The organism is Streptomyces sp. NPDC052682 (assembly GCF_040678435.1).
GTDB lineage: Bacteria > Actinomycetota > Actinomycetes > Streptomycetales > Streptomycetaceae > Streptomyces.
The window spans coordinates 227,887-328,369 of the sequence record NZ_JBFATS010000009.1; the positions used below are offsets into that span (position 1 = coordinate 227,887).

A 100,483-nucleotide genomic window follows, 5' to 3' on the forward strand; every position below is an offset into this window, starting at 1 on the left:
CGGCCGGCTGCTGGAGGCGAACGGGAACGACTTCGTGATGCGCGGCGTCAACCACGCCCACACCTGGTATCCGGGCGAGACGCAGTCGCTGGCCGACGTGAAGAAGCTGGGCGCCAACACCGTCCGGGTCGTGCTGTCCGACGGCCACCGCTGGACCAGGAACAGCGCCGAGGACGTGGCCGCAGTCATCGCGCAGTGCAAGGCCAACCGGCTCATCTGTGTGCTGGAGGTGCACGACACCACCGGCTACGGCGAGGAGGCCGCGGCCGGGACCCTCGACCACGCGGCCGACTACTGGATCAGCCTGAAGGAGGTGCTCACCGGCCAGGAGAACTACGTGATCATCAACCTTGGCAACGAGCCCTGGGGCAACACCGACCCCGCCGGCTGGACCGAGCCCACCATCGCCGCCGTCAAGAAGCTGCGGGCCGCGGGGTTCGCGCACACCCTCATGGTGGACGCGCCCAACTGGGGCCAGGACTGGCAGGGCGTGATGCGCGCCAACGCCCGGTCCGTCTACAGCGCCGACACCACCGGCAACCTGCTCTTCTCGATCCACATGTACAGCGTGTACGACACCGCCGAGGAGATCACCGACTACCTGAACGCCTTCGTGACCGCCAAGCTGCCCCTGGTCATCGGTGAGTTCGGCGGCCCGCCCGACCAGTGGGGCGACCCGGACGAGGACACCATGATGGCCGCTGCCGAGCAGCTGAAGCTCGGCTGGCTGGCCTGGTCGTGGAGCGGCAACACCGACCCGGTCCTCGACCTGGCGACCGACTTCGACCCCGCGCGGCTCAGCTCCTGGGGCCGACGCGTCTTCCACGGCGTCAACGGCATCGGCGCCACCGCGAAGGAAGCCACCGTCTACTCCTCCGGCGGCGGGGACACCACGCCGCCGACCGCGCCCGGGACCCCGGCCGCCTCGGAGGTGACCTCCTCCTCGGTCACGCTGTCCTGGTCCGCCGCCACCGACGCGAGCGGTGTGACCGGGTACGACGTGGTGCGGGTCAGCGGCAGCACCGAGACCCCCGTCACCTCGACGACGGGCACCTCCGCCACGGTCACCGGCCTCGCGCCGGCGACGTCGTACACCTTCGCCGTCTACGCCCGTGACGCCGCCGGGAACCGCTCGCAGCGCTCCGGCACGGTCACGGTCAGGACGTCTCCCGGTGGCCCGGCGGCGTCCTGCGGCGTCGCCTACAAGGTGACGAACCAGTGGCCCGGCGGCTTCCAGGGCGAGATCGTGCTGCGCAACACCGGCAGCTCGGCGATCAACGGCTGGACGCTGCGCTGGACGTTCCCCGACAGCCAGCGGATCAGCAACCTGTGGGGTGGTACGGCCACGCAGAGCGGGGCCGACGTCACCGTGACGTCGCTGCCGTACACGGCGTCGATCCCCGCCTCCGGGTCCGTCACCCTGGGGTTCACGGCCTCCAAGGGGAGCGCGAATCCCGCTCCTAGCGCCTTCACGCTGAACGGCTCCGCCTGCACGGTGGGCTGAGCGCGCTCACATCGGCCCCGGCGCCCCTCCACCCTGGAGACGTTCCAGGTCGGAGGGGCGCACCTGGATGGCGAGGAAGGCGATCAGTGCCGCGAGGACGGTGAAGACCGCCGCCATGACGAAGGCGGCCGAGACCCCGGCGGTGAGCACCTCGTCGGCCCAGCGTCCCGGGAGCTCACCGCTGCGCTGGAAGCGCAGCCGTTCGGCCGGGGTGGCCTGCTGCAGGAAGCGCGGGACCTGTGTCTCGGCCTCGTTCCTGCTCGCGGTGCCGTACATGGTGACCAGGATGGACAGTCCCAGGGAGCCGCCGACCTGCTGGGTGGCGTTGAGGAGCCCGGAGGCCGCGCCGGTCTCCCGCGGGGAGACGTTGGACAGCGCCATCAGGGTCAGCGAGACGAACTCCATGCCCATGCCCAGGCTGAACACCAGCATCGGGCCGAGGACGCTGCCCGCGTAGGTGGAGTGCACGTCGGTCAGCGTCAGCCAGGCCAGGCCCGCAGCCGCCAGGATCGCGCCCACCACCATGAAGGGCTTGGGCCCGTACACGGGCAGGAACCGGGAGGCCAGCCCGGCGCCGATGGCGATGACCGCGCTGACCGGCAGGAAGGCGAGCCCGGCCTGGAGCGGACTGAAGTCGAGCACGTTCTGCACGAAGAGCGTCAGGAAGAAGAACATGCCGAAGATCGCGGCGGCCAGGCACAGCATGATGCCGTACGTGCCCGCGCGGTTGCGGTCGGCGAACATGTGCAGCGGCGTGATCGGCTGCCGGGAGCGCCGCTCGACGAGGATGAACCCCGCGAGGACGACGACCGCTGCGGCGAACGAGGCCAGGGTGAGTGCGTCCCGCCAGCCGTCCTGGGCGGCCCGGATGAACCCGTACACCAGCAGGACCATGCCGATGGTGGAGGTCAGCGCGCCGGTGATGTCGAAGTGGCCCGGGTGACGCTCGGACTCGGGGATGACGCGGGGCGTGGCCAGAGCGATGAGCAGCCCGATCGGGACGTTGACGAAGAGCACCCAGCGCCAGTTGAGCCACTCCACGAGCACCCCGCCCGCGAGCAGCCCGATCGCGCCGCCGCCGGCCGAGACCGCGGCGAACACGCCGAACGCCCGGTTGCGCTCGGGACCTTCCCGGAAGGTCGTGCTGACCAGGGAGAGCGCGGTCGGGGAGGCGATGGCGCCGCCGACGCCCTGCAGGGCCCGGGCGGCGAGGAGTTGGCCGGAGTTCTGGGCGAACCCGCCGAGCAGGGAGGCCAGCGCGAAGAGCAGCACGCCGAAGATGAACACGCGCCGTCTGCCGAGGATGTCGCCGGCCCGGCCGCCGAGCAGCAGCAGGCCGCCGAAGGTGAGCGTGTAGGCGTTGACCACCCACGACAGGCTGGTGGTGGAGAAGCCCAGCGAACTCTGGATGTGCGGCAGCGCGATGTTCACGATGGTGATGTCCAGCACCACCATCAGCTGGCACGAGGCGATGACCAGCAGCGCCATCGCGTGCCCGCCACCGCCGGTGTCGGGGGCGGTGGCCTGAGGTACGGAGGTCGGCTGCGGTCGGTGGCTCATGACATCTCGCCCTCCCGTGAGACCACCGTTCGACCGTACGCCCGTGCCCAGGGTGCGACCACTCGATCAACCGGTGCCCGGAGCGTGGCCCTCTCGTGGCGCCGGCGGAGAGACCGTGTGCCTTTTCGGCCATCGTTCTGACGTGCACCTGTCCAACTCGCGCGGCTGGTGACACGCTGCCTTCCGCACTGCGCGCAGTACCACCCCTGTCTGCCCCGGACGGTCCCCGCCGCCCGGGCCCCACCCGCAGAAGGAGACCGCGTGATAGGCAGCCTCCGCAGGCTTCGTTCGTCCGGTGATGCGGCCGGTGGTTCGTCCGGTGGCTCGTCCGGTGGCTCGTCCGGTGGTGTCTCCGGCCGCCCCGGCGCGCGCCGTACCGTGGCCGGGGCGCTGGCCGGCCTCGCCGCCCTGCTGGCCACCGGTGTCACCGCCGCGCCGGCGAGCGCCGCCGGCCCCGAGCCGGGAGCGGTGCCGCTCTCGGCGCAGCAACGCGCCCTCGGCTTCTGGACACCGGAGCGGATGCGTCAGGCCACCGCGCTCGACGTGCTGTCCGTCGGCCGTTCCGAGGTGACGGCGCCGGCCCCGCGCAAGGGCGAGAAGACCGTCGTCGCGCCCACTGCCCCGGCCTCCGGCGCCGGGGCGCCGGCCTTGCCGAACGGCGGCGGCCCGTGGACCGGGGGCGGAGCCGTGGTGCGGACCGCCGGGCGGGTGTTCTTCACCTACCAGGGCCGCACCGCCTCCTGCTCCGGCAACGCCGTCACCAGCGCCAACAAGAGCACGGTGCTCACCGCGGGCCACTGCGTGAAGCTGGAGGGCTCCTGGCACACCAACTGGGTGTTCGTGCCCGGCTACCACGACGGGCAGACCCCGTACGGCACCTGGGCGGCGTCGAAGACCCTGTCCACGCCGCAGTGGACGGCCAGTGAGGACATCAACTACGACATCGGCGCGGCCGTCGTCGCCCCGCTGGACGGCAGGCGGCTGACCGACGTGGTCGGCGGCCAGGGCGTGGCCTTCAACACCGGCTACGGCAAGGCCATGTACGCCTTCGGGTTCCCCGCGGCCGCTCCGTACGACGGCCAGAAGTTCATCTACTGCAGCGGTACGGCCTACCGGGACTTCCTGCTCTCCGGTGACCACGGGCTGACCTGCGACATGACCGGCGGGTCCAGCGGCGGCCCGTGGTTCACGCACTTCGACGAGGCCACCGGCACAGGGCTGCAGTCCTCGGTGAACAGCTTCAAGTACAACTTCCTGCCGACCGCGATGTACGGGCCGTACTTCGGCGCGGACGCGCAGAACCTGTACCGGACGGCCCAGTCCTCCTGAGCCGGCGGCGCGCCCCGCACGGGTTCGGGTGCGGGGCGCGCCCTGGTCAACGGCCGGTACGGATCAGGCCCGTCAGATACCGCCACAGCGACGACCGCTGCCGGGCGGACCGGTCCGGCACCACCGCGGCGGCCTCCGGCGCCGGCTCCTCCGCCGGCGGCTGCGCGCTCGGCGCGGCAAGCTCGTACCGTACGGGCAGCGAGCGCAGGCCGCGCATGAACGGCGAGGAGCGCCACGGAAGCTGGTCGGCCGGCAGGGCGAGGTCCAGGTGGGCGAACCGCTCGAAGACGCGGCCCACACCGACCGCCGCGACCGTCGAGGCCAGCTCGCGCGCCGGGCACTGGCGGCTGCCCGCCCCCCAGGACAGGTGCGCCCGGGTGCTGATGGTGCTGCCCGCCGCCACATGGTCGGCGAAGAGCGGGTCGGCGTGCGCGGCGGCGGAGGAGACCCACACCGGGTCGCCCTGCCGGATCGTGTAGGCGCCGAGCGGGGTGTCCCGGGCCGCGAAGCGCGGCACGAAGTTCACCAGCGGCGGCTTGCGCATGACCACCCGGTTCATGGTCTCCCGGACCATCCCGGCGGACAGGGTGGCGCGCACCCCGGCCTCGCCGGAGATCACCTCCACGACCGTGTTGGAGATGAGGATGCCGACGTGGTCGGAGGTCATGCCCAGCAGCATGAACAGCTCGCGGGCCAGTTCGTCGAGGCTGAGGCCGGGGTGCGCGGCCAGCAGGTAGGAGGGGAAGTCCTCCCCCGGTTCCTTCAGTTTCACCTCCGCCAGTTCCGCCAGGGTGGCCAGCAGCCGTGCCAGGGCGGGCTCGGCGTCGGGGCCCGCGTCCAGGACCCGCCACATGTCCATCAGCGCGTCGTCGCCCTGGGAGCCGGGGAAGCCGAGCAGGTGGCTGGCCACCATCAGCGGCAGCGGCCGGGAGAACTGGGCGGACAGGTCGGCCACGCCCGTGGTGCCGCCCTGCCCGATGAGCGTGATCAGCTCGTCGGCGTAGGCGGTGACGGCGGCCCGCAGCCGCTTGGCCTGGGGGTGGCCGGGGTCCTGGAACGGCTTGAGGGCGGCGTCCCAGGCCGTGCGCAGCTGCCGGTATCCGGAACCGCCCTGGATGAGCACGTGGTTGACCTCCAGGGAGGGGCCGAGCGGCCAGTCGGCCGGCACCCTTCCCTCGGAGCGGGCCCGCCAGTTCTCCAGGCCCTTCGGCCATCCCTCGTCGTCCTGGAGCACCTGGAGCGCCTCGCGGTAGCCGAGCACCAGCCAGGCGGGCACGCCCAGCAGATCCACGGGGGCGACCGGGCCGTGCCGGTGCCGCAGCCGCTCGTAGACCAGTGAGGGGCGCGTCTCGTAGTCCCGGGTCAGCAGCGGTTCCGGCGTCATGTCCTCCAGCCGGGTGTCGTCCACGTCCACGGATCCGCCCTCGCCCACCTGGGATTCCATCCTTTCGCCGCCCTTCGACACTCCCTGTACCTGCGCACTACCAGCCGGTAGCGGAACGGAGGGACCCTACCCCAGAGCGTTCCGGGGGCGAACCAGGGGGGCCGGGACTTACCGCCGCCTTTACCGGGCCGCCCCGGCGGGGTGGAGAAATGCACACGGAACGACCATGCGTTGCGCACATACGGTGCGGAGCGGCCTCAGGTCCGTCCGCGCCGGGGCCTGCGGCCGGTGGGTGTCCGGCGGGCGCCCGCGCCGCGTCGTGGGGTGCGTCCCCCGGCCGAACGGCTCGCGCCCCCGGCCGCAGCCTCTCGGCTCCCGCCGGTCCGGTCGTCCCCCTGCCCGGTCCGGCCGGTGTGCCAGTGGGCGGGGCGGTCCAGCCCGCCGGGCAGCCGGGTGGCGGCGTCCCCCCGGGCCGCGTTCACCTGCGGCTGGGTGAGGAAGACGCTTCCGGTGAGGTCGGCGCCGCTCAGGTCGGCGTCCCTGAGGTCCGCCCCGATCAGGTCGGCCCACCGCAGGTCCGCCCGGGTGAGGTCGGCCGCGATGAGGTAGGCCCCGCGCAGGTCCGCGCCGCGCAGGTCGGCACCGCGCAGCCGGGCGCCCATGAGGTCGGCTCCCCGGTGGCCGGGCCGGCGCCCGGGCGCCTGGGCGCGCACCAGCTCACCGGTCCGCAGCAGCAGGTCGTTGATCTCGGCCCGCAGCGCCGGTACGTCCACGTCCGCCAGTTGCTCGGGGCTGCCCTGGGTGAGGCGCTCGACCATGTCCCGGGCGCTGCCCAGCTCGCCGAACAGGGGGCGCGCCGGGCGCTGGGTGAGGGCTTCGGTGAGGTACCAGAGCAGTTCGTGGAGCCGGCGCATGACGCCGAACACGTCGAACATCTGCCGGGCGGTGCCGGGAGCGCCACGCCAGTCGCGCCCCGCGTAGGTGAGCTGGGAGACCTTCTGCCCGGCGCCGAAGCAGTCGAAGACCGTGCAGCCGGTGAAGCCCGTCTCCCGCAGCGTGGCGTGGATGCCGCAGCGGAAGTCCTCCTGGAGGTTGCCGCACGGCGTGCCCGCGCCCTTGTCGACGGGGAAATCCGCCGACCGGGCGAAGGGCAGCGCCACGCAGCACAGTCCGAAACAGGCGGCGCAGTCGGCGCGCAGGCCGGCGCGGACGTCCTCGGTGGGGGCGGGCTGAGGCTGGTGGGGCACCGTGCGTGATCTCCTGTCGCAAAGACGGATCAGTGTATCCGGCGACCGGTCACCATCCCGGGTTCCCGGGGGGAGCACACGTCGCCCGCGAAGCCACGTCGTCCGAGGAAGCTCGCGTCACCCGAGGAAGCTCAGGCGCACCTTGCGCTGCGCGTTGTCCCGGTTGGTGTCCACCAGGCACACCGACTGCCAGGTCCCCAGTTCCAGCCGTCCGCCGATCACCGGGAGCGTCGCGTGCGGCGGGACGAAGGCGGGCAGGACGTGGTCGCGGCCGTGGCCGGGACTGCCGTGCCGGTGCTGCCACCGGTCGTCGGCGGGCAGCAGGGTGTGCAGGGCGGCCAGCAGGTCGTCGTCACTGCCCGCGCCCGTCTCGATGACGGCGACACCGGCGGTGGCGTGCGGGACGAAGACGTTGAGCAGGCCGTCCCGGCCGGCCGCCACCTCCTCCAGGAAGGACTCGCAGTCGCGCGTGAGGTCGACGACCCGCTCTGCGGAACCGGTGGTGACATTGAGGACTCGGGTGGTGAAGGCGTCTGACATGCCTCCCATCCTGACGCACACGCCACACCGGAGGGGGAAGCGCACTCGCGCAGTGATACGGCCGTCCACGTGGCGAGACACCCGTTGACCGCCACCGGGCCACCTGGCTACGTTCAGCCGCATGTTGCGTACAGCCCTGCTCACCACGCGCGGTCACATCGACCTGCTGCGGGTGGCCTCCGCCGCGTGTCGCCGCGGCCGCTGACGCCCTTTCTCCTCTCTGTTTCCCTCCTGCGCGCCCGTACGGCGCCGTTCCCGCACGTCTCCTCCTCGCTGAGGTGACGCGGCGCCGCCCCGGCGTGTCCCCGTTCACCGGCCGCTCTCCCCCTCCTGTGGAGCACTCATGAGCATCAGCCATGCCCCGCCCAGCTCTCCCGGGCCGGATATTTCCCCTATAGGCGTATACGGCGCCCAACGCGCCGACGCCTCAGCCGCTCCCGGCTCCCTCGACCTGCAACGCCTCGCCGCCGCCTCCGCCCGCCGCACCCGCGTGCCCCGCTGGCTGCGCCGCACCACCGGCCCGGTCCTGCTGCTGGCGCTGTGGCAACTCCTCAGCGCCACCGGCGTGCTGACCGCCGACGTCCTCGCCTCGCCGGGGCGGATCGCGCAGGTCGGCTGGGATCTGCTCGCCGACGGCTCGCTGCCCTCCGCCATGGCCACCTCGCTGCAGCGGGTGGCGGCCGGGCTGCTGCTGGGCCTGGTCGTCGGCACCGGACTCGCCCTGCTGTCCGGGCTGTTCAGGATCGGCGAGGACCTGGTGGACGCGCCCCTGCAGATGCTGCGGACCGTGCCGTTCGTGGGTCTCATCCCGCTGTTCATCATCTGGTTCGGCATCGGTGAGGCCCCGAAGGTCGCCATCATCACGCTCGGCGTCACCTTCCCGCTCTACCTCAACGTCTACGCCGGAATCCGCGGCGTGGACGCCCAGTTGATCGAGGCCGGGGAGTCGCTGGGACTGTCGCGCTGGGGGCTGGTACGGCATGTCGTCCTGCCGGGCGCGCTGCCCGGGGCGATGACGGGGCTGCGCTACTCCCTCGGCATCGCCTGGCTCGCCCTCGTCTTCGCCGAGCAGGTCAACGCCGACGCCGGCATCGGGTTCCTCATGGTCCAGGCCCGGGACTTCCTGCGGACCGACGTGATCGTGGTCTGCCTGATCGTCTACGCCTTCCTCGGTCTGCTCGCCGACTTCATCGTCCGCTCCCTCGAAAGGCTGCTGCTGCAATGGCGACCGACGTTCACCGGCCGGTGACCACCACCCCCGCGGTCCGCGTCGAGGGGCTGACCCGCTCCTTCGACGGCCGCGCGGTCATCGACCGTCTCCGACTGGACATCCGGCCGGGCGAGTTCGTGGCCCTGCTCGGTCGCAGCGGCTGCGGCAAGTCCACGCTGCTGCGTGTCCTCGCCGGCCTCGACCGCGACATCGAGGGCACGGTGCTGGTGCCGCGCCGCAGGGCCGTCGCCTTCCAGGCGCCGCGGCTGATGCCGTGGAAGAGGGTGTGGCGCAACGTGCTGCTCGGGCTGCCCGGCCGGCCCGAACGCGCCGTCGCCGACCGGGCACTGGAGGAGGTCGGGCTCGCTCACCGCTGCGACGCCTGGCCCAAGACCCTCTCCGGCGGCGAGGCCCAGCGCGCCTCCCTGGCCCGGGCGCTGGTGCGCGAGCCCGATCTGCTGCTGCTCGACGAGCCGTTCGGCGCGCTCGACGCCCTCACCCGCATCAAGGCCCAGCGGCTGGTGGGCGAGTTGTGGCAGCGGCGCGGCTGCGCGGTGCTGCTCGTCACCCACGACGTCGAGGAGGCCGTGCTGCTCGCCGACCGCGTCCTGGTCATGGACGGCGGGGTCATCGCCCACGAGCAGCGCGTCGACCTCGACCGGCCCCGCGACATCACCGACCCGCGCTTCGCCGAACTGCGCGCCGGGCTGCTCGAACGCCTCGGCGTCGAGCCGGCCGCCGAAGCGGCCTGAACGGCGCCTCCTCAACCTGCCCGACCGGCCCATCGGCCCCTGAAGTCTCCGCACTCCCCGCACTCCCCGAGCACCACCCACCGAAGAACGGATCCGCCATGCGACGACGTCTCGCACCCGCCGCCCTGCTCCTCCCCCTCGCCCTCCTGCTCACCGCCTGCGGCGGGAACTCGGCGGCCAGCACCTCCGCCGGCAGCGGCACCGACGGCCAGGGGTCCGTCACGCTCGACGTGGGCGACCAGAAGGGCGGTTCCGAGGCCATCCTGCGGGCCGCCGGAGAACTGAAGAACCTCGACTACAAGATCAAGTGGTCGACGTTCACCTCCGGCCCCCCGCTGCTGGAGGCCGTCAACGCCGGAGCCGTCGACATCGGCGGTGTCGGCAACACCCCGCCGGTGTTCGCGGCCGGCGCCAACTCGAAGATCACGGTCGTGGCCGCCTGGCACGGCACGTCCAAGGGCGACACCATCCTCGTACCGAACGACTCGCCCCTGAAGAACCCCGCCGGGCTCAAGGGCCGCTCCATCGCCGTGGCGCAGGGCTCCTCCGCGCACTACCAGCTGGTCGCCTCCCTGAAGAAGGCCGGGCTGACCCTGGGCGACGTCAAGGTCAAGTACCTCCAGCCGGCCGACGCGCTCGCCGCGTTCACCTCCGGCAAGGTCGACGCGTGGGCGGTGTGGGACCCCTACACCTCACAGGTGCTCAAGGCCGGGCAGGGCCGCGTCCTGACCACCGGCGACGGCGTCACCAACGGGCTCACCTTCCAGGTCGCGGCGCCCGCCGCGCTGAAGGACAAGAAGAAGGCCGCCGCCGTCAAGGACTACCTGGAGCGGCTGCGGCGCGCCCAGAAGTGGGTGTACGACCACGAGGAGCAGTGGGCCAAGGTGTGGGCGAAGGACACCGGGCTGCCCTACGACGTCGCCCTGGCGGCGGTGAAGCGCACGTACGCCACGCGCATCGCGGTCGCCGTCGACAAGCCGCTCGTCGCCTCCGAGCAGGAGATCGCCGACACCTTCGCCGGCCTGAAGCTGATCCCGCGCAAGGTCGACTTCGGCCGGTTCGTCGACACGCGGTTCAACGGGGACCTCCCCCCGTCCACCACCGCGGCCCGTCCCTCGGAAGGCTCCTGACATGACCGTACGTCTCCACTGGTTCCTGCCGACGGGCGGCGACGGCCGCACCCTCGTCGACCGGCACGCGTACGCCTCCGGCCCGGCCGGCGGGCCGAGCGGGGTGCGTGCCCCGGACATCGACTACCTCGTGCAGATCGCCAAGGCGGCCGAGCGGCTGGGCTTCGAGGCGGTGCTGACGCCCACCGGCACCTGGTGCGAGGACGCCTGGCTGACGACCGTGGCGCTCGCCCAGCACACCGAGCGGCTGAAGTTCCTGGTGGCCTTCCGGCCGGGGCTGCTCTCGCCGACGCTGGCGGCGCAGATGGCGGCCACCTACCAGCGCATCACGCGCGGCAGGCTGCTGCTGAACGTCGTCACCGGCGGCGACTCCGCCGAGCAGCGCCGGTTCGGCGACCACCTGGACCACGACCGGCGCTACGCCCGCACGGACGAGTTCCTGTCGGTGGTACGCGGGGTGTGGCGCGGGCAGCCGTACGACTTCCACGGCGCCCACTACCAGGTCGAGGGCGGGCTGACCGCGCTGCCGCCGGACCCGGTGCCGCAGCTGTTCTTCGGCGGGTCGTCGGCGGCGGCCGGGCCCGTGGCCGCCCGGCACGCCGATGTGTATCTGACCTGGGGCGAGCCGCCGGCGCAGGTGAAGGAGAAGATCGACTGGATCCGGTCGCTGGCCGAGCGGGAGGGCCGCGAGGTCCGTTTCGGCGTGCGGCTGCACACCCTCTCCCGGGACTCCTCCGCCGAGGCGTGGGCGACCGCGCACCGGCTGCTCGACGACCTGGACGCGGAGACGGTCGCGGCGGCGCAGGCGGCGCTCGGGCGCAGCGAGTCGGTGGGCCAGCGCCGGATGCTGGACCTGCACGGCGGCTCACGCGACGCGCTGGAGATCTACCCGAACCTGTGGGCGGGCGTGGGCCTGGTGCGCGGCGGCGCGGGCACCGCCCTCGTCGGCAGCCACGCCGAGGTCGCCGACCGCATCGAGGAGTACCACGCGCTGGGTGTCGAGCACTTCGTGCTCTCCGGCTATCCGCATCTGGAGGAGGCCTACTGGTTCGGGGAGGGGGTGATCCCCGAGCTGGCCTCGCGTGGGCTGCTGGCTGGTCCTGCGGCGCCCGCGAACGTCCCGCTCCTGGTCGCGAGCGGCCGCTGACAGCGGCCGCAGGTGACCGGATGCGACCGGCCGTGCGGGAAGATCCCCGCGTCCCGCACGGTTGGTAGAAATGTGAACTACACCGAGGTCGTCGTCATAGGCGCCGGTCAGGCCGGGCTGTCCAGCGCGTATCACCTGCGCCGCACCGGGTTCGAGCCCGGCCCGGGGTTCGTCGTGCTGGACCACTCCCCCGGGCCGGGCGGGGCCTGGCAGTTCCGCTGGGCGTCGCTGACGTACGGCAAGGTGCACGGGATGCACTCCCTGCCCGGCATGGAGCTGACGGACGCCGACCCGGGGCGGCCGTCGGCCGAGGTGATCACCGAGTACTTCGACACCTACGAGCGCACCTTCGACCTGCGGGTGCGGCGGCCGGTGGACGTACGGGCCGTGCGCGAGGGCGGGGACGGCCGGCTGCTGGTGGAGACCTCCGCCGGTGTGTGGTCCGCCCGGGCGCTGATCAACGCCACCGGCACCTGGGACCGGCCGTTCTGGCCGCGTTACCCCGGTCAGGAGACCTTCCGGGGGCGGCAGCTGCACACCGCGCAGTACGCCGGACCCGAGGAGTTCGCCGGGCAGCGGGTCGTGGTGGTGGGCGGCGGGGCGTCCGGTACGCAGCATCTGCTGGAGATCGCCCCGTACGCGGCCGCCACCACGTGGGTGACCCGGCGGCCGCCGGTCTTCCGTGAGGGCCCGTTCGACGAGGACGCGGGGCGGGCGGCCGTCGCGCTCGTGGCGGAACGGGTGCGGCAGGGCCTGCCGCCGAAGAGCGTCGTGTCGGTCACGGGTCTGCCGCTCACCGACGCCGTCCGGCAGGGCCTCGCGGACGGTGTCCTGGACCGGCAGCCGATGTTCGACCGGATCACGCCGACCGGTGTGGCGTGGCAGGACGGCCGGCACGTCGAGGCGGACGTCATCCTGTGGGCCACCGGGTTCCGGGCCGCCATCGACCACCTCGCGCCGCTGCGGCTGCGCGAGCCCGGCGGCGGCATCCGGCTGGAGGGCACGCGCGCGGTGGCCGACCCGCGCGTCCACCTCGTCGGTTACGGTCCGTCCGCCAGCACCATCGGCGCCAACCGGGCCGGCCGCGCGGCCGTACGGGACATCAGGCGTCTGCTGGCCGAGGGGCCGCAGCGCCGGCCCCCGAGCCGGCCGCAGCGTGACGTCCCGGCCGGTCAGGAGGCCGGCTGCGGGGTCCTCGCCTCCGGGGTCTTCTTCTCCCGGGCCTTGTGCTGGGCGTTGAACTCGGCGACGTTGCGCTGGTGTTCAGCGTAGTCGGCGGTGAAGCGGGTGTCGCCCGGCTTGACCGTGACGAAGTAGAGCCAGTTGCCCGGCGTCGGGTTGGTCGCGGCCCGCAGGGCCTCCTCGCCCGGGTTGGCGATGGGCGTGGGCGGCAGTCCCATGCGCAGGTAGGAGTTGTAAGGGCTGTTGATCCGGGTGTCGCTGTCGGTGGTGCGCAGGGTGAAGCGGTTCAGGGCGTAGTTGATCGTCGAGTCCATCTGGAGCGGCATCCCGCGCTCCAGCCGGTTGAAGATCACCCGGGCCACCTTGCCCATGTCGGCCTTGGTCGCGGCCTCCGCCTGGACGATGCTCGCGATGGTGACCGCCTGGTAGACGTTCATCGCGTTGCGCTGGGCGCCGGCGGCGATCGGCGCGCGGTTGAACTTCTTGTCGGCCGTGTCGACCATGAGCGCCAGCAGCTTCTCCGGGGTCGCGTTCTCGCTCAGCGGATACGTCGCCGGGAAGAGGTAGCCCTCGGGGTTCCCCTCGGCGTCGTTCGGCAGCTTCAGGTCGGCCTTGCCGAGGGACTTCCTGGTGGTGCCCGCGGGCAGGGCGAGGGCCTTGTCGACGGCGGCGTACACCTGGCTCGCACGCCAGCCCTCCGGAATGACCAGCGTGGCCGGCCTGGTCTGCTCGGCGCCGCGCAGCATCAGCAGCGGCACCGCCACGACGGTGCCCGCCACGACGGCCCCGGTCGCGATGAGGACGACACGGCCCCGGCGCGTCAGCCGGATCGTGCCCCGTGAGCCCTTCGTGCTCCGTGGTGGAGTGTTGGTCTGCATGCGGGCACGGTAACCCGCATACCGGCACAAACCCGGCATATCTTCACTTTGTCGGCTCGAGTTGGGCATCCCGGCGTACAAGCGCCGCGTACCGCCCGTCCCGCTCCAACAGCTCCTCGTGCGTGCCCCGTTCGACGGCCCGGCCGCAGTCCAGGACCACGATCTGGTCGGCACCGCGCACGGTGGACAGCCGGTGGGCGATGGTGAGGGTGGTCCGGTTGGCGGACAGCGCGTCGATGGCCTCCTGGACGGCGGCCTCGGTGCGGATGTCCAGGGCGCTGGTGGCCTCGTCGAGGATGAGGACCGGCGGATCGCGCAGGATGGTGCGGGCGAGGGCCAGCCGCTGTTTCTCGCCGCCGGAGAAACGGTGGCCGCGCTCGCCCACGACCGTGTCGTACCCGTCGGGCAGGGACACGATGTGGTCGTGGATCTGCGCCGCCCTGGCCGCCGCGTACAGCTCCTCGTCCGTGGCGTCGGGCTTGGCGAAGCGCAGGTTGTCGGCGACGGAGGCGTGGAAGAGGTACGTCTCCTGCGACACGACGCCGACCGCCCGGGCCAGGGTGTCGAAGTCGAGGTCGCGGACGTCGACCCCGTCCAGGGTGACGCGCCCGCCCGTCACGTCGTACAGCCGCGGCACCAGGTAACCGAGCGTGGACTTGCCGGCGCCGGTGGGGCCGACGACCGCGAGGCTGCCGCCGGCGGGGATCGTGAGGTCGACGCCGTCGAGGATCGGGCGGGCGCCGTCCTGCTGGGCGCCGTAGTGGAAGGTGACGTTCTCGAAGCGGACCTCGCCCTTGATCCGGTCGAGGCGCACCGGGTTCTCGCGCTCGGTGATGTCGATCGGCAGGTCCAGGTACTCGAAGATGCGCTGGAACAGCGCGAGCGAGGTCTGGATCTGGACACCGGTGGACAGCAGGCTCACGGCCGGGCGGAACAGGCCCTGCTGGAGCGAGACGAAGGCGACGATCGTGCCGATCGAGACCTGCGGGCCGCCCAGCTGGAGGGCCAGGCCGGCGGTCCAGTAGATGACGGCGGGCAGGGCGGCCATGACGATGGTGATGACGGCCATGCGCCACCGCCCGGCCATGTTGGAGCGCACCTCCAGGTCGACCAGCCGCTCCGACTCCTCGGCGAAGGAACGCGTCAGCGAGTCGGACCGCCCCATCGTGCGGCCCAGCAGGATGCCGCTGACGGACAGCGACTCGGTGACCGTGGCGGCCATCGCGGCCATCTGCTTCTGGCGCTGGGTGGTGATCTTCCTGCGCTCGTCGCCGACGCGTCGGCTGATCCACACGAACACCGGCAGCAGGAGCAGCGAGACCACCGTCAGCCGCCAGTCCAGGGCGATCATCGCGACGATCGTGGCGATCACGCTGGTGGCGTTGGAGACGAGCGAGGTGGCGGTGGAGGTGACGGTGGCCTGCATGCCGCCGATGTCGTTGGCGATGCGGGACTGCACCTCGCCCGTGCGGGTTCTGGTGAAGAACGCGAGCGACATGCGCTGGAGGCGGCCGTAGACGGCGGTACGCAGATCGTGCATGACGCGCTGGCCGACCGTCGTGGAGATCAGGGTCTGCAGCACGCCGAAGACGCTGTTGAGGACAGCGCTGAGGATCATGCCGAGGGCGAGCAGGGTGAGCAGGCCCGTGCGGCCCTCGGGGATCGCGACGTCCAGGATCTCCTTCAGCAGGAACGGCGTGGCGACGGAGACCAGCGACGCGGCGCCGACGAGCAGTCCGACGATCGCGAGCCGGCCCCGGTAGGGCCGGAAGAGACGCAGGATACGGCGCACCTGCCGGGGTTGCTGCTCGGCTCCGGCGGGCGGGGTCCAGGTGGGGTGGTGGTCGGGGTGCATGGGCTCCTTCGGGGCGGGTCGGCCGGGCAGGATGGCTCCGCGGGCTGCCGGAGCCTAGCTCATTGTTACCTGCACTCACAATGAACGGCGTCCTGATATTGTTCCCGCATGACCACCCCCGACCCCGACGGCCTGCTCGCCGAGCAGTTGCTGCGGCTGACCCGCCGGGTGCACCGCATCCAGAAACGCCACCTGGAGGGGCGCGAGCTCGGCATCACCCCGGCGCAGTCCCGGCTGCTGCGCACCCTCGCGCACTACGGCTCGCCGCCCCGCATGGCCGACCTGGCCGAGCGGCTGGAGGTGGTGCCGCGGGCCGTGACGACACTGGTCGACGCGCTGGAGGCGAGCGGCAAGGTACGCCGGGTCCCGGACCCGGCCAACCGCCGGGTGATCCGCATCGAGCTCACGGACGACGGCCGCGGTGCTCTGCGCACACTCCGGGCCGTCCGCCGGTCCGCCGCGGAGGAGATCCTGGCACCGCTGACGCCGGAGCAGCGGCAGGTGCTCGGGGGGCTGCTGGACACCCTGATCGACGGGGAGCCGGTGCGGTCCTGCTGAGGCGGGCCGTAGCCGTCCCGCCCTAGGCTCTGCGCATGATCGCCGCTCTGCAGTGCGTCGTACTCGACTGCCCCGACCCGCTGGAACTCGCCGGCTTCTACCAGTCGCTTCTCGGCGGCGCCGTCAACCAGCCGGACCGGCGCTGGTCGGTGGGCGAGGACTGGGCGACGCTGCACACGCCGTCCGGTCTGGTCCTGGCGTTCCAGCGCGTGGCGGAGCACCGGCCGCCGCGGTGGCCGGACCCGGCCCGTCCGCAGCAGTTCCACCTGGACTTCGGCGTCCCGGACCTGGACCGCACGCAGGAGCGGGTCCTGGCCGCCGGAGCCCGCGTGCTGGACGCCGGCGCACCGGACCGGAGCTGGCGTGTCTACGCCGATCCCGCGGGCCACCCGTTCTGCCTCGTGCGTCACTGAACACGCCAGGGGACGCCTTCTCGCGGCCGGGACGGCCAGGGTCTGTCGACGCCGGAATGATCCGGACGACAGCCCCTAGGCCTTCAGATCCGCCCTGTCCCCCATCACCACCACCGGATGCCGCGCGGGGTCCAGCGTGCGCAGCAGGTACTCCATCGCCGGCTCGGGCAGGCTGACGCAGGCCGAGGTGCCGCTGCCGTGGTCCAGGTGCAGCCAGATGCCGCCGCCCTTGCGCCGGCCCAGGGGGCGGGTCGGGTCGTTGGGTGGGGTGCCCTTGACGCGGTTGTAGTCGATGGCGATGGCGTAGTCGAAGTCGTGCCAGTAGGACTTCGCCCACCACCGCGGCGCGGCGAACGCGGCGGAGCGCGTGTACGGCAGCTTCGCGCCCGGGTCCGGCAGCACACCGCCCGCGTCGCTGAGGGTGAACACGCCCACGGGGCTGCGGTGGTCGCCCTCGTGGTGGTCGGTGGTCCAGCCCTTCCTGCCGTTGTGCGCGGCCCAGCCGCGGACCCGGTGCCAGGTGGCGCCGTGCCGGGCGTACAGCACGACCGTCGAGGTGGCGGAGTTCCTGCCGTCACCGTAGACCGCGACGACCTGGCGGGTGCCGGACGGGATCCGCCGCTGCAACCGGTCGCCCACGCCGGGGATGCGGGTCGCGCCGGACGCGGCCGGGCGGGTGGGGGCGGCGCCGGCACCGGATCCGGGGCCGCCGTGTCCGGCACCGCCGCAGGCCGTCAGGGCCACCGGAAGGGACGCGAGGACCGCCAGCGCGGCCCTCGCCCGTCGTGCAGCACCACTTCGCATCGCCCCATCGTCGCATCAGGTCCGGGCCGGATCGGCACGCGGCGTGCGCCGGCGCGAGGCCAGCCGGTTCTGTGCGGTGGCGTGGAAAACCGTTTGCGTCCCACCGCTCGGCGACGCCAACCTGACACGGTTCGCAGGGCCGTTCGCGGTCGTCACCGCGCTGTCCGCCCCCGCCTTCTCCTCTCCCCGTTCGACCCCTGACACGAGCCAACGAGCCACTGGGACGTCATGCAGATCCAGGACCTTCCCTTTTCCGACCCCGGAGTGCCGGACGCGCGCTCGGGCCCCCGATTCCTGTGGTGGCTCTTCCGGAACCAGCTGGGCGGACAGCTCACGTCGCTGGCCTGGGGGCTGCTGCACTTCGTCTCCGTCGCCGCCCTGCCGTTCTGTGTCGGTCTCGCCGTCCAGGCGGTCGTCGACCGCTCCGGCACCCGGCTTGCCCTGGTGGGCGGGCTGCTGGTGCTGTGCGGTGCCGCCATCGCGCTCGGCGACACCTTCCTGCACCGCGCCGCCGTCACCAACTGGATCACCGCCGCGGCCCGCGTGCAGCAGCTGCTGGCCCGCAAGGCCGCCCTGCTCGGCTCGGCGCTGACCCGGCGCGTGGCAGCCGGTGAGGTGGTGGCCGTCTCCACCGGCGACGTCGAGAAGATCGGCTGGTTCGTCGAGGCCCTGTCCCGGTTCACCGCGGCGGCGCTCACCGTGGTGGTGGCCTGCGTGGGACTGGTCGTCTACCAGCCCGCGCTCGGCGTGGTCGTCGCCCTGGGCCTGCCCGTGCTGGCGCTCGCCGTGCTGCCGCTGCTGCCGCGTGCGACCCGGCGCGCCGACATCCAGCGCGAGAAGGCCGGACGCGCCACCGAACTCGCCTCCGACACCGTCGCCGGTCTGCGCGTGCTGCGCGGCATCGGCGGGGAGGACCTGTTCCTCGACCGCTACCGCCGCGCCTCGCAGGAGGTCCGCCACGCAGCCGTCCGCAGCGCCCGGATGTGGTCCCTGATCTCCGCCATCCAGGTGCTGCTGCCCGGGCTGCTGCTCATCGCGGTCGTCTGGCACGGCGTCCACCTGGCCCGCCAGGGCCGGGTCGCCGTCGGCGAACTGGTCACCGTCTACAGCTCGGTGATGATCCTGACCTATCCACTGCGGCACTTCGAAGAGATCGCCATGGCCTACTCCTTCTCCAAGCCCTCGGCCCGGCGGGCCGCGGGCGTGCTGGCGCTGGAGCGGGCGACCGACGCCGGGGGCTCGCGCACGGCCGGCCTTCCCGCAGGCGACCTGTACGACCCGGCCACCGGGTTGCTGGCGCCCGCCGGCCGGTTCACCGCCGTGGTCTGCGGCGACCCCGACCTGGGCGGACGGCTCGCGGAACGGCTCGGCGGCCACCCCGCCGAGGAGGGGCCGTCGGTGCTGCTGGGCGGCGTACCGCTCGACGAGCTGCCGCTGGAGTCCGCCCGTACGGCCGTCCTCGTGCAGGACAAGGACCCGGTGCTGCTGTCGGGCACCCTGCGCGACCTGCTCGACGTCCCCGCCTCGGGCGATGTCGAGGCGCGCGAGGCCCTGGCGGCCGCCCAGTGCGACGACGTGCTGGCCGCGCTGGCGCAGGGCTCGCTCGACGCGCAGGACCCGCTGGACGCGCGGATCACCGAGCGCGGCCGGTCCCTGTCCGGCGGCCAGCGCCAGCGGCTCGCCCTGGCCCGGTCGCTGATCACGGACCCGGAGGTACTGGTCCTGGACGAGCCGACCTCGGCCGTCGACTCGCACACCGAGGCACGCATCGCCCAGGGCGTACGGGACCTACGCGCCGGGCGCACGACCGTGGTGTTCACCTCCTCCCCGCTGCTGCTCGACCGCGCGGACCGGGTGGTGTTCCTGCACGACGGCGAGGCCGTGGCGGTCGGCACACACCGCGAACTGCTGCGCACCGAACCCCGGTACCGGGCGGTGGTGACGCGCGAGACCGACGACGAGGCCCCGTCCGGCGGGCGCGCCGCGCGCGGCGACGTACTGGAGCTGGACGAGACCGTCCTGGACCTGGAAGAGATCGAGGAGACAGCATGATCGGCGTGGCGCCCCCGGCGTACGACCCGGCGGCCCCGACGACGGCCGGCACCCTGCCGGTCGGCGCGCCCGCGACCGTACGCGCCTACGTGGCCGAACTGCTGCGCCGGCACCGCCGGGCCTTCGTGCTGCTGGTCACCGTGAACACGCTGGCCGTCATCGCCTCGATGGCGGGCCCGTACCTGCTGGGCGGGCTGGTGGAGCGGGTGTCCGACGGCGCGCGGGAGCTGCACCTGGAGCTGACCGCGGGGCTGTTCCTCGCCGCTCTGGCCGTCCAGGCCGTGTTCGTGCGGCAGGTACGGCTGCGCGGCGCGATGCTCGGCGAGCAGATGCTGGCCGACCTGCGCGAGGACTTCCTCGTACGGTCGGTCGGGCTGCCGCCGGGCGTGCTGGAGCGGGCCGGGACCGGCGATCTGCTGTCGCGGATCACCACGGACATCGACCGTCTGGCCAACGCGATGCGCGAGGCCGTGCCCCAGCTGGCGATCGGCGTGGTGTGGGCCGGGCTGCTGCTGGGCGGCCTGGTGGTGACGGCGCCGCCGCTCGCGCCCGCGGTGCTGCTCGCCGTGCCGCTGCTGGTGATCGGCTGCCGCTGGTACTTCCGGCGGGCGCCCGCCGCGTACCGCTCGGAGGCCGCCGGATACGCCTCCGTGGCCGCGGCGCTCGCCGAGACCGTGGACGCCGGCCGCACCGTCGAGGCCCACCGTCTCGGCGAGCGCCGCGTCGCCCTGTCCGAGCAGCGGATCCGGGAGTGGACGGCCTGGGAGCGCTACACGCTCTGGCTGCGGTCGGTGCTCTTCCCCGTCATCACCGCCACCCATGTGACGGTGCTCGGCTCGGTGCTGATGATCGGCGGCGCGTTCGTCCTGCACGGCTGGATCGGCGTCGGCCAGCTGACGACGGCCGCGCTCATCGCCCAGATGCTGGTCGACCCGGTGGGTCTGATCCTGCGGTGGTACGACGAGCTCCAGGTGGCGCAGGTGTCCCTGGCCCGGCTGGTCGGCGTCCGCGACATCGAACCGGACGCCGGTGATCCGCAGCTGGCACCCGACGGGCGCCAGGTGCACGCCGACCGGGTGCGGTTCGGCTACCGGGAGGGCGTGGACGTCCTGCGCGAGGTGACCCTGGAGGTGGCGCCGGGCACCCGGCTGGCGCTGGTCGGGCCGTCCGGCGCGGGCAAGTCCACCCTGGGCCGGCTGCTCGCCGGCATCTACGCGCCCCGGGAGGGCCGGGTCACCCTTGGCAGCGCCGAGCTGTCCCGGATGACCGCGGAACGGGTCCGCTCCCATGTGGCCCTCGTCAACCAGGAGCACCACGTCTTCGTGGGCTCCCTGCGCGACAACCTGCTGCTGGCCCGCACCGGCGCCACCGACGCCGAGCTGTGGGCGGCGCTGGGCGCGGTCGACGCGGACGGCTGGGCCCGGGCCCTCGACGACGGCCTGGACACCGAGGTCGGCTCGGGCGCGGTGGCCCTCACCCCGGCGCAGGCCCAGCAGATCGCGCTGGCCCGCCTGGTACTGGCCGACCCGCACACCCTGGTCCTGGATGAAGCCACCTCCCTGCTCGACCCGCGGGCCGCCCGCCACCTGGAACGGTCCCTGGCCCGGGTCCTGGACGGCCGCACCGTCGTCGCCATCGCCCACCGCCTCCACACCGCCCACGACGCGGACGTCATCGCGGTCGTCGACAACGGCCGCATCAGTGAGCTGGGCAGCCACGACGAACTGGTCGCGGCGGACGGCGCGTACGCGGCCCTGTGGCGGTCGTGGCACGGCTGACCCGGGCGTCCGCTGCGGGCGGGGGGACTCCCCCTGGCCGGGGCAGGCCCGCACGGCCGTGGCCGGCCAGGCCGGCGCCTGGCGCCGGCCGGTGTCCGGCCCCGCCCGGACGGCGAACTGAGCGGGCACCCCGGAGAGCTGCGTGCCGTTGCGCGGTCCCGAAGCGGGGTGGAAGTCTGGAGTCAGGCACCGGCTCGGGGAACGCCCGGTGACCGCGCGGTTCAGCGACGGGTGGCGCCGGTGCCCCGTGCAGCGGCGGCCCGCTCGGCCGCCATGGCCGGGGGCCCGTCCCCACCCCCAGGAGGTATCCGTGAACAACGCCGGCGGATGGGGAGACGACGTCTACCAGCCCGATGCGTCCGACCAGCGGGAGGACACGGGCCTGCTCGACGCCGAGGACACCCTGGACTACGACGGTGTCGACGATCCGCTCGACCGGGGCTGGTCTCCTCCCGAGCGGCCCTGGGCCGTGGACCACGTCGGCGTGACAGCGGCGGAGCGCCGGCTGGGCGAGACGCTGGACCAGCGGCTCGCCGAGGAGCTGCCGGAACCGGGCGTTCCGGACGGTGACGGTCTCGGCGACTGCGCGAGCACGGACGGCGAACTCCTGGACAACGAGGTCGGCGCGGTTCGCTCCGGCCGTCTGGTGGCACCCGACGAGGGGGCGCATGAGGACGAGGAGCCCGCGCTCGTCGCCCGGGACGTCGGCATCGACGGTGCGGCGGCCTCGGCCGAGGAGGCCGCGGTGCACATCGTCGACGAGGAGTCCCTGCCCGGCTGACGCCCACCCGCGCCCGACGCCGCCGAGCGAAGCCGGTCCACAGCCGGCCGAAGCCGTCCGAGGAGCATCCATGCAGCAGGAGAAGCACCCCGACTACCACCCCGTCGTCTTCCGTGACCGCGCCGCCGGATACGCCTTCCTGACCCGGTCCACCGCGACCAGCGACCAGACCATCGAGTGGGACGACGGCGAGACCTACCCGGTGGTGGACGTGGAGATCTCCTCGGAGAGCCACCCCTTCTACACGGGCAAGGCCCGGACGGTGGACTCGGAGGGCCGCGTCGCCCGATTCGAGCGCCGGTACGGCGGCGGGTCGCAGTAGGACGCCGGGAGCGAGGGCGCGGCCCGGCTCGCTCAGATCACGTTGAGCGCCGCCGCGCAGCCCACGCCGCCCAGCACCATGAACGCCGGCATCAGCACCCTCAGCTCGACCCAGCTGCCCGCCCGGAACCGCATGGCCTTCGGCGGCCCGACCGGATACCAGCGCTTGCGGCCCACGGGGATGGGCCACAGGATCGGGCAGCCCGAGACGGTCAGCGCGTCCCCGATGTCATGCACCAGCGCGCCCAGCACCACCGGCAGCCCCAGCCACAGGTACTCCTGCCCCGGCGCGGTGAACAGCCAGTGGGAGCCGTTGCCCGGCTTGTCCAGGATGCCGGCGAGGATCCACGCGGTGGCCGCGGCGAGCAGCCAGACCAGTACGTCGCTGCTGGAGCCGCGGGCAGCCCGCCACAGCAGACCCTCGATCGCCAGCACCATGTGCACGAACAGGACAGCCAGCACGCCCCAGCGGTCGCCGGTGATCGCCACGACCGAACTGCCCACGCCGATCAGGACGGCCCACAGCCAGGTGTGCGTGAGGGTGCGGTGCCCGCCGGAGCGACGCGGGTCGCCCTGCTTCTTCGTCGCTTTGTAGACGGCGTACGACAGCTTGTCGACTATCTCGCACAGCCAGCGCGACAGCGGTCCGAAGGCCCGCGAGATGGTCGCCGCCTTGTGGTCCAGGTCGGGGGCGAGGGCGGCGCCGGCACAGATCAGGGCACCGGCGACCAGGACCGGCCAGGGCATCTGATGCCCGGCCGCGGCTGCGGCCGCACCGACGCCGAGCCAGGCCGCGGCGCCCGAGAGTGAGTGTGCTGGTCCCATCATCGCCGTCGCCTGTTCCATTCCTCGTGTGCCGCTGTCCAGTTGACCGGGTGCGTTGACGCGCCGTCGGCGACACAGCGTAGCGTTCGCGATCTTCGTACCCGCATCCGATTCCCGGATCGGCCAGGAGGCCAGGCAAGATGGGTCCGTGACCCTCATCGATCAGCTGCCGCCGACCGCCGACCCCGACGACCTGTACGAGGCCTTCGAGTCGTGGGCCCAGGAGCGTGGTCTCACGCTCTACCCCCACCAGGAGGAGGCGCTGATCGAGGCGGTCTCGGGGGCGAACGTGATCGTGTCGACGCCCACCGGCTCCGGCAAGAGCATGATCGCGGCGGGCGCGCACTTCGCCGCGCTGGCCCGGGACGAGGTCACCTTCTACACCGCCCCGATCAAGGCGCTGGTGTCGGAGAAGTTCTTCGAGCTGTGCAAGCTGTTCGGCACGGAGAACGTCGGCATGCTCACCGGCGACGCCTCCGTCAACGCCGACGCCCCCGTCATCTGCTGCACCGCCGAGGTGCTGGCGTCGATCGCGCTGCGGGACGGCAAGCAGGCGGACGTCGGCCAGGTCGTCATGGACGAGTTCCACTTCTACGCGGAGCCGGACCGCGGCTGGGCGTGGCAGATCCCGCTGCTGGAGCTGCCGCAGGCGCAGTTCATCCTGATGTCGGCGACCCTCGGTGACGTGTCCTTCTTCGAGAAGGACCTCACGCGGCGCACCGGCCGCCCCACGGCGGTGGTCCGCTCGGCGACCCGCCCCGTGCCGCTCTCCTACGAGTACCGGTACACCCCGCTCACCGAGACGCTCACCGACCTCCTGGAGACCCGCCAGGCGCCGGTGTACATCGTGCACTTCACGCAGGCGCAGGCCGTGGAGCGAGCGCAGGCGCTGATGAGCATCAACATGTGCACGCGTGAGGAGAAGGACCGGATCGCCGAGCTGATCGGCAACTTCCGCTTCACCACGAAGTTCGGCCGCAACCTCTCCCGCTACGTCCGGCACGGCATCGGCGTCCACCACGCCGGCATGCTGCCCAAGTACCGGCGGCTGGTGGAGAAGCTAGCGCAGGCCGGTCTGCTGAAGGTGATCTGCGGCACGGACACGCTCGGCGTGGGCGTCAACGTCCCCATCCGCACGGTGCTGTTCACGGCCCTGACCAAGTACGACGGCAACCGCGTGCGCACGCTGCGGGCCCGGGAGTTCCACCAGATCGCGGGCCGGGCCGGCCGGGCGGGCTTCGACACGGCGGGGCTCGTCGTCGCCCAGGCGCCCGAGCACGTCATCGAGAACGAGAAGGCGCTGGCCAAGGCCGGTGACGACCCGAAGAAGCGGCGGAAGGTCGTCCGCAAAAAGGCGCCCGAGGGCTTCGTCGGGTGGACGGAGAAGACCTTCGAGAAGCTCATCGAGTCGGAGCCGGAGCCGCTGACGTCCCGCTTCCGCGTGACGCACACCATGCTGCTGTCGGTGATCGCCCGGCCCGGCAACGCCTTCGAGGCGATGCGCCGCCTGCTGGAGGACAACCACGAGCCGCGCAAGCAGCAGCTGCGGCACATCCGCCGGGCGATCGCGATCTACCGTTCCCTGCTGGACGGCGGGATCGTCGAGAAGCTGGACCAGCCGGACGCCGAAGGCCGCATCGTCCGCCTGACCGTCGACCTCCAGCAGGACTTCGCGCTCAACCAGCCGCTGTCCACCTTCGCGCTCGCCGCGTTCGAGCTGCTCGACCCGGAGTCGCCGTCGTACGCGCTGGACATGGTGTCCGTCGTGGAGTCGACGCTGGACGACCCGCGGCAGATCCTCGCCGCCCAGCAGAACAAGGCGCGCGGTGAGGCCGTGGCCGCGATGAAGGCGGACGGCGTCGAGTACGAGGAGCGCATGGAGCGCCTCCAGGACATCAGCTACCCCAAGCCCCTGGAGGAGCTGCTCTTCCACGCGTACAACACGTACCGCAAGAGCCATCCCTGGGTCGGCGACCATCCGCTGTCGCCGAAGTCGGTCGTGCGGGACATGTACGAGCGGGCACTGTCCTTCACGGAGTTGGTGTCCTTCTACGAGCTGGCCCGCACCGAGGGCATCGTGCTGCGCTACCTCGCCAGCGCCTACAAGGCCCTCGACCACACCGTCCCCGACGACCTCAAGTCGGAGGACCTGCAGGACCTGATCGAGTGGCTGGGCGAGATGGTGCGCCAGGTCGACTCCAGCCTGCTGGACGAGTGGGAGCAGCTCGCCAACCCGGAGGAGATGACCGCCGAGGAGGCCCAGGAGAAGGCCGACGAGGTCAAGCCGGTCACCACCAACGCGCGTGCCTTCCGTGTGCTGGTCCGCAACGCCCTGTTCCGCCGCGTCGAACTCGCCGCCCTCGACCAGGTCGAGGAGCTCGGCGAGATGGACGCCGAGTCCGGCTGGGACGCCGAGGCGTGGGGCGAGGCGATGGACAAGTACTGGGAGGAGTACGACGACCTCGGCACCGGCCCCGACGCCCGCGGCCCGAAGCTGCTCGTCATCACGGAGGAGCCGGAGAACGGGCTGTGGCGGGTCCGCCAGATCTTCGACGACCCGAACGGCGATCACGACTGGGGCATCAGCGCGGAGGTGGATCTCGCGGCCTCCGACGCGGAGGGCCGCGCGGTCGTCCGCGTCACCGACGTCGGCCAGCTGTGAGCAGCCGCCCCAGCCGCCCCACCGTGAGCACAGGAGCATCCCCGTCATGACGAACCCGGCCGAGAGGCTTGTCGATCTGCTCGACCTGGAGCAGATCGAGGTCAACATCTTCCGTGGCCGCAGCCCGCAGGAGTCCCTCCAGCGGGTCTTCGGCGGCCAGGTGGCGGGCCAGGCGCTGGTCGCCGCCGGGCGCACCACGGAGGGCGACCGCCCGGTGCACTCGCTGCACGCGTACTTCCTGCGCCCGGGCCGGCCGGGCGTGCCGATCGTGTACCAGGTCGAGCGGGTGCGGGACGGCCGGTCGTTCACGACCCGCCGGGTCACCGCCGTGCAGCAGGGCCGCAGGATCTTCAATCTCACCGCCTCCTTCCACAAGCCGGAACAGGGCAGCTTCGAGCACCAGCTGCCGCCCGCCCGCGAGGTCCCGGACCCCGAGTCCCTGCCGACCGTCACGGACGAGATCCGGGCGCACCTGGGCACGCTGCCCGAGCAGCTGGAGCGGATGGCCCGCCGCCAGCCCTTCGACATCCGCTACGTGGACCGGCTGCGCTGGAGCGCCGAGGAGGTCAAGGACGCCGAGCCCCGCAGCGCGGTGTGGATGCGCGCGGTCGGGCCGCTCGGCGACGATCCCCTCGTGCACACCTGCGCCCTGACCTACGCCAGCGACATGACCCTGCTGGACGCCGTGCGCATCCCGGTCGAGCCGCTGTGGGGGCCGCGGGGCTTCGACATGGCGTCGCTGGACCACGCCATGTGGTTCCACCGGCCGTTCCGGGCCGACGAGTGGCTGCTGTACGACCAGGAGTCGCCGATCGCGGTGGGCGGCAGGGGCCTGGCGCGCGGGCGGATCTACGACCGCGAGGGCCGGCTGGTCGTGTCGGTGGTGCAGGAGGGACTCTTCCGCCGGCTGGACTGACCGGCCACCGGCGCCCCTGCCGGCCCGGCGGGGCGGTTCACCCGCCTGGTGCGCGCTGTGGTCGCCGGGTCCGGCGGCCACAGCGACGGGACCGCGCCCCCGAGCCCGGTCCCCGGGGAGCGCGACGTGGCACCGGGGCTCTACCTGGTGTTGACGGTGGCCGTCTCGCCCGGCATGCGCGGTGCCTGAACGCCCGGCCCACGACCGGCGAAGCGCATGACGGCGAACGCGCCCAGGTACAGCGCGGCGACCACCAGCAGCAGAGCCTGGTAGCCCGTCACCAGTGCCAGGTACTCGAGCGCGCCCCCGGTCATGGCGCCCAGCAGGTTCGCTCCGAACGCGGATGTCGGGTCGGAGGCGGATGCGAGGCGGTCGGAGAAGATGAGGTTGGCGCAGAAGATGGGTGTGAAGGCCAGGGCGATCGCCGCGGCCAGCCGCCCGGCGAAGGGCAGCGAGAGCACGGCGTCCGCGGGGACGAGCCAGGCTACGGCGAGGGAGGCGAAGAGCAGCAGTTGCAGGAGCGTCTGGTTGACCCGCCGCAGCCTGCGCCGGACCTCGAGCGCCGCGAGGACAGCGAGCAGCACGCCGAAGAAGACCAGGGCGTTGACCAGCCAGGTCGTGCCGAAGTAGAGCGCGAAGCCGATCACGTTCTTCGTCTCGAGCAGCATGAAGGCCGCACCGAGCAGGAACATGTCGGCGTAGCGGAGCGTCCTGCGGATGCGCACCCCGGCCAGGCGCACGGACAACAGTGCCACCAGCAGGATCGCGCCCAGCGCGCCCAGGTACAGCGTGGGGATGTTCCGGTGGAGCAGATACGGGAAGGGGTGGTCGTCGGTCGCGGCCGCCGGGACGGCGCCGCTCGCCTGCCAGGTCTTCTCGCAGCTCTGGTCGGCGGTCGTCATCCCCGACACCAGCACGGCCGCGTTCTTCTTGAACGTCGTCATGCAGGGCGCGTGACCGTAGACGTCTTCGAGTGACCCGGCGAAACGGTCGACCAGCCAGTCCTTGCGGTAGTAGTTGTACATGGCGAACGCGCCGTGCGGGGCAAGGTGGTCGCGCGCGGCCTCGAACGCCTGCCGGGTGAACAGATAGCTCTCCAGGCGCAGGTTGCTCGCGCCGGACACCAGCGTCAGCGAGTCCGGCAGCGCGAGAACGACCAGGTCGTACTTGGCGTCGGTGCGCTCCAGGAAGGCCCGCCCGTCGTCGATGTGCACGTGCACGCGGGGGTCGTCGTACGGTCTGGCGGGATGCCGCTGGGCGCCGATCTCCTGCAGCCGGGGGTCGATCTCGACGGCGTCCACGCGCTCCGCTCCGTGCGCCAGCGCCACCGCGACGTCGTTGCCGTTGCCGGCCCCGATGACCAGCACCCGCTTGTGCGGATTGCCGGGGGTCTGGTCGTACGCCTTGCGGTAGGGCGAGTTCTCCCGCATCAGCACCGCCAGCGGAGCGGTGCTCTGGTGCGGGACGCCGTTGGCCGAGATGTACCAGGTCCGGGTCGCGGACGGCGCGGCCTTGACCTCGATCTTGTAGTAGGGCGACCAGGAGATGCCGGCCGTCGCCGTCTCCAGGAAGAGCGCGGCGACCATGGCCACCAGGGGGATGCCGTACCAGAGGGTGTTGCGCCGTCCCCCGAGGATCAGCAGGGCCACCGCGGCGAGCACACCCCAGACGACCGACGGGGCCCGCAGCCAGGACAGCACCGCGAAGGACACCGAACCCGTGATGCTGCCGAGCAGGTCGTAGCGGTAGGCATCGAGCGAGGGAAGCTGACGGAAGAGATCGGCTGTGATCTTTCCGATGCCCGCCATGATCAGCGCGGTCAGCAGGAAGATGGCCGGCAGTGTCACCCACTCGGGCAGTCCGGTCGTCTTCACGGCCGTGAAGTAGATGACCTCCGCGCTGCTCTGACGCACCTGCACCGGGTACTCCCGCACCAGGACGACGAGGAGCGCGAGAGGGACCGGTGTCCAGCGTTTGAGCCACTGTCCGCGCGCGGCGGGGATCAGGAACCCGATGCCGATGCCGAGGAACGATCCCAGCAGGATGAAGTTCGAGAAGTAACTGAGGTGGACGACGTTGGCGCCCGCCCACCTGATCAGCGCCAGCTCGACGAAGAGCATGGTCGTGCTGGCCAGCACCAGCTTCCAGCGCACTTGCACCATTTTTTCGGTTTGCCCGGTTTCGGACGTCTTCATGCGGATGTACGGTGCCAGGTGCGGCGCGGGGAATCGAGGTGCCGTGCCGGTGCGACCCGCGGTCCGATCGGCTGGTCGTGCCGACGGAGCACGGGAACGCTGCGGCGAGCCGCGCCGGGCTGATCTTCTGACCGCTTCGGTGCGCAAGACGGCGCCCGGCCCGGCGGCCACCCCGGGTGGTTCGATCTCGCGGCGCGGACACCCGGCGACGTGCCGCCGATGGCGGGCGGATTGCGCGCTGCGTACGGAGCACGCCGCGCGGGGGCCGAACCTGACGGGGCCGGAGCCGGCTGGTCACGAGGCACCGCGCCGAAGCCGGCCCAGCAGGCCGCGCGGACGCGGAGTCTCCCGCCGTGCGGGCCGCTCGCCTTCGGGACGCGGTGGTGGCACGGTCCGCTCCGGTCCCGGCCGCAGGGCCCGGGCCTCCTCGACCGTCCGGGCCAGGTCGGCGCGGAGCCAGGCGATCTCGTCCGGCTCGTCGGCCGTCATGAGCGTCTCGCCGAGCTCCGCGGCCGGCGAGCCGGGCGCGCCGTGCACCGGAAGCGGGGGCCGGAGCCGGTCCAGCCGGGCGCGTTCCTCCCTGTCTCGTACGACGTCCGTCACGTCGGCGGGGTCGAGCAGACAGGCCACCGCCGCCGCCCGTGCCCAGGGATCGTCCCCGGCCTGCCGCAGCAGGAAGCCGAGGTGACGCACTCGCCAGTTGCGGGGCCTGCGGTCCTGCCCGGCTTCCTCCTGCCTGCGCAGTTCCGCGGGCATGCGGCCGTTCAGCAGGGGCGCGTTGCCCGGGTCGGACGCGAACTGCCGTAGTTCCTCGGCCAGATACAGCCAGATGATCGTCCGGTAGCGGTTCAGGTAGAAGCGCACGGGGACGATCCGGCCAAGGCGGGCCAGGCGCGTGAACCTGGTGGGCGTCACGCCGACGAGCTCGGCGCCTTCCTTGCTGCCCATGGTCCTCACGCGCTCGCGCAGCTCCTCCGCCAGGCCCTCCGTGGCCCGCAGACGGTCGAGCTCGGCGCGGGCGACGCGTCCGCTCCCGCCTCCCTCGTCGGGGACGGTGCGGATGAGTCCGAGGTTCACGGCGAGATCGAACTCGCCGCGCTTGAGGCCCAGTTCCCGCGCGGCCCGGCTCGGTGCGCAGGGACGGTGGCCGGGTGGCGTGGTGACGGTGCCGGTCATGGTCGGTCTCCCCCGTGGAGTCGGCGGCTGACGCCCGGTGCGTTCGCCGTGGAAAGACCGTAGCCGGTTCGGCGGATCTCGTGGCGAGCCTGTGGATAACTCCACGGGAGAAGGAGAAAGCGCAGGTCACAGGCCTGGGTCGGGTGTCCGTCCGGGGCGGCGGGCCTCCACGTCGAGATGCTCGCCGACCCGGTTGACCAGCAGTGTCATCTCGTACGCGATCTGCCCGATGTCGGCCTCGGCTCCGCTCAGGACGCACAGACAGCTGCTGGTGCCGGCCGCGGTGACGAAGAGCACCGCGTCGTCGAACTCGATCATCGTCTGACGCACCCCGCCCGCGCCGAAGTGGCGTCCCGAGCCCTTGGCCAGGCTGTGCAGTCCGGACGACACGGCGGCCAGGTGCTCGGCGTCCTCGCGTCGCAGTCCCGTGCTCGCCCCCGTCACCAGACCGTCGTTGGACAGGATCAGCGCGTGCCGCACGTGTTCCACGCGCTGGGTCAGATCGTCCAGCAGCCAGTCGAGTCCCTGGTTCTGCGCCATGTCGCGGTCTCCCCGTGTTCTCCCCGTATGTGTCACCTCACGGCCGCGGACGGCCGGAGGATCTCCACGCCAGCCTTCCCCACGACCGCACCGCGGGCAAGGAGGATGGAGGCATGGCACAGAAGATGACCGAAGCGCAGTGGCGGGAGTTCGTCTCGTACGGGACCCGCACCGGAAAACTCGCCACCGTCCGCGCCGACGGCAGTCCGCACGTGACCCCGGTCTGGTTCCTGCTCGACGGGGACGAGGTGGTGTTCAACACCGGTGAGCGAAGCGTGAAGGGGCGCAATCTGGCCAGGGACGGCCGGGTCGCCCTGTGCGTGGACGACGACCGGCCACCGTTCGACTTCGTGATACTGCGGGGCCGCGCCCGTATCTCGCAGGACCTCGACGAGGTGCGGCACTGGGCCACCCGGATCGCGGCCCGGTACATGGGCGAGGACCGCGCCGAGGAGTTCGGCGCCCGCAACGGGGTGCCGGGCGAAGTCCTCGTCCGCGTCACCATCGACAAGGTCCTCGCGGAGAAGGGCGTTTCCGACTGAGGCCGAGGGCCGTGCTCATCCCACCGAGTCGAGCAGCCGGGCGGTGTGCATCCGCCCGGCGTACTCGACGAGCCGGATGAGGACCTCCTTCCCGGAGTCGCGGTCGCGCGCGTCGCACAGCACCACGGGCGTGCCCTCGTCGAGGTCGAGGGCCCGGGAGACGTCCTGCGCTGCGAAGCGCCGGGCGCCGGGGAAGCAGTTGACGGCCACCACGAACGGGATGCGCCGGTGCTCGAAGTAGTCGACCGCCGGGAAGCAGTCCTCCATCCGCCGGGTGTCCGCCAGGACCACCGCGCCGAGGGCTCCTTGCGCCAACTCGTCCCACAGGAACCAGAAGCGGTCCTGGCCGGGCGTGCCGAACAGGTACAGGGACAGGCCGGAGCGGATCGTGATGCGGCCGAAGTCCATGGCGACGGTGGTCGTCACCTTGTGGTCCACTCCGTCGGTGTCGTCCACGGACTGGCCCGCTTCGCTGAGCAGTTCCTCGGTGCGCAGCGGCCGGATCTCGCTGACCGCGCCGACCAGGGTGGTCTTGCCCACGCCGAACCCGCCGGCGACCAGAATCTTCAACGCCAGGGCGGTGCTCTCGCCGTCCTGGGCGTCGGGGTGCTCGCAGACCATGGATCACTTCTCTCGGGAGTGGCGGTACGTTCTGTTACGGCCCTCTACAGCGCCCGCAGTCCCGCGATGACCTCGCGCAGGATCCGTTCGTCGGGCAGGTGGGCGGGCGGTACAGGGCGGCTGACGGTGACGCGGCCGAGTTGGAGGAGGTCGCCGAGCAGCACCCGGACGACGCCGACGGGCAGGTCCGCGCCCGCGGCGAGTTCGGCGACCGACTGGGTCTCCGCGCGGCACAGCTTCAGCAGGGCCAGGTGCTCGGGCCCGAGCGCGCTGTCGTCGGCTCCGGCAGCGGCCTGGTTCAGGGTGACGAGCGCGATCAGGTCGAAGCGGACCCCGGTGGGGCCCGGCCGGGTGCGGCCGCCCGTCATGGCGTACGGGCGGACGAGGGGCCCGGCCTCGTGGTCGTACCACTGGCTGCCCTGCTCGCGCGGAACAGCGGTCGTCGCCCCGCTCCTGTGCTCCTCGGTCATGTCCGCGGCCCGTCTTCGTGTCTCATCCGGCGGTGGGCGGCCGCGTGCCGAGGCGCGGCGGCGCGTCGAGGTGCTCGCCGACACGTTTGACCAGCCGCGCCATCTCGTAGGCCACCAGGCCGATGTCGGCGGTGACGGCGGTGAGCAGGGCGAGGCAGGATCCGTCACCGGCGGCGGCCACGAACAGGAAACCGTCGTCCATCTCGACCATGGTCTGGCGTACGCCGCCGGCTCCGAAGTGCCGGCCCGCCCCCTTGGCGAGGCTGTTGAAGCCGGAGGCGACGGCGGCGAGGTGTTCGGCGTCCTCACGCCCGAGGTCGCTGGAGGCCCCCGTGGCGAGTCCGTCGTTGGACAGCACCACGGCATGCCGTACGTCGTGGACGCGCAGGACCAGGTCGTCCAGCAGCCAGTCGAGCTCACCCGACCTGCCCCGCTCTCGGCTTCGCTCGCGCGGGGGCACCTCCGTGGCGCTCCTCATGCTCGGGTCCTGGATCATGCGGGCTCTCCTTCGCTGCCGTCGCTGCCCGCCGCCGGGCCGGGCGTGGCCCCGCGGCCGGGTTGTCTGCCGCCGCCGCGCGCCCAGCCGTCGCGGTAGGCCGCCATGCGGTCCCGTACGAGTTCGGGGGTGCGTTCCTCGTCGCGGTGGGGCGCGGACGCGGGCGGAGGGTCCTCGGGCCGGCCGTCGCGCAGTTGGGGCGCGAGGCTGGCCTGGCGTACGCGGCGCGGGAGGTCGTCGGAGCCCTGGGGTTCGTCCTGAAGGCGGTGCAGGCGCAAGGTGGCGACTCCTGGGGGTGGGCTCTGGGGGGCGGTGTGCGCCGCGGCCGGTACCGGGGCCGCCGGCGCGCGCCGGTCGGCCTGCGCCGGGACGGCCTCCTGGTACGGCTCGTCGCCGGGCACGCGCGCGTACGCGCGTTCCCCGGGCTGCGGTGCCTGGGCCGCGTGTCCGGGTGGGCGTGCGGCCGCGCCGCTGTGCAGCAGGGCGGTGGGCAGCAGGACGACCGCGGTGGTGCCGCCGTACGGCGAGGTCTTCAGATGCACCCTGATGGCGTGCCGGGCGGCGAGCCGGCTGACGACGAACAGGCCGAGCCGGTCGCTGTCGAACAGGTCGAGCGCCTCGGACTCGGCGATGCGGCGGTTGGCCTCGGCCAGGGTCTCCTTGCCCATGCCCAGTCCGCGGTCCTCGACCTCCAGGGCGTAGCCGTTGCCGACGGGTTCGCCGGTGACGCGCACGCGCGTGTGCGGGGGCGAGAACTGGGCGGCGTTCTCGATCAGTTCGGCCAGCAGATGGGTGAGGTCGGCGACGGCGGCGCCGAGCACGGAGGCCTCGGGCAGCTGCCGTACCTCCACGCGCGCGTAGTCCTCGACCTCGGAGACGGCCGCGCGGACCACGTCGGTCAGCGAGACGGGTGTGCGCCAGGCCCGGCCGGGGGCCGCGCCGGAGAGGATGATCAGGCTCTCGGCGTGGCGCCGCATCCGGGTGGTGAGGTGGTCGAGCCGGAACAGGTCGCTGAGTTCGCCGGGGTCCTCGGAGCGGCGTTCCATGCTGTCCAGGAGGCTCAGCTGGCGGTGGACGAGGATCTGGCTGCGCCGGGCCAGGTTGACGAACACCCCGGAGATGCCGCTCGCCAGCTCGGCGCGCTCCGCAGCGGCCCGCAGCGCGGCGCGGTGGACGGTGCCCAGGGCCTCGGCGACCTGCCCGGTCTCGTCCTCGGCGGGCGGTCCGGGCGGGGCCTCGGCGCGGACGTCGATCTCCTCCCCGGCACGCAGCTTCCGCATGGCTTCGGGGAGTTTGCGCCGGGCGATCTCCAGGGCGCTGTTGCGCAGGCTCACCAGCTCGATCACCAGGCCGCGGCCGATGCGTACGGAGATGACCAGCGAGGCGGCGACGGCGGCGAGTCCGAGCAGCACGGCGGCGCCGGCCGGGGTGAGCAGACCCCGGGAGAACGGGTCGGCCCGGTCGGCGACCCCGCGTCCCGTGTCGTCCTCGATGGCGCGCATGCCGTCCTGGACGCGCGTGTGCGCGGTCGTCCAGGTGTCCTCGGGGACGGCGTCGACGGCGCGGGCGCCCGGGGCGGCCGCGAGGACCTTGTCCTCGACGGCGCCGAGGCTGTCGTGAGCGCCGCTGTCCACGAGGCTGTTCCAGGCGGCACGTTCGGTGCCGCGCAGGTCGGCGACGGCGGACTCGGTGAGGGTGCGGCGCAGCTCGACGGCGCCGGTGAACAGCCGCAGCCGCTCGCCGCTCAGGTTCCCCGCATGACGGGCACTGGCCAGCACCGCGTCCTCCCGGGCCAGCGCCTCGCCCGCGCGGGAGAACTCCACCAGCACGCGCGCGTCGGAGCCGAGATCGGCGTCCTGGACACCGGCGAGGGCGCCGCCCACCCCGAACGCCGTCGCGATGACCCGCGTGTACCGGTCGTACGTCTCCTCCCAGCCGACCCGGCGGTCCAGCACGGCGGTCCGCAGCGGGCGCAGCCGCTCCGCGCCGGTGACGAACGCCTCGAGCCGTGCGGCCACCGCGGCGGGCAGTTCCTCGCCGTCGGCGACGGTGTGATGGTCGCCGAGGCGGAGTCCGGCGACGGCCCGGTCCGTGCGCCGGGCGAGACTGCTCAGCTCGTCCGGCCGGGCGGCGGACGGGGCGGTCGCCCGGCGGACCGCGGCGGCGCGTTCGGCCTGAAGGGCGGTGACGGCGGCGCTGACGGGAGCGCGGACCAGGGCGTCCAGACGTTGCACCTGCCGCAGCCGGGAGACGTCCTGGGCGGTGGTGACGGTGGCGTACGCCCACAGGGCCAGCAGGGAGACGACCGGCACCATCAGCAGGCAGACGATCTTGGCGCGCACGGTGCGGGGGCGGATCCGCCGGCGCCACGCGCGCGTGGGAACCTCGCTCGGCGCGGTGTCGGGGCGGTCTTCGTCGGCCGGTGGTCCGGCGTGGGCCCGCCGGCCTCGCACGGCGGGCCGGGGCGGCGCCTCGCCGCCGGGGGTGCGGTTCCTACGGGGTGTGGGCATGGACTCCTCGCTCCGGAGTGGTTCGGGCCTGCCGACCGCAACTCGGGGCCGGGCCTAGGGGACGGCGGTCCCGGCCGTCCGCTGGGCCGAGGCGGACGCCGCGCGCTCCCCCGCCGTCGGCGACAGCGCGACGAAGGCGGAGGTCAGGAAGAGGTAGGACCCGAGACCCACGGCGAGGGGGAAGATGAACTGCATCGCCGTGGCCCCGGGCAGGGCCTGCCCGGAGGGTGTGACGCGCACGCTCACCGCGAACATCCCGGTGTAGTGCATGCTGCTGACGGCGGCGCCCATGATCAGGGAGGCGACGGTGACCGCGACGGGCGACTTGATGTGGAGCGCCGCCCACAGGGCCGCCGTCGCCGCGACGACGGCGATCAGCACGGACAACGCGACGAGGACCGGGTCGTAGCGCACGTCGCCGTGCAGGCGCACCGCCGCCATGCCGAGGTAGTGCATGCTGGCGACGCCGAGACCGGTGGTCAGGCCGCCCAGCAGCAGCGCCCGCCCGCGGTCGCGGCCGTAGCCGACGGCGAAGACGCCGGCGCAGACCACGAGCATGGCCACCAGCAGGCTGGCGAGGGTGAGCGGCACGTCGTAGCGGATGCCGGTGCCGCTGACGCTGAAGCCGAGCATGGCCACGAAGTGCATGGTCCAGATGCCGGTGCCGAGCGCGGAGGCGGCGGTGACGAGCCAGTTGCGACGCGCCCGCCCGGTGGCCGCGAGCGCCCGCACGGTGCAGCGCAGCCCGAGGGCGGCGCCGGTACAGGCCATCACGTACGACAGCACGGGGGTCAGCCACCCCAGGGCGGCGTGGTCCAGGTGTCCCATGGGCCCGGGACGCTAGCCCCGCCCCGGGCGCACAACGGGGGCGCGTTCGAAAGGTGTCGGAATATGACGCGGCGATGCACCGGAACGACCGCGTCAGGCTCGAACATGCGCGCAGAAGTGTCCATCGAACGGGTGCACCGCGTCGCCGGTATGTGTGCGGGATCATGCGGGCATGAGCGACGACCACACACGTGTGCAGGAGTTCTTCACCGCCCGCGCGGCCGACTGGGACAGCAGGTTCCCCGACGACGGTCCGGCCTACGCGGCGGCGGTCGCCGAGCTGGGGCTGCGCGCGGGGGACCGGGTGCTCGACGCGGGGTGCGGCACCGGACGTGCCCTGCCGCCGCTGCGGGCGGCCGTGGGGCCGTCAGGAGTGGTCGTGGGGGTGGATCTCACCCCGGCCATGCTGGAGCAGGCCGTGCGGGCCGGACGCGACCGCGCCGGGCGGCTGCTGCTCGCCGACGTGACGGCGCTGCCGCTGCGCAGCGAGTCGCTGGACGCGGTGTTCGGTGCGGGCCTCGTCTCCCACCTGCCGGACCCGGCCGAGAACCTGCGCGAGCTGGCACGTGTGGTGCGTCCCGGCGGCGTGCTGGCGCTGTTCCATCCCCTCGGCAGGGCGGCCCTGGCCGCACGGCAGGGCCGGCAGATCACCCCGGACGACCTGCGGGCCGAACCCCACCTCCGGCCACTGCTCGGGAGGTCGGGGTGGCACATGACGTCGTACGTCGACGAGGACACCCGCTTCCTGGCGCTGGCGGTACGCGAGGGCTGAGCACAGGCCGGGCGAACACCGCCGCCGGCCGTGGTGCGGACGCTGCTGGGCCCGCACCACGGCCCCCGGCGGCCTGACGTACCGGTTGAGGGCGGCCGATTCGCCCCGCCGAGTCCGGAAAACTGCAGCTCGGGTGCGCTGGTGAGGTCGTGACAAGCGGCTTCCGGGCGCACTAGGGTGCGCGCCGTTGGACGAACCATGGGGAGGCTGGGATGGCCGGGACCGACGAGGTCGCCGTCGCCGCCGAGGACGACGCGCTCTACGTGCTCACGGCGGTGCTGCTGACGCCGGCGAAGTTCCCGAGCGTGCTGGGCGACGACTATCCGGAGGCGTGCGCAGCGCTCGGCCTCCCGCCGCTCGCCGACGGGTACGGGCTGGTGCTCGGCCAGGACGGCGCCGGCGCGCGCTGGACCGTCGTCGTCGACGACGTCTCCCTGGTCGCCGTCGCGATCGCGTCGTGGGACTGCGGCATGGAGTACGACCTGTCGCCCGACGAGCGTACGGTCGTGGCCGCGCTGCCCGGCTGGCCCCTCGCCCTCGCCGTCGCCGCCCCGGGCGTGCCCGCGCCGCACGACCCGGACCCCCGGGAAGCCGGCCGGCCGCCCCTGACGCCGCCGGACACCACCACCTGGGGCCCCGCTCAGCGGCGTCTGGGAGCGGACGAGATCGCGCTGCAGTGGGCGATGTGGCGGGAACAGGTGGACGACACGGACTTCGTGCGGCCGGGTCCGCAGGCCGGGCCCTCGGACGGCCCTGGCGGCACGGACGGCGCGGACGGCGCGGACGGCGCCGCGCGGGAGGCGCCGACGGGCCACAGCGGGATTCGGCGCGTGCTCGCGGAGGCCCGCGCCTACCTCGACATCCCGCCGCCGCTGGGCAGGGTCCGGTCGTCCTTCGCGACGGGCGACGCCCGGACCCTGCGCGCCGACGGCCCGGGCTGGTCGCTGGTGGCCCGGACCGACGACATCGCGTTCGTGCTGCTCGACGAGGAACCGGGCGAGGTCCTGCCGGTGGGCCGGGGACCGGAACTGCCGGCTCTCCTGGAGGCCCTCGACAAGATGGCCGTGCGCCCCAGCTGACGCCGCCCGGCGGGTCACGTCCCGGGCGGCCCCGGGGCGACCAGCAGCGCGCCCATCGCGGTGTCCGGGTCGGCGTGGGCGCGCAGTTCCTCCAGTTCCGCGCGCCACTCCGCGGCCCACTCGGTGGCGCTGCCTCCCGCGTGCACCAGGCACAGTGCGTACAGGCCGCACACCGCTGTTCCGCGAGCGCGCAGGGTGCGTGCCGCGGCCAGGGCGGCCGTACGCACGCGTGGCCGCCGGAAGTCGGCCGGGGTATCCAAGAGGGACTCCGGCCGGCGTTGCGGCGCCGCTTCGCAGAGCCGCAACAGCCGGTCCCACCGGTGTTCCTCGTGCCGCCCCTGGCACACGGACTCCACAGCTGCCTGGACGCGTACCGGGACCGCGCGAGCAGTGAGGCGCGCGAATTGGGGCGTGGGATCTTGGGGCATAGGTTGACGGCATGGTGGAGGGGGCGAACTCCGCGGCGCAGACCATGCCGCAGGAGCAACAGAAAAGAGGGCGGCATGCCGCCCGGCGGAAGAGGAACAAAAGCGGGCTGGCTCGTTCGTCTTTGTTGATGGCTGTTGGCACGGTGGTGTCGCGGGCGACGGGGCTGATCCGTCAGGTGCTGCAGGCCGCGGCGCTGGGGACGGGGCTGCTGGCCAGTACGTACAACACGGCGAACACCGTGCCGACGAGCCTGTACACGCTACTGATCGGCGGCGCGCTCAATGCTGTGTTGGTGCCGCAGTTGGTGCGGGCCCGGGCCACAGAGCCCGACGGCGGGCAGGCCTACGAGCAGCGGCTGGTCACGCTCGTGGTGTGCGTGTTGGGCGTCGGGACGGCGCTGGCGGTAGGGGCAGCGCCGCAGATCGTGGGCCTGTATATGCGGGACACCCCGGACAGCCACGAGGCGTTCGAGCTGACGGTGACGTTCGCGCAGTTCCTACTGCCGCAGATCTTCTTCTATGGCCTGTTCAGCATCTACGGGCAGGTGCTGAACGCGCGTGAGGTTCGGCGCGATGATGTGGACCCCGGTGCTGAACAACATCGTGCTGGTCGGCATGTTCGCCGCCTATCTGGGGCTGATGACGGTGCCCGACCGGGTGGAGGACATCACCACTGCCCAGGTGCGCCTGTTGGCGATCGGGACGACCGCGGGCATCGCCGTCCAGGCACTGGCTCTGATCCCGTTCGCCCGGGCGGCCGGTTTCCGGTTCAGGCCGCGGTTTGACTGGCGGGGCACCGGCCTGGGCAAGAGCGTGCACGCAGCGAAGTGGACGCTGCTGTTCGTCCTGGCCAACCAGGTCTCCCTGACGGTGGTCACGAACTACGCCAACGCCGCCGACCAGGAGCTGCCGCAGGCCGGCGCGGGCTACTCCGCCTACACCTATGCGCAGACGATCTGGATGTTGCCGCAGTCGATCGTGACCGTGTCCCTGGTGACGGCGCTGCTGCCGCGCATGAGCCGGGCAGTCGCCGAGGGCCGCATTCCGGATCTGCGCGCGGACCTGTCCCGGGCGCTGCGGATCAGCGGCGTGGTCATCGTGCCCGCCGCCTTCCTCTTCCTCGCCCTGGGGCCCCAGATATCTTCGCTGCTCTTCGCCCACGGAGCAGCCGATGCCGCCTCGGCCCGCCCACTGGGCTACATGCTGCAGGCGTTCGGGCTCGGGCTCATCCCGTTCTCCGCCCAGTACCTGCTGCTGCGCGGCTTCTACGCCTTCGAGGACACCCGCACCCCGTTCTTCATGGCGTCCTGGATCGCAGGCGTGAACATCGCCCTGGCCACGGTCTGTCATGTGGCCCTGCCCGCCCGCTGGTCGGTGGTCGGCATGGCCGGGGCCTACAGCCTCTCCTATGTGGCCGGTCTCGCGCTCACCGCCTACCTGCTACGCAGAAAGATGGGGGGCCGGATCGACGACGGAGGTCTGCGCCGCACCTACGTGAAGCTGCTGTACGCCGCGTGCCCGGCTGCTGGGCTGGGCTGGGCCGCAGCGCGTGGGTGCGCTGGCCTGGGAGAGGGGACGTGGCCGACTGCTGTCGCCTTGACTGCCGGGGCGCTCGCGACAGCACTGGCGTATCTCCTTCTTGCCCGGTCGCTGAAAGTCACCGAGCTCCGTCGCCGGCCTGGGATGCGTTGAGTCCAGGCAAGCGATGGAAAGGGCGGATAAGAGCGCCGGCACCAGGCCGTGTTCTAGAAGGTGCTGGTTCGCTGGGTTGGCCGTCCGGGGAAGTGGCGGGCGGCCAGCCAGATGATGAGCTCGTTGGCGATCCGGTTGACGCTGCTATCCGTGTCGACCTTGTGTTCGCGTCGTGTGGTGTCGCGGCGGACGATCTCGTAGCCGCCTTCGTCGAGTACGGCCACGGAGGCGAACCAAGCGGGGTCGTCTTCGTCGGGCTGGATGACGATGAACGTGTTGTCCGTGTCGTTTAGTTCGCTGATGAGGTCGAACAGGGCGTCCTCGGACGGGTCGTCGATGTGGTGTCCGTTCTCGCTGTCGGCGCAGTAGTAGGTTGCCGCCACGATCCGTTCTCCCCTGTGCCGACGTGCTGCCGGGTTGCCGCCGCCAGCATGGCATGTGGCGCGGACAGCCTCCTGTGGTCACAGCCATTCATTGATCGCGGTGATGTGGACAGTGGCCTCGAAGCGGACGGCGAGTTTGTCGAATCGTGTGACCACCGCCCGGTTGCATTGGAGGCGGTTGATGCCGCACTCGACAGCGTGCCGGGCCTTGTAGTCCTCGCGGCCGAAGACCGGAGGGCGACCGCCGCAGTTTGCCACGGCCCGTACTCCGTCGGCAGATCCCGCCACGGGGCACCGGTTAACACCCGCCAGCGGATCCCGTCGATCAGTCTCCGCCGACACGGTGATGGCCTGCCGACCTGTGCAACAGGCAACAGCGTTTCCAGCACTGCAGCTGTATTGATCACAAGCGTTGTTGCTTGCGCCGGCCCGCTGGTCACGCTGCTGTTCGGCGCCGGGAGCCTCCGTCGAGACCGCTCAGTGACCTGGTGGCTGCCGTGGTGGTGGCCTGTGGGTGATCAGCCTGGCGACATTCCGCGCTCGACGTCGACGGCTGCGACCCGGCGGAACTCAGTCTTGTGCACGATCATGTTGGGGCAGGCCCGGCGCAGCGCTGTGATCACTGGTTGCATGTCGGCTGTGCTGTAGGGGGTGTTGTAGGTGGTGAACTGCGAACCGTCCACTCCGAGCCGCAGCACCAGCTCGTCCTCCTCCTTGTACCCGTCGTCCCAATCAGGCGGCACGTGGGAAAAGGAGATGCCGCCGACCTGTAGCGGACGAAGAGCGGTGACGGCGCTCAACGGGTAGGAACGGGTGCGCCCGTAACGCTGCCGCAGCAGCAGCCGCCCCTGCTCTCCCTGCCCCACTCGTATCTCAATGACCGAACGCCACAAGGAAATCCAGTCCCGAGCGGAATGGGCAATCCACACGAGGCTCACCATGCCGACCCCAAACGCCCAGTCCAGCGAGAAGAAGGCGAGCACGATGGCCAGCGGCCCGAGAACCAGTACGGGGATCCCTCCGCATTCGAAGAACCAGGGCTTCGGCCAGGCCCGCCAGCGGTACGCCCAGGCACTCTTCGTCGTCCTGCTCTCAGCACCTTCAGCCATGACCCCATCATGGGCATGCGGGACATGACCGACCAGCCCTCAACGGCCCGAGGTCGTAGCGCATCCCCATCTCCACTCGACCAGGGATCTCAACACTCAGCACTCCGCCGTCGCTGCCCTCGCCTCCAAGGACCTGCGCGTATCCCCAATCGGCGCGCTCGGCACCGTCAAGTTGCCTGGCGACCTCACCTGCCGCAGTGGTTTGAACAGCTCGGCTCCGGGCCGCTCCGGTTCGCCCTTGCGGGTTGGCCGCAGCAGCCGGATGCCGTGCCCGGCCAGCTGGTGCTCGACGTCGCGGCCGGAGTAGTCCCTGTCGCCGATCAAGGTCTGTCCGGGTTGGGTGACGAGGAGTTCCGGTTCGGCGTCGAGCAGTCCAGCAGCGTCTCGCGCTCCTCGGCTTTCGCTCCGGTCAGGGCGAAGGCGACGGGCAGCCTCTGGAGCGTGCACACCAGGTGCAGGCGCAGGCCCCGAAAGAAGCGGCTCTGGCTGGCGCACCTCAGTCAGGCGGGCAGCCCCCTCTGCCGTCCGCGGACCGGGCCGGGGCAGGCCCGGTCCGCGGACGGCAACAGCCCGGCTCCGGCGTACGGAACGGCCGGGCCGCTTCGGGGCGTCAGCGCCTCAGCGGCCGAGCTCCCTGCGGCGGACGCGGCGCAGCCTGCGCCGCTGGGACGGGTCGAGCGCGAGGTACGCGGCTGCCGGGACTCCGAGGACGATCAGGAGCGCGGCCCACCAGGGCAGCCAGATCAACAGGATGAGTCCGACCGCCACACCCCCCGCGGCGATCTTGGCATTGTTCGACATGAGTGTCGCCTCCTTCGCGGCCAGTGCCGCTGTCTGTCCTGAGAACGGGCCCGCGCCTGCGGCTGTTCCGGACGGCGACCCTGAGACGTCCCTGAGGTTCACCCCCGAGAGACCCCTGAGGCCTGCTTCTGCACAGTGACAGGCATCACAGCCTTCCGGCACCCGGCAAACCCTCTCGGTGCTGTACCCTCGGCGGCTCCGACTTACTAGTCAAATTTGAGGAATACACCATTCCCGTGCAGACCTCTTCCCCGCCCATCCTCTCCGAGATCTCCGAACTCGCCCACCACTGCGCCGTGTTCGTGCCCGGCGACCCCGCCCGTACGGGCAGCGTGGCCTTCTGGCAGCCGGACGGTGCGGCGCTGCCCACCGTGGCGTCGGCGTCCGTCGCGGACCTGACGGTCGTCGTGCCCGGCGGCGACGGCGTCGAGGCGGTGCGCGTGCCGGCCCTCCTGCTCCCGGTGGGCGCGGCCCTGCCGGTGCTCACGCGCACGCGTGCCCGGCCGGACGCCCACCGGGCCACCGCGTTCTGGGGCGCCGCTGCCCTGCACGCCCTGCATCTCGTGGCACGCGGCCTGCTGCTGCCCGGGCTGTCCCCGGCCGACCACGACACCTGGCGGGCGGGCCCGCTGGGCGCGGCGGACGTCGAGGCCGTCCGTCGCCTCGCCGCCGCGATGCCGCCCGAGGCGCACGCGGTGCCGGTGGACGCCGCCGCACCCCTGCGGCTGCCCGACCCGGAGCAGCTGCTGCGGGCCTTCCTGGACGCGGTCGCCGACACCCTGCCCCGCTCCCCCGCCGCCCCGCTGGTGACCGGCGGCCCGGCCTACGCGGCGCCGGAACCGTCACACCTGCCGCACCTGCGCGCCTGGGCGGCCGATGTCGCCGCGGGGCACGACGCGGGCGTGCGGCTGTCGCTGCGGGTCGAGGTGCACGGTCTGACGGACACCGCGCCCGAGGCGGCTGAGGTGACCTTCCGGGCGGTGCTCCAGGTGCACAGCGTGAGCGATCCGGCGCTCGTCGCCGACGCCGCCGAGGTCTGGGCCGGTGACTCCGGCGCGGTCTTCGGCCCCCGTGCGCGCATGGACGTCCTGCTCGCCCTGCGCCGGGCGGCCCGGGCGTGGACCCCGCTCGCCCCCCTGCTGTCGGCGGCCGTGCCGGACGCGGTGGAACTCGCCCCCGAGGAGGTCACCGACCTCCTCGGCGAGGGTGCCCGGGCGCTGGCCGGCGCCGGGGTCGACGTGCACTGGCCGAGGGGGCTGACCCGCGAGCTGACCACCCGCGCGGAGATCGGGCCGCCCGACGACGAGCCGGGGCCCGGCACCGCAGGAGCAGGCACCCTGCCGTCGTTCCTGTCGGCCGACGCGCTGCTCGCCTTCGACTGGTGGTTCGCGCTGGGCGACGAGCGGCTCACCCGGGAGGAGCTGGACCGGCTCGCCGAGGCCGACCGTCCCGTCGTACGGCTGCGCGACCAGTGGGTCCTGGTCGACCCCCAGGAGGTGAGGCAGGCCCGGGACCGGCAGGACCACAAGGTGACGCCCGTCGAGGCGCTCGGCGCGGCCCTGACCGGCTCGGTGGAGGCCGACGGCCGCCGGGTGGAGGTACGGCCCACCGGGTGGCTGGCGGCGCTGCGCGAGCGCCTGACGCACCCCGAGGCGCACGAACCGGTGGAGCAGCCGGCCGCCCTGGCGGCGACGCTGCGGGACTACCAGCGGCGCGGCCTGAACTGGCTGGCCACCATGACCTCCCTCGGCCTCGGCTGCTGTCTCGCCGACGACATGGGGCTGGGCAAGACCATCACCCTGATCGCCCTGCACCTGCACCGGCAGAGCGACCCGTCGTCCGCCGGACCCACCCTCGTGGTGTGCCCGACGTCCCTGATGGGGAACTGGCAGCGGGAGATCGAGCGGTTCGCGCCGGGCACGCGCGTGCGCCGCTTCCACGGCACGCGGCGGAGCCTGGACGACCTCGCCGACGGGGAGTTCGTGCTCACCACGTACGGCACGATGCGCCTGGACGCGGCGCGGCTGGCCGGCGTGCCCTGGGGCCTGGTCGTGGCGGACGAGGCCCAGCACGTGAAGAACCCGTACTCCTCGACGGCACGGCAGCTGCGCACCCTCGGGGCACGCGCACGCGTGGCGCTCACCGGAACCCCGGTGGAGAACAACCTGTCGGAGCTGTGGGCCATCCTCGACTGGACCACCCCCGGGCTGCTGGGCCGGCTCGGCACCTTCCGCAGGCGGTACGCGGAGGCGGTCGAGGGCGGGCAGGACCCGGCCGCCGCGGAGCGCCTGGCCCGGCTGGTCCGGCCCTTCCTGCTGCGCCGCCGCAAGTCGGACCCGGGGATCGCACCCGAGTTGCCGCCCAAGACGGAGACGGACCACGCCGTGTCGCTCACGGTGGAGCAGACGGCCCTGTACGAGGCCGTGGTGCGCGAGGCGCTCACCGCGATCTCCGGCGCCGACGACATGGCCCGGCGGGGCATGATCGTGAAGCTGCTGACCGGGCTGAAGCAGATCTGCAACCACCCGGCGCAGTTCCTCAAGGAGGAGCGGCCGGTGATCGCCGGGCGGTCCGGGAAGCTGGAGCTGCTGGACGAGTTGCTCGACACGATCCTCGCCGAGGAGGCGGGGGTGCTGGTGTTCACGCAGTACGTGCGGATGGCCCGGCTCCTGGAACGGCACCTGGCCGACCGCGGCGTGCCCTCGCTGTTCCTGCACGGCGGCACGCCGGTCGCCGCACGGGAGGCGATGGTGCGGCGGTTCCAGAACGGTGAGGTCCCGGTGTTCCTGCTGTCGCTGAAGGCGGCGGGCACCGGGCTGAACCTCACCCGGGCCGAGCACGTCGTGCACTACGACCGCTGGTGGAACCCGGCCGTCGAGGCGCAGGCCACCGACCGCGCGTACCGCATCGGGCAGACCCGGCCCGTCCAGGTGCACCGGATCATCGCCGAGGGAACGATCGAGGACCGTATCGCCGCGCTGCTGCACCGCAAGCGCGAGCTGGCCGACGCGGTGCTGGGCTCCGGCGAGGCGGCGCTGACGGAGCTCACGGACGCGGAGCTGGCGGACCTGGTCGAACTGCGAGGGGGCACCCGATGAGCACGCACACCCCGGACCACGACGAGGACACCGAGCGCACGTTCGCGGCGCTGCCTCCCGCGCGGGGGCGGGGCTTCGCCCAGAGCTGGTGGGGCCAGGCCTGGCTGAAGTCCCTGGAGGACACGGCGCTGGACTCCGCGCAGCTGAAGGCCGGGCGCCGGCTGGCCCGTGCCGGGGCGGTCGGCGCGGTCAGCATCCGCCCGGGCCGCATCACGGCGGTCGTGCAGGACCACGACCGTACGACGCACCGGGCCGACGTGCTGCTGGAGGAGCTGTCCGCCGCGCAGTGGGACCGGTTCGTGGACATGGCCGTCGAACGGGCCGGGCACGTGGCGGCGCTGCTGGACCGGGAGATGCCGCCGCACCTGGTCGAGGACGCACAGAGCGCCGGCATCGACCTGTTGCCGGGCCTGGGCGATCTGGAGCCGGAGTGCGACTGCGGTGCCTGGGACCACTGCGGTCACACGGCGGCGCTGTGCTACCAGATGGCCCGCCTGCTGGACCAGGACCCGTTCGTGCTGCTGCTGATGCGGGGCCGCGGGAAACGCGCTGTCCTGGACGCCCTGCAGACGCGCACGAGTGCCGGCGGCGAGGAGTCGTCCCGGCCGGAGGGCGTGGACGCGGCCGAGGCGTACGCGGCCGGCTGGATGCTGCCTGAGCTGCCCGCCCCTCCCGTCCTGCCCGCGCAGCCCGGTGTCCCGCCGTCCCTGGACACCGAGGCGGCGCCCGCCGGCGGGATCGATCCGGCCGCCCTGGAGTTCCTGGCCGCCCGGACCGCCGCACAGGCTCACCGCCTGCTCGCGGAGGCCCTCCGGGACGGTCATGACCATCACGCGCCGGAGGCGGCGCTGACGCAGTCGCAGGACGCGGTGCGGCTGGCGGCCGGCGAGCCGGAACGCGCTGTGGCGGACCGGCTGGCCGAGGGGTCGGGGCGGGACCGGGAGGACCTGGCCCTGGCCGTACGCGCCTGGCGGCACGGCGGCACGGCCGCGCTGTCGGTGCTCGAGGAGGAGTGGCCGGTGGAGGGCGAGGCACTCGCCCGCGCGCGTGCCGCTCTCGACGCGGCCTGGGACGAGGACGAACGGCCCGGGTTGCGGGCCCGGGCCAACCGGTGGACCGTCGTGGGCGGTACCGCCCAGCTGCGGCTGGGCCGCGACGGCCGTTGGTGGCCCTACCGCAGGGAGCGCGGCCGCTGGGTGCCCGCGGGGGCCGCGGCCCAGGACCCGGCGACGGCACTGGCGTCGGCGGGGCGCACGCCGGACGACGCGTTCTCTTCCCCGGCGTCGCCCCAGGGATAGGGCATCGCGGCGTCCGGGAGCAGCCGACATGTACCGGCCGGCTCCCGGGCGGGCGCGCGCTGCCGGACAGCGGCGGGGTGGACGGCTTCGTCACGGGCCGGACCACCCCGCCCCGCCCCGTCCCCGCTCTCCGCACCGACCGCTCCCGCGCCGAGTCCCCCCAACGGCTCGGCGCGGGCCAGCCGGCCGCCCACGCACACGGCGGCGGATCGGGCTGCACGCCGCCCCCGGTCAGACGCCGGGCACGCGCGCGTGGCCGGGGGACGCCGGCCACGGCACGCTCGCTACGCGGCCAGCACCCCCCGCTCCCTCAGCAGCGGCAGCAGATGGCGGGTAAGGGCCGGCGAGAGCCGGATGTCCCGCTCCTTCCCCGTGATCCAGCGCAGGGCCGCCAGTTCCGCGGCGGGCCTGGGGTCCTGGTCGAGGTGTGCCTCGAACACCGTCAGCCGCATGGGGACGCCCTCCAGGGCGGCGACCTCCTCCACCTCGGCCAGCAGCCGCGGCGCCACCGGCCGTACGCCCAGCTCCTCGTCGAGCTCGCGGTACAGCGCCGCCAGGGGCTTCTCACCCGGGTCGGGCTTGCCGCCCGGCAGATAGAAGACCCCGGGAGCGGCCTTCTTGCTCACGACCAGCAGGCGTTCGTCCCGCACGACCGCAGCCGCCACGACGACCAGCGCTTGCGTGGGTTCTCGGTCATGCGCGCCATTGTCGTCGCGGCCGAGGCCGCCGGCCGGACCCGGTCAGGGCAGCAGCTCGCCGGGCAGGGACGGGACGAGCGATTCCAGACCGCTCGGGAGGTGACTCGGCAACCCGGTCGGCAACCGGCTCGGCCATGCGCTGGGCAGCTCGACCGGGAGGCTCAGGGAGGGCCGCGGCGAGCGGCTCGTGGCACTCCCGGTGGGCGCACCCTCCCCCGGATCGTCGTCGCCGCCGGAGGAGGCCATCCACACCAGGGCGGAGACGGCCACGGCCGCCACCAGGACGGCGAGGAGCAGGAACAGCGGATTCCGCCGCCGGGCAGGAAGCCGCGCACCGGGCGGCTGGTAGGACGGCGGCGGACCGGGCGGCTGGGAGGGCGGAGGCGGTAGGGCCATACCCCTCAGCGTCGGCCCGGCCCGCCCCTCGCGGGAGCGCCCGCACGAAGGCTGAGACGGACTCATGGCATGGATCGCATGATTCCGCCGCATTCCGCGCGGAGCTCACGCACGGCACGCCGGCGCGACAGCACGTACGCGCACGCGTACGCGTACGGCTCAGCCCCGCGCCCCCAGCAGGTGATCCATGGCGAGCTGGTCGAGGCGCTCGAAGGCCATGCCGCGTGCGGCGGCGGCCTCGACGTCGAACTCCTCGAACGCCGACCGGTCGGCCAGCAGCCCCTGGAGCCCGTCCGCGGCGGTGGGCTGGGCCAGCTGGTCCAGCCGCGCCGCGCGCAGCGCCTCCTGCACCTCCGGGTCGGCGCGGAAGGCCGCCGCCCGCTCCTTGAGGATCAGGTAGTTGCGCATGCAGCCGGCCGCCGAGGCCCACACCCCGTCCAGGTCCTCGGTCCGCGGCGGCTTGAAGTCGAAGTGCCGCGGCCCCTCGTACCCGGCGCTCTCCAGCAGGTCGACCAGCCAGAACGCGGAGCGCAGGTCGCCGGCGCCGAAGCGCAGGTCCTGGTCGTACTTGATACCGGACTGGCCGTTGAGGTCGATGTGGAACAGCTTGCCCGCCCACAGGGCCTGCGCGATGCCGTGCGGAAAGTTCAGGCCCGCCATCTGCTCGTGCCCGACCTCCGGGTTGACGCCGTACAGCTCCGGGCGCTCCAGGCGGTCGATGAAGGCCAGGGCGTGGCCGACGGTCGGCAGCAGGATGTCGCCGCGCGGCTCGTTCGGCTTGGGCTCGATGGCGAACCGCAGGTCGTAGCCCTGGGAGGTGACGTACTCGCCGAGCAGGTCGAAGGCCTCCTTCATGCGGTCCAGGGCGGCGCGGACGTCCTTGGCGGCGCCGGACTCGGCGCCCTCCCGGCCGCCCCAGGCGACGTACACCTGGGCGCCCAGCTCGACGGCGAGGTCGATGTTGCGGATGGTCTTGCGGATCGCGTAGCGGCGCACGTCCCGGTCGTTGGCGGTGAAGGCGCCGTCCTTGAAGACCGGGTGGGTGAAGAGGTTGGTGGTGGCCATCGGCACCTTCATGCCGGTGGCGTCCAGCGCCTGCCGGAACCGCTTGATGTGCGCCTCGCGCTCACTGTCGGTGGAGCCGAAGGGGATCAGGTCGTCGTCGTGGAAGGTCACGCCGTGGGCGCCCAGCTCGGACAGGCGCTGCACCGTCTCCACCGGGTCCAGGGCGCGCCGGGTGGCGTCGCCGAAGGGATCCCGGCCCTGCCAGCCGACGGTCCACAGGCCGAAGGTGAACTTGTCCTCGGGGGTGGGCTGGTAGCTCATGCCGCGGCTCCTTGCTCGCTCAGCTCGCTGACGACTATTTCGTCATGGCGATTTACAAATTAGTATGCGAGCGCATCCCTGGGAAGGGACCAGATGCATCCCGCTGAGCCGCGCAAGAGGGAGAAGCCCGATGTCAGCAGCCGAGGGTCCGCTCGTCGTCGGCGTGGACTCGTCCACCCAGTCCACCAAGGCGCTGGTCGTCGACGCGGCCACCGGCCGGGTCGTGGCGAGCGGCCAGGCACCCCACACCGTGTCCTCGGGGGCGGGCCGCGAGAGTGATCCGCGCCAGTGGTGGGACGCCCTGTGCGAGGCGCTGCGCCAGTGCGGCGAGCCGGCGCACGAGGCCGCCGCAATCGCGGTCGGCGGACAGCAGCACGGCCTGGTCACCCTGGACGAGCGCGGCGAGCCCGTCCGCCCCGCCCTGCTGTGGAACGACGTACGGTCGGCTCCGCAGGCCCGCCGCCTGACCGAGGAGCTGGGCGGCGCGAAGTTCTGGGCGGAGCGCACCGGCAGCGTCCCGGCCGCGTCCTTCACGGTCACCAAGTGGGCCTGGCTGGCGGAGCACGAGCCGGAGGCGGTCCGCGCGACCAGGGCCGTACGCCTCCCCCACGACTACCTCACGGAACGGCTCACCGGGCAGGGCACCACCGACCGCGGCGACGCCTCCGGCACGGGCTGGTGGGCGTCGGCGACCGAGTCGTACGACGAGGAGATCCTGGCGCACGTCGGGCTCGACCCCGCCCTGCTGCCCCGGGTGGTCCGGCCCGGCGAGGTGGCGGGCACCGTGCGCGACAGCCACGACCTGCCGTTCTCCAAGGGCACCCTGGTCGCGCCCGGCACCGGCGACAACGCTGCCGCCGCGCTCGGTCTGGGGGTACGCCCGGGCACGCCGGTGATGAGCCTCGGCACGTCGGGCACGGTGTACGCGGTGTCGCGGCGGCGGCCCGCAGACCCGAGCGGCACGGTGGCGGGTTTCGCCGACGCCCGCGGCGACTGGCTGCCGCTGGCCTGCACCCTGAACTGCACCCTCGCCGTGGACCGCGTGGCGGCCCTGCTGGGCCTGGACCGGGAGGCCGTCGAACCCGGCGGCACCGCCACCCTGCTGCCCTATCTGGACGGCGAACGCACCCCGAACCTGCCGCACGCCTCCGGTCTGCTGCACGGCCTGCGCCACGACACCACCCCCGGCCAGCTGCTCCAGGCCGCCTACGACGGGGCCGTCCACTCGCTGCTCGGCGCGCTCGACCTGGTGCTCGACGCGGACGCGGACCCCTCGGCGCCCCTGCTGCTGATCGGCGGCGGCGCCCGCGGCACGGCCTGGCAGCAGACCGTACGGCGGCTGTCGGGGCGGCCCGTCCAGGTGCCCGAGGCGAAGGAGCTGGTGGCGCTCGGCGCCGCGGCACAGGCGGCCGGGCTGCTGACCGGGGAGGACCCGGCGGCGGTCGCACGGCGCTGGAACACGGCCGCCGGTCCGGTGCTGGAGGCGGTGGAACGGGACGAGGAGACGCTGGCGAGGATCGCCGGGGTACTCTCCGACGCGGCTTCGCTGCTGGAGCGGGGCACGGACACGCCCTGAGGCCGCCCGCCGGGGACACCGGGCCCGGGCCGGGGCCGCCGACACCGAACCGAGGACTGACGGAGGCATGACCACACCGCTGCACGACGCCCACCCCGCCGGTCCCGGACGCGTCACCCCGGACACCCAGCAGGGCATGCGCCGCCGGAACCTGGCCCGGGTGATGCACGCCGTCAGCGCCGAGGGGCCGCTGTCCCGGGCCGCCGTCGCCTCACGCATCGGGCTGACCCGGGCAGCGGTGTCGAGCCTCGTCGACGAGCTGATCCGCTCCGGGCTGCTGGAGGAGCTCGGCCCGGAGCGGCCGGGCCGGGTGGGCCGCCCCGGCTCCGCGCTCGCCGTCAGCGGCAGCGGCCCGGCCGGGATCGGCGCGGAGATCGGCGTCGACCACCTCGCGGTCTGCGCCGTCGATCTGCGCGGACAGGTGCGGTCGCGGACCGTGCGGCACGGCGCCAACCGGGGCCGCTCCCCCGCGCCGGTGCTGGAGGAGCTCACCGGGCTCATACGCGGGGTCGTCGCCGAGGCGGAGCGCGAGGGCCTGTGGCCCGCGGGGCTGGCCGTGGCCGTGCCCGGGCTGGTGGCGCGCGACGCGCGGACCGTCGTACGCGCCCCGAACCTCGACTGGCACGACACCGACGTCGGCGCCCTGCTCGCGGTGGACCTGCCGCTGACCGTGGACAACGAGGCCAACTTCGGCGCGCTCGCCGAACTCTGGCTGCAACAGGGCACCCCGCGCGACTTCCTGCACGTGTCGGCGGAGATCGGCATCGGCGCCGCGGTGGTGGTGGACGGGGGGCTGCTGCGCGGCACCCGGGGGTTCGCGGGCGAGCTCGGGCATGTGCCGGTCCGGCCGGACGGGCCGCGGTGCGTGTGCGGCGGGCGCGGCTGTCTGGAGCAGTACGCCGGTGAGGAGGCGGTGCTGCGCGTGGCCGGGCTGGAGCCGGGCGAGGACCGGGTGGGACTGCTCGCCGGCCGCGCCGAAACGGGCGACGAGGCCGTACGGCGTGCCCTGCGCGAGGCGGGCGAGGCCCTCGGCATCGCCCTGACCGGCGCGGTCAACCTGCTGGACCCCGAAGGGGTCGTCCTGGGCGGCGAGTTGTCCGCCCTGGCCCCCTGGCTGCTGCCGTCCCTGCGCGAGGAACTGGCCCGCCGCACGGCCGGGCCGGTCTGCCCGGTGACGGTGTCGCGGCTGGGGCCCGAGGGGCCGCTGCTGGGCGCGGCCCACGCGGTGGTACGGGCGGTGCTGGACGACCCGGCGGCGGTCGCCGGACGCGGCTGAGCCCGGGCCCGGCACGGGCAAGACCACCCACGTCGTCCGTCCGACCGGTCGTGACGCCTCACATCCCGGTTACGAATCGCTCAACTTCCGGTGGCGGCGCGGTGATCGGGCGACGATGGGGCCATGACTCCGGCCCCGCGCGCATGCGACCGACTGGCGCATCGGCCGGACCTCTCGGCGGGTCCGGCCACTCGGAGCCGGTGCACCTTCCACCGGGTGACGGTGCTGCCGCGCAACGCGGCGGCGGAGGGGTAGCGCCGCGATGTCGAACATCCCACCGCTCGGACGTCATACGCCGGAGTCCGCCAATGCCGATGCCTGGCAGGCGTACGGCACGCACCACCTGCGGCGCGGTACGGTCCTGCCCGACGCAGAGCGGATCGAGTGGGGCCCGGGCGGCACCGGGCCGGGTGCGGACGTTCTCGGGGAGCTGCCGGGCCGGCGCGTGCTGGACCTCGGGTGCGGTACGGCACGGCATGCGGCCCACCTGGTCCGTGCCCACGGCGCCTTGGTGGACGCGGTCGACGCCTCACCCGCCCAGTACGAACGGGCCCGGGCCCACTGTGGTGGGCTGCCCGGGCTGCGACTGGTCCTGGCTGACGCGGTCGACTACCTGCGGACGGCGGATCAGCCGTACGACGTCGTCTACTCGGTCAACGCCGTCCCGTATCTCGACCCGCACCGGCTGCTGCCCGCCCTCGCCGACGCACTGAAGCCGGGCGGAAGGCTCTGCTTCACCGTGCTGCACACCAACTCCCACGGTGACGGCCCCTCCGCGAGCCTCACCGCCCGGCCCGAGATCCTGCGGCTCGCAGGCGGCGGTGACCTCACCGTCCAGATGTGGGTGCTCACCGAAGAGCTGTGGACCGACCTGCTCACCGAACACGGCCTGCGTGTCGAGCGTATCGACGTCCTCGACGCGCCCGGGGCGGACAACCACGCCTCCTACCGGCTCTTCCGGGCGATCCGGCCGGTCCGGCTCGCCTCGCGGTCCCGCACGTCCCGGCCGCCCGCCGCCCACGCCGCGCTCGGTGTCGGCGCCATCCTGTTCGGGGCCCGGGGGCTGCTGCTGGGCCGTCACCGGCACGGAACGTGGGAGCTGCCCGGCGGGACGGTAGAGCCCGGTGAGGCCCTGCCGGAGGCGGTGGTGCGGGAACTCGCCGAGGAGACCGGGCTCCGGGCGCACCCCGACGACGTCCGTCTGCTGGGCACGCTGCTCGACGACGCCGGAGGTGTCGTACGCGTGACCGTGGCCGCCCAGGTCACCTCCTGGCGCGGGGACCCGGCGGACCAGCCCGGTGAGCGGGTCGGACGCTGGCGGTGGTTCCCGCTGGACCGGCTGCCCGACCAGCTGTTCGTGTGCAGCGCCCAGGCCCTCACCGCGTGGCGGCCCGGCCTCCCGGTCGACCACGCCCCGGCCCACTTCACGCCCTACGCCACCGGAACGCCCGCGCACTGACCACCCGAAGGGGTGCGTTTTCTCACCCGTTCCCCGTCAAGCCGGCGCCCGGCCGCCCCCTCGGCGCCCGCGATCTGGTGCACTGCCCGTCGTCCTGGGACAGTTGACAAGACTTCAGGGGGAATCTGTGACACGTCGTCATGGACGGGCCGCGGGAGCGGGCAGAGCGGTACTGGCAGTCGTTGTGGCGTTCGGGACGCTGGCCGGTGCGGCCCTGGTGGGGGCGGCGCCGGCCGGTGCCGGGCCACGGGCCGTCCCCCTCGCGCCCGGCGTCACGTACGAGGAGTTCGACATCGAGGCGGCGCACGGGGTGGCGCACGCGCACGTGCTGCGTGTCGACCTGCGCGACCCGCACGTCCGGGTCGAGCTGCTGCATCCGGGGGCGGTGGCCGCGCGGGCGCCCGTCTCACGGATGGCCGACGCCGAGGGGGCCGTCGCCGGCGTCAACGGCGACTTCTTCAACATCAGTGAGGCCCAGCACCCGGGCGTCGAGGCCACCGGCGCGAGCGTGGGCCCGGCGATCGCGCGCGGCCGGGTGCTGAAGGCGGCCGTGCCGCAGGGCCAGCGGTTCGGCCCCGCCCTGCCGCCGGGCACGAGCACCGAGGACGTCCTCGCAGTGGGCACCGACCGGCGGGCGCGGCTGGACCGCCTCGCCCTGGCCGGCTCGGTGCGCACGCCGCAGGGCCGGCTGCCGCTGGGCGGGCTCAACCAGTACGCGCTGCCGGTGGGTTCGGTCGGGGCGTTCACCGCGGCCTGGGGCAGCGCCTCCCGGGTGCGCGCCACCTGCGGCACGGACACCGACCGGGCCGCGCCGTGCAGCACGGACACCTACGAGGTGACCGTCCGGCGCGGCCGGGTCGTCTCGGCGGCCGAGGCCCCGGGCAGCGGGCCCATCGCCCCGGGGACCACCGTGCTGGTCGGCCGGGAGGCGGGCGCGCGGCGGCTGCGCTCGCTGCACACCGGCGAGCGGGTGCGGGTACGGCACCGGCTGGTGGCCGCCGCGTCCCGGACCCCGTACCGCTTCGCCCTGGGCGGCTACCCGGTGCTCACCGGCGGGCGGCCGCTGCCCGGCCTCGACGACCCGGCCTCGGCCGTGCGTACCTGCGCGGGTGTCGCGGACGGCGGGCGGCGCCTGCTGCTGCTCGCGCTGGACGGCGCGCCCGAGCACCGCCGCGGCCTGACGATCGCCGAAGTCGCCGACGCGATGCGGCGGTTGGGGGCCACCGACGCGTTCAGTCTGGACGGGGGCGGCTCGTCGACGCTGGTCGCCCGGGACCCGGGAGCCGCCGCGGTCACCGTGCGCAACCACCCCAGTGGCGGTGCGGAACGCGCCGTCCCGAACGGCATCGGGGTCTTCTCCGGCCCGTGACCCTCACGGCCTGAGGCCGGCGACGATGTCCGCCGTGGCCGTCAGCCCGCTGTGGATGGTCGGGGCGATGCTCGTGCTGGCCAGGTAGAAGCCGAGCAGCAGACAGACCAGCGCGTGGGAAACCTTCAGTCCCCCGTTCCGTACGAAGATCACCGCGAGGACCGCCAGCAGCAGCACCACAGAGATGGAAATGGCCATCGTGAACCTCCTCCGCCACGCCGCCACGTCCGTTTCGCGGCGTTCGGCCGTCAGTGTGGCGTAGCGGAGGGTTCGTCCGGGCGGCTGAGCTGTGCTCCGAACGTGTGGTGTCCCGGTGCGGGACGGGCTCTCCCCGGGCTTCCCAGGGCTCCTGTGCGTCAGGGGGCCTGGAGGTCGACCAGTCCGGCCAGTGCCGTACGGTGCGCGCCCGCCGTGCCGTACGCGATCGAGTCGGCCTTGGCGCGCTTGAGGTACAGATGGACCGGATGCTCCCAGGTCATGCCGAGGCCGCCGTGCAGCTGCAGCGCCTCCTCGGCGGCGTGGACGGCGACCGGCGCCGCGTAGGCCTGGGCGACGGTGACCGCCACGTCCACGTCCTGCCCGGTCGCCAGGGCGTCCGCCGCGTGCCGGGCGGCGGCGCGGAGGTTGACGACCTCCAGCCACAGCTGGGCGAGCCGGTGCTTGAGCGCCTGGAACCCGCCGACCGGCCGGTTGAACTGCTTGCGTTCCTTCAGGTAGCGGACCGTTTCGGTCAGCGCCCAGTCCGCGAGCCCGAGTTGCTCGGAGGCCAGCAGTCCGGCACCGGCGCGCAGGGCCCGTCGTACGGCGGGGTCGGCATCGCCCAGCAGGCGCCCGGCCGCTGCGTCGAGGGCGATCCTCGCGACCGGCCGGGTCAGGTCCAGCGAGGTCTGCGGCGTGACGGTCACGGCGTCGGACTCCACCGCGTACAGCCCGCCGTCGTCGGCCGGGACGAGCAGGACGTCGGCGACGGCCGCGTCGGCGACACCGGTCAGCTCCCCGTGCAGCGCGCCGCCCTCGTGCCGGACGACCGGGTAGGCGGCGCCCGGAGCCACGTGCAGCCCGACGGCGAGGGCACCGATCCTGCGGCCGGAGGCGAGCTCGGCCAGCAGGTCGTCGGCACCGCAGGCCAGCAGGGCCTCGGTCGCGACGACGGCACTGGTCAGGTACGGCACGGGGGCGACGAACCGGCCCAGCTCCTCCAGAACGACGGCGGCTTCCCGGTGGCCGGCGCCCTGCCCGCCCTTGTCCTCGGGCACCAGCAGGCCGGCCAGGCCCATGCCGTCGGCGAGCGCCTTCCACGCCGCCAGGTCGTGCGGCGCGTCCGACTCGGCCCGGGCGATGACGCCGGGGGCGTCGCAGTGGTCGCCGAGCAGGTCCCGGACGGCGGCGCGCAGCGCCTCTTCCTCCTCGGAGTAGAGAAGATCGGTCATCGGGCCAGGTCCTTCCAGGCGACGTCCTTGTCGGTGCGCGGTTCGGCGGGCAGGCCGAGGACGCGCTCGGCGACGATGTTCAGCAGGATCTCGCTGGTCCCGCCCTCGATGCTGTTGCCCTTGGAGCGCAGGTAGCGGTAGCCGGCCTCGCGCCCGGTGAAGTCGACCAGCTCCGGGCGGCGCATGGTCCAGTCGTCGTACAGCAGGCCCTGCTCGCCGAGGAGTTCCACCTCCAGGCCGCTGATCTGCTGATTGAGGCGGGCGAATCCGAGCTTCATGCCGGCGCCCTCGGGGCCGGGCTGGCCGGCGACGAGCTGCTGGCGGAGCCGTTCGCCGGTGAGGCGGGCGACCTCGGCCTCGACCCACAGCGTGAGCAGGCGCTGGTGCAGGTCGTGGGTGCGCAGCTCGGGGCGTTCGCGCCAGGTCCTCGCGACCGGGCCGATCATGCCGCCTTCCCGGGGCAGCCGCATGCCGCCGATGGCGACGCGCTCGTTGTTGAGCGTGGTCTGCGCGACCCGCCAGCCGTCGCCGACCTCGCCGAGGCGGCGGGAGTCGGGGATGCGGACGCCGGTGAGGAAGACCTCGTTGAACTCGGCCTCACCGGTGATCTGCCGCAGCGGCCGCACCTCGACGCCCGGGTCGGTCATGTCGCAGATGAAGTAGGTGATGCCCTGGTGCTTGGGCACGTCCGGGTCGGTGCGGGCGATGAGGATCGCCCAGCGGGCCACATGGGCGCTGGAGGTCCACACCTTCTGCCCGTCGACCACCCAGGAGTCGCCGTCCCGCACGGCCCGGGTGCCCAGTGCCGCGAGGTCGGACCCGGCGCCCGGCTCGCTGAACAGCTGGCACCAGACCTCCTCGCCCGTCCACAGCGGCCTGAGGTAGCGCCGCTTCTGCTCCGACGTGCCGAACTGGAGGATCGTCGGCGCGGCCATGCCCAGGCCGATGCCGATGCGGCGCGGGTCGTTGTCGGGGGCTCCGGCGGCCTCCAACTCGGCGTCCACGACGGCCTGGAGGGAGCGCGGGGCTCCGAGACCGCCGAGCCCCTCGGGGTAGTGCACCCAGGCCAGCCCGGCGTCGAAGCGGGCCCGCAGGAAGTCGAGGCGGCCGGTCCGCGCGGGCGGATGCGCGGCCAGCAACTCCCGCGTACGGCGGCGCAGTTCCTCGGCGTCGGTCATGCTGCCTCCTCCAGGACGACGGCGATCCGGCCGGTGGACAGGCCGTCCGCCACCTTCTGCACGGCGCCCGCGGCCCCGCCCAGCGGTACCCGCTCGCTCACCAGCGGCTTGATCGCGCCCCGGGCGGCCAGCTCGGTGAGCTGCTCGTGGCAGTGCTGGACCAGCTTGGGGTTCTTGGTGTTGTACAGGCCCCAGTGCAGGCCGAGGATCGAGTAGTTCTTCACCAGGGCGTGGTTGAGCGCCGGGCTCGGGATGGTGCCGCCGGCGAAGCCGACGACCACGATCCGGCCCTCGAAGGCGACGACCTTGGCGGACTGGGCGTAGGCCTCGCCGCCCACCGGGTCGTAGATCACGTCGGCGCCCCGGCCGCCGGTGGCCTCCTTCACGGCGGCGACGACGTCCTCGCAGCGCCGGTCGATCACCACGTCGCAGCCCAGGTTCCGGGCCACGGCCGCCTTCTCGGCGCCGCCGACGACACCGATGACGGTCGCGCCCGCCGCTTTGCCCAGCTGCACGGCCGCGCTGCCGACCCCTCCAGCGGCAGCGTGGACGAGCAGCGTCTCGCCGGCCTCCAGACCGGCCCGGCGGTGCAGGCCGAACCAGCCGGTCTGGTAGCCGATGTGCAGGGCGGCGGCCTCGGCGTCGTCCAGCGACTCGGGCGCGGGCAGCAGGGCGGCCGCGTCCACGACGGCGTACTCGGCGAAGCCGCCGTACGGCAGCGCGGGGTTGGCGATGACCCGGCGGCCGTCCTCGGTCTCGCCGCAGATCTCCACCCCCGGCGTGAACGGCAGCGGCGGCCTGACCTGGTACTGGCCCCGGCACAGCAGGGCGTCCGGGAAGTTGACGTTCGCCGCGCGCACCCGGAGCAGGACCTGACCCTCGCCGGGCGTGGGCGGTTCGGCCTCCTCCAGGCGCATCACCTCACTCGGCTCGCCGTTCTCGTGCACGTGCCATGCCTGCATGCGGGGCCTCCACGGGGCTGCCTCGTCGGACCGGGGTCCCCCGCATACTAAGCGGTCGCTTGCTGTCAGGGAACAGCTCTGGAGGAACAGTCCTGAAGGGCGTGTCACTTCCGCGCGGGCTTGGCGCGGACGTGCATCCGCTCGCCCTGCGGACCGAACAGGCTCAGGAACTCCACCGGCCCCTCCCCCGTCGACCCGAACCAGTGCGGCACGCGCGTGTCGAACTCGGCGGCCTCCCCGGCGGTGAGCACCACGTCGTGCTCGCCGAGCACCAGCCGCAGCTTGCCGGACAGCACGTACAGCCACTCGTAGCCCTCGTGGGTGCGGGGGTCCGGCTCGACGGCCCGCTGCGGCTCGACCACCTTGTACGCCTGTAGCCCGCCGGGCTGCCGGGTCAGCGGATACAGCGTCCGCCCGTCGCGCACCACCGGCTTGGCCCGCACCCGCGGATCACCGACCGGTGGCGCGCCAACGAGTTCGTCCAGGGGCACCTGGTGGGCCCGCGCGATCGGCAGCAGCAGCTCCAGGCTGGGCTTGCGCAGCCCGGACTCCAGCCGCGACAGGGTGCTGACGGAGATGCCGGTCGTCTCGGACAGCGCCGCCAGGGTCACGTCCCGGTCCTTGCGGATCCTGCGCAACCGCGGGCCGACGCCCGCGAGAACTTCGTCCGTGGTCATGGGCGTATTGCAGTTTCGGCAAAGATGTTTGTCAATCCCGCAGTGGCGGGGCGATGGTCTCGGTGGAGGTGGTCACCGTGACCGAGAGCACCGAGAACCACGAGGCGTACGAGGTGGTCGTCGTCGGAGGCGGGGCAGCCGGGCTGTCCGCCGCCCTGGTCCTGGGCCGGGCACGCCGGCGTACGCTGGTCGTCGACGCCGGGGAGCCGCGCAACGCGCCCTCGTCCCATATGCAGGGGTACCTGTCGCGCGACGGCATGCCGCCCGCCGAGTTCCTGGCCGCCGGCCGCGAGGAGGTCGCCCGGTACGGGGTGGAGCTCGTGCGGGGGCGGGTGGTGGACGTCCGGCCGGGTTTCGCCGTGGGGGACGGCCCGGGCTTCGGGGTGGCCGTCGAAGCGGGTCTCGGCACGGACGCCGGCCCGAATCCCGCCGCGGACGCCGGCCCGGATATCGCCGCGGACACCGGCCCGAATCCCGCCGCGAACGCCGACCCGAATCCCGCCGCGGACATCGCCCCGAATCCCGCCGCGAACGCCGACCCGAATCCCGCCACGGGCGTTGACTCGAATCTCGCCGCAGACGTAGGCCCGGGATTCGTCGTGACGCTGGCCGGTGGGCGGACCGTGCGCGCCCGGCGGCTGGTGGTCGCCACCGGTCTGAAGGACGAGCTCCCGGCGGTCCCCGGGGTCGCCGAGCGGTTCGGCCGGGACGTGCTGCACTGCCCGTTCTGCCACGGCTGGGAGGTGCGCGACCAGCCCTTCGGCGTGCTCGCCACCGGCCCGGCGAGCGTGCACCAGGCCCTGATGGTGTCGCAGTGGTCGAAGGACGTACGGCTGTTCCTGCACACGCTCGCCGAGGAGGACCTGCCGGGCCAGGACCTGCGCCGGCTCGCCGCGGCCGGGGTGCAGGTGGTGCCCGGGGAGGTCGCCGCGCTGGTGGTCGAGGACGACCGGCTCACCGGGGTCCGGCTCGCGGACGGCACCACGCACGCCCGCTCGGCGCTGTTCACCGCCCCGCGGCCCGTCCCGCAGACCGGTCTGCTGGAGCGGCTGGGCGCCGAGCTGAACCAGACGCCGTTCGGCGCCTACCCGGTGGTCGACCAGACCGGCCGGACGACGGTGCCCAGGGTGTGGGCGGCCGGCAACGCGGTCGGCTTCGCCGAGCAGGTGGTGCACGCGGCGAGCGGCGGCTACCGCGCGGCGGCCGCAATCGTCGGGGACCTGCTCATGGCCGACCTCGACGCGGCCGTGCAGGCGGAGGTCCAGGAGACGTAGCGGAAGGTCAGGAGGTGTAGAGACGCCCCCTGCGGTGCACCATGGCTGCATGCTGCTGCACCGGCTGGCCCGTGTGTCCCGGGAAGTCGCCGCCACCTCGGCGCGGTCCCGGAAGATCGCCCTGCTCGCCGAGCTGTTCCGGGACGCGGAGGCGGACGACGTGCCGATCGTCATCCCGTACCTGGCGGGCCGGCTGCCGCAGGGGCGGCTCGGGATCGGCTGGAAGGTGCTCGGCCGCCCGGTCGCCCCGGCCGCCGGGCCGTCCCTGACGGTGCGGGAGGTCGACGCCCGGCTGACCGAGCTCGGCAAGGTGTCCGGCCCCGGCTCCCAGGCCGAACGGACCCGCCTGGTGGGCGAGTTGATGGGCGCGGCCACCGAGGAGGAACAGCGCTTCCTGCACGGCCTGCTCACCGGCGAGGTCCGGCAGGGCGCCCTCGACGCCGTCGCCGTCGAGGGCCTGGCCGAGGCGACGGGAGCGCCGTCGGCGGACGTACGGCGGGCCGTGATGCTCGCCGGCTCCCTCCAGACGGTGGCGCGGGCCCTGCTCGCCGACGGTCCCGCCGCCCTGGAGCGTTTCCGGCTCACGGTAGGCCGCCCGGTGCTGCCGATGCTGGCGCACAGCGCCTCCTCGGTGGCCGAGGCGGTGGACAAGCTCGGCGCCTGCGCGGTCGAGGAGAAACTGGACGGCATCCGCGTCCAGGTGCACCGCGACGGCGACACCGTCCGCGTCTTCACCCGCACCCTCGACGACATCACCGGACGGCTGCCCGAAGTCACCTCGGCGGCACGTCGGTTGCGGGGCGAGCGGTTCATCCTGGACGGCGAGGTGATCTCCTTCGACGACGACGGCCGGCCCCGCTCCTTCCAGGAGACGGCCGGGCGGGTCGGCTCCCGTGTCGACGTGGCCACGGCCGCCCGGACGGTCCCGGTCTCCCCCGTCTTCTTCGACGCGCTGTCCGTCGACGGCCGCGACCTCCTCGACCTGCCGTTCGACGAACGGCACGCCGCGCTCGCCCGGCTGGTCCCCGAGCCGATGCGGGTGCGCCGCACGGTCGTGCCCGGCCCGGACGGCACCGGGGCGGCGGAGGAGTTCCTCGCCGAGACCCTCCGGCGCGGCCACGAGGGCGTCGTCGTCAAGGCGCTGGACGCCCCCTACAGCGCGGGCCGGCGCGGCGCGTCCTGGCTGAAGGTCAAACCCGTCCACACCCTCGACCTGGTCGTCCTGGCCGCCGAGTGGGGCCACGGCCGCCGCACCGGCAAGCTCTCCAACCTCCACCTCGGCGCCCGCACCGCCGACGGCGGCTTCGCCATGCTCGGCAAGACCTTCAAGGGCATGACCGACGCGATGCTCACCTGGCAGACCGGGCGCCTGCGGGAGCTGGCCGTCGAGGACCACGGCTGGGGGGTGACCGTACGGCCCGAACTCGTCGTCGAGATCGCCTACGACGGTCTGCAGCGCTCGACGCGCTACCCGGCCGGGGTCACCCTGCGCTTCGCCCGGGTCGTGCGCTACCGCGAGGACAAGCGCCCGGAGGAGGCGGACACGGTGGAGACGCTGCTGGCGGCCCACCCGGAGGTGGCGCGGTGACGGAGGTCAGGAGCGCGGGCCTGCTGCTGTACCGCCGGGCCGGCACCGGCCTGGAGGTGCTGCTCGGGCACATGGGAGGCCCGTACTTCGCCAGGCGCGACGCCGGGGCGTGGACCGTGCCCAAGGGCGAGTACGACCCCGCCGAACCGGCCTGGGACGCGGCCCGCCGGGAGTTCCTGGAGGAGCTCGGTCTGCCGCCGCCGGACGGCCGGGCCGTACCGCTCGGCGAGGTGCGGCAGGCCAACGGCAAGATCGTCACCGCCTGGGCGATCGAGGCCGACCTCGACCCGGCGACGATCGACCCCGGGACCTTCCGGATGGAGTGGCCCCCTAGGTCCGGCCGGTTCCAGGAGTTCCCCGAGCTGGACCGGGTGGCGTGGTTCGGACTCGACCGGGCCCGCGAGGTGATCGTCAAGGGCCAGGGCGCGTTTCTCGACCGGCTGGCGGAGCACTCGGCCTGAGCAGACCCACCCGCGTTGCGGCCCGGGACCGCGCGCGGGAAGGTCGAAGCACAGCCCGCTCAGAGGGAGGTCGGCCATGCCCATCGCAACGGTGAACCCGGCGAACGGCGAGACGCTCAAGACGTACGAGCCCATGGGCGAGGAGGAGGTCGAGCGCCGGCTCCAGCTGGCCGAGGCCACCTTCCGGACGTACCGGACGACGGCCTTCGACGAGCGGGCCCGGCTGATGCGCAGGGCCGCCGACCTCCTGGAGGAGGACCAGCAGGACATCGCGCGCGTGCTGACGACCGAGATGGGCAAGCCGATCAAGCAGGCCCGTGCCGAGGCCCTGAAGTGCGCGAAGGCCATGCGCTGGTACGCCGACCACGCCGAGGAACTCCTCGCCGACGAGGAGCCCGCCGGCCACGACGTGAAGGACTCCGGCGCCTCCAGCGTCCGGGTCCGCTACCGGCCGCTCGGCCCGGTCCTCGCCGTGATGCCGTGGAACTTCCCCCTGTGGCAGGTGGTCCGCTTCGCCGCGCCCGCGCTGATGGCGGGCAACGTCGGCCTGCTCAAGCACGCCTCCAACGTGCCCCGGACCGCCCTGTACCTGGAGGATCTGTTCCACCGGGCGGGCTTCACCGAGGGCTGCTTCCAGACCCTGCTCATCGGCTCCGCGAAGGTCGACGACATCCTGCGCGACGAGCGGGTGAAGGCCGCCACCCTGACCGGCAGCGAACCCGCCGGGCGTGCCGTGGCCTCCACCTCCGGCGAGATGATCAAGAAGACGGTGCTGGAGCTGGGCGGCAGCGACCCGTTCATCGTCATGCCGTCCGCCGACCTGGACCGGGCCGCCGAGGTCGCGGTGACCGCGCGGTGCCAGAACACCGGGCAGTCCTGCATCGCCGCCAAGCGGTTCATCGTGCACACGGACGTCTACGACGCCTTCGCCGAGCGGTTCGTCGCGGGCATGAAGGCATTGAAGGTCGGCGACCCCATGGAGGAGGAGACGGAGGTCGGGCCGCTCTCCAGCGAGCAGGGCCGCAGGGACCTCGAGGAGCTGGTCGACGACGCGGTGCGCGGCGGTGCGCGGGTGCTGTGCGGCGGGGAGCGGCCCGACGGGCCCGGCTGGTACTACCCGCCGACCGTGCTGGCCGGGATCACCCGCGAGATGCGCATCCACCGCGAGGAGGCCTTCGGGCCGGTGGCCACCCTGTACCGCGCGGGCGACCTGGACGAGGCGGTGCTGATCGCCAACGACTCGCCGTTCGGGCTGAGTTCCAATGTCTGGACCCGCGACGACACTGAGGTCGACCGGTTCGTGGGAGACCTGGAGGCCGGCGGCGTCTTCGTCAACGGGATGACGGCCTCCCACCCGGCGTTCCCGTTCGGCGGCGTGAAGCGGTCCGGGTACGGGCGCGAGCTGTCCGGACACGGAATCCGCGAGTTCTGCAACATCACGACGGTTTGGCACGGTGCGTGAGCGCCGCGCGGCTACCATCGCGTCTGTGAACCGCGAAGTGACTCTGCCTCTGATCGTCGACGACCGCGGGACCTTGCAGGTGGCCGCGGCCGACGTCAGCAAGCTGCTGCGGACGGTGGGGGGACGGTGGCTGCGCCTTGTGGAGGCCGGGGAGGAAGGGCTCGACGAGGACACGGTCGCCGCGCTGACCATCGAGCTCGCCAAGCTGGCCGACCGGATCGACGTGGCCTGTATCGCGCACAGCAGCGGGGGCGCGCCGTAGGGGGCGCGGCTTCCCCTGCCCCTACAGCGCCGACCAGAACTGCGCCTCGTAGGCCTGCAGCAAGCGGCCGTAGCGGTGGGCAAGGCGCTCGTCGAGGCGGCCGTCGTCCAGGGCTGCCTGCACCGCCGCTGCCGCCTTCGCCTCCAGGTCGGGGGCGGGCTCGGCGAAGAAGTCGAAGAAGCCGCACGCCTCGTCCGGGAAGCCGTAGCGACCGCGCAGGGCCCGGGCGATCGTCGCGCAGTAGCCGCCCCAGGCGGAGAAGTTGGCTGTCAGGGCCAGGACCGCGTCCGGCGGTGCGGCGTTGAGGGCCAGCCAGGCCACGTACGCGGGGTAGGCCTGGCAGCCCGGGAGCGGGTCGTACGCGGCCGTGCGCTCCTCGTCCACGCCGCAGGCCGCCGCGAAGGACGTCAGCCGCTGCCCCGCCAGGACCTCTCCTTCGGCCAGCGTGCGGAAGAAGGCGGCGCAGGCCGCATCCCCGCCGGTGGCGGCACGCTCCGCCAGGTGCAGGAACGAGCGGTGGTCGGCGGCGATGACCCCGTGCTGCTCCAGGGCGAGCGCGGCGAGCGTGTCACGGCTCGCCGCGCCCCGCTCGATCAGGGGGACCAGCGGGTTGGCGTCCGGGTCCGGGGCCAGGTGGGCGGTGGTGGTGTCCAGCAGTTCCCGGGCGGTACGCGTCATGGGTCCTCCGTGGGTCGCCGCGCTACCGGATCGGCATACCCGCAACAGTCCGTGCCCTCACCGGGCACGCGGGAGCGCTACCGGATCGGCATGCCCGACAGGGTCCGCGCGATCACCAGGCGCTGGATCTCGCTGGTCCCCTCGAAGATCGTGTAGATGGCCGCGTCCCGGTGCATCCGCTCCACCGGGTACTCCCGGGTGTAGCCGTTGCCGCCGAGGATCTGGATGGCCTGGGCCGTGACCTTCTTCGCCGTCTCGCTCGCGAACAGCTTGGACATCGAGCCCTCGGCCGCCGTGAACGGCTTGCCGTTGATCGCCATCCAGGAGGCGCGCCACACCAGCAGGCGGGCCGCGTCGATCTGGGTGCGCATGTCGGCGAGCTGGAAGGCGACGCCCTGGTTGTCGATGATGGGCCGGCCGAACTGCTCGCGGGTCCTGGCGTAGTCGAGGGCGACCTCGTAGGCGGCCCGGGCGGTGCCCACCGCCATGGCGCCGACCGCAGGGCGGGAGGCCTCGAAGGTGGCCATCGCCGCGTTCTTGACGCGCTCGCCGCCCTTCTTCGCCCGCTCACGGGCGCGGGCCAGGCGCTCGTCCAGCTTCTCCTTGCCGCCCAGCAGGCAGGAGCCCGGGACGCGCACGTTGTCGAGAATCACCTCGGCGGTGTGCGAGGCGCGGATACCGTGCTTCTTGAACTTCTGCCCCTGCGACAGTCCCGGCGTGTTCGGCGGGATGATGAAGGAGGCGTGGCCCTTGGATCCGAGCTCGGGGTCGACCACCGCGACCACCACGTGCACGTTGGCGATGCCGCCGTTGGTGGCCCAGGTCTTGGTGCCGTTGATGACCCACTCGTCCTTGGCCTCGTCGTACACGGCACGGGTGCGCATGGAGGCCACGTCCGAGCCGGCGTCCGGCTCGGAGGAGCAGAAGGCGGCGACCTTGACATCGTCGGCGTCGCCGTACATCTGGGGGATCCAGGTGCCGATCTGTTCCTCGGTGCCGTTGGCGAGCACGCCGACCGCGGCCAGACCCGTGCCGACGATCGACAGGGCGATGCCCGCGTCACCCCAGAACAGCTCCTCCATCGTCATGGGGATGCCGAGGCCGGTCTGGTCGAAGTACTGCTGGGCGTAGAAATCGAGGGAGTAGATGCCGACTTTGGCGGCCTCCTGGATGACCGGCCAGGGAGTCTCCTCACGCTCGTCCCATTCGGCGGCCGCGGGGCGGATCACCTCGGCGGCGAAGCCATGGAGCCAGTCCCGGACCTCCTTCTGCTCGTCGTTGAGCTCCATGGTGAACTCGGCCATGTCCCCTCCAGCGGCGACGCACTTACGTGTTACTTGCGGTAACACCAGTCTGTTACCGGCCGGTAGGAAAAGTCAACTCCCGATGACTCCCCGGCAGCCCGTTCGATGCCGCGGAGCAGGTGGAGTGTTAGTTTGCGCAGGCGTCACCGATTCAGCACGGGTGGGGAGAGCTCATGGACACCACGCAGCGGACCGATCAGCAGCGGTCCGCCGACCGCCGACGGCGCGAGCTGCTGGAGGCCGCCGACCGGGTGGTGCTGCGCGACGGCCCGCAGGCCTCGATGAACGCCATCGCGGCCGAGGCCGGCATCACCAAGCCGATCCTGTACCGCCACTTCGGTGACAAGGGCGGACTTTACGCGGCCCTTGCCAAGCGGCACACCGACGCGTTGCTGGACTCCCTGCGAGCGGCGCTGGACGCGCCGGCGGACCGGCGCGAGCGGGTCGAGGCCACGTTGAACACGTACCTCGCCGCGATCGAGGCGCGGCCCCAGGTGTACCGGTTCCTGATGCACCCGGCGGAGGGGTCGCCGGGGGACCAGGGGTTCGACGTCGGCAAGCATTCGGCCCCGCTGCTGCGGCGGATGGGCGAGGAACTCGCCCAGGTCATCGAGGAGCGGCTGGATCTGGGACCCGGGAGTCAGCAGCTGGCCCGGGTGTGGGGGCACGGGATCGTCGGCATGATGCATGCCGCCGGGGACTGGTGGCTCGGCGAACGGCCCTGCTCGCGCGCCGAGTTGGTGCGCAGTCTCGCCGACCTGCTGTGGGGGCGGCTGGCGGCCGCCGGGGACAGGACGGGCGGTCCGGGGTTCTGAGCGTCGTACGTCGTGTGCGGGACGGCGGGAGCTGGTCGCGCCCACGCGGCACAGCCGCACACGGATACCGCCCCGCGCCCGTGGCGACAGACCCTCACCGGCGCCAGGAGGCCCGGGCCACCTGGCGCATGAGCCGGCGGTGACGCCAGCCGGTCAGCCGGTCGGCGTAGACCCTGCCCTCCAGGTGGTCGCACTCGTGCTGGAGGCATCGGGCGAAGAAGCCCGTGCCGTGGACGGTGATCGGCTCCCCGGTCATCGTGACCCCCTCGACCACCGCGTGGTCGTAGCGCTCCGTGCCCGCTTCCAGGCCCGGCAGGGACAGGCAGCCCTCCGGGCCGCGGAGCACCACGCCGTCCGTCTCGACGAGGCGCGGGTTCACCACATGGCCCAGGTGGCGGACCTCCTCGTCGTCCGGGCAGTCGAACACGAACACCCGGGACGGGACGCCGATCTGGTTCGCGGCCAGGCCGACGCCCCGGGCGGCGTACATGGTCGCGAACAAGTCCTCCACGAGCTCCGCCAGTTCGGGGCCGAAGTCGGTGACCTCCGCGCAGGGGGTGTGCAGGACCGGGTCGCCGAGCAGGGTGAGCGGTCTCACGCGGCCTCGGGTGCCGGGGATGGGGCCGTTACGCATGGCGGCAAGGGTACGGTCCATGCTGCAACGTCCGTCTCACTGTGGTGCCGAGGTTCGGGAGTGCGAAGGGATCTCGATAGGCTGAGGTCCACACCACGTGGCCGTCAGGCTTCAAGGCGCGGCGCGTACGCAAGGAGGATCGAGAACTGATGGCAGGCAACTCGGACCCGCTCACGCCGCGGGCCAAGCTGGCCGTGACCGCAGGCAAGGCGGTCGCAGCGGCTTCCCGCGCCGCGGGACGCGGCAGCGGTTCGGTGATCGGTGGCCGGGTGGCCCTCAAACTCGACCCCGACCTCCTCGGCAAGCTCGCCCAGAACCTGGACGTGATCCTGGTGTCGGCGACCAACGGCAAGACGACGACCACCCGGCTCATCGCCGAGGCCCTGCGCGCGGCGGGCCCGGTCGTCTCCAACGCGCTCGGCGCCAACATGCCGGCCGGTATCACCTCGGCGCTGGCGGGCGGCTCGGACGCCCGGTACGGCGTCATCGAGGTCGACGAGAAGTACCTCGCCGGGGTCGCCCGGGACACCGAGCCCAAGTGCATCGCCCTGCTGAACCTCTCCCGCGACCAGCTCGACCGGGCCGCGGAGACCCGCATGCTCGCCGAGAACTGGCGAGAGGGGCTCGCGGGCTCCAAGGCCGTCATCGTCGCCAACTGCGACGACCCGCTGGTGGTGTGGGCCGCGTCCTCCTCCCCCAATGTCGTGTGGGTCGCCGCCGGGCAGATGTGGAAGGACGACGCCTGGTCCTGCCCGTCCTGCGGCGGTGTGATGCAGCGCCCGGGCGACGACTGGTTCTGCGGCGAGTGCGGCTTCCGCCGGCCCACGCCCAGCTGGGCGCTCTCCGGTGACCATGTGCTGGACCCGCACGGGTCCGCCTGGCCGATCCACCTCCAGCTGCCGGGCCGCGCCAACAAGGCCAACGCGGCCAGCTCCGCCGCCGTCGCGGCCGTCTTCGGGGTGCCGCCGCAGGTCGCGCTGGAGCGCATGTACCAGGTGCAGGCGGTCGCCGGGCGCTACGACGTCGTCCAGTTCCAGGGACGTGACCTGCGGCTGCTGCTGGCGAAGAACCCGGCCGGATGGCTGGAGACCTTCTCGCTGATCGACCCGCCGCCCGCCCCGGTGATCCTCTCGGTGAACGCCCGGTCCGCCGACGGCACGGACACCTCGTGGCTGTGGGACGTGGACTACACGCGCCTGACCGGCCACCCGATCTGCGTCATCGGCGACCGCAGGCTGGACCTCGCGGTCCGCCTGGAGGTCGCGGACCAGCAGTTCCAGGTGTGCGAGAACCTCGACCAGGCCGTGCAGCTGTGCCCGCCGGGCCGTGTCGAGGTCATCGCCAACTACACCGCGTTCCAGGACCTGCGCCGCCGCGTCGGCAACTGACAAGCACTCAGGGGACTTTTGTGAGCGACAACCAGCTGCGGGTCGTCTGGATCTACCCGGACCTGCTCAGCACCTACGGCGACCAGGGCAACGTCCTCGTCGTGGAGCGCCGGGCGCGGCAGCGCCGCCTGGACGTGGCCCGGCTCGACGTGCGCAGCGACCAGCCGATCCCGACCTCCGGCGACATCTACCTGATCGGCGGCGGCGAGGACCGGCCGCAGCGGCTCGCGGCCGAGCGGCTGCGCCGGGACGGCGGTCTGCACCGGGCGGTGGACAACGGCGCGATCGTGTTCTCGGTGTGCGCCGGGTACCAGATCCTCGGCCACGAGTTCATCAACGACCTCGGGCAGCGTGAACCGGGTCTGGGGCTGATCGACGTGGTGTCCGTGCGCGGCGAGGGCGCCCGGTGCGTCGGTGACGTGCTCGCCGACATCGACCCGCGGCTCGGGCTGCCGCCGCTGACCGGCTTCGAGAACCACCAGGGCGTCACCCACCTCGGCCCCACCGCCCGTCCCTTCGCCAAGGTCCGCTTCGGCAACGGCAACGGTACGGGCGACGGCACGGAGGGCGCCTACAACGGCACCGTCTTCGGCACCTACATGCACGGCCCGGTGCTGGCGCGCAACCCGCTGATCGCGGACCTGCTGCTGAAGCTGGCGCTCGACGTCAACGCGCTGCCGCCGGTGGACGACCGCTGGTACGAGGCGCTGCGCAACGAGCGCATCGCGGCTGCGCAGCAGCCTGCGTAGGAACAGCTGCGCAGCAGCCTGCGTAGGGACAGCCGCGCGGCTGTGCGGCGGCCTGGCTGGCGCTTTGCGTCAACCCGGTGGTCAACAGCCCGTCTGACGGCCCATCCGCACAGGTGAGCGGGGTCGTCCAGCAGGCGGACGCATGGTTCGGCCCCGCCCCCTGGTGCCGCTAGGGTGGCGGGGATCGAGCCGGACAGCGCGGTCCGGTCCCGTGCCCATGTGGAGAAGGTTATTCGGGCTATGCGCATTGGTGTCCTCACCTCCGGCGGCGACTGCCCCGGCCTGAACGCCGTCATCCGGTCCGTCGTGCACCGTGCCGTCGTCGACCACGGCGACGAGGTCATCGGTTTCCGGGACGGCTGGAAAGGCCTCCTGGAGTGCGACTACCTCAAGCTCGACCTCGACGCGGTGGGCGGCATCCTCGCCCGCGGCGGCACCATCCTCGGCTCCTCCCGGGTCCGTCCCGAGCACCTGCGGGACGGCGTGGCCCGGGCCAAGGGGCATGTCGAGGAGCTCGGCCTCGACGCGATCATCCCGATCGGCGGTGAGGGCACGCTGAAGGCGGCCCGGCTGCTGTCGGACAACGGCCTGCCGATCGTCGGCGTGCCCAAGACCATCGACAACGACATCGCGGTCACGGACGTCACGTTCGGCTTCGACACGGCCGTGGGCGTGGCGACGGAGGCCCTGGACCGGCTGAAGACCACCGCCGAGTCGCACCAGCGGGTGCTGATCGTGGAGGTCATGGGGCGCCACACCGGCTGGATCGCGCTGCACTCCGGCATGGCGGCCGGCGCCCACGCCATCGTGGTGCCGGAGCGGCCCTTCGACATAGAGGAACTGGCCGCCAAGGTCGGCGAGCGGTTCTCGGCGGGCAAGCGGTTCGCGATCGTCGTCGCGGCCGAGGGTGCCAAGCCGAAGCCGGGGACCATGGAGTTCGACGAGGGCGGCAAGGACATCTACGGCCACGAGCGGTTCGCCGGCATCGCCCGGCAGCTCTCCGTCGAACTGGAGAGGCGCCTCGGCAAGGAGGCCCGGCCGGTGATCCTCGGGCATGTCCAGCGCGGCGGGACGCCGACGGCGTACGACAGGGTGCTGGCGACCCGGTTCGGGTGGCACGCGGTGGAGGCCGTGCACCGGGGACAGTTCGGCATGATGACCGCGCTGCGCGGCACGGAGATCGTCATGGTGTCGCTGGCGGAGGCCGTGGAGACGCTGAAGACGGTGCCGGAGGACCGCTACGCCGAGGCGGAGTGCGTCCTGTAGACCCCAGGAGCACCTCTGGCCCGCACAGGAGGCAGACCGCCCCCGGTGACATCCGTCGCCGGGGGCGGTTCTACTCTTGGGGCGGACACAAAGCACCCAACCCCCACGAATCAGGAGCCGGCGGATGGATCACAGCGGGCACGGCACGATGACGGATCTGCCGCCGTTCACGCTGGGACGAGGCCTGGAGTGGTCCGCGGACCCGTTCTTCCTCGTCGCCTGCCTGCTGGGGCTGGCGCTGTACGGCTGGGGGGTCGTACGCCTGGTCCGGCGCGGCGACAAGTGGCCCGTGGGGCGGACGGTCGCCTACGTCCTCGGAGTGCTGAGCATCGGCCTGATGATGTGCACCCGGCTGAACGACTACGGCATGGTCATGTTCAGCGTGCACATGGTGCAGCACATGGTGATCAGCATGGTCTCGCCGATCCTCGTGCTGCTCGGCGCCCCGATCACGCTGGCGCTGCGCGCGCTGCCGACGGCGGGCCGGGGCCGCAAGGGCCCGCGCGAGCTGCTGCTGATGCTGCTGCACAGCCGGTACATGCGGATCATCACGCACCCGGCGTTCACCATCCCGCTGTTCATCGCGAGCCTGTACGGGCTGTACTTCACGCCGCTGTTCGACTTCCTGATGGGGTCGAGGACCGGGCACATCGCGATGATGGTGCACTTCCTCGCCGTCGGGCTGGTGTTCTTCTGGCCGATCATGGGCGTGGACCCGGGTCCGCACCGGCCGGGCTACCTGATGCGGATGCTGGAGCTGTTCGCGGGCATGCCGTTCCACGCGTTCTTCGGCATCGCCCTGATGATGGCCACCACGCCGATGGTCGAGTCGTTCAGGAACCCGCCCGCCTCGCTCGGCATCGAAGCGCTCTCCGACCAGAACGCGGCCGGCGGGATCGCCTGGGCGTTCAGCGAGATCCCGTCAGTGCTCGTCCTGATCGCGCTGCTGTTCCAGTGGTACGCCTCCGAACAGCGGCAGGCCCGGCGTACGGACCGGGCCGCGGACCGCGACGGCGACAAGGAACTCGAGGCGTACAACGCCTATTTGGCCTCACTGAACGCACGCGGCCGCTGAAAGGCCCTCTCCTTCAGTAACATATGGCGCGTTGGGGAACCGCCGGGGGGAGCGGTATGGCACTGCGCACATTCGTGCACGGGTTCGGGAAAACAGCGATGCGAACCGTCGCTGTTCTGTTCGCGCTCGTTTTACCGGTCAGTGGATGCGGCAGAGAATCGCCGCTTCTCGTGGTGAAGGCGGTGGCCGCCGGTGTGCCCTCGCTCGCGCCCTTCTTCGACGAGCGCAGCGGCCTCGGCCGGGACGCCGAGGTCCGGTCCCGTCCCGCGCGCGGCAGCCTTCAGCAGGGCGATTCCCCCGGTCTGTACGGCGGGAGCCGGCAGCCGACGATCTGTGACGTCGAGCGGCTGGAGCGCTACCTCACCGATCCCGTCCATCACCGCAAGGCGCAGGCGTGGGCGACGGCGCGCGGAATTCGGGTCTCCCGGATTCCCGGGCATCTCGACCGGCTCACGCCGGTTCTCCTGCGTCACGACACCCTCGTGATGAACCACGACTACACAAAGGGAAAGGCTGTTCCCTATCCCTCCCTTCTCCAGGCGGGAATCGCGGTGCTCGTCGACGAGCGGGGAGTTCCCGCCGTGAAGTGTTCATGCGGAAATCCGCTGCTTCCCTTCACGGGGGACGCCCGTCGCATTTCGGTTCGGTTCGAGGACGGCAACGAGAAATGGAAGGGGTACGACCCCTTGGCCGTGGTGGCCGTACGGGCGGCGCCCCGGACACTCCGGCGGCTCGCCCTCGTCGACGTCGACGACCCGGACCGGGGCATCGAGCGGCCGATCGGCACGACGGGTGAGGCCGACTCCGTCTTCGACGCGCGACAGCGGCGCCCGGTCCCCCGGGTCGCCGGGACGACGTTCGGGGAGGCGAGCCGGCGGCTGACAGACGCGGGGCTGGCGGTCGCCCATGACGGGGCGGGCCTGCCGCCGTACGGGGCCCGGGTCACCGCCTCCGACCCGGCGGCCGGAACCCGGCTGCGGTTCGGCGCGTACGTGATGTTGCGGGTCACCGGGGACGGGGACGAGGGTGCGCCGCCGGGCACCCCGGCGGGCGGCCCGGGAGAGAGGGCCACTCCCCCGGGTTCCGGGTCGTGGCGTCCGGTGCCGTCTGCGTCGTCCGGACCGGCGGATTCCGGCCCTGCCGCCTCCGCTGGACCGGCGGATTCCGGATCGGGGAGTAGCGGGCCCGGGGAATCCGGGCCCGGGGATTCTGGGCCGGGTGGCTCTGGGCCGGGTGGCTCTGGACCGGGTGGCTCTGGACCGAGTGACTCCGGGACGACTGGCTCCGGGACGGGTGACTCCGGGACGGGGGAATCCGGGACGGGCGACTCCACACCGGGTGACTCCGGGACGGGCGACTCCACGCCGGGCGACTCCGGGCCGGGGGAATCCGGGCCGGGGGAATCCGGGCCCGGGAATCCTGGGCCGGGTGGCTCTGGACCGAGTGACTCCGGGTCGGGTGACTCCGGGCCGGGTAGCTCTGGACGAGGTAGCTCTGGACCGGGTGACTCCGGGCCGCCGGATTCGGGATCCGCCTCGGGATCGGCCGGTCCCGGGCCCTCGGGCTCCGTATCCCCGCGTGCGGAGCCGCGCGCCGAGCCGTCGCCCCCGTCGAGTGGCCCGCCGGGCGGTGCTGAGGCGCGCAGCAGCCCGGCGCACGCCGTGACCGGCTCGGCGCCGGCGGCCGGCGACCCCTCGTCCACGGGAGACCCGGTGGCCGGCGGCGCGCCGGTGAGCAGCACGCCGGGCGCGGCCGAGCCCGGCGTCCAGCCGCGGCCGCGGACGCCGCCACGTGGAACCGCGTAGCACCCCGCCGCAACCGGGAGTCACCAGATGCCCTCAGGATCACCGACGTCGGGAGTGGGCCGGGTCGTCGCCGGCCGCTATCTGCTGCTGCGCCGGCTCGGCAGCGGCGGCATGGGACACGTCTGGCTCGCCCACGACCAGCGGCTGGCCTGCGAGGTCGCTTTGAAGGAGATCGTCTTCCGGGACGGCACCGAGAGCGGCTGCGAGCGCGAGGCCCGTGTCGCCCGCGCCCGTGCGGAGGCCCGGCACGCGGCCGGTCTGCGCGGTCATCCTCATGTCGTGACGGTGCACGACGTGCTGGAGCACGAGGGGCTGCCGTGGATCGTCATGGAGTACGTGGCGGGCGCCGTGGACCTGCGGGAGCTGGTCGTCCGGCGCGGGCCGCTCGCCCCCGCCGAGTGCGCCCGCGTCGGTCTGGCCGTCCTGGACGCGCTGACCGCCGGGCACGAGCGGGGTGTCCTGCACCGGGACGTGAAACCGGCGAACATCCTGCTCGCCCCGGACCGCGCCGGGGCGCCCCACGGCCGGGTCCTGCTCACCGACTACGGCATCTCCGTGCAGCCGGACGCCGGTGAGACGCGGTGGACGAGGGCGTCCGTCCTGGTCGGCACGGCCGGCTACCTGGCGCCGGAGCGCGCTTCGGGCGGGCAGCCCACTGCGGCCTCCGATCTGTTCTCGCTGGGCTGCACGCTGTACTACGGCGTGGAGGGCCGCGGCCCGTTCGAACGCGAGTCGCAGGTCGAGGCGATCACCGCGGCGGTCATGGCCGAGCCGCGTCGGCCGGTCAGGGCGGGTGCGCTGGAGCCGGTGCTGCGGGGGTTGCTGGCGAAGGACCCGGACCAGCGGATGAGCGCGGGCGAGGTGGAGGCGGCGCTGGCGCTGATCGTCACGCCGCAGTCCGAGGCGTACGAGCGGACGGGGACCGATCCCGGGTCACCGTCGCCCTGGGAGATGACGGCGGCCGACGAGGGCCCGCCGGGGTGCCACCCCGTCCCGGCGCCCCGGCCCCTGTTCTCTCCCGGCCTCGACGGGTCCGGGCCCGCCCCTGCGGCACCCGGTGCTCGCCGGCGCCCCCGCCGCCGTGCCCTGCGGGCTGCCCTGGCCGGCGGCCTCGGCGCGGTCCTCGCGCTGGGCGGGGTCTGGTACGCCCTCGCCGGCCGCGCACCCGGCAGCGCGCTGCCGTACGGCGAGGCCGTCGGGCTGGCCCAGCCGCTGCGGGACGGCGACTGCGTACTCGCCGACTGGCCCGGCGGACGGCGTTTCGCGGGCACGCCCCGGCTCACCGTGGACCCGACGTGCCGGGACCAGGCACCCGACGGGCAGGTCATGGCGCTCGTCGAGACCGCCTCGGCCGGGCAGGCGCGTGCCCAGGGGCCCGCCCGGTGCGAGGAGCGGACGCGGGAGCTGCGCGACCGGCTCGCCGACGTCCGCAGCCATGCCGTCGTGCCGACCGGGGCCGGGTTCGAGGCCGCCGGGCGGCGCACGGCCTGTCTGGTGCTGGGCGCGCACGGGCCGGTCTACGGGCCGCTCGGGGAGCGCCGGAGGTTCGGGACGGCGTTCGCGGACACCTCGACCATGCAGCGGCGGGACTGTCTGGACGTACGCACCAACCGGGACGCCCGGCTGGTGCCGTGCGGGGGGCCGCACGACGAGCAGGTGCTCGGGTTCACCCGGCTGGGTGCGGGCGTCACGCTCGCCGAGGCGCGGACGGCGTCGGACGCGGCCTGCGCGCGGGACGTGCCGCCGCGCGACTACGGCTTCGACCCCTCCGTCTACGAAGCCGGGTCGTGGACCAGCGCCGGCCCCTGGAAATCCGGCACGCATCTTGTCGTGTGCACCGCACGGAAGCAGAACGGGGGCACCATGGAGGGGACCGAACCATGAGGAGGGTGTTGCGATGCCCAGATCGTCCGGTTCATCTGGTTCCCCCGGTTCCGCGAACGGTTCCACCAAGACCATGGGGGCCCTCACCATCGGCGGGCTCGTCGTGGTGACGGCCTACACCGTGGCGCTCGGCAGCAACGGCTGGCTGTGGTTCGGGTGGGTGGTGCTCGGGCTGATCACCCTGGGCATGGTGGCCAGCCGCGGCTGAGGCTCACTCGCGGGCGAGCCGTCCCGCCGAGTGGACGCCCGGCTGGTACTTCGGCAGCCGGACGGTGATCTTCATGCCGGCGCCGACGGCGGTCTCGATGACGAGGCCGTGGTCGTCGCCGTACACCTGGCGGAGCCGGTCGTCCACGTTGGACAGGCCGATGCCGCCCGAGGGGCTGACCTCCCGGGCGAGGATGCGGCGCAGCAGGTCGGGCTCCATTCCGGCGCCGTCGTCCTCGATGACGACGAGGGCCTCGGCGCCCGCGTCCTGGGCGGTGATCTGGATGTGGCACTTGTCGGCCTTGCCTTCGAGACCGTGCTTGACGGCGTTCTCGACGAGCGGCTGGAGGCAGAGGAAGGGCAGGGTGACCGGCAGGACCTCCGGGGCGATCTGGAGGGTGACGGACAGGCGGTCGCCGAAGCGTGCCCTCACGAGTGCCAGGTAGTGGTCGATGGCGTGGAGTTCGTCGGCGAGGGTGGTGAAGTCGCCGTGCCGGCGGAACGAGTAGCGGGTGAAGTCGGCGAACTCCAGGAGGAGTTCGCGGGCGCGTTCGGGGTCGGTGCGGACGAACGAGGCGATGACCGCGAGCGAGTTGAAGATGAAGTGCGGGGAGATCTGGGCGCGCAGGGCCTTGATCTCCGCCTCGATGAGGCGGGTGCGAGACTGGTCGAGGTCGGCCAGTTCGAGCTGGACGGAGACCCAGCGGGCGACCTCGCCCGCGGCCCGGACCAGGACGGCTGACTCGCGGGGCGCGCAGGCGACGAGGGCGCCGTGCACCCGGTCGTCGACGGTGAGCGGGGCGACGACCGCCCAGCGCACCGCGCAGTCGGGCGTGTCGCAGGTCAGGCGGAAGGCCTCACCGCGGCCGGTCTCCAGGGGTCCGGCGAGACGCTCCATGATCTCGGTGCGGTGGTGGGCGCCCGCGCCGTCCCACACCAGCACCCGGGCGCGGTCCGTGAGGCACAGGGCGTCCGTGCCGAGCAGGGAGCGCAGTTTGCGGGCCGACTTGCGGGCGGTCTCCTCCGTCAGGCCCGCCCGCAGCGGGGGCGCGGCCAGCGAGGCGGTGTGCAGTGTCTCGAAGGTGGCGTGCTCGACGGGCGTGCCGAGCCCGGCCAGGCTCGCGGGCCGGGCGGTACGGCGGCCCAGCCAGAACCCCGCGGCCAGCAGCGGGAGGACGGCCACGCACAGACCCGCCAGGAACCCGGTCATGCCGCCACCTCCGAGCGCAGCTCCTCCGGCAGGTGGAAGCGGGCCAGGACCGCCGCCGTGCCGGGCGGCACCCGGCCCGGCGTCGCCAGGGAGACCAGGATCATGGTGAGGAAGCCCAGAGGCACCGACCACAGGGCGGGCCAGGCGAGCAGGGCGTGCAGTGCGCCGCCGCCCGGCACCCCGGTCATGGTCGCGGCGACGGCGAGCAGCGCGGAGCCCCCGCCGACCAGCATCCCGGCGGCGGCGCCGGGCGGGGTCAGCCGCCGCCACCAGATGCCGAGCACCAGCAGCGGGCAGAACGACGAGGCGGAGACGGCGAAGGCCAGTCCGACGGCGTCCGCGACGGGCAGCCCGCCCACCAGGACGCTCGCCGCGAGCGGCACCGCCATGGCGAGGACCGTGCCGAGCCGGAAGTGCCGTACGCCGCGCGACGGCAGCACGTCCTGGGTGAGGACACCCGCGACCGCCATGGTCAGCCCGGAGGCCGTGGACAGGAACGCGGCGAAGGCGCCCCCGGCGATCAGGGCTCCCAGCAGGTCGCCGCCCACTCCCCCGATCATGCGCTCCGGCAGCAGCAGCACGGCCGCGTCCGCGTCGCCGGTGAGGGCGAGTTCGGGGGCGTAGAGGCGGCCGAGGGCGCCGTACACCGGGGGCAGCAGGTAGAAGGCGCCGACCAGGCCGAGCACGGCGACGGTCGTGCGGCGGGCGGCGACGCCGTGCGGGCTGGTGTAGAAGCGGACGACCACGTGCGGCAGGCCCATCGTGCCGAGGAAGGTGGCGAGGATCAGTCCGTACGTGGCGTACAGCGGGCGTTCCTCGCGGCTCTCGGCGCGGGACGGGGACAGCACGCCGCCGCTGCTGCGGTCGGCGCGCGGGACGGGGGTGCCCTCGGGGAAGGTGAGCCGGGTGCCGCGTTCGATGCGGTGGGTGCCGGCGGGGAGTTCGAGGCGGGTGCCGGTGTGCGGGCGGCCGTCTACGGTGCCGTCCACGGTCACCGTCAGGGGCCGGTCGAGTCGCAGGTCGAGGCTGTCCTCGACGCGCACGACGCGCTGGTCGCGGAAGGCGGCCGGTTCGTCGAAGGCGCGGTGGGGTGCGCCGTCGCTCTGCCAGGCGAGGATCAGGAACAGCGCGGGGACCAGCAGGGCGGTGAGTTTCAGCCAGTACTGGAAGGCCTGCACGAAGGTGATGCTGCGCATGCCTCCGGCGGCGACGGTGGCGGTCACGACGACGGCGACGATCACGCCGCCCAGCCAGTCGGGCGCCCCGGTCAGCACGGTCAGGGTCAGTCCGGCGCCCTGCAGTTGCGGCAGCAGGTACAGCCAGCCGACGCCCACGACGAAGGCGCCCGCGAGCCGCCGTACCGCCTGGGAGGCGAGGCGGGCCTCGGCGAAGTCGGGCAGGGTGTAGGCGCCGGAGCGGCGCAGCGGGGCGGCGACGAAGAGCAGCAGGACCAGGTATCCGGCCGTGTAGCCGACCGGGTACCAGAGCATGTCGGGGCCCTGGACCAGGACCAGGCCGGCGATGCCGAGGAAGGAGGCGGCGGAGAGGTACTCGCCGCTGATGGCGGCCGCGTTGAGGCGGGGGCCGACCGTGCGGGAGGCGACGTAGAAGTCGGAGGTCGTGCGGGAGATGCGCAGGCCGAAGGCGCCGACCAGGACGGTCGCGACGACCACGAGGGCGACGGCGGGGACGGCGTAGCTGGGGTTCACGTCGGTCAGCGGTCCTCGACGAGTCGTACGAAGTCGCGTTCGTTGCGCTCGGCGCGCCGCACGTACCAGCGGGCCAGCAGGACGAGCGGGGCGTACAGGCCGAAGCCGAGCACCGCCCAGGCCAGGCGGCCGGAGTCGGGGGTGACCGCGAACAGCAGCGGCAGCGGGCCGACGAGCAGGGCGAGCACCGCGAAGACGGTCAGCGCGGCGCGCAGCTGGGTGCGCATCAGGGAGCGGACGTAGGTGTGGCCGAGGGTGGTCTGCTCGTCGATCTCGGTGCGCGGGCGGTAGTAGCCGGAGGTGCGGCGGGTCTGCCGGGGCGGGCCGGTGACGACGACACGGCGGTCGGCGGGGTCCTGGGGCATGCGGGCTCCCCCTATCTCGTGGTGCGGCGCATCAGCAGGTCCCGCAGTTCGCGCGCGTGGCGCCTGCTGACCTGGAGTTCCTCGGAGCCGACCAGGACGCTGACGCTGCCCGCGTCCAGGCGGAGTTCGCCGATGTGGCGCAGGGCGACCAGGTGGCGGCGGTGGATGCGGACGAAGCCCCGGGAGCGCCAGCGCTCCTCCAGGGTGGACAGCGGGATGCGGACCAGGTGGCTGCCCTTGTCGGTGTGCAGGCGGGCGTAGTCGCCCTGGGCCTCGACGTGGGTGATGTCGTCGACGGCGACGAACCGGGTCACCCCGCCCAGCTCGACGGGTATGTGGTCCGGGTCCGGCTCGTGCACGGGGATGCGGGGCGCGGTGCCGCGCAGCTCGGCCGCGCGGCGGACCGCCTCCGCGAGCCGCTCCTTGCGCACCGGCTTGAGCACGTAGTCGACGGCCTTGAGGTCGAAGGCCTGGACGGCGAAGTCCTCGTGGGCGGTGACGAACACGACGAGCGGCGGCCGGGCGAACCCGGTGAGCAGCCGGGCCAGGTCCAGGCCGTCCAGGCCGGGCATCTGGATGTCCAGGAAGACGACGTCGATCGCCTCCGGGCCGTCGGGCCCGGACTCCAGGGCGCGGTTGATGCGGCGCAGTGCCTCGGTGGCGTCACCGGCACCCTCGGCGCTGCCGATGCGGGGGTCGGCGTTGAGCAGGTAGAGCAGCTCCTCGAGCGAGGGGCGTTCGTCGTCGACGGCGAGGGCGCGCAGCATGAACGTGGAGTGTAGGTGGAATCCACACGGCTGGACATGTGTCCGGGCAGGTGCCCGTGGCCGTTCCCGGCGGGCACGGTGGCCGGGGCCAGCTGGCCTAGAGTGCCCGCATGAACAGCAGGCCCGCGCCGTTCGACGAGCTCGACCGGAAGATCATCACCGCGTTGATGGCGAACGCCAGGACGTCCTTCGCCGAGATCGGCGCGGCGGTCGGGCTGTCCTCGACGGCGGTCAAGCGCCGGGTGGACCGGCTGCGGGAGACGGGGGTGATCACCGGGTTCACGGCCACGGTGAAGCCGTCCGCGCTGGGCTGGCGCACGGAGGCGTACGTCGAGGTGTACTGCGAGGGCGCGGCCCCGCCCAGGCGGCTGGCCCAGGTGGTGCGCAGCTATCCGGAGATCGCGGCGGCGATGACGGTGACGGGCGGCGCGGACGCCCTGCTGCACGTGCGGGCGCGGGACGTGGAGCACTTCGAGGAGGTGCTGGAGCGGATCCGCGCGGAACCCTTCATCCGGAAGACGATCAGCGTGATGGTGCTCTCCCACCTGCTTCCGGAGAGCCCGGAGGCGGGCGTGAGCCAGCCCGCGCCCGAGCAGGGCCCGGGGGGCGCAGCAGACGTGCGCTGACCTGGGGAACGACGCAGGATTCCTGCGTGGACACGCAGCTTTTCTCGCTTGTCGCCCGTCGCCCCGCTTCCTACCGTGGTGTCATCCCTCAGTCACGCACCGTCAGGAAGCGGAGGAACCCCTCTGTGCCCGACTCCCGTGTGCCGCGCCGGCGGCGCTTCCTCGTCTGCGAACCCAGACACTTCGCCGTGCAGTACGCCATCAACCCGTGGATGAACCCCGGTGAACCCGTCGACGTCATCCGCGCGCTGGACCAGTGGCAGACGCTGGTCGACGCCTACCGCGCCCACGGACATACCGTGGACAGCGTGAAACCGGTCCCCGGCCTGCCCGACATGGTGTTCGCCGCCAACGCGGCGGTCGTCGTGGAGGGCCGTGTCTTCGGCTCCCTCTTCCACGCGCCCGAACGCCGGCCCGAGTCCGTGCCCTATGAGGCGTGGTTCAAGGCGGAGGGCTTCGAGGTGTACCACCCCGAGTCCGTCTGCGAGGGCGAGGGCGACCTCGTTCCGGCCGGCCGCTGGATCCTGGCCGGCACGGGCTTTCGCACCACCCGCGAGGCGCACCGCGAGGCGCAGGAGTTCTTCGGGGTCCCGGTGATCAGCCTGACGCTGGTGGATCCGTACTTCTACCACCTCGACACGGCGCTGTTCGTCCTCGACGACGACAATGTCGCCTACTACCCCGAGGCGTTCTCGCCCGGCAGCCGCGAGGTGCTCGGGCGGCTCTACCCGGACGCGGTGATCGCGACCCGCGAGGACGCGATGGCCTTCGGCCTGAACTCCGTCAGCGACGGCCGCCACGTGTTCCTCTCGCCCGGGGCGACGCACCTGGCCGCACGGCTCGCCGAGCGCGGCTACGTCCCCGTCCCCGTCGACCTGTCCGAGTTCCACAAGGCCGGGGGCGGCATCAAGTGCTGCACCCAGGAGATCCGGGAGACCCGTTCATGACCGCACCCGCCCGCACCCGTACCTCCGAGGAGCTCATCCGCGCCGAGGAGCCGGTCCTCGCGCACAACTACCACCCGCTGCCCGTGGTCGTCGCCCGCGCCGAGGGCGTCTGGATGGAGGACGTGGAGGGGCGCCGCTACCTGGACATGCTCGCCGGGTACTCGGCGCTGAACTTCGGCCACCGCCACCCGGCGCTGGTCGAGGCGGCCCACCGCCAGCTGGACCGGCTGACGCTCACCTCGCGGGCCTTCCACAACGACCGGCTCGCCGAGTTCGCCGAGCGGCTGGCCGCCCTCGTCGGCATGGACATGGTGCTGCCGATGAACACCGGTGCCGAGGCGGTGGAGAGCGGCATCAAGGTCGCCCGCAAGTGGGCGTACGACGTCAAGGGCGTCCCGGCGGACCGGGCCACGATCGTGGTCGCGGCGGACAACTTCCACGGCCGTACGACGACGATCGTCGGCTTCTCCACGGACGAGACGGCCCGGGCGGGTTTCGGGCCGTTCGCGCCGGGCTTCCGGATCGTGCCGTACAACGACCTCGCGGCGCTCGAGGAGGCGGTCGACGAGACGACGGCGGCCGTGCTGATCGAGCCGATCCAGGGCGAGGCCGGGGTGCTCATCCCGGACGACGGCTACCTGGCCGGCGTACGGGAGCTGACCCGGCGGGCGGGGTGCCTGTTCATGGCCGACGAGATCCAGTCGGGGCTCGGCCGCACGGGCCGCACGCTCGCCGTCGAGCACGAGTCGGTCGTGCCGGACGTCGTGCTGCTCGGCAAGGCGCTGGGCGGCGGGATCGTGCCGGTGTCCGCGGTCGTCGCCCGCCGGGAGGTGCTCTCGGTGCTGCACCCGGGTGAGCACGGCTCCACCTTCGGCGGCAACCCGCTGGCCGCCGCGGTCGGTACGGCCGTGGTCGAACTGCTGGAGACCGGCGAGTACCAGCGCCGGGCGGCCGAGCTGGGCGTACTGCTGCGGGAGGGGCTGGAATCCCTGGTCGGCCGGGGTGTGGTCGGCTTCCGCGCCCGCGGGCTGTGGGCGGGCGTGGACGTCGACCCGGCCCTGGGCACCGGCCGCGAGGTCAGCGAGCGACTGATGCGGGAGGGCGTCCTGGTCAAGGACACCCACGGCTCGACGATCCGCATCGCCCCGCCGCTGACCATCACCGGGGAGGAGCTCACCGGGGCGCTCCAGGCACTGGAGAAGGTACTGGCCCAGGACACGTGACGCCTGGGCCCGGGCGGACCCGGCGCCCCCTTCCCTCGGCCTGCTGGGGTGCCGCCCCGCTCGGGTTTGCGGGCCCCGCCCCGCTCGGGTTTGCGGGCCCCGGCCCTGCCCGGGGGTGCGGGGGGCCGACCCCGCGGACCCGCCCGCCCAAATCTGCGGGCGACTCGCTGGCCGCTCGGGTCTGCGGCGGGGCGCCCCGCCCGGGCGGCCCGGGCCCGCGCGCCCCTTACGGCTCAGGCCCGGGGCCCGAGCCCGCTCTGCGAGACGCGCCCTGCTCGGGTCCCAGGGGTCCCGCCCCGCTCGGGTTTCCGGGGGTCCCGCCCCGCCGCCCGCGGACCCCGCCCGCTTCGGACGCGCAGGAATCCCGCCCCACCCCTGCGCGCAGGAATCCCGCCACGTCTGGCGCCCGGGGCCCGCTCCACCCGGGCCCGCAGGGGCCGCACCCCGCCCGGGCGCGCGGGGCCCGCCCCGCCGGCACCCGGAGGGAGCCCACCCCACTCGTTCCGCTCCCGCAGGGACCCCGCCCCGCTCGACGCCTCCTCCTGCCTCAGGAAGGGTGAAGATTGAGACAAGTGGTGGTAGACCACTCTCAGCGACAGAGAGGTCGGCCGTGGGCACACACGAGGAGCACGACGTCGCCCGGCAGCGGTTCGACGTGGCCGACGCCGCGCCCCTGGTGCTCGACGCACAGGGTGTGGTGACGAGCTGGACCAGGGACGCCCAGCGGCTGCTGGCGTATCCGGCGTCCGAGGCGGTGGGCAGGAAGCTGGCGGACCTGCTGGCGGAGGAGGACGCGGTCCGGGTGCCGGACCTGGTCGAGCGCTGCGGCCGGGACGGCGGCTGGGCGGGCCTGCTGACGGCCCGGGACAGGGCCGGGCAGCCGGTCAGGGTCATGGCGCGGATCACCTCCGCCCAGCAGGCGGACGGCCACTGCCAGTGGCTGGTGCTGCTGTCGGAGCTGGAGCAGGCACCCGGCTGGGACATGAGCCGGATCGTGCTGGAGCAGATGGTGGCCGGCTCCCCGGTCGGCATCGCGATCGTCGACACCGACCTGCGCTTCGTGTGGTCGAACACCGCCCTGGAGCAGTTCGGCGGCGGACCCGCCCACCACCGCCTGGGCCTGCGGCTGCGGGACGTCCAGCCCGGCCTGGACGCGGAGTCGATCGAGGCGCAGATGCGGCGCGTACTGGAGACCGGGGAGCCGGTGGTCGGCTACGAGCACGTGGGCCGCGTACGGTCGGCTCCGTTGCGGGAGACGGCGCACATGCTGTCGTTCACCCGGCTCGAGGACGAGCAGGGCCGCCCGATGGGCGTGTACTACACCGTCGTCGACATCACCGAGCGGCACCGCGCCCGCCAGCGGCTGGCCCTGCTGGACCGGGCCGGGGAGCAGATCGGCCGCAGCCTGGACATCATGCGGACCGCGCAGGAGCTGGCCGACGTGGCCGTGCCGGGGCTGGCCGACTTCGTCACCGTGGACCTGCTGGAGACGGTGCTCAGGGGCGCCGAGCTGCCGCCCGGGCCGGTCGTGGACAGCGGCACCGTGACGCTGCGCCGCGCGGGTCACCGGTCGGTGGACGCCAGTGTGCCGGAGGCCGTGGTGGAGATCGGCGCGGTGGCGACCTACCTGGCCGGTGCGCCCCCGATCCGCTGTCTGACCACGGGCCGGCCCTGGCGCGAGGAACAGCTCGATCCGCTGGCCAGGCACTGGGCCACGGACACGCCGGGCCGCCCGGAGGCGACCTTCCTGGAGCTGGGCCTGCACAGCGCGATGATCGTGCCGATCCGCGCCCGGGGCACGACCCTCGGGGTCACCACGTTCTTCCGGCGCCGCCGCCAGGAGCCCTTCGACGAGGACGACCTCAGCCTGGCCGAGGACCTGGTCTCGCGCGCCGCGGTGTGCGTGGACAACGCCCGCCGCTACACCCGGGAACGGGACGCCGCGCTGGTCCTGCAGCGCAGCCTGCTCCCCCACCGGCTGCCCGAGCAGGACGCGGTGGAGGTGGCGGCCTGCTACCGGCCGGCCGACGAGCTGACCGGTCTGGGCGGCGACTGGTACGACCTGATCCCGCTGTCCGGGGCGCGGGTCGCGCTGGTGGTGGGCGAGGTGCCCGGACACGGCATCGACGCCGCCGCGGCGATGGGGCGGCTGCGGACCGCCGTACGGACGCTGGCCGCGCTGGACCTGCCGCCCGAGGAGGTGCTGGCCCACCTCGACGACCTGGTGGCCCGCGCCGTGCGGGACGAGGGCTTCGAGGTGGGGGCGGGCGCCGACCGTACCCAGGCGGTCGGGTCGGGCTGTGTGTACGTGGTCTACGACCCGGTCGACGGCCGGTGTGCCATGGCCGCCGCGGGCCATCCGGCGCCCGCGGTCGTCCAGCCCGACGGCACGGTGACCTTCGTCGAGCTTCCGCAGGGGCCGCCGCTCGGGGTGGGCGGCCCGCCCTTCGAGGCGGTGGAGCTGACGCTGCCCGAGGGCAGCACGCTCGCCCTGCACACCGACGGGCTGCTGGCCCGCGGGGACCACTGGGCCATCGACGCCGACCGGGACCGGCTGCGCACGGCCCTGGAGCGGGCCGCGGCCTCGCTCGACCAGCGCTGCCGGGCCGTGGTCGACGCCCTGGTCCCGGCCCGGCCGTACGACGACGTGGCGCTGCTGATGGCCCACACCAAGCGCCTCGGTGCGGACCAGGTCGCGGCCTGGGACCTGCCCGCCGACCCGGCCGTCGTGGCCGACGCCCGCAAGGCCGCGACGCGGCAGCTGGCCCGCTGGGGTCTGGAGGAGCTGGTCTTCACCGCGGAGCTGGTGGTCAGCGAGCTCGTCACCAACGCCCTGCGGTACGCCTCCGGGCCCATCCGGCTCCGGCTGATCCGGGAACGGGCCCTGGTCTGCGAGGTGTCCGACGGCGGCGCCACCGCCCCGCACCTGCGTCACCCGCGCACGACCGACGAGGGCGGGCGCGGACTGCTGCTGGTCTCCCAGCTCACCCAGCGCTGGGGGACCCGCTTCATCCCCGACGGGAAGATCATCTGGGCCGAGCAGTCTCTGACGGAGCCCCCGGACTGAGGGCCCGGAGCAGACTCTTCCGCCTCTGCCCAACCCGCCCATAACGTGCGAAACTGGTGCGACTCCGGCCGGGGAGGCGGCATGACGGATTCGGCGATCGACTACGCGGCGGTGTTCCAGTGCCTGCCCGGCATGGTGGCGCTGCTGACCCCCGAGCTGGTGGTCGCGGACGCCAACGAGGAGTTCGTCCGCGTGTCCGGGCGCAGCCGCGAGCACCTGGTGGGCCGCTACCTGTTCGACGTGTTCCCCGACAACCCGAACGACCCGGCCTCGACCGGTATGCGCAACCTGGAGGCGTCGCTGTACCGGGTGCTGGCGACGGGTGAGCGCGACGCCATGGCGCTGCAGCGCTACGACGTCGAGGACCTCGAGCGGCCCGGGCAGTGGCAGGAGCGCTACTGGAGTCCGGTCAACGCGCCGGTGCACGGCCCCGACGGGAAGGTGGTGCTGATCGTGCACCGCGTCGAGGAGGTCACCGAACTCATCCGGGCCCGCGGCCGCTCCGGCGGCAGCCGGGCCCGGGTGCTGGAGGCCGAGCTGTACACGCGCGCCCGTGAGCTCCAGGAGCTCAACGATCGCCTGCGCCAGGCGCACGCCCGGGAGCGCGAGGTGGCGCTGGCCCTCCAGGAGGCGATGCTGCCCGCGCCGCGGCAGGTCGGCCACCGCCGGGCCGCCGTGCGCTACCGGCCCGCCGTGGGAGCGCTCAACGTGTGCGGGGACTGGTACGACCTGGTCGACCTGGTCGGCGGCAACCGCATCGGGGTGTCCGTCGGCGACGTGGTCGGTCACGGACTGGCGGCGGCCGGTGTCATGGGCCAGCTGCGCAGCGCGCTGAGCGCCGCGTCCCGGGTCGCGGAGGGGCCGGCGCAGGCCCTGGACATCCTGGGGCGGTACGCGCACGTGGTGAACGGCGCCGAGTCGGCGACCGCGGTCACGACGTTCGTCGACTGCGACCACCACACCATCAGCTACAGCAGCGCCGGTCATCCCCCTCCCGCGCTGGTCCATCCGGACGGCCGGGTGGAGTTCCTCGACCGGGCCACCGACACCCCGCTCGACGCCCGCCCCGACCCGATCCGCAGACCCCAGGCCACCGCCACGTACACCGAGGGCGCCACCCTGGTGCTGTACACCGACGGCCTGGTCGAACGGCGCCGCGAGGACATCGACACCGGCCTGGCCCGCCTGGCCGACTCGCTCCACCGCCACCGCGCCGAGGACCCCGAGACCCTGGCCGACACGGTGCTGCGGGAGCTGCTGCCGCCCGGCGGTGCCACCGACGACACCGCGCTCATCGTCGTACGGCTGTGACCCGGTCCCAGGGGCCGGCTGCTACGCGGGGTTCCTCTCCCGGTCGAGCCGGCCGACGCGGTCCACGTTGGCGCGGTCCTCGGCGTCCGCGCTGGGCTCGCCGGCGAACCAGGCGTCGAGGATCTCCTTCAGCAGCGGCTCGGAGGTCAGCCGCAGGCTGAGGGCCAGCACGTTCGCGTCGTTCCAGCGGCGGGCCCCGTCCGCGGTGTAGGCGTCCGTGCACAGCGCGGCCCGTACGCCCGGCACCTTGTTCGCGGCGATCGAGGCGCCCGTGCCGGTCCAGCAGCACACCACCGCCTGGTCGGCCGTCCCGTCGGCGACCTCGCGGGCCGCCGCCTGGGAGCACACCGCCCACTGGGGGTCGTCGCCGGGGCGCAGCGCGCCGTGCGGCAGCACCTCGTGCCCTCGCTCGCGCAGCTCGGCGACGAGAAGGCGCGCCACGGGCTCGTCCATGTCCGAGGAAACAGAGATGCGCATGCTGCGCAGACTACTCGCCGTCACGGGCCGCAGCAGGGCCGCGGCGGCACCTGACGCGTGGTCAGTGCCCGGGCAAAAGATCGGCCGGGTGCCGACCGTCCTAGTGCCGGGCCGCCCCTGCTGCACCTACACTGACAGCCCACGACATGCCGGTCTACCTGCGGGAACGCGGCACCCCCGCCACGCGCGAGAGTCGAGGAGCGCCCTTGTTCTACCACCTGCTCAAATACGTGCTGCTGGGCCCGCTGCTGCGACTGGTCTTCCGGCCCCGAATAGAGGGCCTCGAACACGTGCCGGACGAGGGCGCGGCCATCGTCGCGGGCAACCATCTGTCGTTCTCGGACCACTTCCTGATGCCCGCGGTCCTCAAGCGGCGCATCACCTTTCTCGCCAAGAAGGAGTACTTCACGGGCCCCGGCATCAAGGGCCGGCTGACGGCGGCGTTCTTCCGCAGCGCGGGGCAGATCCCGGTGGACCGGACGGGCAAGGAGGCGGGCCAGGCCGCGATCCGCGAGGGCCTCGGCGTGCTGAGCAGGAGCGAGCTGCTCGGCATCTACCCGGAGGGCACCCGCTCGCACGACGGACGGCTCTACAAGGGCAAGGTCGGTGTGGCGGTGATGGCCCTCAAGGCGCAGGTCCCGGTGATCCCCTGCGCGATGATCGGCACCTTCGAGGCCCAGCCGCCGGGCAAGGTGATCCCCCGTGTCCACCCGGTGGTGATCCGGTTCGGCAAGCCCCTGGACTTCTCCCGCTACGCCGGCATGGAGAACGAGAAGGCGGTGCTGCGCGCCGTCACCGACGAGATCATGTACGCCATCCTCTCCTTGTCCGGGCAGGAGTACGTCGACGAGTACGCGGCCGTCGCCAAGGCGCAGGAGGCCGAGCAGAAGGCCGAGAGGGAGCGCCGGTTCCCGCGGATGCCGCTGAGCTGACCTCTGCCATCGGCAGAGCGGCGTGCCGGGCGCGCCCGGCGGCCCGTAGGGTCGCGGCATGCGACGCGCTGTGGTGATCGGAGCGACGGGACAGCTCGGCCGGCCGGTGGTGCACGCCCTGGTGCGGGACGGCTGGGAGGTGACGGCCGCCTCCCGCGGCGGCGGCCGGGACGCGAGCTGGCCGGACGAGGTGCGGGCGGTGCGGGTCGATCGTGAGGACGACGCGGCACTGGCCGCGCTGATCGGTGACGGCTGCGACGCGGTCGTCGACATGGTGGCCTACGGGGCCCGGCACGCCCGGCAGTGGACGGGCCTGGCCGACCGCATCGGGGCGGCCGTGGTGATCTCGACGGTGTCGGTGTACGAGGACGGCAAGGGGCGCGGCTTCGACACGATGGGCGAGCCGGACGGCTTCCCGGAATATCCGGTGCCGATCCGGGAGGACCAGCCGACGGTCCCGCCGGGGGACGCCACGTACAGCACGGGCAAGGCGGCCCTGGAGCGGGAACTGCTGGCGGTGGGCGACCGGTTGCCGGCGACGCTGCTGCGGGCGGGCGCGATCCACGGGCCGTACAGCCCGCTCCCCCGCGAGCTGTACTTCGTCAAACGGAACCTCGACGGCCGGCGCAGGAGGGTCCTGGCGTACGGCGGCGGCAGCAGGTTCCATCCGGCGTCCGCCCGTAACATCGCCGAACTCGTCCGGCTGGCCGCGGCCCGCCCGGGCTCCCGGGTGCTGAACGCCTGCGATCCCGAGGCGCCGACGGTGGCCGAGATCGGCGCGGCGGTCGACGCGGTCATGGGGGTGGAGACCGAGACGGTGCTGGTCGACGGGCCGGAGCCGGCGCCGTCGGTGGGACGCTCGCCCTGGTCGGTGCCGCTTCCGGTGGTGTGCGACATGGCGGCGGCGGAACGGGAGGTGGGGTACCGGCCGGTGGTGTCCTACGCGGAGAGCCTGCCCGAGACGGTCGAGTGGCTCACCCGCCGGCTGGCCGGGCGGGACTGGCGGGAGGCGTTCCCGGCCCTCGCGCGGGTCTACCCCGACCTGTTCGACTACGCGGCGGAGGACGCCTGGTCGGCGGCATGAGCGGCGGTGTGGCGTCGCCTGTGTGCCACGGCATGCGTGAGGGGCGGCCGGACGGTCCGGCCGCCCCTGCGGGGAAGGCCCTACGGCTTCGGCGTGGCGTGCGGCGCGCACGTCACATCCGCGCCGTCCAGCTTGCCGGTGAGCAGGTAGGTGTCCACCCGGGTGTTGACGCACGGGTTGGTCAGGCCGGTGACGCCGTGGGAGCCCGCGTCCTTCTCGGTGATCAGGCGGGAGCCCTTGAACCGCCGGTGCAGTTCGACGGCGCCCTCGTACGGGGTGGCCGCGTCCCGCTCGGACTGGACGATCAGCACGGGCGGAAGACCCTTGTGCGTCCTGACCTCCAGCGGCGTCTGCTGCTTGACGGGCCAGGTCGCGCACGGCAGGTTCATCCAGGCGTTGGCCCACGTCATGAACGGGTGGTTCTTGTGCAGCCGCGTGTTGTCGCGGTCCCACTTCTTCCAGCTGGTGGGCCACTTGGCGTCGGCGCACTCCACCGCCGTGTAGACGGCGTTGCCGTTCTCGGAGGCGGCGTTGCCCGCGGTGTCCGACAGGTCGGGGGCGGCGGCGTCGACGAGCGCCTGGGTGTCACCGGCGACGTACTTGCTGAACACCGTCGCGACCGGGACCCACGAGGAGTCGTAGTACGGGGCGCTCTGGAAGAAGGAGATCAGCTCGGCCGGGCCGACTACCCCGCCGATGGGGTTCTTCTTGGCGGTGGCGCGCAGCTCCAGCCACTTCGCCTGGACCTCGGCGCGCGTGGCACCGAGGTGGAAGGTCGCGTCGTTCTTCGCGACCCAGTCCTGCCAGTCCTTCCAGCGGCCCTCGAAGGCGACGTCCTGGTCGAGGTTGGCCTCGTACCAGATCTTCTCCCGGGACGGGTTCACGACGCTGTCGACGATCATCCGCCGTACATGGCCCGGGAAGAGGGTGCCGTAGACGGCGCCGAGGTAGGTGCCGTAGGAGACGCCCAGGAAGTTGAGCTTCTTCTCGCCGAGCGCGGCGCGGATGACGTCGAGGTCGCGCGCGGTGTTCGGCGTGGTCATGTGCGGCAGCATCGCGCCGCTGCGCTCGTGGCAGCCCTCGGCGTACTCGCGGGCCAGCTTGCGCTGCGCCAGCTTGTCGGCTTCCGAGTCGGGCACCGGGTCCATCTTGGGTGCCTTGACGAACTCCTGCGGGTCGACGCAGGAGATGGGCGCGGACCTGCCGACACCGCGCGGGTCGAAGCCGACGAAGTCGTAGGCCTTGGAGACGTTGGTCCACAGGGGGTTCTTGGTGGTGACCCGGCGCGGGAAGCGCAGGCCGGAACTGCCGGGGCCGCCCGGGTTGTAGACGAGCGCGCCCTGGCGCTCGGCCTTCGTCCCGGTGCTGGCTATCCGGTCGACGGCGAGCTTGATCTGCTTGCCGTAGGGCTTGGCGTAGTCGAGCGGGACGGTCACCCAGCCGCACTGGATCGGCTTCTCCAGCCCCCAGTCGGCGGGGCAGTCCTGCCAGTCGATGCCGGCCTTCGCGGCCCGGGCGGCGGCGATCGCGGCGCCCCGGGCCTCGCGGTCCTGCGGGTGGCCGGTGGCCGCGCCGGCGGTGGGTGCCGTGACGGCTCCGGCGATGAGGGTGGCCGCGGCGATCGTGCCGGCCGAACCGAGCGCCAGGGCCCGGCTCTTCGCTCTCGTGTCCCTCAAGGGGGGACCTCCCCGTACCTGGTGACGAATGGGTACGGGGATATTCGCGGCTGTGAGGCTGCTGTGGACAGGGGGCGTTGACCTTCTTTGCCAATCCGATAAGCGGATAGGGATTTCCCGATATCGGATGGCCGCCGCCGCGCAGGGTTTTCCCTCTGACACTCCGTCAGGTGGGGTCAGTGCAGGGCCGCCAGCGCCTCGTCCAGCACCCGGCGCAGCAGCCGCGCGTCCGGCGCCACCGCGGTCACCAGCGCGGCGGGCCCGGCGAGGGGCAGCACGGCGGCGCCCTCCCCCAGGGTCCGCGCGGCCACCGGTTGTTGGGCGAACTCCGGTCGTACGACGACCAGTTGGCCGACCGCCCGGTGCCCCGCGAGGACGGCGGGACCGTCCCAGCCGCCCGGGGCGCCGGGCCCGCAGGCCAGTTCCTGGTCCAGCACGAGGCGCCCGGCGACCCGCACGGTCAGCCGGCTGCCGAGCCGCCCGGGCTCCTCACCGGCCCGTCCGAGCACCTGCTCCTCGCGCAGCACCAGCCGGGCATCCGCGGCGAGGTCGGCCCGTGTCGTGACGTACAGGTCGCTGCCCCGCGCCGAGATCAACTGCTCGGGCAGCCAGTGCAGTTCGGCACCGCCGGTGACGGTGAGCCGGACGTCGTAGCGGGCCCCGCCCTCGGCCTGGCCCGGCAGGGCGAGGGTGGCGGCGGCGGATCCGACGCGCAGCCGGGCGCCGTCCTGCGCCCGTGCTTCCACGGTGAAGTGGTCCCCGCCGAGCGGCCCGCTCATGGCACCGACCAGCATGACCCGTGCCTCGGAGCCGCTCGACCGGGTCCTGCGCAGCGCCAGCGGGCCGTCGCTCTCCAGCACGGGCAGGGCGGTCCCGCCCCGGCCGTCGCCCCGGGCGAGGAGCCTGGCGGTGGCCCGTACGCCCGCCGAGGCCCGTACGCCCGCCGATGTCCCGGGCACCGTTCCGGTCACCGGGGTCACGCCGTCCACGCGGCGAGCTGCGCGCGCACCCAGTCGGCGACGTCCTGGACTCCGGCCTCGCTGCGCAGCGACTGGAGGACGACCGGCAGTCCGGCCCGCTGCGCCTTGGCGTCGGCCGCCATCCGCTCCAGGTCGGAGCCCACGTACGGCGCGAGGTCGGTCTTGTTGACGACGAGCAGGTCGGCGGTGGTGACGCCGGGGCCGCCCTTGCGGGGGATGTCGTCGCCGCCGGCCACGTCGATCACGAAGATCTGCGCGTCGACCAGTCCCTTGGAGAAGGTCGCGGTGAGGTTGTCGCCGCCGGACTCCACGAGGATCAGATCCAGCGGCCCGGCCGTGTCCTCCAGGTCCTCCACCGCCTCCAGGTTGGCGGAGATGTCGTCGCGGATCGCGGTGTGCGGGCAGGCCCCCGTCTCCACGGCGCTGATCCGCTCGGGCGGCAGTACGGCCTCCCGGAGCAGGAACTCGGCGTCCTCGCGGGTGTAGATGTCGTTGGTGACGACGGCCAGGGAGAGTTCGTCGCGCAGGGCCCGGCACAGTGCGGCGACGGTCGCGGTCTTCCCGGAGCCGACGGGACCCCCGAGCCCGATCCGCAGGGCACGGCGCCTGCCGTCGGGCCGCCGGGCGTCGGCACTGAGGGCGGCCGGGCCGTCGTGGGTGTGGGTGTGGTCGAGGTGCATGGGACGGCTCCTGTCTCGGTCTTACTACGGGGAAAAGGCACAGGCGGCGGGGACTCGGCCTACGAGGCGAACAGCCGTACCGCCCAGGCCGCGTGCGCCTGCGCCCCGATCTCCAGCAGCGGAGCCGAGGCCGCGGGCAGTGCGTCGACGCCCTGGTCCCCCACCCGCCGGGCCGCCTCCACCGCGCGGTCGGCGACCAGGTCCATCTCCGGGGCCAGCCGCGCCAGCACAGCCGTGGCGTCGAAGGGATCCAGACTCAGCAACCGCACCGTCGCCGACGCCGGGGCGCTGACACTCTCGTACGCCGCGCAGTACGCCGCGTCGAGCGCCCCCAGTCCGGCCGCGCGCGCCGCGAGCCCCAGCACCACCGGCTGATGGGCACCCTTCGGGAACTCCCGGGCCAGTGCGTCGAGTTCCCCGGACGGCCAGGTCGCCCGCGCCGCCCGCGTCAGCTGCCGTCCCAGCTTCCGCGCGGCCAGACGCAGCGCGGGCGACGGCGTACGGGCGTCCGCCGCCGCGTCCAGGGCGACCGGGTCGGCCGCGAGGGCCGCCGCCGCGGCGAGTGCCGCCGCCACCAGCCCGGCGGTGTGCAACCGCCCCCGGCAGAACGCCGCGAGACTCTCCGCCCCGGTGACGCGCCCGGCCTTGACGGCCTCCTCCGCCCCGCCGGAGTGAGCGTGCCCGCCGGCGGGGAAGCGGCCGTCGGCCAGGACCAACAGTGCGGACCTGGCCATCAGAACAGGAAGTAGCGCTGGGCCATGGGCAGTTCGGCGGCCGGAGTCGCCTCCACCAGCTCCCCGTCGATGTGCACGGCGAAGCTGTCGGGGTCGATCCGTACGTCGGGCCGCGCGTCGTTCTCGCGCATGTCGGCCTTGGTCACGCCGCGCGTCGACTCGATGACGGCGAACCGCTTGCCGAGCTCCAGCCGCTCCGGCAGCCCGGCCTCGATCGCCGGCGGGGCCACGAAGTTGACCGAGTTGGCGGCGGGGGCCCGCCCGATCGCCCCGAACATGGGGCGCGGCAGGATCGGCTGCGGGGTCGGGATGGAGGCGTTGGCGTCGCCCATCTGCGCGTACGCGATCTGCCCGCCCTTGAGGACGAGCTGCGGCTTGACGCCGAAGAACGCCGGTTCCCACAGCACCAGGTCGGCGAGCTTGCCGGTCTCGACGGAGCCGATCTCGCGGGCGAGGCCCTGGGCGAGCGCCGGGTTGATCGTGTACTTGGCGACGTAGCGGCGCACCCGGCGGTTGTCCGCCCGGCCGTCCCCCGGCAGCGCGCCCCGCCGGCGCTTCATCACATGGGCCGTCTGCCAGGTCCGCAGGATGACCTCGCCGACCCGGCCCATGGCCTGCGAGTCGGACGAGATGATCGAGATCGCGCCGAGGTCGTGGAGGATGTCCTCCGCCCCGATGGTGGACGGCCGGATCCGGGACTCGGCGAAGGCGAGGTCCTCCGGCACGGCCGGGTTGAGGTGGTGGCACACCATCAGCATGTCGAGGTGTTCCTCGGCGGTGTTGACGGTGAACGGCCGGGTCGGGTTCGTCGAGCTGGGCAGCACATGCGCTTCGGAGACGACCGTCATGATGTCCGGGGCGTGCCCGCCGCCCGCGCCCTCGGTGTGGTACGCGTGGATGCCGCGCCCGGCGATCGCGGCGAGCGTGTCACCGACGAAGCCGGCCTCGTTCAGCGTGTCGGTGTGGATGGCGACCTGGATGCCCGTCCGCTCGGCGACGGTGAGGGCGGCGTCGATGACGGCCGGGGTGGAGCCCCAGTCCTCGTGCAGCTTCAGGCCGAGCGCGCCGCCGCGGATCTGGGACAGCATCGCCTCGTGGGAGACGGTGTTGCCCTTGCCGAGCAGGCCGATGTTCAGCGGGTAGGCCTCCATCGCCTCCAGCATCCGCGCCAGGTGCCAGGGGCCGGGTGTGACGGTGGTGGCCTTGGAGCCCTCGGCGGGGCCGGTGCCGCCGCCGACCAGGGTGGTGATGCCGGACGACAGCGCCTCGTCGGCGATCTGCGGGCAGATGAAGTGCACATGGGCGTCGATCGCGCCGGCGGTCAGGATCCGCCCGTTGCCCGCGATGATCTCGGTCTCGGGCCCGATGACCAGGTCCGGGTGGACGCCGTCCATGGTGTCGGGGTTGCCGGCCTTGCCGATGCCGGTGATCCGGCCGTCGCGGATGCCGACGTCGGCCTTGACGATCCCCCAGTGGTCGACGATCACGGCGCCGGTGACGACGGTGTCCGGGGTGCCGTCGGCGCGCGTGGCACGCGACTGGCCCATCGACTCGCGGATGACCTTGCCGCCGCCGAACACGGCCTCGTCGCCGGCCTGCCCCGGACCGCCGGAGCGGTCCTCCTCGATCTCGATCAGCAGGTCGGTGTCGGCGAGCCGGATGCGGTCGCCGGTCGTCGGGCCGAACAGGTCGGCGTACGCGGCACGCGAGATCTCAGGCATCGAGGGCACCTCCGGTCTCCCCGCGCAGGCCGGGCACGATCCGGGCGCCGGTGAGCGGGACGAGTTCGACGTCGACGGGGATCCCGGGTTCGAAGCGCACGGCGGTGCCGGCGGCGACGTTCAGCCGCTTGCCGCGCGCGGCGGCACGGTCGAACTCCAGGCCGGGGTTGGCCTCCGCGAAGTGGTAGTGGGAGCCGACCTGGACGGGCCGGTCGGCGGCGTTGAGGACGGTCAGCCGGGTGACCTCGCGGCCCTCGTTGCAGGCAATCGGCCCGTCGCCGAACAGGATCTCGCCGGGGATCATCGATGCCCCCTCATACGATCGGGTCGTGGACGGTGACGAGCTTGGTGCCGTCCGGGAACGTCGCCTCGACCTGGACGTCGTGGATCATCTCCGGGACGCCCTCCATGACGTCGTCCCGGGTGAGCAGCTTGCGGCCGGAGGCCATGAGTTCGGCCACGGTACGGCCGTCACGGGCGCCTTCGAGGATGTGGGCCGTGATGATCGCGACGGCCTCGGGGTGGTTCAGCTTCAGCCCACGGGCCCGGCGCTTCTCCGCCACGTCGGCGGCCACGTGGATCAGCAGCCTCTCTTGCTCGTGCGGGGTCAGTTGCACGTCGCACCTCACAGTCCTCGCTCCGGACCGTGCGGGGCCCGGTTGCCGCGGCCACGGGGCAAAGTGCCTGGTGGCATGGAGGGGCAGGCTAGTTGGACCGGGTTTCCGGCACGTTAACCGAGCCGTGATCGGCCACCTCCACCCGGACCTCAGGAGGAGTCGGGGCCCCGGTGCTGGGCCGCGATGCCGAACCGCTGTTGTTCGCGGGGAGCGGACGCCACCTCCCGCACCGAGGAGACGGCGCTGACCACCTGGCCCTCCGCGGCCTCCTCGAGTTCCCCAAGCTCTTCGAGTCGCCGCAGGTCATCGGCGGACACGAGGGCGACGAGGGGTTTGCCGTGCCGGGTCACCACCACGCGTTCACCGCCGTACACCACGCGGTTGATCAGGTCGGCGAGCTCAGCCCTGGCTTGCGTCACCGGAATCTCGTAGGCCATGCACCCATCATAACGTCATGTACATCCTGTACATTTTTTACAGACGCCGACGCTCTTCGAGGAGGGGTACGTCATGACCCGACCGTCCGCCCGCCACGTCCTGCCCGAGTTCACGGAACGCACGGGCTCCGGACAACGGACGATGGATCCGTACTCGAAGCTGATGGAGGAGCGGATCGTCTTTCTCGGCACGCAGATCGACGAGACGTCGGCCAACGACGTGATGGCCCAGTTCATGTACCTCGAACACCAAGCCCCGGACCGGGACATCTCGCTCTACATCAACTCCCCCGGCGGCTCGTTCCACGCGATGGCGGCGATCTACGACACGATGCGGTACGTCAGCTGCGACGTGGAGACGATCTGCCTGGGCCAGGCCGGCGCGACCGCCTCCGTCCTGCTGGCCGCGGGCACCCCGGGCAAGCGGTCCGTGCTGCCCGGCGCGCGCCTGGTGATCCATCAGCCACAGATGCCCCAGCCCGTGCACGGGCAGGCGAGCGATCTGGCGATCCAGGCCGACGAGCTGGCCCGCCTGCGGGCGCGCCTGGAGGAGATGCTCGCCCGGCACACCGGCCGGACCCGGGAGCAGGTCGGCGCGGACATCGAGCGGGAGAAGATCCTGGACGCCGGGGAGGCGGTCGCGTACGGCCTGGCCGACCGGATCGTCCCGAGCCGCAAGGCCACCCTCGTCCCGCCCACCGGGAGGTGAGCAGGTGCTCCCACCCGAACTCCCGCCGCTGCCCGCGCTGACCCGCGCCGAGGCCGAGGTGATCGACCGTTACCTCGACGTCGTGGACCTGCTGGGCCGTATCAATCCGGCGCTGGACGGCGACACCTACCGCGGCCTGCGCGCCGCGCAGGCCCTGGTGGGCAAGGCGGTCGCCCTGCGCGACGCACTGGCCCTGATGCACCAGCGGGGCGAGACGGAACTGCACGCCGCGACGCTGGGCCGGGCCCTGCGCGTCCTGGACGGCGAGCGCCGCACCGCGCGCGTCGCCCTCCCTCCCCCGACAGGAAGCTGACGGTGTTCTCGGCAGGGTGGAGGCGGACCACCGGGGGCCGGTCCCTCCCACACCGGCAACGCCCGGTGCGTTCGCCCTCGAACGTCCGGGCCGGTCAGTTCAGCAAGCCGGCTGTGAACGTCTCGCGGCGGTCGGCCAGCCAGGTCTGCACGCGGGCCCAGCGTTCCCATCCGCCACGCTCGGCCAGCGCCCGGAGATAGACGGGGTCCCCGTCAGCCACGCGGGCCGCGACGAAGGCCCGGCAGACCTCGGTGGCCTGCTCGATGACGCCGGGCAACTCGGCGCGATCCCGGGCCGAGAGGCCGTAGCCGTCGGCGAGGATCCGCAGCCGTGCGGGCGCGTCCAGGCCGGAGGGGTAGAAGGCGGCCGCGGATGCGGGGTCCACCATGGGCACCCAGTAGCGGGCGGTCATGGCCACGTCCCAGACAGGACGGCCCGGGGCCGCCAGGTCGAAATCGATCAGGGCGGCGGCACGGCCGTCGCGGAAGACGACGTTGTCCGGGCACACGTCGTTGTGGCACAGCATCGTTCCGCCTTCCGGGTCGGCCAGGTCCCGGGGCCACTCGGAACGGGTGTCGACCGCGACGGCCGCGCCGGCCTCGTGCAGGCGCCGCAGCAGGCTCCCCACCGATGCGAGGGCGGTCTCCGTCATGGCCCAGTCCGGGAACGGCGGCAGGGCCACGTCACCTGGGATGAAGGTCAGCTGCTCACGGCCGTCCTCGGTGAGAGCGACAGGCGCCGGCGCCGCGTCGAAGCCGTGCTCCTTCAGCGCGAGAAGGTAGGCATGCAGAGCGCGCGCGTTGCATGGCGCCGGACGCTCCACCAGCGCACCCCGGCGGAAGACAGCCCCCGCGTTCGCCATGCCGCCGACCAGCGCCTCACCCTCAGCCGTCATGCCGGTCACGCTACCGCCGGACGGTAGTTCCGCGGAGGTTCTGCGCCCACCTCCAAGGAGTTCACCCACCGACCCTCCGTCAGGCCCCCACACCGGGGCGGGAGTCACCCACCGTCCGGTCCTCCACCGTTCCGTCACCGATCCCCAGACCCCGGCCTGTCGACGCCGACGCGCCCGGGCAGCCCGGAAACGGTCCAAACGGCGTACCTCCTTCCGGAGGAGAAACCGCTACGGATTTCGCCCCTCCACGCTTGCGCGACACGCGTAGCCCAGGGGCGGAATAGGGCATTCCGCCCCTGGTCCGAGGGGTTCGGGCACCCTTGACAAGGAGTCGGCCGCACGGATGTCCACCCGAACGGGTGAGTGGTGAGTAACAACACAAATCCCCGGTTCCGTTGGGATTTTCGGACTTCCGTAGGTGAAGATCCGTGTCTGACGACAAGCCCCCGCCACCGCGGCGGGGCGGTCCGGGCGGACGCCGAGTCCTGCCGCCGCCTGGATGACCGGTCGACAGGAGTGGATCGGCAGGAGTGGAGGACCCAAGCACGACGGGTTGCCGGAGCGTCAGTTCCGAGCGGCCCTTGGGGTGAAGCCGCGGCAACGCGGCCGGGCAACTTCGCCAGCCCGAATCCGACAGGTCATCCTTCACAGGCGGCTGACGAAGGGTTGCGCATGACTGCGCTCAATCGTGTCCCGTCGCTCATGGCCCGGGCCGGTACGGCCTCGGCTCTGACCATCGCCGCCGTGGGCGGCTCGATCGTGGCGCCCGGCTTCGCCTCGGAGACGCAGGCCGCGACATCGGCGACCAAGGCACTCCAGGTGGCGGCCTCGAAGAAGGGCTCGCCCTACAAGTGGGGCGCCACCGGGCCGCACCGGTTCGACTGCTCAGGGCTCACGCTGTACTCGTTCAAGAAGGCGGGCAAGAAGCTGCCGCGCACCGCGGCCCAGCAGTACAACAAGACGCGTCACATCTCCGCCAAGAGCCGCAAGGCCGGAGACCTGGTGTTCTTCCACTCGGGAAGCAACGTCTACCACGTCGGCATCTACGCGGGTAAAGGCAAGATCTGGCACGCCCCCAAGACCGGGGACGTGGTGCGCCTGCAGAAGATCTGGACCAAGAGCGTCTGGTACGGCCGGGTGAAGTGACCCGCTGAACCGTGCGGGCGGCAGCACATCGGGGCGCCGCCGCCCGCACGGGCCGCACGGGCGTGACACGGGCCCAACTGGTTACCCGTCACGCCATGGCCGAGCAACGCCCCTGCACCGCACGTAACGAGACACCGCTGGAACGCGCCGACCGCAACTTCGTCGAGCTCCTCCAGGAGCTGCGCGTCACCCAGACGGGCGTACAGATCCTGTTCGCCTTCCTGCTGTCGCTGGCCTTCACCTCGCGCTTCCACGAGCTCGACACGGTCCAGCACGCCACCTACGTCACGGCGCTGCTGCTGGCCGTACTGGCTGCCGCGCTGTTCACCGCGCCGGCCGCGCTGCACCGCTCGCTCTTCCGGCAGGGCGCCAAGCCGCGCATCGTGCAGGTCTCCTCGCGCCTGGCCACCGCCGGCCTGGTCGTGCTGGTGTTCGCCTTCAGTGCCTCCGTGATGCTGGTCGTGGATGTGACGACCGGCCGGGTCGGGGGCCTCGCGGCGGGCGCGACGACCTTCCTGCTCTGTGTCGGCCTGTGGGGGCTGCTCCCCCAGCTGGTGCGCCGCGCGGTCCAGACCGACGAGAGGCGGGACACCGGCCAGGAGGCGGAACCGGTCCACAGCACCGCCGGGCTGCCGCGCCAGGTGGTGCGCGCGGGAGAGCCGCGCCGGGAGCCGTCCGTGCGCTACCGCTGACCCCCGGCCACCCGCCCGGCCCGCGGCCCGCGCAGCCACCGGCCGAGGCGGCCCCCCGCACCACACACACAAACCCCTGCCGCGGCGGTCGCAGGCCGGG

The 100,483-nt window shown here is 73.1% G+C and carries 93 protein-coding genes, 5 pseudogenes and 1 riboswitch (1 of these 99 cut by a window edge); of the genes and pseudogenes, 50 read left to right on the forward strand and 48 right to left on the reverse strand.

The window, feature by feature from the left end; translation table 11 throughout:
* A protein-coding gene (locus AB0K80_RS16680) for a cellulase family glycosylhydrolase (RefSeq protein WP_365670076.1) crosses the window boundary here: on the forward strand, positions 1–1,504 show its 3' portion. The gene continues 128 nt to the left of window position 1, outside the view; the window shows 1,504 of its 1,632 coding nt (coding positions 129–1,632); the start codon falls outside the window, past its left edge; its stop codon occupies positions 1,502–1,504.
* A 6-nt stretch (positions 1,505–1,510) separates the two neighbouring features.
* Here the strand turns inward: AB0K80_RS16680 and AB0K80_RS16685 are convergent, their stop codons facing one another.
* Positions 1,511–3,064, reverse strand: a complete 1,554-nt coding sequence (locus tag AB0K80_RS16685; protein ID WP_365670078.1) for an MFS transporter — start codon at positions 3,062–3,064, stop codon at positions 1,511–1,513.
* A 378-nt stretch (positions 3,065–3,442) separates the two neighbouring features.
* Here AB0K80_RS16685 and AB0K80_RS16690 point away from each other — a divergent pair, with 378 nt between their 5' ends.
* Positions 3,443–4,393: a peptidase gene (locus AB0K80_RS16690; RefSeq protein WP_365670306.1), complete on the forward strand. Its 951-nt coding sequence runs from the start codon at positions 3,443–3,445 to the stop codon at positions 4,391–4,393.
* Between the two features lie 46 nt (positions 4,394–4,439).
* On the opposite strand, the gene AB0K80_RS16695 is transcribed toward AB0K80_RS16690, so the two are convergent.
* The 3 genes and pseudogenes from AB0K80_RS16695 to AB0K80_RS16705 all read right to left on the reverse strand — a co-directional run bounded on the left by AB0K80_RS16695 (position 4,440) and on the right by AB0K80_RS16705 (position 7,564).
* Positions 4,440–5,837 carry a cytochrome gene (locus AB0K80_RS16695; RefSeq protein ID WP_365670081.1) on the reverse strand — a complete coding sequence of 466 codons (1,398 nt, stop codon included), beginning with the start codon at positions 5,835–5,837 and terminating at the stop codon, positions 4,440–4,442.
* A gap of 356 nt (positions 5,838–6,193) precedes the next feature.
* Positions 6,194–7,024: pseudogene (locus AB0K80_RS16700) on the reverse strand (pentapeptide repeat-containing protein); the annotation flags it as partial.
* Positions 7,025–7,141: 117 nt separating this feature from the next.
* Positions 7,142–7,564 (reverse strand): secondary thiamine-phosphate synthase enzyme YjbQ, encoded by a 423-nt coding sequence (locus AB0K80_RS16705; protein WP_365670083.1) that lies wholly within the window; start codon positions 7,562–7,564, stop codon positions 7,142–7,144.
* 121 nt (positions 7,565–7,685) lie between these two features.
* Between AB0K80_RS16705 and AB0K80_RS16710 the strand changes: the two genes are divergently transcribed.
* From AB0K80_RS16710 to AB0K80_RS16735, 6 genes are all read left to right on the forward strand, one after another.
* Positions 7,686–7,769, forward strand: coding sequence for a putative leader peptide (locus AB0K80_RS16710; protein ID WP_352027631.1), 84 nt, complete (start codon positions 7,686–7,688; stop codon positions 7,767–7,769).
* A 138-nt stretch (positions 7,770–7,907) separates the two neighbouring features.
* Positions 7,908–8,813, forward strand: coding sequence for an ABC transporter permease (locus AB0K80_RS16715; protein WP_365670085.1), 906 nt, complete (start codon positions 7,908–7,910; stop codon positions 8,811–8,813).
* A complete protein-coding gene (locus AB0K80_RS16720; RefSeq protein ID WP_365670087.1) occupies positions 8,786–9,526 on the forward strand; it encodes an ABC transporter ATP-binding protein in 741 nt (246 codons plus the stop codon). Before AB0K80_RS16715 ends, AB0K80_RS16720 begins: the two co-directional genes overlap by 28 nt.
* Before the next feature lie 98 nt (positions 9,527–9,624).
* Positions 9,625–10,656 (forward strand): ABC transporter substrate-binding protein, encoded by a 1,032-nt coding sequence (locus AB0K80_RS16725; RefSeq protein WP_365670089.1) that lies wholly within the window; start codon positions 9,625–9,627, stop codon positions 10,654–10,656.
* Between the two features lies 1 nt (position 10,657).
* Complete coding sequence (locus AB0K80_RS16730) at positions 10,658–11,803, forward strand: LLM class flavin-dependent oxidoreductase (protein ID WP_365670091.1); 1,146 nt, start codon at positions 10,658–10,660, stop codon at positions 11,801–11,803.
* A 72-nt stretch (positions 11,804–11,875) separates the two neighbouring features.
* Positions 11,876–13,075 (forward strand): NAD(P)-binding domain-containing protein, encoded by a 1,200-nt coding sequence (locus AB0K80_RS16735; RefSeq protein ID WP_365670093.1) that lies wholly within the window; start codon positions 11,876–11,878, stop codon positions 13,073–13,075.
* Here the strand turns inward: AB0K80_RS16735 and mltG are convergent.
* Positions 12,976–13,863, reverse strand: coding sequence for an endolytic transglycosylase MltG (gene mltG, locus AB0K80_RS16740; RefSeq protein WP_365670095.1), 888 nt, complete (start codon positions 13,861–13,863; stop codon positions 12,976–12,978). The genes AB0K80_RS16735 and mltG overlap by 100 nt on opposite strands.
* Before the next feature lie 43 nt (positions 13,864–13,906).
* The gene (locus tag AB0K80_RS16745) at positions 13,907–15,718 is read right to left on the reverse strand and encodes an ABC transporter ATP-binding protein (protein WP_365670097.1); all 1,812 of its coding nucleotides are present in this window, start codon (positions 15,716–15,718) and stop codon (positions 13,907–13,909) included.
* A 108-nt stretch (positions 15,719–15,826) separates the two neighbouring features.
* Between AB0K80_RS16745 and AB0K80_RS16750 the strand changes: the two genes are divergently transcribed.
* Both AB0K80_RS16750 and AB0K80_RS16755 read left to right on the forward strand, forming a co-directional pair.
* Positions 15,827–16,276, forward strand: a complete 450-nt coding sequence (locus tag AB0K80_RS16750; protein WP_365670099.1) for a MarR family transcriptional regulator — start codon at positions 15,827–15,829, stop codon at positions 16,274–16,276.
* Positions 16,277–16,311: 35 nt separating this feature from the next.
* Positions 16,312–16,689 (forward strand): VOC family protein, encoded by a 378-nt coding sequence (locus tag AB0K80_RS16755; RefSeq protein WP_365670101.1) that lies wholly within the window; start codon positions 16,312–16,314, stop codon positions 16,687–16,689.
* A 75-nt stretch (positions 16,690–16,764) separates the two neighbouring features.
* Here AB0K80_RS16755 and AB0K80_RS16760 read toward each other — a convergent pair whose 3' ends face one another.
* Positions 16,765–17,493, reverse strand: coding sequence for a hypothetical protein (locus tag AB0K80_RS16760; RefSeq protein ID WP_365670104.1), 729 nt, complete (start codon positions 17,491–17,493; stop codon positions 16,765–16,767).
* A gap of 228 nt (positions 17,494–17,721) precedes the next feature.
* Between AB0K80_RS16760 and AB0K80_RS16765 the strand changes: the two genes are divergently transcribed.
* From AB0K80_RS16765 to AB0K80_RS16780, 4 genes are all read left to right on the forward strand, one after another.
* On the forward strand, positions 17,722–19,545 hold the full coding sequence (locus AB0K80_RS16765) for an ABC transporter ATP-binding protein (RefSeq protein WP_365670106.1): 1,824 nt from the start codon (positions 17,722–17,724) through the stop codon (positions 19,543–19,545).
* Positions 19,542–21,323 (forward strand): ABC transporter ATP-binding protein, encoded by a 1,782-nt coding sequence (locus tag AB0K80_RS16770; protein ID WP_365670108.1) that lies wholly within the window; start codon positions 19,542–19,544, stop codon positions 21,321–21,323. Before AB0K80_RS16765 ends, AB0K80_RS16770 begins: the two co-directional genes overlap by 4 nt.
* A 310-nt stretch (positions 21,324–21,633) precedes the next feature.
* Positions 21,634–22,104, forward strand: a complete 471-nt coding sequence (locus tag AB0K80_RS16775) for a DUF5709 domain-containing protein (protein ID WP_365670110.1) — start codon at positions 21,634–21,636, stop codon at positions 22,102–22,104.
* Positions 22,105–22,174: 70 nt separating this feature from the next.
* Positions 22,175–22,426, forward strand: a complete 252-nt coding sequence (locus tag AB0K80_RS16780; protein WP_365670112.1) for a type B 50S ribosomal protein L31 — start codon at positions 22,175–22,177, stop codon at positions 22,424–22,426.
* Between the two features lie 32 nt (positions 22,427–22,458).
* Here AB0K80_RS16780 and AB0K80_RS16785 read toward each other — a convergent pair whose 3' ends face one another.
* Positions 22,459–23,253 carry a metal-dependent hydrolase gene (locus tag AB0K80_RS16785; RefSeq protein ID WP_365670114.1) on the reverse strand — a complete coding sequence of 265 codons (795 nt, stop codon included), beginning with the start codon at positions 23,251–23,253 and terminating at the stop codon, positions 22,459–22,461.
* Positions 23,254–23,398: 145 nt separating this feature from the next.
* Here AB0K80_RS16785 and AB0K80_RS16790 point away from each other — a divergent pair, with 145 nt between their 5' ends.
* Together AB0K80_RS16790 and AB0K80_RS16795 are read left to right on the forward strand one after the other, a co-directional pair.
* Positions 23,399–25,912 carry a DUF3516 domain-containing protein gene (locus AB0K80_RS16790; RefSeq protein WP_365670116.1) on the forward strand — a complete coding sequence of 838 codons (2,514 nt, stop codon included), beginning with the start codon at positions 23,399–23,401 and terminating at the stop codon, positions 25,910–25,912.
* Positions 25,913–25,958: 46 nt separating this feature from the next.
* Positions 25,959–26,828 carry an acyl-CoA thioesterase II gene (locus tag AB0K80_RS16795; RefSeq protein ID WP_365670118.1) on the forward strand — a complete coding sequence of 290 codons (870 nt, stop codon included), beginning with the start codon at positions 25,959–25,961 and terminating at the stop codon, positions 26,826–26,828.
* 140 nt (positions 26,829–26,968) lie between these two features.
* Here AB0K80_RS16795 and AB0K80_RS16800 read toward each other — a convergent pair whose 3' ends face one another.
* From AB0K80_RS16800 to AB0K80_RS16810, 3 genes are all read right to left on the reverse strand, one after another.
* Positions 26,969–28,981 carry a spermidine synthase gene (locus tag AB0K80_RS16800; protein WP_365670120.1) on the reverse strand — a complete coding sequence of 671 codons (2,013 nt, stop codon included), beginning with the start codon at positions 28,979–28,981 and terminating at the stop codon, positions 26,969–26,971.
* Between the two features lie 336 nt (positions 28,982–29,317).
* A complete protein-coding gene (locus AB0K80_RS16805) occupies positions 29,318–30,199 on the reverse strand; it encodes a DUF6397 family protein (protein ID WP_365670122.1) in 882 nt (293 codons plus the stop codon).
* 126 nt (positions 30,200–30,325) lie between these two features.
* The gene (locus AB0K80_RS16810) at positions 30,326–30,739 is read right to left on the reverse strand and encodes a roadblock/LC7 domain-containing protein (protein WP_365670124.1); all 414 of its coding nucleotides are present in this window, start codon (positions 30,737–30,739) and stop codon (positions 30,326–30,328) included.
* A gap of 113 nt (positions 30,740–30,852) precedes the next feature.
* On the opposite strand from AB0K80_RS16810, the gene AB0K80_RS16815 reads away from it, so the two are divergent.
* Positions 30,853–31,281 (forward strand): PPOX class F420-dependent oxidoreductase, encoded by a 429-nt coding sequence (locus AB0K80_RS16815; protein WP_365670127.1) that lies wholly within the window; start codon positions 30,853–30,855, stop codon positions 31,279–31,281.
* Between the two features lie 15 nt (positions 31,282–31,296).
* Here AB0K80_RS16815 and AB0K80_RS16820 read toward each other — a convergent pair whose 3' ends face one another.
* From AB0K80_RS16820 to AB0K80_RS16840, 5 genes are read right to left on the reverse strand one after another with little or no spacing between them, the layout of a single operon-like run.
* Positions 31,297–31,902, reverse strand: coding sequence for an ATP/GTP-binding protein (locus tag AB0K80_RS16820; RefSeq protein ID WP_365670132.1), 606 nt, complete (start codon positions 31,900–31,902; stop codon positions 31,297–31,299).
* Positions 31,903–31,946: 44 nt separating this feature from the next.
* Positions 31,947–32,372 carry a DUF742 domain-containing protein gene (locus AB0K80_RS16825; protein ID WP_365670151.1) on the reverse strand — a complete coding sequence of 142 codons (426 nt, stop codon included), beginning with the start codon at positions 32,370–32,372 and terminating at the stop codon, positions 31,947–31,949.
* A gap of 22 nt (positions 32,373–32,394) precedes the next feature.
* Positions 32,395–32,868, reverse strand: a complete 474-nt coding sequence (locus AB0K80_RS16830; RefSeq protein WP_365670153.1) for a roadblock/LC7 domain-containing protein — start codon at positions 32,866–32,868, stop codon at positions 32,395–32,397.
* Positions 32,865–35,378 carry an ATP-binding protein gene (locus AB0K80_RS16835; protein ID WP_365670155.1) on the reverse strand — a complete coding sequence of 838 codons (2,514 nt, stop codon included), beginning with the start codon at positions 35,376–35,378 and terminating at the stop codon, positions 32,865–32,867. Before AB0K80_RS16835 ends, AB0K80_RS16830 begins: the two co-directional genes overlap by 4 nt.
* Positions 35,379–35,432: 54 nt before the next feature.
* The gene (locus AB0K80_RS16840) at positions 35,433–36,206 is read right to left on the reverse strand and encodes an MHYT domain-containing protein (protein WP_365670157.1); all 774 of its coding nucleotides are present in this window, start codon (positions 36,204–36,206) and stop codon (positions 35,433–35,435) included.
* Between the two features lie 172 nt (positions 36,207–36,378).
* On the opposite strand from AB0K80_RS16840, the gene AB0K80_RS16845 reads away from it, so the two are divergent.
* A complete protein-coding gene (locus tag AB0K80_RS16845) occupies positions 36,379–36,978 on the forward strand; it encodes a class I SAM-dependent methyltransferase (protein WP_365670159.1) in 600 nt (199 codons plus the stop codon).
* A 212-nt stretch (positions 36,979–37,190) separates the two neighbouring features.
* Positions 37,191–38,057, forward strand: coding sequence for a hypothetical protein (locus AB0K80_RS16850; RefSeq protein WP_365670161.1), 867 nt, complete (start codon positions 37,191–37,193; stop codon positions 38,055–38,057).
* A 14-nt stretch (positions 38,058–38,071) separates the two neighbouring features.
* On the opposite strand, the gene AB0K80_RS16855 is transcribed toward AB0K80_RS16850, so the two are convergent.
* Positions 38,072–38,317: a hypothetical protein gene (locus AB0K80_RS16855; protein ID WP_365670163.1), complete on the reverse strand. Its 246-nt coding sequence runs from the start codon at positions 38,315–38,317 to the stop codon at positions 38,072–38,074.
* A gap of 296 nt (positions 38,318–38,613) precedes the next feature.
* Between AB0K80_RS16855 and murJ the strand changes: the two are divergent.
* Positions 38,614–40,177, forward strand: a pseudogene (gene murJ, locus AB0K80_RS16860) (murein biosynthesis integral membrane protein MurJ).
* Positions 40,178–40,230: 53 nt separating this feature from the next.
* On the opposite strand, the gene AB0K80_RS16865 reads toward murJ, so the two are convergent.
* The 6 genes and pseudogenes from AB0K80_RS16865 to AB0K80_RS16890 form a co-directional block, all read right to left on the reverse strand.
* On the reverse strand, positions 40,231–40,560 hold the full coding sequence (locus tag AB0K80_RS16865; protein ID WP_365670165.1) for a hypothetical protein: 330 nt from the start codon (positions 40,558–40,560) through the stop codon (positions 40,231–40,233).
* A 78-nt stretch (positions 40,561–40,638) separates the two neighbouring features.
* Positions 40,639–40,806 (reverse strand): annotated as a pseudogene (locus AB0K80_RS16870) (IS5/IS1182 family transposase); the annotation flags it as partial.
* 2 nt (positions 40,807–40,808) lie between these two features.
* Positions 40,809–40,895 (reverse strand): annotated as a pseudogene (locus AB0K80_RS16875) (transposase); the annotation flags it as partial.
* Between the two features lie 183 nt (positions 40,896–41,078).
* A complete protein-coding gene (locus tag AB0K80_RS16880) occupies positions 41,079–41,669 on the reverse strand; it encodes a hypothetical protein (RefSeq protein ID WP_365670167.1) in 591 nt (196 codons plus the stop codon).
* Positions 41,670–41,855: 186 nt separating this feature from the next.
* Positions 41,856–42,163 (reverse strand): annotated as a pseudogene (locus AB0K80_RS16885) (transposase); the annotation flags it as partial.
* A gap of 124 nt (positions 42,164–42,287) precedes the next feature.
* Positions 42,288–42,470: a hypothetical protein gene (locus AB0K80_RS16890; protein ID WP_365670169.1), complete on the reverse strand. Its 183-nt coding sequence runs from the start codon at positions 42,468–42,470 to the stop codon at positions 42,288–42,290.
* A gap of 236 nt (positions 42,471–42,706) precedes the next feature.
* Here AB0K80_RS16890 and AB0K80_RS16895 point away from each other — a divergent pair, with 236 nt between their 5' ends.
* Both AB0K80_RS16895 and AB0K80_RS16900 read left to right on the forward strand, forming a co-directional pair.
* A complete protein-coding gene (locus tag AB0K80_RS16895; protein WP_365670171.1) occupies positions 42,707–45,568 on the forward strand; it encodes a DEAD/DEAH box helicase in 2,862 nt (953 codons plus the stop codon).
* Positions 45,565–46,866 carry an SWF or SNF family helicase gene (locus tag AB0K80_RS16900; RefSeq protein WP_365670173.1) on the forward strand — a complete coding sequence of 434 codons (1,302 nt, stop codon included), beginning with the start codon at positions 45,565–45,567 and terminating at the stop codon, positions 46,864–46,866. Before AB0K80_RS16895 ends, AB0K80_RS16900 begins: the two co-directional genes overlap by 4 nt.
* Positions 46,867–47,150: 284 nt before the next feature.
* Here AB0K80_RS16900 and AB0K80_RS16905 read toward each other — a convergent pair whose 3' ends face one another.
* The 3 genes from AB0K80_RS16905 to xylA all read right to left on the reverse strand — a co-directional run bounded on the left by AB0K80_RS16905 (position 47,151) and on the right by xylA (position 49,286).
* Positions 47,151–47,531, reverse strand: coding sequence for an NUDIX domain-containing protein (locus AB0K80_RS16905; RefSeq protein ID WP_365670175.1), 381 nt, complete (start codon positions 47,529–47,531; stop codon positions 47,151–47,153).
* A 75-nt stretch (positions 47,532–47,606) separates the two neighbouring features.
* Complete coding sequence (locus AB0K80_RS16910; protein WP_365670177.1) at positions 47,607–47,960, reverse strand: hypothetical protein; 354 nt, start codon at positions 47,958–47,960, stop codon at positions 47,607–47,609.
* 159 nt (positions 47,961–48,119) lie between these two features.
* Positions 48,120–49,286, reverse strand: coding sequence for a xylose isomerase (xylA, locus tag AB0K80_RS16915; RefSeq protein WP_365670179.1), 1,167 nt, complete (start codon positions 49,284–49,286; stop codon positions 48,120–48,122).
* A 130-nt stretch (positions 49,287–49,416) separates the two neighbouring features.
* On the opposite strand from xylA, the gene xylB reads away from it, so the two are divergent.
* From xylB to AB0K80_RS16935, 4 genes are all read left to right on the forward strand, one after another.
* A complete protein-coding gene (gene xylB / locus AB0K80_RS16920) occupies positions 49,417–50,862 on the forward strand; it encodes a xylulokinase (protein WP_365670181.1) in 1,446 nt (481 codons plus the stop codon).
* A gap of 67 nt (positions 50,863–50,929) precedes the next feature.
* Positions 50,930–52,138 (forward strand): ROK family transcriptional regulator, encoded by a 1,209-nt coding sequence (locus tag AB0K80_RS16925; RefSeq protein ID WP_365670184.1) that lies wholly within the window; start codon positions 50,930–50,932, stop codon positions 52,136–52,138.
* 262 nt (positions 52,139–52,400) lie between these two features.
* Positions 52,401–53,597, forward strand: a complete 1,197-nt coding sequence (locus tag AB0K80_RS16930) for an NUDIX domain-containing protein (protein ID WP_365670186.1) — start codon at positions 52,401–52,403, stop codon at positions 53,595–53,597.
* A 184-nt stretch (positions 53,598–53,781) separates the two neighbouring features.
* Positions 53,782–54,966, forward strand: a complete 1,185-nt coding sequence (locus tag AB0K80_RS16935; RefSeq protein ID WP_365670188.1) for a phosphodiester glycosidase family protein — start codon at positions 53,782–53,784, stop codon at positions 54,964–54,966.
* 3 nt (positions 54,967–54,969) lie between these two features.
* Here the strand turns inward: AB0K80_RS16935 and AB0K80_RS16940 are convergent, their stop codons facing one another.
* The 5 genes from AB0K80_RS16940 to AB0K80_RS16960 form a co-directional block, all read right to left on the reverse strand.
* Positions 54,970–55,164, reverse strand: a complete 195-nt coding sequence (locus AB0K80_RS16940; protein WP_365670190.1) for a hypothetical protein — start codon at positions 55,162–55,164, stop codon at positions 54,970–54,972.
* Between the two features lie 158 nt (positions 55,165–55,322).
* Positions 55,323–56,396: an acyl-CoA dehydrogenase family protein gene (locus AB0K80_RS16945; RefSeq protein ID WP_365670192.1), complete on the reverse strand. Its 1,074-nt coding sequence runs from the start codon at positions 56,394–56,396 to the stop codon at positions 55,323–55,325.
* Complete coding sequence (locus AB0K80_RS16950) at positions 56,393–57,574, reverse strand: acyl-CoA dehydrogenase family protein (protein ID WP_365670194.1); 1,182 nt, start codon at positions 57,572–57,574, stop codon at positions 56,393–56,395. The genes AB0K80_RS16945 and AB0K80_RS16950 overlap by 4 nt, the downstream gene beginning before the upstream one ends.
* The gene (locus AB0K80_RS16955; protein ID WP_365670196.1) at positions 57,571–58,536 is read right to left on the reverse strand and encodes an NADPH:quinone oxidoreductase family protein; all 966 of its coding nucleotides are present in this window, start codon (positions 58,534–58,536) and stop codon (positions 57,571–57,573) included. The genes AB0K80_RS16950 and AB0K80_RS16955 overlap by 4 nt, the downstream gene beginning before the upstream one ends.
* Before the next feature lie 104 nt (positions 58,537–58,640).
* A complete protein-coding gene (locus AB0K80_RS16960; protein ID WP_365670197.1) occupies positions 58,641–59,213 on the reverse strand; it encodes an XRE family transcriptional regulator in 573 nt (190 codons plus the stop codon).
* Between the two features lie 53 nt (positions 59,214–59,266).
* Between AB0K80_RS16960 and AB0K80_RS16965 the strand changes: the two genes are divergently transcribed.
* The 5 genes from AB0K80_RS16965 (at position 59,267) to AB0K80_RS16985 (ending at position 64,260) form a co-directional block, all read left to right on the forward strand.
* Positions 59,267–60,487, forward strand: coding sequence for an NAD(P)/FAD-dependent oxidoreductase (locus tag AB0K80_RS16965; RefSeq protein ID WP_365670198.1), 1,221 nt, complete (start codon positions 59,267–59,269; stop codon positions 60,485–60,487).
* A gap of 49 nt (positions 60,488–60,536) precedes the next feature.
* Positions 60,537–62,075 carry an ATP-dependent DNA ligase gene (locus AB0K80_RS16970; protein ID WP_365670199.1) on the forward strand — a complete coding sequence of 513 codons (1,539 nt, stop codon included), beginning with the start codon at positions 60,537–60,539 and terminating at the stop codon, positions 62,073–62,075.
* A complete protein-coding gene (locus AB0K80_RS16975) occupies positions 62,072–62,536 on the forward strand; it encodes an NUDIX domain-containing protein (protein ID WP_365670201.1) in 465 nt (154 codons plus the stop codon). Before AB0K80_RS16970 ends, AB0K80_RS16975 begins: the two co-directional genes overlap by 4 nt.
* A gap of 76 nt (positions 62,537–62,612) precedes the next feature.
* The gene (locus AB0K80_RS16980) at positions 62,613–63,998 is read left to right on the forward strand and encodes an NADP-dependent succinic semialdehyde dehydrogenase (protein WP_365670203.1); all 1,386 of its coding nucleotides are present in this window, start codon (positions 62,613–62,615) and stop codon (positions 63,996–63,998) included.
* Positions 63,999–64,023: 25 nt separating this feature from the next.
* Positions 64,024–64,260 (forward strand): DUF6213 family protein, encoded by a 237-nt coding sequence (locus tag AB0K80_RS16985; RefSeq protein WP_365670205.1) that lies wholly within the window; start codon positions 64,024–64,026, stop codon positions 64,258–64,260.
* 21 nt (positions 64,261–64,281) lie between these two features.
* Here AB0K80_RS16985 and AB0K80_RS16990 read toward each other — a convergent pair whose 3' ends face one another.
* Both AB0K80_RS16990 and AB0K80_RS16995 read right to left on the reverse strand, forming a co-directional pair.
* Positions 64,282–64,938: a transcriptional regulator gene (locus tag AB0K80_RS16990; protein ID WP_365670207.1), complete on the reverse strand. Its 657-nt coding sequence runs from the start codon at positions 64,936–64,938 to the stop codon at positions 64,282–64,284.
* Positions 64,939–65,015: 77 nt separating this feature from the next.
* Entirely contained in the window at positions 65,016–66,242 is a 1,227-nt protein-coding gene (locus tag AB0K80_RS16995) for an acyl-CoA dehydrogenase family protein (RefSeq protein WP_365670210.1), read from the reverse strand.
* 173 nt (positions 66,243–66,415) lie between these two features.
* Between AB0K80_RS16995 and AB0K80_RS17000 the strand changes: the two genes are divergently transcribed.
* Positions 66,416–67,057, forward strand: a complete 642-nt coding sequence (locus tag AB0K80_RS17000) for a TetR family transcriptional regulator (protein ID WP_365670211.1) — start codon at positions 66,416–66,418, stop codon at positions 67,055–67,057.
* 94 nt (positions 67,058–67,151) lie between these two features.
* Here AB0K80_RS17000 and def read toward each other — a convergent pair whose 3' ends face one another.
* Positions 67,152–67,691, reverse strand: coding sequence for a peptide deformylase (gene def, locus AB0K80_RS17005; protein WP_365670213.1), 540 nt, complete (start codon positions 67,689–67,691; stop codon positions 67,152–67,154).
* Between the two features lie 149 nt (positions 67,692–67,840).
* Here def and AB0K80_RS17010 point away from each other — a divergent pair, with 149 nt between their 5' ends.
* From AB0K80_RS17010 to AB0K80_RS17040, 7 genes are all read left to right on the forward strand, one after another.
* Positions 67,841–69,079 (forward strand): MurT ligase domain-containing protein, encoded by a 1,239-nt coding sequence (locus tag AB0K80_RS17010; protein WP_365670215.1) that lies wholly within the window; start codon positions 67,841–67,843, stop codon positions 69,077–69,079.
* 20 nt (positions 69,080–69,099) lie between these two features.
* Positions 69,100–69,828 carry a glutamine amidotransferase gene (locus tag AB0K80_RS17015; RefSeq protein WP_365670218.1) on the forward strand — a complete coding sequence of 243 codons (729 nt, stop codon included), beginning with the start codon at positions 69,100–69,102 and terminating at the stop codon, positions 69,826–69,828.
* Between the two features lie 240 nt (positions 69,829–70,068).
* The gene (locus AB0K80_RS17020; RefSeq protein ID WP_365670221.1) at positions 70,069–71,094 is read left to right on the forward strand and encodes a 6-phosphofructokinase; all 1,026 of its coding nucleotides are present in this window, start codon (positions 70,069–70,071) and stop codon (positions 71,092–71,094) included.
* A 124-nt stretch (positions 71,095–71,218) separates the two neighbouring features.
* Positions 71,219–72,169, forward strand: a complete 951-nt coding sequence (locus tag AB0K80_RS17025; protein ID WP_365670223.1) for a cytochrome c oxidase assembly protein — start codon at positions 71,219–71,221, stop codon at positions 72,167–72,169.
* A 98-nt stretch (positions 72,170–72,267) separates the two neighbouring features.
* Positions 72,268–73,974, forward strand: coding sequence for a PASTA domain-containing protein (locus AB0K80_RS17030; RefSeq protein WP_365670308.1), 1,707 nt, complete (start codon positions 72,268–72,270; stop codon positions 73,972–73,974).
* 27 nt (positions 73,975–74,001) lie between these two features.
* On the forward strand, positions 74,002–75,858 hold the full coding sequence (locus AB0K80_RS17035) for a protein kinase (RefSeq protein WP_365670225.1): 1,857 nt from the start codon (positions 74,002–74,004) through the stop codon (positions 75,856–75,858).
* 13 nt (positions 75,859–75,871) lie between these two features.
* Positions 75,872–76,066 carry a hypothetical protein gene (locus AB0K80_RS17040; protein ID WP_365670227.1) on the forward strand — a complete coding sequence of 65 codons (195 nt, stop codon included), beginning with the start codon at positions 75,872–75,874 and terminating at the stop codon, positions 76,064–76,066.
* Positions 76,067–76,069: 3 nt separating this feature from the next.
* Here AB0K80_RS17040 and AB0K80_RS17045 read toward each other — a convergent pair whose 3' ends face one another.
* From AB0K80_RS17045 to AB0K80_RS17060, 4 genes are read right to left on the reverse strand one after another with little or no spacing between them, the layout of a single operon-like run.
* Complete coding sequence (locus tag AB0K80_RS17045) at positions 76,070–77,275, reverse strand: histidine kinase (protein WP_365670229.1); 1,206 nt, start codon at positions 77,273–77,275, stop codon at positions 76,070–76,072.
* Complete coding sequence (locus AB0K80_RS17050) at positions 77,272–78,984, reverse strand: cation acetate symporter (protein ID WP_365670231.1); 1,713 nt, start codon at positions 78,982–78,984, stop codon at positions 77,272–77,274. The genes AB0K80_RS17045 and AB0K80_RS17050 overlap by 4 nt, the downstream gene beginning before the upstream one ends.
* A gap of 5 nt (positions 78,985–78,989) precedes the next feature.
* A complete protein-coding gene (locus tag AB0K80_RS17055; RefSeq protein WP_365670233.1) occupies positions 78,990–79,349 on the reverse strand; it encodes a hypothetical protein in 360 nt (119 codons plus the stop codon).
* Between the two features lie 11 nt (positions 79,350–79,360).
* Positions 79,361–80,116: a LytTR family transcriptional regulator DNA-binding domain-containing protein gene (locus AB0K80_RS17060; protein ID WP_365670235.1), complete on the reverse strand. Its 756-nt coding sequence runs from the start codon at positions 80,114–80,116 to the stop codon at positions 79,361–79,363.
* A 110-nt stretch (positions 80,117–80,226) separates the two neighbouring features.
* On the opposite strand from AB0K80_RS17060, the gene AB0K80_RS17065 reads away from it, so the two are divergent.
* The 5 genes from AB0K80_RS17065 (at position 80,227) to AB0K80_RS17085 (ending at position 87,290) form a co-directional block, all read left to right on the forward strand.
* The gene (locus tag AB0K80_RS17065) at positions 80,227–80,742 is read left to right on the forward strand and encodes an Lrp/AsnC family transcriptional regulator (RefSeq protein ID WP_365670237.1); all 516 of its coding nucleotides are present in this window, start codon (positions 80,227–80,229) and stop codon (positions 80,740–80,742) included.
* A gap of 125 nt (positions 80,743–80,867) precedes the next feature.
* A complete protein-coding gene (gene ddaH / locus AB0K80_RS17070) occupies positions 80,868–81,689 on the forward strand; it encodes a dimethylargininase (RefSeq protein WP_365670239.1) in 822 nt (273 codons plus the stop codon).
* The gene (rocD, locus tag AB0K80_RS17075) at positions 81,686–82,912 is read left to right on the forward strand and encodes an ornithine--oxo-acid transaminase (RefSeq protein WP_365670241.1); all 1,227 of its coding nucleotides are present in this window, start codon (positions 81,686–81,688) and stop codon (positions 82,910–82,912) included. The genes ddaH and rocD overlap by 4 nt, the downstream gene beginning before the upstream one ends.
* Positions 82,913–83,522: 610 nt before the next feature.
* Positions 83,523–85,979, forward strand: a complete 2,457-nt coding sequence (locus AB0K80_RS17080) for a SpoIIE family protein phosphatase (RefSeq protein WP_365670243.1) — start codon at positions 83,523–83,525, stop codon at positions 85,977–85,979.
* An 81-nt stretch (positions 85,980–86,060) separates the two neighbouring features.
* Positions 86,061–87,290, forward strand: coding sequence for a SpoIIE family protein phosphatase (locus tag AB0K80_RS17085; protein ID WP_365670246.1), 1,230 nt, complete (start codon positions 86,061–86,063; stop codon positions 87,288–87,290).
* Between the two features lie 21 nt (positions 87,291–87,311).
* Here the strand turns inward: AB0K80_RS17085 and AB0K80_RS17090 are convergent, their stop codons facing one another.
* Positions 87,312–87,767 carry an RpiB/LacA/LacB family sugar-phosphate isomerase gene (locus AB0K80_RS17090; protein WP_365670248.1) on the reverse strand — a complete coding sequence of 152 codons (456 nt, stop codon included), beginning with the start codon at positions 87,765–87,767 and terminating at the stop codon, positions 87,312–87,314.
* A gap of 206 nt (positions 87,768–87,973) precedes the next feature.
* Between AB0K80_RS17090 and AB0K80_RS17095 the strand changes: the two genes are divergently transcribed.
* Both AB0K80_RS17095 and AB0K80_RS17100 read left to right on the forward strand, forming a co-directional pair.
* Positions 87,974–88,699: a lysophospholipid acyltransferase family protein gene (locus AB0K80_RS17095; RefSeq protein WP_365670250.1), complete on the forward strand. Its 726-nt coding sequence runs from the start codon at positions 87,974–87,976 to the stop codon at positions 88,697–88,699.
* Positions 88,700–88,757: 58 nt separating this feature from the next.
* Positions 88,758–89,783, forward strand: a complete 1,026-nt coding sequence (locus AB0K80_RS17100) for an NAD-dependent epimerase/dehydratase family protein (protein ID WP_365670252.1) — start codon at positions 88,758–88,760, stop codon at positions 89,781–89,783.
* Positions 89,784–89,863: 80 nt separating this feature from the next.
* Here the strand turns inward: AB0K80_RS17100 and AB0K80_RS17105 are convergent, their stop codons facing one another.
* From AB0K80_RS17105 to AB0K80_RS17140, 8 genes are all read right to left on the reverse strand, one after another.
* Positions 89,864–91,459 carry an alpha/beta hydrolase gene (locus AB0K80_RS17105; protein ID WP_365670254.1) on the reverse strand — a complete coding sequence of 532 codons (1,596 nt, stop codon included), beginning with the start codon at positions 91,457–91,459 and terminating at the stop codon, positions 89,864–89,866.
* A 176-nt stretch (positions 91,460–91,635) separates the two neighbouring features.
* Positions 91,636–92,439, reverse strand: a complete 804-nt coding sequence (locus AB0K80_RS17110) for an urease accessory protein UreD (protein ID WP_365670310.1) — start codon at positions 92,437–92,439, stop codon at positions 91,636–91,638.
* Positions 92,436–93,119 (reverse strand): urease accessory protein UreG, encoded by a 684-nt coding sequence (gene ureG, locus AB0K80_RS17115; protein WP_365670256.1) that lies wholly within the window; start codon positions 93,117–93,119, stop codon positions 92,436–92,438. The genes AB0K80_RS17110 and ureG overlap by 4 nt, the downstream gene beginning before the upstream one ends.
* Before the next feature lie 59 nt (positions 93,120–93,178).
* Complete coding sequence (locus tag AB0K80_RS17120; RefSeq protein WP_365670258.1) at positions 93,179–93,853, reverse strand: urease accessory UreF family protein; 675 nt, start codon at positions 93,851–93,853, stop codon at positions 93,179–93,181.
* Positions 93,853–95,574 carry an urease subunit alpha gene (locus AB0K80_RS17125; protein WP_365670260.1) on the reverse strand — a complete coding sequence of 574 codons (1,722 nt, stop codon included), beginning with the start codon at positions 95,572–95,574 and terminating at the stop codon, positions 93,853–93,855. Before AB0K80_RS17125 ends, AB0K80_RS17120 begins: the two co-directional genes overlap by 1 nt.
* Positions 95,567–95,878 (reverse strand): urease subunit beta, encoded by a 312-nt coding sequence (locus AB0K80_RS17130; RefSeq protein ID WP_365670262.1) that lies wholly within the window; start codon positions 95,876–95,878, stop codon positions 95,567–95,569. Before AB0K80_RS17130 ends, AB0K80_RS17125 begins: the two co-directional genes overlap by 8 nt.
* Positions 95,879–95,888: 10 nt before the next feature.
* Positions 95,889–96,191: an urease subunit gamma gene (locus AB0K80_RS17135; protein ID WP_365670264.1), complete on the reverse strand. Its 303-nt coding sequence runs from the start codon at positions 96,189–96,191 to the stop codon at positions 95,889–95,891.
* Positions 96,192–96,340: 149 nt separating this feature from the next.
* The gene (locus AB0K80_RS17140) at positions 96,341–96,628 is read right to left on the reverse strand and encodes a type II toxin-antitoxin system Phd/YefM family antitoxin (RefSeq protein ID WP_365670267.1); all 288 of its coding nucleotides are present in this window, start codon (positions 96,626–96,628) and stop codon (positions 96,341–96,343) included.
* A 73-nt stretch (positions 96,629–96,701) separates the two neighbouring features.
* On the opposite strand from AB0K80_RS17140, the gene AB0K80_RS17145 reads away from it, so the two are divergent.
* Together AB0K80_RS17145 and AB0K80_RS17150 are read left to right on the forward strand one after the other, a co-directional pair.
* Positions 96,702–97,337 carry an ATP-dependent Clp protease proteolytic subunit gene (locus AB0K80_RS17145; RefSeq protein WP_365670269.1) on the forward strand — a complete coding sequence of 212 codons (636 nt, stop codon included), beginning with the start codon at positions 96,702–96,704 and terminating at the stop codon, positions 97,335–97,337.
* Between the two features lie 4 nt (positions 97,338–97,341).
* Positions 97,342–97,650, forward strand: a complete 309-nt coding sequence (locus AB0K80_RS17150) for a hypothetical protein (protein ID WP_365670271.1) — start codon at positions 97,342–97,344, stop codon at positions 97,648–97,650.
* Positions 97,651–97,744: 94 nt separating this feature from the next.
* Here AB0K80_RS17150 and AB0K80_RS17155 read toward each other — a convergent pair whose 3' ends face one another.
* Positions 97,745–98,545 carry a phosphotransferase gene (locus AB0K80_RS17155; RefSeq protein WP_365670273.1) on the reverse strand — a complete coding sequence of 267 codons (801 nt, stop codon included), beginning with the start codon at positions 98,543–98,545 and terminating at the stop codon, positions 97,745–97,747.
* 466 nt (positions 98,546–99,011) lie between these two features.
* Positions 99,012–99,214: riboswitch (cyclic di-AMP (ydaO/yuaA leader) on the forward strand.
* Positions 99,215–99,217: 3 nt separating this feature from the next.
* On the opposite strand from AB0K80_RS17155, the gene AB0K80_RS17160 reads away from it, so the two are divergent.
* Both AB0K80_RS17160 and AB0K80_RS17165 read left to right on the forward strand, forming a co-directional pair.
* Complete coding sequence (locus tag AB0K80_RS17160) at positions 99,218–99,691, forward strand: C40 family peptidase (protein ID WP_365670275.1); 474 nt, start codon at positions 99,218–99,220, stop codon at positions 99,689–99,691.
* Positions 99,692–99,786: 95 nt separating this feature from the next.
* Positions 99,787–100,383 (forward strand): DUF6328 family protein, encoded by a 597-nt coding sequence (locus tag AB0K80_RS17165; RefSeq protein ID WP_365670277.1) that lies wholly within the window; start codon positions 99,787–99,789, stop codon positions 100,381–100,383.
* Positions 100,384–100,483 lie beyond the last annotated feature (100 nt).

Coding starts and splice junctions, on each gene's coding strand:
- AB0K80_RS16940 (WP_365670190.1), bottom strand. CDS start 55,164: ATGGCCATTTCCATCTCTGTGGTGCTGCTGCTGGCGGTCCTCGCGGTG.
- AB0K80_RS17020 (WP_365670221.1), top strand. CDS start 70,069: ATGCGCATTGGTGTCCTCACCTCCGGCGGCGACTGCCCCGGCCTGAAC.
- AB0K80_RS17060 (WP_365670235.1), bottom strand. CDS start 80,116: ATGCTGCGCGCCCTCGCCGTCGACGACGAACGCCCCTCGCTCGAGGAG.
- AB0K80_RS17155 (WP_365670273.1), bottom strand. CDS start 98,545: ATGACGGCTGAGGGTGAGGCGCTGGTCGGCGGCATGGCGAACGCGGGG.
- AB0K80_RS17000 (WP_365670211.1), top strand. CDS start 66,416: ATGGACACCACGCAGCGGACCGATCAGCAGCGGTCCGCCGACCGCCGA.
- AB0K80_RS16755 (WP_365670101.1), top strand. CDS start 16,312: ATGATCGCCGCTCTGCAGTGCGTCGTACTCGACTGCCCCGACCCGCTG.
- AB0K80_RS16750 (WP_365670099.1), top strand. CDS start 15,827: ATGACCACCCCCGACCCCGACGGCCTGCTCGCCGAGCAGTTGCTGCGG.
- AB0K80_RS16745 (WP_365670097.1), bottom strand. CDS start 15,718: ATGCACCCCGACCACCACCCCACCTGGACCCCGCCCGCCGGAGCCGAG.
- AB0K80_RS16765 (WP_365670106.1), top strand. CDS start 17,722: ATGCAGATCCAGGACCTTCCCTTTTCCGACCCCGGAGTGCCGGACGCG.
- AB0K80_RS16900 (WP_365670173.1), top strand. CDS start 45,565: ATGAGCACGCACACCCCGGACCACGACGAGGACACCGAGCGCACGTTC.
- AB0K80_RS16880 (WP_365670167.1), bottom strand. CDS start 41,669: ATGGCTGAAGGTGCTGAGAGCAGGACGACGAAGAGTGCCTGGGCGTAC.
- AB0K80_RS16925 (WP_365670184.1), top strand. CDS start 50,930: ATGACCACACCGCTGCACGACGCCCACCCCGCCGGTCCCGGACGCGTC.
- AB0K80_RS17100 (WP_365670252.1), top strand. CDS start 88,758: ATGCGACGCGCTGTGGTGATCGGAGCGACGGGACAGCTCGGCCGGCCG.
- AB0K80_RS16730 (WP_365670091.1), top strand. CDS start 10,658: ATGACCGTACGTCTCCACTGGTTCCTGCCGACGGGCGGCGACGGCCGC.
- AB0K80_RS16725 (WP_365670089.1), top strand. CDS start 9,625: ATGCGACGACGTCTCGCACCCGCCGCCCTGCTCCTCCCCCTCGCCCTC.
- AB0K80_RS16955 (WP_365670196.1), bottom strand. CDS start 58,536: ATGCAGGCATGGCACGTGCACGAGAACGGCGAGCCGAGTGAGGTGATG.
- AB0K80_RS16770 (WP_365670108.1), top strand. CDS start 19,542: ATGATCGGCGTGGCGCCCCCGGCGTACGACCCGGCGGCCCCGACGACG.
- AB0K80_RS16705 (WP_365670083.1), bottom strand. CDS start 7,564: ATGTCAGACGCCTTCACCACCCGAGTCCTCAATGTCACCACCGGTTCC.
- AB0K80_RS16835 (WP_365670155.1), bottom strand. CDS start 35,378: ATGCCCACACCCCGTAGGAACCGCACCCCCGGCGGCGAGGCGCCGCCC.
- def (WP_365670213.1), bottom strand. CDS start 67,691: ATGCGTAACGGCCCCATCCCCGGCACCCGAGGCCGCGTGAGACCGCTC.
- AB0K80_RS17130 (WP_365670262.1), bottom strand. CDS start 95,878: ATGATCCCCGGCGAGATCCTGTTCGGCGACGGGCCGATTGCCTGCAAC.
- AB0K80_RS16910 (WP_365670177.1), bottom strand. CDS start 47,960: ATGGCCCTACCGCCTCCGCCCTCCCAGCCGCCCGGTCCGCCGCCGTCC.
- AB0K80_RS16715 (WP_365670085.1), top strand. CDS start 7,908: ATGAGCATCAGCCATGCCCCGCCCAGCTCTCCCGGGCCGGATATTTCC.
- AB0K80_RS16830 (WP_365670153.1), bottom strand. CDS start 32,868: ATGATCCAGGACCCGAGCATGAGGAGCGCCACGGAGGTGCCCCCGCGC.
- AB0K80_RS17165 (WP_365670277.1), top strand. CDS start 99,787: ATGGCCGAGCAACGCCCCTGCACCGCACGTAACGAGACACCGCTGGAA.
- AB0K80_RS16795 (WP_365670118.1), top strand. CDS start 25,959: ATGACGAACCCGGCCGAGAGGCTTGTCGATCTGCTCGACCTGGAGCAG.
- AB0K80_RS16980 (WP_365670203.1), top strand. CDS start 62,613: ATGCCCATCGCAACGGTGAACCCGGCGAACGGCGAGACGCTCAAGACG.
- AB0K80_RS17145 (WP_365670269.1), top strand. CDS start 96,702: ATGACCCGACCGTCCGCCCGCCACGTCCTGCCCGAGTTCACGGAACGC.
- xylA (WP_365670179.1), bottom strand. CDS start 49,286: ATGAGCTACCAGCCCACCCCCGAGGACAAGTTCACCTTCGGCCTGTGG.
- ureG (WP_365670256.1), bottom strand. CDS start 93,119: ATGCACCTCGACCACACCCACACCCACGACGGCCCGGCCGCCCTCAGT.
- AB0K80_RS16720 (WP_365670087.1), top strand. CDS start 8,786: ATGGCGACCGACGTTCACCGGCCGGTGACCACCACCCCCGCGGTCCGC.
- AB0K80_RS16815 (WP_365670127.1), top strand. CDS start 30,853: ATGGCACAGAAGATGACCGAAGCGCAGTGGCGGGAGTTCGTCTCGTAC.
- AB0K80_RS16825 (WP_365670151.1), bottom strand. CDS start 32,372: ATGACCGAGGAGCACAGGAGCGGGGCGACGACCGCTGTTCCGCGCGAG.
- AB0K80_RS16960 (WP_365670197.1), bottom strand. CDS start 59,213: ATGACCACGGACGAAGTTCTCGCGGGCGTCGGCCCGCGGTTGCGCAGG.
- AB0K80_RS16810 (WP_365670124.1), bottom strand. CDS start 30,739: ATGGCGCAGAACCAGGGACTCGACTGGCTGCTGGACGATCTGACCCAG.
- AB0K80_RS16685 (WP_365670078.1), bottom strand. CDS start 3,064: ATGAGCCACCGACCGCAGCCGACCTCCGTACCTCAGGCCACCGCCCCC.
- AB0K80_RS17010 (WP_365670215.1), top strand. CDS start 67,841: ATGGCAGGCAACTCGGACCCGCTCACGCCGCGGGCCAAGCTGGCCGTG.
- AB0K80_RS16950 (WP_365670194.1), bottom strand. CDS start 57,574: ATGACCGACGCCGAGGAACTGCGCCGCCGTACGCGGGAGTTGCTGGCC.
- AB0K80_RS16780 (WP_365670112.1), top strand. CDS start 22,175: ATGCAGCAGGAGAAGCACCCCGACTACCACCCCGTCGTCTTCCGTGAC.
- AB0K80_RS16930 (WP_365670186.1), top strand. CDS start 52,401: ATGTCGAACATCCCACCGCTCGGACGTCATACGCCGGAGTCCGCCAAT.
- AB0K80_RS16970 (WP_365670199.1), top strand. CDS start 60,537: ATGCTGCTGCACCGGCTGGCCCGTGTGTCCCGGGAAGTCGCCGCCACC.
- AB0K80_RS16965 (WP_365670198.1), top strand. CDS start 59,267: ATGGTCTCGGTGGAGGTGGTCACCGTGACCGAGAGCACCGAGAACCAC.
- AB0K80_RS16695 (WP_365670081.1), bottom strand. CDS start 5,837: ATGGAATCCCAGGTGGGCGAGGGCGGATCCGTGGACGTGGACGACACC.
- xylB (WP_365670181.1), top strand. CDS start 49,417: ATGTCAGCAGCCGAGGGTCCGCTCGTCGTCGGCGTGGACTCGTCCACC.
- AB0K80_RS17040 (WP_365670227.1), top strand. CDS start 75,872: ATGCCCAGATCGTCCGGTTCATCTGGTTCCCCCGGTTCCGCGAACGGT.
- AB0K80_RS16710 (WP_352027631.1), top strand. CDS start 7,686: ATGTTGCGTACAGCCCTGCTCACCACGCGCGGTCACATCGACCTGCTG.
- AB0K80_RS16805 (WP_365670122.1), bottom strand. CDS start 30,199: ATGACCGGCACCGTCACCACGCCACCCGGCCACCGTCCCTGCGCACCG.
- AB0K80_RS17045 (WP_365670229.1), bottom strand. CDS start 77,275: ATGACCGGGTTCCTGGCGGGTCTGTGCGTGGCCGTCCTCCCGCTGCTG.
- AB0K80_RS17120 (WP_365670258.1), bottom strand. CDS start 93,853: ATGGCCAGGTCCGCACTGTTGGTCCTGGCCGACGGCCGCTTCCCCGCC.
- AB0K80_RS17160 (WP_365670275.1), top strand. CDS start 99,218: ATGACTGCGCTCAATCGTGTCCCGTCGCTCATGGCCCGGGCCGGTACG.
- mltG (WP_365670095.1), bottom strand. CDS start 13,863: ATGCAGACCAACACTCCACCACGGAGCACGAAGGGCTCACGGGGCACG.
- AB0K80_RS17125 (WP_365670260.1), bottom strand. CDS start 95,574: ATGCCTGAGATCTCGCGTGCCGCGTACGCCGACCTGTTCGGCCCGACG.
- AB0K80_RS17090 (WP_365670248.1), bottom strand. CDS start 87,767: ATGCGCATCTCTGTTTCCTCGGACATGGACGAGCCCGTGGCGCGCCTT.
- AB0K80_RS17065 (WP_365670237.1), top strand. CDS start 80,227: ATGAACAGCAGGCCCGCGCCGTTCGACGAGCTCGACCGGAAGATCATC.
- AB0K80_RS17085 (WP_365670246.1), top strand. CDS start 86,061: ATGACGGATTCGGCGATCGACTACGCGGCGGTGTTCCAGTGCCTGCCC.
- AB0K80_RS17025 (WP_365670223.1), top strand. CDS start 71,219: ATGGATCACAGCGGGCACGGCACGATGACGGATCTGCCGCCGTTCACG.
- AB0K80_RS16785 (WP_365670114.1), bottom strand. CDS start 23,253: ATGATGGGACCAGCACACTCACTCTCGGGCGCCGCGGCCTGGCTCGGC.
- AB0K80_RS16820 (WP_365670132.1), bottom strand. CDS start 31,902: ATGGTCTGCGAGCACCCCGACGCCCAGGACGGCGAGAGCACCGCCCTG.
- AB0K80_RS17035 (WP_365670225.1), top strand. CDS start 74,002: ATGCCCTCAGGATCACCGACGTCGGGAGTGGGCCGGGTCGTCGCCGGC.
- rocD (WP_365670241.1), top strand. CDS start 81,686: ATGACCGCACCCGCCCGCACCCGTACCTCCGAGGAGCTCATCCGCGCC.
- AB0K80_RS17030 (WP_365670308.1), top strand. CDS start 72,268: ATGCGAACCGTCGCTGTTCTGTTCGCGCTCGTTTTACCGGTCAGTGGA.
- AB0K80_RS16845 (WP_365670159.1), top strand. CDS start 36,379: ATGAGCGACGACCACACACGTGTGCAGGAGTTCTTCACCGCCCGCGCG.
- AB0K80_RS16850 (WP_365670161.1), top strand. CDS start 37,191: ATGGCCGGGACCGACGAGGTCGCCGTCGCCGCCGAGGACGACGCGCTC.
- AB0K80_RS16890 (WP_365670169.1), bottom strand. CDS start 42,470: ATGTCGAACAATGCCAAGATCGCCGCGGGGGGTGTGGCGGTCGGACTC.
- AB0K80_RS16990 (WP_365670207.1), bottom strand. CDS start 64,938: ATGACGCGTACCGCCCGGGAACTGCTGGACACCACCACCGCCCACCTG.
- AB0K80_RS16840 (WP_365670157.1), bottom strand. CDS start 36,206: ATGGGACACCTGGACCACGCCGCCCTGGGGTGGCTGACCCCCGTGCTG.
- AB0K80_RS16760 (WP_365670104.1), bottom strand. CDS start 17,493: ATGCGAAGTGGTGCTGCACGACGGGCGAGGGCCGCGCTGGCGGTCCTC.
- AB0K80_RS16995 (WP_365670210.1), bottom strand. CDS start 66,242: ATGGCCGAGTTCACCATGGAGCTCAACGACGAGCAGAAGGAGGTCCGG.
- AB0K80_RS16945 (WP_365670192.1), bottom strand. CDS start 56,396: ATGACCGATCTTCTCTACTCCGAGGAGGAAGAGGCGCTGCGCGCCGCC.
- AB0K80_RS17055 (WP_365670233.1), bottom strand. CDS start 79,349: ATGCCCCAGGACCCCGCCGACCGCCGTGTCGTCGTCACCGGCCCGCCC.
- AB0K80_RS17140 (WP_365670267.1), bottom strand. CDS start 96,628: ATGGCCTACGAGATTCCGGTGACGCAAGCCAGGGCTGAGCTCGCCGAC.